General features: G+C 66.9%; 99 protein-coding genes, 4 tRNA genes and 1 pseudogene (1 of these 104 running past the window's edge). 64 read left to right on the top strand and 40 right to left on the bottom strand.

Annotated elements, in window-relative coordinates:
- Positions 1–2841, top strand: partial view of an HAD-IC family P-type ATPase gene (locus B2869_RS12505; protein WP_292767062.1) — the 3' portion only. The gene continues 30 nt to the left of window position 1, outside the view; the window shows 2841 of its 2871 coding nt (coding positions 31–2871); the start codon falls outside the window, past its left edge; its stop codon occupies positions 2839–2841.
- Between the two features lie 34 nt (positions 2842–2875).
- Here B2869_RS12505 and B2869_RS12500 read toward each other — a convergent pair whose 3' ends face one another.
- Both B2869_RS12500 and B2869_RS12495 read right to left on the bottom strand, forming a co-directional pair.
- The gene (locus B2869_RS12500; protein ID WP_292767059.1) at positions 2876–3442 is read right to left on the bottom strand and encodes a hypothetical protein; all 567 of its coding nucleotides are present in this window, start codon (positions 3440–3442) and stop codon (positions 2876–2878) included.
- Positions 3443–3462: 20 nt separating this feature from the next.
- The gene (locus B2869_RS12495) at positions 3463–4254 is read right to left on the bottom strand and encodes an inositol monophosphatase family protein (protein ID WP_292767056.1); all 792 of its coding nucleotides are present in this window, start codon (positions 4252–4254) and stop codon (positions 3463–3465) included.
- Between the two features lie 156 nt (positions 4255–4410).
- On the opposite strand from B2869_RS12495, the gene B2869_RS12490 reads away from it, so the two are divergent.
- Both B2869_RS12490 and B2869_RS12485 read left to right on the top strand, forming a co-directional pair.
- Positions 4411–4483: transfer RNA gene (locus B2869_RS12490), tRNA-Lys, on the top strand.
- Positions 4484–4808: 325 nt separating this feature from the next.
- Positions 4809–6320: an Ig-like domain-containing protein gene (locus tag B2869_RS12485; RefSeq protein WP_292767053.1), complete on the top strand. Its 1512-nt coding sequence runs from the start codon at positions 4809–4811 to the stop codon at positions 6318–6320.
- A 138-nt stretch (positions 6321–6458) separates the two neighbouring features.
- On the opposite strand, the gene B2869_RS12480 is transcribed toward B2869_RS12485, so the two are convergent.
- The 4 genes from B2869_RS12480 to B2869_RS12465 form a co-directional block, all read right to left on the bottom strand.
- Positions 6459–6941, bottom strand: a complete 483-nt coding sequence (locus B2869_RS12480; protein ID WP_029259033.1) for a YbaK/EbsC family protein — start codon at positions 6939–6941, stop codon at positions 6459–6461.
- A gap of 99 nt (positions 6942–7040) precedes the next feature.
- The gene (locus B2869_RS12475; protein WP_036271558.1) at positions 7041–8270 is read right to left on the bottom strand and encodes an MFS transporter; all 1230 of its coding nucleotides are present in this window, start codon (positions 8268–8270) and stop codon (positions 7041–7043) included.
- Positions 8267–8704 (bottom strand): MarR family winged helix-turn-helix transcriptional regulator, encoded by a 438-nt coding sequence (locus B2869_RS12470; protein ID WP_292767045.1) that lies wholly within the window; start codon positions 8702–8704, stop codon positions 8267–8269. The genes B2869_RS12475 and B2869_RS12470 overlap by 4 nt, the downstream gene beginning before the upstream one ends.
- 35 nt (positions 8705–8739) lie before the next feature.
- Positions 8740–9525, bottom strand: coding sequence for an IclR family transcriptional regulator (locus B2869_RS12465; RefSeq protein ID WP_292767042.1), 786 nt, complete (start codon positions 9523–9525; stop codon positions 8740–8742).
- A gap of 104 nt (positions 9526–9629) precedes the next feature.
- Between B2869_RS12465 and B2869_RS12460 the strand changes: the two genes are divergently transcribed.
- Genes B2869_RS12460 through B2869_RS12450 form a run of 3 tightly spaced genes read left to right on the top strand, consistent with a single transcriptional unit; the run spans position 9630 to position 12250 of the window.
- Complete coding sequence (locus B2869_RS12460; protein ID WP_292767039.1) at positions 9630–10403, top strand: CoA transferase subunit A; 774 nt, start codon at positions 9630–9632, stop codon at positions 10401–10403.
- 1 nt (position 10404) lies between these two features.
- Positions 10405–11073, top strand: coding sequence for a CoA transferase subunit B (locus B2869_RS12455; protein WP_292767036.1), 669 nt, complete (start codon positions 10405–10407; stop codon positions 11071–11073).
- Positions 11066–12250, top strand: a complete 1185-nt coding sequence (locus B2869_RS12450) for an acetyl-CoA C-acetyltransferase (RefSeq protein ID WP_292767033.1) — start codon at positions 11066–11068, stop codon at positions 12248–12250. Before B2869_RS12455 ends, B2869_RS12450 begins: the two co-directional genes overlap by 8 nt.
- Before the next feature lie 24 nt (positions 12251–12274).
- Here B2869_RS12450 and B2869_RS12445 read toward each other — a convergent pair whose 3' ends face one another.
- Complete coding sequence (locus tag B2869_RS12445) at positions 12275–12574, bottom strand: hypothetical protein (protein ID WP_021200371.1); 300 nt, start codon at positions 12572–12574, stop codon at positions 12275–12277.
- A gap of 9 nt (positions 12575–12583) precedes the next feature.
- Complete coding sequence (locus B2869_RS12440) at positions 12584–13789, bottom strand: PLP-dependent aminotransferase family protein (RefSeq protein WP_292767030.1); 1206 nt, start codon at positions 13787–13789, stop codon at positions 12584–12586.
- Between the two features lie 210 nt (positions 13790–13999).
- On the opposite strand from B2869_RS12440, the gene B2869_RS12435 reads away from it, so the two are divergent.
- The 8 genes from B2869_RS12435 to B2869_RS12400 all read left to right on the top strand — a co-directional run bounded on the left by B2869_RS12435 (position 14000) and on the right by B2869_RS12400 (position 24173).
- The gene (locus B2869_RS12435) at positions 14000–15256 is read left to right on the top strand and encodes an MFS transporter (protein WP_292767028.1); all 1257 of its coding nucleotides are present in this window, start codon (positions 14000–14002) and stop codon (positions 15254–15256) included.
- A 63-nt stretch (positions 15257–15319) separates the two neighbouring features.
- A complete protein-coding gene (locus B2869_RS12430) occupies positions 15320–16726 on the top strand; it encodes an alpha,alpha-trehalose-phosphate synthase (UDP-forming) (RefSeq protein ID WP_292767025.1) in 1407 nt (468 codons plus the stop codon).
- A 78-nt stretch (positions 16727–16804) separates the two neighbouring features.
- Positions 16805–17602 carry a trehalose-phosphatase gene (gene otsB, locus B2869_RS12425; protein ID WP_292767022.1) on the top strand — a complete coding sequence of 266 codons (798 nt, stop codon included), beginning with the start codon at positions 16805–16807 and terminating at the stop codon, positions 17600–17602.
- A gap of 9 nt (positions 17603–17611) precedes the next feature.
- A complete protein-coding gene (gene ilvD, locus B2869_RS12420; protein ID WP_021200376.1) occupies positions 17612–19330 on the top strand; it encodes a dihydroxy-acid dehydratase in 1719 nt (572 codons plus the stop codon).
- Positions 19331–19381: 51 nt separating this feature from the next.
- A complete protein-coding gene (locus B2869_RS12415; RefSeq protein ID WP_292767019.1) occupies positions 19382–21184 on the top strand; it encodes an acetolactate synthase large subunit in 1803 nt (600 codons plus the stop codon).
- 3 nt (positions 21185–21187) lie between these two features.
- Positions 21188–21697: an acetolactate synthase small subunit gene (ilvN, locus tag B2869_RS12410; RefSeq protein ID WP_017830816.1), complete on the top strand. Its 510-nt coding sequence runs from the start codon at positions 21188–21190 to the stop codon at positions 21695–21697.
- Complete coding sequence (ilvC, locus tag B2869_RS12405; protein ID WP_292767013.1) at positions 21585–22805, top strand: ketol-acid reductoisomerase; 1221 nt, start codon at positions 21585–21587, stop codon at positions 22803–22805. Before ilvN ends, ilvC begins: the two co-directional genes overlap by 113 nt.
- A gap of 93 nt (positions 22806–22898) precedes the next feature.
- On the top strand, positions 22899–24173 hold the full coding sequence (locus tag B2869_RS12400; protein WP_373695364.1) for an alpha-L-fucosidase: 1275 nt from the start codon (positions 22899–22901) through the stop codon (positions 24171–24173).
- Positions 24174–24191: 18 nt separating this feature from the next.
- Here the strand turns inward: B2869_RS12400 and B2869_RS12395 are convergent, their stop codons facing one another.
- On the bottom strand, positions 24192–25343 hold the full coding sequence (locus B2869_RS12395; RefSeq protein WP_021200380.1) for an ROK family transcriptional regulator: 1152 nt from the start codon (positions 25341–25343) through the stop codon (positions 24192–24194).
- A gap of 200 nt (positions 25344–25543) precedes the next feature.
- Between B2869_RS12395 and B2869_RS12390 the strand changes: the two genes are divergently transcribed.
- The 6 genes from B2869_RS12390 to B2869_RS12365 all read left to right on the top strand — a co-directional run bounded on the left by B2869_RS12390 (position 25544) and on the right by B2869_RS12365 (position 32629).
- On the top strand, positions 25544–26803 hold the full coding sequence (locus tag B2869_RS12390; RefSeq protein ID WP_029265506.1) for an ABC transporter substrate-binding protein: 1260 nt from the start codon (positions 25544–25546) through the stop codon (positions 26801–26803).
- A gap of 47 nt (positions 26804–26850) precedes the next feature.
- On the top strand, positions 26851–27756 hold the full coding sequence (locus tag B2869_RS12385; protein WP_017830811.1) for a carbohydrate ABC transporter permease: 906 nt from the start codon (positions 26851–26853) through the stop codon (positions 27754–27756).
- Positions 27746–28654, top strand: a complete 909-nt coding sequence (locus tag B2869_RS12380; RefSeq protein ID WP_029259044.1) for a carbohydrate ABC transporter permease — start codon at positions 27746–27748, stop codon at positions 28652–28654. Before B2869_RS12385 ends, B2869_RS12380 begins: the two co-directional genes overlap by 11 nt.
- Positions 28655–28656: 2 nt before the next feature.
- Entirely contained in the window at positions 28657–29634 is a 978-nt protein-coding gene (locus B2869_RS12375) for an ROK family protein (RefSeq protein ID WP_292767003.1), read from the top strand.
- A 113-nt stretch (positions 29635–29747) separates the two neighbouring features.
- Positions 29748–31292: a M81 family metallopeptidase gene (locus B2869_RS12370; RefSeq protein ID WP_292767163.1), complete on the top strand. Its 1545-nt coding sequence runs from the start codon at positions 29748–29750 to the stop codon at positions 31290–31292.
- Entirely contained in the window at positions 31289–32629 is a 1341-nt protein-coding gene (locus B2869_RS12365; protein WP_292767000.1) for an alpha-L-fucosidase, read from the top strand. The genes B2869_RS12370 and B2869_RS12365 overlap by 4 nt, the downstream gene beginning before the upstream one ends.
- A 75-nt stretch (positions 32630–32704) precedes the next feature.
- On the opposite strand, the gene B2869_RS12360 is transcribed toward B2869_RS12365, so the two are convergent.
- Complete coding sequence (locus tag B2869_RS12360) at positions 32705–35539, bottom strand: FAD-binding and (Fe-S)-binding domain-containing protein (RefSeq protein ID WP_292766997.1); 2835 nt, start codon at positions 35537–35539, stop codon at positions 32705–32707.
- 86 nt (positions 35540–35625) lie between these two features.
- Here B2869_RS12360 and B2869_RS12355 point away from each other — a divergent pair, with 86 nt between their 5' ends.
- Positions 35626–36288: a GntR family transcriptional regulator gene (locus B2869_RS12355; protein WP_292766994.1), complete on the top strand. Its 663-nt coding sequence runs from the start codon at positions 35626–35628 to the stop codon at positions 36286–36288.
- 14 nt (positions 36289–36302) lie between these two features.
- On the opposite strand, the gene B2869_RS12350 is transcribed toward B2869_RS12355, so the two are convergent.
- Entirely contained in the window at positions 36303–37256 is a 954-nt protein-coding gene (locus tag B2869_RS12350) for a hypothetical protein (RefSeq protein WP_292766991.1), read from the bottom strand.
- A gap of 83 nt (positions 37257–37339) precedes the next feature.
- On the opposite strand from B2869_RS12350, the gene B2869_RS12345 reads away from it, so the two are divergent.
- From B2869_RS12345 to serA, 3 genes are all read left to right on the top strand, one after another.
- Entirely contained in the window at positions 37340–37804 is a 465-nt protein-coding gene (locus B2869_RS12345) for a hypothetical protein (protein ID WP_021200389.1), read from the top strand.
- Positions 37801–38136, top strand: a complete 336-nt coding sequence (locus tag B2869_RS12340; protein WP_021200390.1) for a hypothetical protein — start codon at positions 37801–37803, stop codon at positions 38134–38136. The genes B2869_RS12345 and B2869_RS12340 overlap by 4 nt, the downstream gene beginning before the upstream one ends.
- 123 nt (positions 38137–38259) lie before the next feature.
- Positions 38260–39864 carry a phosphoglycerate dehydrogenase gene (gene serA / locus B2869_RS12335; protein ID WP_029259053.1) on the top strand — a complete coding sequence of 535 codons (1605 nt, stop codon included), beginning with the start codon at positions 38260–38262 and terminating at the stop codon, positions 39862–39864.
- Positions 39865–39955: 91 nt separating this feature from the next.
- Here the strand turns inward: serA and B2869_RS12330 are convergent, their stop codons facing one another.
- A complete protein-coding gene (locus B2869_RS12330; protein WP_292766986.1) occupies positions 39956–40498 on the bottom strand; it encodes a TetR/AcrR family transcriptional regulator in 543 nt (180 codons plus the stop codon).
- Between the two features lie 95 nt (positions 40499–40593).
- On the opposite strand from B2869_RS12330, the gene B2869_RS12325 reads away from it, so the two are divergent.
- The 9 genes from B2869_RS12325 to B2869_RS12285 all read left to right on the top strand — a co-directional run bounded on the left by B2869_RS12325 (position 40594) and on the right by B2869_RS12285 (position 49796).
- The gene (locus tag B2869_RS12325; RefSeq protein ID WP_021200393.1) at positions 40594–42129 is read left to right on the top strand and encodes an MFS transporter; all 1536 of its coding nucleotides are present in this window, start codon (positions 40594–40596) and stop codon (positions 42127–42129) included.
- Between the two features lie 81 nt (positions 42130–42210).
- Positions 42211–43254, top strand: a complete 1044-nt coding sequence (locus B2869_RS12320) for a 3-isopropylmalate dehydrogenase (protein ID WP_292766981.1) — start codon at positions 42211–42213, stop codon at positions 43252–43254.
- A 60-nt stretch (positions 43255–43314) separates the two neighbouring features.
- Positions 43315–44415, top strand: a complete 1101-nt coding sequence (locus B2869_RS12315; RefSeq protein WP_029265497.1) for a branched-chain amino acid aminotransferase — start codon at positions 43315–43317, stop codon at positions 44413–44415.
- 119 nt (positions 44416–44534) lie between these two features.
- Entirely contained in the window at positions 44535–45311 is a 777-nt protein-coding gene (locus tag B2869_RS12310; RefSeq protein ID WP_029259056.1) for a fumarylacetoacetate hydrolase family protein, read from the top strand.
- Positions 45308–46567, top strand: a complete 1260-nt coding sequence (locus B2869_RS12305) for an MFS transporter (RefSeq protein WP_021200397.1) — start codon at positions 45308–45310, stop codon at positions 46565–46567. The genes B2869_RS12310 and B2869_RS12305 overlap by 4 nt, the downstream gene beginning before the upstream one ends.
- Positions 46564–47328 (top strand): class I SAM-dependent methyltransferase, encoded by a 765-nt coding sequence (locus B2869_RS12300; protein WP_292766974.1) that lies wholly within the window; start codon positions 46564–46566, stop codon positions 47326–47328. The genes B2869_RS12305 and B2869_RS12300 overlap by 4 nt, the downstream gene beginning before the upstream one ends.
- A 53-nt stretch (positions 47329–47381) precedes the next feature.
- Complete coding sequence (gene gltX / locus B2869_RS12295) at positions 47382–48887, top strand: glutamate--tRNA ligase (RefSeq protein WP_292766971.1); 1506 nt, start codon at positions 47382–47384, stop codon at positions 48885–48887.
- A gap of 99 nt (positions 48888–48986) precedes the next feature.
- A tRNA-Gln gene (locus B2869_RS12290) sits at positions 48987–49058 on the top strand.
- Positions 49059–49211: 153 nt separating this feature from the next.
- A complete protein-coding gene (locus B2869_RS12285; protein WP_292766969.1) occupies positions 49212–49796 on the top strand; it encodes a hypothetical protein in 585 nt (194 codons plus the stop codon).
- Between the two features lie 153 nt (positions 49797–49949).
- Here B2869_RS12285 and B2869_RS12280 read toward each other — a convergent pair whose 3' ends face one another.
- Entirely contained in the window at positions 49950–52994 is a 3045-nt protein-coding gene (locus B2869_RS12280) for a LamG-like jellyroll fold domain-containing protein (protein WP_292766966.1), read from the bottom strand.
- 56 nt (positions 52995–53050) lie between these two features.
- The gene (locus tag B2869_RS12275) at positions 53051–53698 is read right to left on the bottom strand and encodes an HAD family hydrolase (protein WP_292766963.1); all 648 of its coding nucleotides are present in this window, start codon (positions 53696–53698) and stop codon (positions 53051–53053) included.
- A 304-nt stretch (positions 53699–54002) separates the two neighbouring features.
- Between B2869_RS12275 and B2869_RS12270 the strand changes: the two genes are divergently transcribed.
- From B2869_RS12270 to B2869_RS12255, 4 genes are all read left to right on the top strand, one after another.
- Entirely contained in the window at positions 54003–54722 is a 720-nt protein-coding gene (locus B2869_RS12270) for a GntR family transcriptional regulator (protein ID WP_292767160.1), read from the top strand.
- Positions 54723–54790: 68 nt separating this feature from the next.
- Complete coding sequence (locus B2869_RS12265; RefSeq protein WP_029259063.1) at positions 54791–56254, top strand: DUF3375 domain-containing protein; 1464 nt, start codon at positions 54791–54793, stop codon at positions 56252–56254.
- Positions 56247–56909, top strand: coding sequence for a DUF4194 domain-containing protein (locus B2869_RS12260; RefSeq protein WP_021200404.1), 663 nt, complete (start codon positions 56247–56249; stop codon positions 56907–56909). The genes B2869_RS12265 and B2869_RS12260 overlap by 8 nt, the downstream gene beginning before the upstream one ends.
- On the top strand, positions 56906–60265 hold the full coding sequence (locus tag B2869_RS12255; RefSeq protein WP_292766958.1) for an ATP-binding protein: 3360 nt from the start codon (positions 56906–56908) through the stop codon (positions 60263–60265). Before B2869_RS12260 ends, B2869_RS12255 begins: the two co-directional genes overlap by 4 nt.
- 33 nt (positions 60266–60298) lie before the next feature.
- Here B2869_RS12255 and B2869_RS12250 read toward each other — a convergent pair whose 3' ends face one another.
- On the bottom strand, positions 60299–61135 hold the full coding sequence (locus tag B2869_RS12250) for a hypothetical protein (protein ID WP_292766955.1): 837 nt from the start codon (positions 61133–61135) through the stop codon (positions 60299–60301).
- 10 nt (positions 61136–61145) lie between these two features.
- Here B2869_RS12250 and B2869_RS12245 point away from each other — a divergent pair, with 10 nt between their 5' ends.
- From B2869_RS12245 to B2869_RS12235, 3 genes are all read left to right on the top strand, one after another.
- Positions 61146–62501 (top strand): MFS transporter, encoded by a 1356-nt coding sequence (locus B2869_RS12245; protein ID WP_292766952.1) that lies wholly within the window; start codon positions 61146–61148, stop codon positions 62499–62501.
- A gap of 9 nt (positions 62502–62510) precedes the next feature.
- Complete coding sequence (locus tag B2869_RS12240) at positions 62511–63011, top strand: hypothetical protein (protein ID WP_292766949.1); 501 nt, start codon at positions 62511–62513, stop codon at positions 63009–63011.
- 86 nt (positions 63012–63097) lie between these two features.
- Positions 63098–64111: a DNA topoisomerase IB gene (locus tag B2869_RS12235; protein WP_292766946.1), complete on the top strand. Its 1014-nt coding sequence runs from the start codon at positions 63098–63100 to the stop codon at positions 64109–64111.
- Here the strand turns inward: B2869_RS12235 and B2869_RS12230 are convergent.
- On the bottom strand, positions 64077–65084 hold the full coding sequence (locus tag B2869_RS12230) for a hypothetical protein (RefSeq protein WP_292766944.1): 1008 nt from the start codon (positions 65082–65084) through the stop codon (positions 64077–64079). The genes B2869_RS12235 and B2869_RS12230 overlap by 35 nt on opposite strands.
- 2 nt (positions 65085–65086) lie before the next feature.
- On the bottom strand, positions 65087–65584 hold the full coding sequence (locus tag B2869_RS12225) for a hypothetical protein (RefSeq protein WP_292766941.1): 498 nt from the start codon (positions 65582–65584) through the stop codon (positions 65087–65089).
- A 143-nt stretch (positions 65585–65727) separates the two neighbouring features.
- Between B2869_RS12225 and B2869_RS12220 the strand changes: the two genes are divergently transcribed.
- Together B2869_RS12220 and pepN are read left to right on the top strand one after the other, a co-directional pair.
- On the top strand, positions 65728–68190 hold the full coding sequence (locus tag B2869_RS12220; protein ID WP_292766939.1) for a tetratricopeptide repeat protein: 2463 nt from the start codon (positions 65728–65730) through the stop codon (positions 68188–68190).
- Between the two features lie 51 nt (positions 68191–68241).
- Entirely contained in the window at positions 68242–70725 is a 2484-nt protein-coding gene (pepN, locus tag B2869_RS12215) for an aminopeptidase N (protein ID WP_292766936.1), read from the top strand.
- A gap of 20 nt (positions 70726–70745) precedes the next feature.
- On the opposite strand, the gene B2869_RS12210 is transcribed toward pepN, so the two are convergent.
- From B2869_RS12210 to B2869_RS12200, 3 genes are all read right to left on the bottom strand, one after another.
- On the bottom strand, positions 70746–71672 hold the full coding sequence (locus B2869_RS12210; protein WP_292766933.1) for a S1 family peptidase: 927 nt from the start codon (positions 71670–71672) through the stop codon (positions 70746–70748).
- A gap of 119 nt (positions 71673–71791) precedes the next feature.
- Complete coding sequence (locus tag B2869_RS12205; protein WP_292766931.1) at positions 71792–72688, bottom strand: phosphotransferase; 897 nt, start codon at positions 72686–72688, stop codon at positions 71792–71794.
- Positions 72689–72690: 2 nt separating this feature from the next.
- On the bottom strand, positions 72691–73329 hold the full coding sequence (locus B2869_RS12200; RefSeq protein ID WP_292766928.1) for an MBL fold metallo-hydrolase: 639 nt from the start codon (positions 73327–73329) through the stop codon (positions 72691–72693).
- 150 nt (positions 73330–73479) lie between these two features.
- Between B2869_RS12200 and B2869_RS12195 the strand changes: the two genes are divergently transcribed.
- A tRNA-Glu gene (locus tag B2869_RS12195) sits at positions 73480–73555 on the top strand.
- 113 nt (positions 73556–73668) lie between these two features.
- Here B2869_RS12195 and B2869_RS18770 read toward each other — a convergent pair.
- Positions 73669–75564 (bottom strand): tyrosine-type recombinase/integrase, encoded by a 1896-nt coding sequence (locus B2869_RS18770; protein WP_414683273.1) that lies wholly within the window; start codon positions 75562–75564, stop codon positions 73669–73671.
- 310 nt (positions 75565–75874) lie between these two features.
- On the opposite strand from B2869_RS18770, the gene B2869_RS12180 reads away from it, so the two are divergent.
- Positions 75875–76288, top strand: coding sequence for a hypothetical protein (locus B2869_RS12180; RefSeq protein WP_292766925.1), 414 nt, complete (start codon positions 75875–75877; stop codon positions 76286–76288).
- 5 nt (positions 76289–76293) lie between these two features.
- Here B2869_RS12180 and B2869_RS12175 read toward each other — a convergent pair whose 3' ends face one another.
- On the bottom strand, positions 76294–76788 hold the full coding sequence (locus B2869_RS12175) for a hypothetical protein (RefSeq protein ID WP_292766922.1): 495 nt from the start codon (positions 76786–76788) through the stop codon (positions 76294–76296).
- Between the two features lie 133 nt (positions 76789–76921).
- Here B2869_RS12175 and B2869_RS12170 point away from each other — a divergent pair, with 133 nt between their 5' ends.
- The 3 genes from B2869_RS12170 to B2869_RS12160 are packed head-to-tail and all read left to right on the top strand — an operon-like array spanning position 76922 to position 84956.
- Positions 76922–81745, top strand: coding sequence for a DEAD/DEAH box helicase (locus B2869_RS12170; protein ID WP_292766919.1), 4824 nt, complete (start codon positions 76922–76924; stop codon positions 81743–81745).
- Positions 81738–84014, top strand: a complete 2277-nt coding sequence (locus B2869_RS12165) for an AAA family ATPase (protein ID WP_292766916.1) — start codon at positions 81738–81740, stop codon at positions 84012–84014. The genes B2869_RS12170 and B2869_RS12165 overlap by 8 nt, the downstream gene beginning before the upstream one ends.
- A 42-nt stretch (positions 84015–84056) precedes the next feature.
- Entirely contained in the window at positions 84057–84956 is a 900-nt protein-coding gene (locus tag B2869_RS12160; protein WP_292766912.1) for a hypothetical protein, read from the top strand.
- Between the two features lie 29 nt (positions 84957–84985).
- Here the strand turns inward: B2869_RS12160 and B2869_RS18765 are convergent, their stop codons facing one another.
- On the bottom strand, positions 84986–85087 hold the full coding sequence (locus B2869_RS18765; protein WP_373695371.1) for a hypothetical protein: 102 nt from the start codon (positions 85085–85087) through the stop codon (positions 84986–84988).
- On the opposite strand from B2869_RS18765, the gene B2869_RS12155 reads away from it, so the two are divergent.
- Complete coding sequence (locus B2869_RS12155) at positions 85079–85201, top strand: hypothetical protein (protein ID WP_292766910.1); 123 nt, start codon at positions 85079–85081, stop codon at positions 85199–85201. The two genes, B2869_RS18765 and B2869_RS12155, sit on opposite strands and share 9 nt — an antisense overlap.
- 3 nt (positions 85202–85204) lie before the next feature.
- Here the strand turns inward: B2869_RS12155 and B2869_RS18760 are convergent.
- Positions 85205–85570: pseudogene (locus B2869_RS18760) on the bottom strand (recombinase family protein); the annotation flags it as partial.
- A gap of 165 nt (positions 85571–85735) precedes the next feature.
- On the opposite strand from B2869_RS18760, the gene B2869_RS12150 reads away from it, so the two are divergent.
- The gene (locus tag B2869_RS12150) at positions 85736–86701 is read left to right on the top strand and encodes a hypothetical protein (protein WP_292766907.1); all 966 of its coding nucleotides are present in this window, start codon (positions 85736–85738) and stop codon (positions 86699–86701) included.
- Between the two features lie 93 nt (positions 86702–86794).
- Here the strand turns inward: B2869_RS12150 and B2869_RS12145 are convergent, their stop codons facing one another.
- Positions 86795–87028: a recombinase family protein gene (locus tag B2869_RS12145; protein ID WP_292766904.1), complete on the bottom strand. Its 234-nt coding sequence runs from the start codon at positions 87026–87028 to the stop codon at positions 86795–86797.
- A 175-nt stretch (positions 87029–87203) separates the two neighbouring features.
- On the opposite strand from B2869_RS12145, the gene B2869_RS12140 reads away from it, so the two are divergent.
- Entirely contained in the window at positions 87204–87890 is a 687-nt protein-coding gene (locus B2869_RS12140; protein WP_292766901.1) for a hypothetical protein, read from the top strand.
- A gap of 77 nt (positions 87891–87967) precedes the next feature.
- Here B2869_RS12140 and B2869_RS12135 read toward each other — a convergent pair whose 3' ends face one another.
- The 6 genes from B2869_RS12135 to B2869_RS12110 all read right to left on the bottom strand — a co-directional run bounded on the left by B2869_RS12135 (position 87968) and on the right by B2869_RS12110 (position 94842).
- The gene (locus B2869_RS12135) at positions 87968–88141 is read right to left on the bottom strand and encodes a helix-turn-helix domain-containing protein (RefSeq protein WP_292766898.1); all 174 of its coding nucleotides are present in this window, start codon (positions 88139–88141) and stop codon (positions 87968–87970) included.
- Positions 88142–88189: 48 nt separating this feature from the next.
- The gene (locus B2869_RS12130) at positions 88190–90784 is read right to left on the bottom strand and encodes a hypothetical protein (protein WP_292766895.1); all 2595 of its coding nucleotides are present in this window, start codon (positions 90782–90784) and stop codon (positions 88190–88192) included.
- Positions 90785–90786: 2 nt separating this feature from the next.
- On the bottom strand, positions 90787–91554 hold the full coding sequence (locus tag B2869_RS12125) for a hypothetical protein (protein ID WP_292766892.1): 768 nt from the start codon (positions 91552–91554) through the stop codon (positions 90787–90789).
- 93 nt (positions 91555–91647) lie between these two features.
- On the bottom strand, positions 91648–92376 hold the full coding sequence (locus B2869_RS12120) for a hypothetical protein (RefSeq protein WP_292766889.1): 729 nt from the start codon (positions 92374–92376) through the stop codon (positions 91648–91650).
- 493 nt (positions 92377–92869) lie between these two features.
- On the bottom strand, positions 92870–93943 hold the full coding sequence (locus B2869_RS12115) for a hypothetical protein (RefSeq protein ID WP_292766886.1): 1074 nt from the start codon (positions 93941–93943) through the stop codon (positions 92870–92872).
- Positions 93944–94095: 152 nt separating this feature from the next.
- Positions 94096–94842: a hypothetical protein gene (locus B2869_RS12110; protein WP_292766881.1), complete on the bottom strand. Its 747-nt coding sequence runs from the start codon at positions 94840–94842 to the stop codon at positions 94096–94098.
- 118 nt (positions 94843–94960) lie between these two features.
- Here B2869_RS12110 and B2869_RS12105 point away from each other — a divergent pair, with 118 nt between their 5' ends.
- The 4 genes from B2869_RS12105 to B2869_RS12090 all read left to right on the top strand — a co-directional run bounded on the left by B2869_RS12105 (position 94961) and on the right by B2869_RS12090 (position 98285).
- A complete protein-coding gene (locus tag B2869_RS12105) occupies positions 94961–95197 on the top strand; it encodes a helix-turn-helix transcriptional regulator (protein ID WP_292766878.1) in 237 nt (78 codons plus the stop codon).
- A gap of 458 nt (positions 95198–95655) precedes the next feature.
- Entirely contained in the window at positions 95656–96225 is a 570-nt protein-coding gene (locus B2869_RS12100) for a hypothetical protein (protein ID WP_292766875.1), read from the top strand.
- A gap of 532 nt (positions 96226–96757) precedes the next feature.
- Entirely contained in the window at positions 96758–97444 is a 687-nt protein-coding gene (locus B2869_RS12095) for a hypothetical protein (RefSeq protein WP_292766872.1), read from the top strand.
- A gap of 262 nt (positions 97445–97706) precedes the next feature.
- Positions 97707–98285: a hypothetical protein gene (locus B2869_RS12090; RefSeq protein WP_292766869.1), complete on the top strand. Its 579-nt coding sequence runs from the start codon at positions 97707–97709 to the stop codon at positions 98283–98285.
- A 90-nt stretch (positions 98286–98375) separates the two neighbouring features.
- On the opposite strand, the gene B2869_RS12085 is transcribed toward B2869_RS12090, so the two are convergent.
- Positions 98376–98609: a helix-turn-helix transcriptional regulator gene (locus tag B2869_RS12085; RefSeq protein WP_292766866.1), complete on the bottom strand. Its 234-nt coding sequence runs from the start codon at positions 98607–98609 to the stop codon at positions 98376–98378.
- A gap of 147 nt (positions 98610–98756) precedes the next feature.
- Here B2869_RS12085 and B2869_RS12080 point away from each other — a divergent pair.
- Positions 98757–98824, top strand: a tRNA-Glu gene (locus B2869_RS12080).
- Between the two features lie 66 nt (positions 98825–98890).
- Here B2869_RS12080 and B2869_RS12075 read toward each other — a convergent pair.
- From B2869_RS12075 to B2869_RS12060, 4 genes are all read right to left on the bottom strand, one after another.
- Positions 98891–100132 carry an MFS transporter gene (locus B2869_RS12075; protein ID WP_292766863.1) on the bottom strand — a complete coding sequence of 414 codons (1242 nt, stop codon included), beginning with the start codon at positions 100130–100132 and terminating at the stop codon, positions 98891–98893.
- On the bottom strand, positions 100132–100680 hold the full coding sequence (locus B2869_RS12070) for a helix-turn-helix domain-containing protein (RefSeq protein WP_021200418.1): 549 nt from the start codon (positions 100678–100680) through the stop codon (positions 100132–100134). Before B2869_RS12070 ends, B2869_RS12075 begins: the two co-directional genes overlap by 1 nt.
- A 117-nt stretch (positions 100681–100797) precedes the next feature.
- Positions 100798–101946, bottom strand: a complete 1149-nt coding sequence (locus B2869_RS12065; protein WP_292766858.1) for a DUF4349 domain-containing protein — start codon at positions 101944–101946, stop codon at positions 100798–100800.
- A complete protein-coding gene (locus tag B2869_RS12060; protein ID WP_292766855.1) occupies positions 101943–102503 on the bottom strand; it encodes an RNA polymerase sigma factor in 561 nt (186 codons plus the stop codon). Before B2869_RS12060 ends, B2869_RS12065 begins: the two co-directional genes overlap by 4 nt.
- Positions 102504–102792: 289 nt before the next feature.
- Here B2869_RS12060 and B2869_RS12055 point away from each other — a divergent pair, with 289 nt between their 5' ends.
- Positions 102793–103797, top strand: coding sequence for a TerC/Alx family metal homeostasis membrane protein (locus tag B2869_RS12055; RefSeq protein WP_021200421.1), 1005 nt, complete (start codon positions 102793–102795; stop codon positions 103795–103797).
- Positions 103798–103836: 39 nt separating this feature from the next.
- Here B2869_RS12055 and B2869_RS12050 read toward each other — a convergent pair whose 3' ends face one another.
- Positions 103837–104433: an LON peptidase substrate-binding domain-containing protein gene (locus tag B2869_RS12050; RefSeq protein WP_292766850.1), complete on the bottom strand. Its 597-nt coding sequence runs from the start codon at positions 104431–104433 to the stop codon at positions 103837–103839.
- A 36-nt stretch (positions 104434–104469) separates the two neighbouring features.
- Between B2869_RS12050 and B2869_RS12045 the strand changes: the two genes are divergently transcribed.
- Positions 104470–104967 carry a DUF427 domain-containing protein gene (locus tag B2869_RS12045; protein WP_292766847.1) on the top strand — a complete coding sequence of 166 codons (498 nt, stop codon included), beginning with the start codon at positions 104470–104472 and terminating at the stop codon, positions 104965–104967.
- 19 nt (positions 104968–104986) lie between these two features.
- Here B2869_RS12045 and B2869_RS12040 read toward each other — a convergent pair whose 3' ends face one another.
- Entirely contained in the window at positions 104987–106300 is a 1314-nt protein-coding gene (locus tag B2869_RS12040; RefSeq protein WP_292766844.1) for an LLM class flavin-dependent oxidoreductase, read from the bottom strand.
- Positions 106297–107592 carry an O-acetylhomoserine aminocarboxypropyltransferase/cysteine synthase family protein gene (locus tag B2869_RS12035; RefSeq protein WP_292766841.1) on the bottom strand — a complete coding sequence of 432 codons (1296 nt, stop codon included), beginning with the start codon at positions 107590–107592 and terminating at the stop codon, positions 106297–106299. The genes B2869_RS12040 and B2869_RS12035 overlap by 4 nt, the downstream gene beginning before the upstream one ends.
- A 191-nt stretch (positions 107593–107783) precedes the next feature.
- Between B2869_RS12035 and leuC the strand changes: the two genes are divergently transcribed.
- The 6 genes from leuC (at position 107784) to B2869_RS12005 (ending at position 114135) form a co-directional block, all read left to right on the top strand.
- Positions 107784–109229, top strand: a complete 1446-nt coding sequence (leuC, locus tag B2869_RS12030; protein WP_021200426.1) for a 3-isopropylmalate dehydratase large subunit — start codon at positions 107784–107786, stop codon at positions 109227–109229.
- Positions 109230–109232: 3 nt separating this feature from the next.
- Positions 109233–109829: a 3-isopropylmalate dehydratase small subunit gene (gene leuD, locus B2869_RS12025; protein ID WP_021200427.1), complete on the top strand. Its 597-nt coding sequence runs from the start codon at positions 109233–109235 to the stop codon at positions 109827–109829.
- A 66-nt stretch (positions 109830–109895) separates the two neighbouring features.
- Positions 109896–111263 carry a UDP-N-acetylglucosamine 1-carboxyvinyltransferase gene (gene murA / locus B2869_RS12020; RefSeq protein WP_021200428.1) on the top strand — a complete coding sequence of 456 codons (1368 nt, stop codon included), beginning with the start codon at positions 109896–109898 and terminating at the stop codon, positions 111261–111263.
- Positions 111260–112024 carry a lysophospholipid acyltransferase family protein gene (locus B2869_RS12015; protein ID WP_029259084.1) on the top strand — a complete coding sequence of 255 codons (765 nt, stop codon included), beginning with the start codon at positions 111260–111262 and terminating at the stop codon, positions 112022–112024. The genes murA and B2869_RS12015 overlap by 4 nt, the downstream gene beginning before the upstream one ends.
- Positions 111990–113147 (top strand): NAD(P)H-dependent glycerol-3-phosphate dehydrogenase, encoded by a 1158-nt coding sequence (locus B2869_RS12010; RefSeq protein ID WP_373695366.1) that lies wholly within the window; start codon positions 111990–111992, stop codon positions 113145–113147. The genes B2869_RS12015 and B2869_RS12010 overlap by 35 nt, the downstream gene beginning before the upstream one ends.
- Positions 113053–114135: a D-alanine--D-alanine ligase family protein gene (locus B2869_RS12005; protein ID WP_292766833.1), complete on the top strand. Its 1083-nt coding sequence runs from the start codon at positions 113053–113055 to the stop codon at positions 114133–114135. The genes B2869_RS12010 and B2869_RS12005 overlap by 95 nt, the downstream gene beginning before the upstream one ends.
- 22 nt (positions 114136–114157) lie before the next feature.
- Here B2869_RS12005 and B2869_RS12000 read toward each other — a convergent pair whose 3' ends face one another.
- Positions 114158–114640, bottom strand: coding sequence for a DUF3515 domain-containing protein (locus tag B2869_RS12000; protein WP_021200432.1), 483 nt, complete (start codon positions 114638–114640; stop codon positions 114158–114160).
- Positions 114641–114663: 23 nt separating this feature from the next.
- Between B2869_RS12000 and B2869_RS11995 the strand changes: the two genes are divergently transcribed.
- Positions 114664–115343: thiamine-phosphate kinase (locus B2869_RS11995; RefSeq protein ID WP_292766829.1), on the top strand; the 680-nt coding region annotated here is incomplete at its 3' end.

The following is a 115343-nucleotide window of genomic DNA, read 5'->3' as shown; positions in this document are numbered from 1 at the left end:
GGTCTCACGCAAGCTCAGGTCTCCGAACGCGTCGCCGCCGGAAAGACGAACGCCTTCGTTGCCGACACGAGTCGCAGCGCCTGGAGCATCGTGCGCGCGAACGTGTTCACGCTCTTCAACGGCATCGTCTTCGCCTGCTTCTTCGTGCTGTTCCTGGTCGGACGCTGGCAGGACGCACTCTTCGGACTCGCCGCGTTCGCGAACGCGATCATCGGATGTGTGCAGGAGTTCCGGGCGAAGTCGGCGCTCGATCGTCTGGCGCTGATGAACGCGCCGCGTGCGCTGGTGCTGAGAGACGGCGAGGAGGCGGAGATCGCCCCCGGCGACGTGGTCCTCGACGATGTCCTCGTCCTCCGCGCGGGTGAGCAGGTCCCTGCCGATGCCCGCGTGGTCACGGCCAGAGGCCTGCAGATCGATGAGTCGATGCTGACCGGGGAATCCGATCCGGTCGAGAAGCAGCCCGGCGACGACGCGCTGTCCGGGGCCGTGGTGGTCGCGGGGGAGGGAACCGCGACGGCGACGCGTGTGGGCGCCGATTCCTACGCGAACCACTTCGCCGGGGAGGCGAAGCGCTTCTCCCTCGTCTCCAGTGAACTGCGCACCTCGGTCAACCGGGTGCTGAAATGGGTGAGCTGGATCATCGGCCCCGTCGGCCTGCTCGTCCTGAACGCGCAGATCATCGTGCTCGGCGGCTACACCACCGTGTTCTCGAACGGCGCGTGGGTACAGGCGGTGGTGAACACGATCGCGTCTTTGACAGCGATGATCCCGCTGGGCCTGGTACTCATGACGAGCATCGCGTTCGCCGTCGGAGCCTCGAGGCTCGCACGCAGACAGGTGCTGGTGAACGAGCTGCCCGCGGTGGAGGGGCTCGCGCGAGTCGACATGGTCTGCCTCGACAAGACCGGCACGCTCACCGTCGGGGAGATCGGCTTCGACGAGACACATCCCCTGGACGGTCTCACCTCGGAGCAGGCCGAGAACGCGGCGACGGCACTGGCCTGGTACGCCGCATCACCGGACGCGAACGCGACGGCGCGTTCGCTGCGGGCGGCCTACCCGGTGGTCACGCCGGTCGTCGTCGAGGGATACATCCCGTTCTCATCGGCGCGCAAGTGGAGCGCGGTGTCATTCATCGGGGGATCAGGGACCTGGGTCATGGGCGCACCGGAGATGGTGTTCGGTGACGCGGCGACGTCATCGGACACGGAACTCGGGCGCACCGTCACCGCACTCGCCGAGACCGGTCGCCGCACCCTGGTCCTCGGGTACACGGAATCGTCCCTCTCCGACGCCGATGTCGATTCCGAACGGCTGCCGAACGCGCTCCAAGCGATCATCGTGCTCACCTTCCGCGAGCAGGTGCGCCCCGATGCAGCGCAGACCCTCGCCTATTTCGGTCGCCAGCAGGTCGGCATCCGCATCATCTCCGGCGACAACCCCCGCACGGTGGCGGCCATCGCCCGTGAAGTCGGTCTCGATGTCACAGAGGGTTTCGACGCCAGGGAGCTTCCCGATGACGACGCCCAGCTCGCCGACGTGCTCGACCGGCACACCGTCTTCGGGCGCGTGACCCCCGAGCAGAAGAAGCGCATGGTGACGGCGCTGCAGAGTCATGGACACACCGTCGCCATGACCGGGGACGGCGTCAACGACGCCCTCGCGATCAAGGCTGCGGACATCGGCATCGCGATGAACTCGGGGTCGCCGGCCACGAAGGCCGTCGCCAGACTCGTACTTCTCGACGGGCAGTTCTCGCATCTGCCGGACGTCGTCGCCGAGGGGCGTCAGGTCATCGCGAACATCGAGCGGGTCTCGATGCTGTTCTTGAACAAGACGGTGTACGCCACCTTGCTCGCGATCATCTTCGGCGCGTTCCTCCTCGAGTTCCCGTTCCTGCCGCGACAGCTCTCCATCACGGACGGCCTCACGATCGGCATCCCCGCCTTCTTCCTCGCGCTCATGCCGAACGCGGCGCGCTACGTGCCGGGTTTCCTCCGACGGTCGTTGAGTTTCGCGATCCCGTCGGGCATCGTCGTCGCGCTCGGGCTGACCTGGTACACGTTCATCGCGCGTGGACTCGGTGTGCACGAGGAGCAGCTGCGCACGGGCGCCACCGTGATCCTGGCCGTCGTCGGCATCTGGATTCTGGCGGTCCTCGCCCGCCCGCTCAACCGGTTCAAGGTGGCGGTCGTCGGGGCGATGTTCATCTTCCTCATCGCGGTGTTCACGATCCCGCTCGCTCGCGAGTTCTTCGTGCTCGTCGACCCGGGGGAGGACCTCGCCGTCGCGCTCACCGGGATCACGATCGTGATGGTCGCGGCCATCGAGATCGTGCGCTTCGCGCATCGCCGTCTGGTGCTGACGGTGCCGACGAGGGACGCTCCACGCGCGACGACGTCCTCCTCCACGGTGCCCGTCTCCTCGTCGGGCCCCGTCGCCACGGTGATCACCACGGTGGTCGCTGTGCTCGCATACGTCTTCGGCGCGCTGGCGACGGGCTTCGGGATACTGGTGTTCCTGGGACGCTACGACCCGGACGTGAGCGCCTCGGCCTTCTCGCTCACCGGCGCCGCCATCGCCCTGTTCGGTCTTCTGGTCTTCGCCGTCGCCGCCGGAGTCCGCCGCGGAAGCGGGCTCTCACGCCTCATGCTCACGATCTTCCTCGGCATCGCGATCGCGTTGAGCGCGGTCGTCCTCGTGTTCGGAGACCGCTGGGACTGGGGAGCGGCCTTGACGGTCGCGTTCGCGGCCGCGATCATCGTGCTGCTGTGGATACCACCGGCCTCCCGCACCTTCGGGCGGATACTCGAGAGTTCGATGGGGTCGGGTCGCCCCTGACGGGCATCGACCCCGACGGGTGTCGACGACGGCTCTAACGCGGCCACTCGATGAGGATGAGCCCCTGGCGCGTGTCCGCGAGGCGCACCCATCCGTCGCCGAAGAGATACGTCATGCCGTAGCCGTCTTCGTCCGTGCCCATGGCGTATCGGGCGTCTTCGGTGAAGTAGACGCCGTCAGGGCCGTCTTCCCGCTTCCAGCCCTCGGCGAGAAGTGCGGCCTGTGCCGATGCGGCATCGGAGTCGTCGATCGGAGACCAGCCGTACAGCTGCCCGTGGTCGGATCCGACGGTGTAGTCGGCCCAGAAGCACAGCAGCCCCTCGGTCAATTCGACACCCCCGACGACGAACTCCTTCGTCTCGGCGGTCCAGCCGGCATCGGCGAGAGCGGTGACCGTGCCGGCCGAGATCATCGACTCGCAGGTGAGTTCCGTTTCGGCCGGCTCCGGCGTAGGCGAGGTCACCGGCGCGGAGGATGGCGTCGGCTGCGGACTGTCGGCATCGGGCGTGGGCGACGTGCGCGGCTCCGGAGCGGTGCACGCGGTGAGGGCTCCGACGAGCAGCAGGACGCCCGCGGCTGCGGACATGATGCGGGAGTTCATCGCGGGGCCTCGTGGTTCGATCAGTTCTGCATCAGGGTGAGGAAGTCGTCGTGAAGGGTGCCGTTGGTTGCGAGTGTCGAGCGGGCGGAGATCGTCTCGACACCGTCGACGTCGGTCATGCGCCCGCCGGCCTCGCGGACGATCGGGACGGCCGCTGCGATGTCGTACTCCTTGACGTCGAACTCGGCGACCATGTCGATGCGTCCTTCGGCGAGGAGCATGTACGAGTAAACGTCTCCATAGGCACGGTCTCGCCAGACACGCCCGGCCACGGCCAGCAGCGTGTCGAGGCGCCCCGCCTCCGACCACTGCCCGATGCTCTGGAAGCTCACGCTCGCGTCGTCGAGAGAGGAGACCGACGACGTCCGGAGCCGACGCGGTTCGCCCTCGAGCGTGGTCCAGGCGCCTCCTCCGGCCGATGCCCACCAGCGCCGTCCGAGCGCCGGCATGCTCACCACTCCCACCTGGGGGACGCCGTCGATCGCCAGCGCGATCATCGTGCCCCACAGCGGGACGCCACGAAGGAAATTGGCCGTTCCATCGATCGGGTCGATGATCCACTGACGCTGGGTGCTGCCCTGCGCGCCGAACTCCTCGCCGAAGATGCCGTCTTCCGGCCGCTCGGTTTCGAGCATGCTGCGGATCGCGCGTTCCGTCGCGAGATCGGCGTCCGTCACGTGGGAGTTGTCGGCCTTCGTCGAGATCTCGAGGTCGGACGCGTCGAACCGGGGGAGCGACTGGGCATCGGCGGCATCTGCCAGGCGGAGTGCGAGTTCGAGGTCTTGCCGCAGGCTGTCGGGGGAGGTGGTCACGGTCTAAGAATACTGGCCGAATCGGCGGGGCCGGAGGGCCGAAAGACCATGTTTCGCTGCCCGCCCGGCGGCGGCGCGCCCGGGTGCCGGTCTCGATTTCACATGGGACCGGTCGGCTGGTAATGTAATTCCTCGGTCGGGGTTATCCCGGGCCACGCACCTCTAGCTCAATCGGCAGAGCAACTGACTCTTAATCAGTGGGTTCTGGGTTCAAGTCCCAGGGGGTGCACGGAACAGCCTCAGTAGATCTCGCCATCTACCGGGGCTTTTCTGCTTTCCCGGTCGCTTCCCGACGGGGCGAGCTTTTCCGCTCGCTTCTCCTCGACGTGTCGGCCGTTCTCTCCCGCGCGACGACAGCGATGTCATCGTGTGTCCGAGCGACGAGCGCGACGGATTCTGCGGTATCGCGTAATGGATCGAGCCCACCGCCGTCTCTCATATGGGGACACATGCCTCGCGCCCTCGGACGCCTCACTGCTTCGCAGCAGCGCCGACGGGATGGGCTACATCAAGAACTGGGGAAGATCTTGTACGAGAGAAACGGTGGCGCCGTCGTGCGCCGGAAGACAACCGCGATCATCGCCGCTGCGGCCGCAGCGCTGGGCGCCGTGATCACACTGGCGGGTGCGGGAGCCGCCTCAGCTGCGGAGTACGACTATCCCGCGGCCATCGATCCTTCGTCGATCACCGTGACCACGGTCGGCGGCGGCGGAGCGGTCTCGCAGTGGGACCAGGTGCGGGTCGATGCCGAGTGGTCGGTGCCGGACGGCGCGGTCGGTGGACAGACCTTCGGGTTCGCCCTGCCGAAGGAGTTCGCCCGGGCGGGGACATCCTTCTCGGTACCCTCTGCGGAGGATCCGAGCAAGACGATCGCCGAGTGCACCGTGAACACCGACGCCGCACCGGTCGTCACCTGCACGCTCACCGACTACGTGAACGGGCGCACCGGGGTCAGCGGCTCCCTGTGGTTCGTCGCCTCCGCCGATGAGCAGACGACCGAGAGCACGGTGGAGTTCACCGTCGATGGCACCATCACGCCCGTCGAGATTCCCGGCGGCGGCATCGGACCGTCGTCGCCGCTGCCCACAGAGCCGCAGAAGTGGTCGTGGCAGACGGATGACGGCAGGATCGCGTGGCAGCTGGCGCTGCCGGGTGCGAGCTTCGCGGGCGCGGAGTCGATCGTCGTCGACGACACCCTGACCGGGGCGGGCGACGGGTTCGCCGAACATCACAACGAGGATGAGCGGCTCGAGGTGTGGAGCACGACGATGCAGGATCAGGATCCGCAGTCGATCACGAACTGGACCGGATCATGGAACGACGGCGGCACGGCCTTCCACCTCGTGATCCCCGGTCCGATCGACCCGACGCGGATGTACTTCGTCAAGTACTTCACGGTGCCGAGCTCGCAGGTCGACGGCGCCACCTACGCCAACACCGCCGACGTCAACGGGATCAAGCTCGAGGACAGGGAGGTGTGGTCTGTCACCGGTGGGGGAAGCGGAGACGGCGACGCCACCGGCGCGTTCACCCTCACTAAGGTCGTCGGCGGCTCCGGTTCGTCTGAGGTACCGGCCGATGCCGTCTACACCGTGCGCTACAGCTATGGCGACCCGGTCGTCGAGCGCACCGTCACGATCACGGCGGGGGCGACCGCGCCGCTCATCCAGCTGCCCACGGGGACCGTGGTCACACTCGTGGAGCTCACGCCACCGGCGATCGAGGGGGTCGACTGGGGGGTTCCCGTGTTCTCGGGACCCGATGTGAACTCCATGGCCGACGGCGGAGCGCAGTTCACCGTCGGCTCCGGTACGACACTCGCGGTCACGCTCACCAACACCGCGACGACGACGCCGCCCGTGATTCCCCCGACGACACCGCCGACACCGCCCACCGCGGTCACTCCGCCCACCGAGCTGCCGCTCACGAGCGGGTCCTCGCTGGCCACCACCGGTGGCGATGTCCCCGCCTCGATGCTCTGGGGCGGCGGCGCCGCTCTGCTGCTCGGCATCGCGCTGACCGTTCTCGGAGCGGTCCGGGCGCGCTCGCGCGTGGCCCAGGACTGATCCACCGGACGAGGCCGGTGCCGAGGAGTCTCCTGCTCCGCGGTGCCGGTTTCGTCGTACCGGCTTCGTCGCGCGCGGGAGAGCAGAGGCTCTCCGGTCTGCCGCGAGATCCTTCTCCGTGAGGTCGTTTCCCGGGGGTCAGGCGACGGCGATCACCGTCGCGTCCGTGATACGGCGGAGCTCGTCGAACGTCAGTGGCATGACGGTGTGCGGATGGCCCGCGGCCGCCCACAGCTCTCGATGGTCCCGCAGTGCTTCGTCGATGAACGTGCGGAGCGGCGCGGGGTGCCCGACAGGCGCGACGCCGCCGATCGCCTGGCCGGTCGCCGAGCGGACCACGGATGCGGGCGCCATGGACACGTCGTCCGCGCCGATGCTCGCCCGCAGGGTGGAGAGCTCCACGCGGTGACCGCCGCTGGTCAGAACCAGGACGGGGACGCCATCGGCGAGGAACACCAGACTGTTGGCGATCGCCGCGACGTCGCACCCGATCGCCGCAGCGGCCTCCACGGCTGTGCGTGCGGAGTCCGGAAGCACACGGATCGCTGTCTCGACGCCGGCGTCCACGAGATGCTCATGCACGAGGCGGCTGCGTTCGGGGAGGGAAGGCGTTTCGCTCATCGCCCCACGATATCCAAGGCGCAGGCTGCGAGATCCAGAGGGTGCAGGCTGCGACGTCGGAGCGGGCTCCGCTGGCCGTTCCGACGTCGCAGGTCCGGTTCAGGCGGCGTCGCCTACGAGGATGGCCGCGGCGTCCTCCGTCGTCGCATCCGCGGGCTCGTCGTCGATGTGCGCGAGCACTCGGCGTCCCAGGAACACCGTGAGTGCGGCCAGCAGCACCGAGGCAGCGGCGAACAGGTAGGGAACCGTCGCGTTGAACGCGTGCCACAGCAGCGCCGCGATCGGGGGAGCCATCGCACCGCCGAGGAATCGCACGGCGGAGTACGCCGAGGAGGCGACGGAGCGCGGAAGATCCGTGGCCTCCATCACGGCCTCCGTGAGCACGGTGTTCATGACGCCGAGCAGGAGCCCGCCGATGACGATGCAGGCGACGAGAGCAGCGGCGTTCGCGACCAGGAGGCCGGCGGCGACGAGGTCGATCGCCAGGAGGGGGAGCACGACGAGGATGATGCGCGTGCGGGGCATCCGGCGCATCAGGATCGGCGCGACCCACACGCTGGTGACGGCGAGTGCGACGCCCCATCCGAAGAACGTGAAGCCGATTCCCATCGCGCCGAAGCCGAGGGGGAACGGCGAGAACGCCAGCAGCACGAAGAAACCGATGTTGTAGAACAGCGCTGTGATCGCGAGGACCGCCAGTGCGGGACGCCGCAGCGCGGCGAACGGCGCGGAGAACTTCACGGGAACCCGCTTCTCCCCGGGCCCCCGCAGCAGCACGAGCACGGCGACGAATGCGACGGCCATCAGCACGACGACGCCGAAGAACGGGCCGCGCCAGCTCTGCTCCCCGAGGAGTCCGCCGAGGAGAGGGCCCACGGCGATGCCGAGGCCGAGCGCGGCTTCGTAGAGCACGATGGCGGCGCTGCTGCCACCTGACGCGGCGCCGACGATCGTAGCGAGCGCGGTCGAGATGAACAGGGCGTTGCCGAGGCCCCAGCCTGCCCGGAAACCGATGACGGCATCGACACTGCCGCTCAGGGCGCACAGCAGGGCGAAGACGACGATCAGCGCCAATCCGATGAGCAGGGTGGCCTTCGCGCCGATGCGGCTCGAGATCCAGCTGGTAACGAGCATCGCGAGCCCGGTCACGAGGAGGTAGCTGGTGAACAGCAACTCGGTCTCGACCGGCGAGGCCTGGAGCGATTCCGCGATCGCGGGCAGGATCGGGTCCACGAGGCCGATGCCCATGAAGGCGACGACGCACGCGAATGCGACGGCCCACACCTGGGCCGGTTGCTTCCACACCGAGGGGGTGGCGGGGGTGTTCACCGAGATTCTCCTGTTCGATCAGTGGCGGTGTGCGCGGCGAGGATCTCCGCCGCACGGGTGAGGGCAGCCCATTCCTCGTCGCTCAGCGCGGCGAAGCGCGGGGCGAGCGTGTCACGGAACTCGGCGCGCCAGGCGGCGAGGGCGGCGGTTCCCCGTGGTGTGATGTCGACGACCGTCGCTCGAGAATCGTCGGGATCGGGGGAGCGGAGCACGAGTCCTTCCCGTTCCAAGCCGCCGAGGAGGCGGGTCATGCCGGGTTGGGTGGTGCGGGCGGCCTGGGCGAGCTCGCCCACTCGCCTGCCTCCCGCCTGTTCCAGGAGGCTCAGCACTCTCCACTGCGCCGCAGGCGCGTCGTTTCCGGCGTCCTGCGCGGCGATGCGTCCGAGCGCGTACCCCGACAGCACCAGAGAGGGGATGACGTCCACGCGATTCATACCAGAAAGTATATACCCGTTGGTATGAATGTCGATCACCGTCGGGTGCTGGCGATCCGCGCGGAGAGCTGGTGGGCGTGCGCGAGGAGGGTGCGCCCGAGTTCCGCCATCCGCTCCGGGCCGAAGCGGAACTCGACGCCGGTCAGGCTCAGCGCCCATTCCGGGCGCCCTGCACGATCGAAGACCGCAGCACCCAGCCCCCAGCTGCCCTCGACGATGAGTCCGGGGTTGACGGCATACCCGCGTTCCTTGGTCTCGGCGAGGCGCGCTCGGAGCGGGCTCTGTCCGTGTGCGCGCCCCCACGCTCCCTCCAGTTCCGGATGGCGGTCGAGATAGGCATCCACATCGTGGTCGGGAAGGAACGCCAAGATGGCGAGCCCTGCGCTGGCGACGCCGAGCGGGAAGCGGACGCCTTCGCTCAGCACGAAGGAACGGATCGGGAACGACCCTTCTTCGCGGAGGAGGCACACCGTCTCGTCCGCGCGCCGCACGGAGAGGAACGCGCTCTCCTCGGTCTTCACGGCGAGAGACCGGACGATATCGCGGGCGAGCGTGGTGACGTCGTAGCGGGCCGCTGCCACCGATCCCATGAGGAAGAGCTCCGGCCCGGGCATCCATCGCGTGCTCGCGCCGTCGCGGTCGACGAGTCCTTCCGATTTGAGGGCGCTCAGAAGGCGGTGGGCGGTCGAGCGCGAGAGCGCGGCGGCGACCGCGAGCTCCTGCAACGAGGCTCCGTCGGAGCCCGCGGCGGTCACCAGACGGAGCAGACGCGCGGCCCTCGCGATCGCCTGCGTGCCGGGAACTGAAGAGGCGGGTTCCATAATGTGGACGCTACCTCGGTGTTCGGCCACATCGCAAGATCCGGCTTCCCCGCAGACGGCTCGTCGGCGGATGCTGGGGTGAGCACGGAATCGAAGGAGCCGACGTGATCGACAAGCAATGGGAGTCTGCGGAGGCTGCCGTCTCCGACATCGAGGACGGAGCGTCGCTGGCCGTCGGCGGTTTCGGCCTGTCCGGGAACCCGATCGCTCTGATCGAGGCTCTCCTCGCGCAGGGCACCAAGGGCCTCAGCGTGGTGAGCAACAACTGCGGAGTGGATGACTGGGGACTCGGAGTGCTGCTCGCCGCGCAGCGTATCCACAAGATGACCTCGTCGTACGTGGGGGAGAACAAGGAGTTCGAGCGTCAGTTCCTGAGTGGCGAACTCGAACTCGAACTCACCCCGCAGGGCACCCTGGCAGAGAAGCTCAGGGCCGGCGGCTCGGGGATCGCCGCGTTCTACACCCAGACGGGTGTCGGGACGCAGGTCGCCGAGGGCGGGCTGCCGCGCCGGTACAACCCTGACGGAACCATCGCCGCCGCTTCGCCGGTGAAGGACGTGCGAGTCTTCGCGGTGAACGGGCAGCCGAAGGAGTTCGTCCTGGAAGAGGCGATCACCACCGACTTCTCGCTCGTGCACGCGGCACGCGGCGACCGACACGGCAACCTCGTGTTCAACAAGGCCGCGCGCAACTTCAATCCGCTCGCCGCGATGGCCGGTCGCATCTGCATCGCGCAGGTCGAGCAGCTGGTGGAGCCGGGCGAGCTCGACCCCGACGACATCCACCTCCCCGGCGTGTTCGTGCACCGGATCGTCGAGGTGGGCCTCGACATCCCCAAGCGCATCGAGCGGCGGACCGTCGCCGTGGAAGGAGCCTGAGATGGCACTCACCCGTGAGCAGATGGCGGCCCGCGCGGCGATCGAGTTGGAGGACGGCGCCTACGTCAACCTCGGCATCGGCCTGCCCACCCTCGTACCCAACCATGTCCCGCCCGGGGTCACGGTCGTCCTGCAGTCGGAGAACGGCATCCTGGGCGTCGGCCCCTACCCGCGCGAGGACGCGGTCGATCCAGACCTCATCAACGCCGGCAAGGAGACGGTCACCACCCTCCCCGGAGCGGCGTTCTTCGACTCCGCGACCAGCTTCGGGATGATCCGCGGCGGCAAGATCGACGCGGCGATCCTGGGTGCGATGCAGGTCTCCGTGAGAGGCGACCTCGCGAACTGGATGATCCCGGGCAAGATGGTCAAGGGGCCCGGCGGTGCCATGGATCTGGTTCACGGAGCCGGCCGCGTCATCGTGCTCATGGAGCACGTGGCCAAGGACGGCTCCGCGAAGATCGTCGACGAGTGCTCGCTGCCGTTGACCGGTCGCGGTGTCGTCGATCGGATCATCACCGACCTCGCCGTGGTCGATGTGACGGCCGAAGGCCTGGTGCTCGTCGAGACGGCGCCGGGCGTCACGGTCGACGAGGTCATCGCCGCCACGGAACCACCGCTCACCATCTCCCGCGCTCTCCTCACCGGAAGGACCACAGACCATGACTGAGAACGATGTCGTCATCGTCGCCGCCGCCCGCACGCCTCAGGGTCGCCTCAAGGGGCAGCTCGCCGCGTTCACCGCACCTCAGCTCGGCTCTTTCGCCATCCGAGGTGCGCTGGAGCAGAGCTCGATCGATCCGGCCGACGTCGACGCGGTGATCGTCGGCCAGGTGCTCGCCGCCGGGTCGGGGCAGAACGCGGCGCGTCAGGCGGCCATCGGCGCAGGGATCGGGTGGGACGTTCCCGCGCACTCCGTGAACAAGGTGTGCCTGTCCGGTTTGACCGCCATCATCGACGCGGCGCGGATGATCCGCACCGGCGACGCCGATGTGGTCGTCGCCGCAGGGATGGAATCGATGACGCGCGCGCCCCATCTGCTCATGGGGTCGCGCGACGGCTGGGCCTACGGCAGCGTCGAGGTTCTCGACCACATGGCATACGACGGCCTCACGGATGCGTATGACCGGGAGAGCATGGGGGCGTCCACCGAGCGGCACAACGCGCGCTTCGGGCTGACCCGTGAAGCGCAGGACCGGGTGGCCGCGCTGTCGCACCAGCGGGCGACGGCCGCGCAGGAGGCGGGCCTCTTCGACGAGGAGATCGTCGCCGTAGACGTGCCGCAGCGTCGGGGAGAGCCCGTGCGCGTGACGAGGGACGAGGGCGTGCGTCCGGACACCACCGTCGAGACCCTCGCGGGGCTGCGAGCCGCGTTCGCAGAGGGAGGTTCGATCACGGCGGGGAACTCATCACCGATCTCCGACGGTGCCTCGGCTGTGGTGGTGACGACACGACGGACTGCGGACGCCAAGGGATGGCCCGTGCTCGTGACCGTGGGGGCGAGCGGTCAGACCGCCGGTCCCGACAACTCGCTGCAGGCGCAGCCGGCGCGTGCCATCGAACGTGCGTGCGAGAAGCAGGGCATCGCGCCTGCCGACCTCGACCTGGTGGAGATCAACGAGGCCTTCGGCGCTGTCGTCGCCCGTTCGCAGGAGGAGCTCGGCCTGGACGAGGGCATCGTGAACATCCATGGCGGCGGCATCGCCATCGGCCACCCGATCGGCGCATCCGGGAACCGGCTCGTGGTGCATGTCGCACATGAGCTCGCTCGTCGAGGTGGCGGTACGGCCGCCGTCGGCCTCTGTGGCGGTGGCGGTCAGGGAGAAGCTCTCATCCTCACCCGGTGACACGAGTCTCGGGCGGGGAGGACGTCAGGGGCGAGCGTCCTTGGCGTGGTCCTGCGTGTCGGCGAGAGCCTTCTGCGACCGGAACTGCAGTCGCTGGGCCTTCTTCGCCTTCTTGACCGACTGGGGTGAGTCGGCGTCGACCAGGACGCCGCGGCGTTCACGGTTCATGTCGACGACCGCGCCGACCGCGAGTGCCATCGTGATTCCCCAGCTCACCCACGACAGGACGGCGCGCCAGGTGATCGGCTGCTCGCGCGTGCCACGCAGCAGGGAGACCCCGGCAGAGATCGCAGCGACAAGTCCGGTGCTGAAGAGGTAGCGCATGCCCCCACGCTACCTTCCCGTACCCCAGGTCGCACCGAGCCTTGACAAGCCCTCCCTGATCCTGGCAGGAGAGTAGGTGGTGAAGGACAGGCGGAGGGTGCGTTCGTCGGGGATGCCGGAGAAGAACGACGTGCCCGGCACGAAAGCGACGTCGCGGGCGAGCGCTGCGGGAAGCGCCGCTGCGGCGTCCCGTCCCTCGGGGAGTCGAACCCAGACGAACATGCCACCGTCGGGTCGGTTCCAGCTGCTTCCGTCCGGGAGCGCGGAGGGAAGCATCTCCAGCATCGCGTCGCGACGAGCGGCATACGCTTCGCGGATGCGCGAGAGCGCGATTTCGCCGCGGCCCGAAGCGAGGTAGTGGGCGGCCGCGGCCTGGTCGATCGTGGAGGTGTGCAGGTCGGCCGCCTGTTTGGCGATCGTGATCGACGGGCGGATGTCGGCCGTGGTGCGGATCCAGCCGATGCGCAGGCCGGGTGCGATCACCTTGGAGAAGCTGCCGAGGCTGATGACATGTTCGGGGGCGAACGCGGCGAGCGAGGGGAGGGCATCCCCCGAGTACCGCAGCTGGCGGTACGGCTCGTCCTCGACGATCCGGAAGCCTCGGCGCTGCGCGATCGCGGCGATCGTGCGGCGTGCTTCGACATCGTGCGTGCGTCCGGTCGGATTCTGAAACGTGGGCACGGTGTAGAAGAACTTCGGTCCATGGTGCGCAGCGGAGCGGTCCAGTGCGTCGAGGTCGAGGTCGTCGCCGACGTAGGGGACACCGATGACGCGGGCACCGGCAAGCGCGAACGTCTGGAGCGCCGCGAGGTAGCAGGGCTCTTCCACCAGGATCGTGTCGCCCGGATCGACGAGCGTCGTCGAGATGAGCCCCAACCCCTGCTGCGACCCCGTCGTGACGATGAGGTCGGATGCCGCAGTGGGCAGGCCGTCGGACGAATATCGTTCAGCGACCGCGTCCCGCAGTCCCGGGTCTCCCTCGGACGTGGAGTACTGGAGCACCCCCGGGGAGTCGAGCACGGCATCGAACGCGGCGCGGATGCCCTCGACGTCGAAGAGTTCGGGCGCGGGGAGGCCGCCGGCGAACGAGATGACCTCGGGGCGCGCGGTGAGGGCCAGCAGGTCGCGGACCGGCGACGTCTTGGCACTGCCGGCACGCTGTGAACGCGACGGGAGGGAGAGGATCGGCGCGGCGGCCTGCGGGGCTGTGGGCAACGGGGACTCCTCGGGCGCGTGTCGTTCGACGGGGTGTCGCCCAGACTAGACCCGTCGCGAGGCGCCGGCTTCCCTGCTGTTCCCCGGGTCGACCCGCTATCATGGCCTGGTCGCGGCTCGCCCGCGGCCGCACACCGTGTATCTACCGGCCGTCGGCATTCCGACGGACAGCGGCGGCACCCGACACCGCGTCCTCGACGCGCGAGAGCCATGACACGCGCCACAGCAATCCCACCACTCACCGAGCCGAGCCTTCTGCGTCTCGCCGGTCTGCCCTACTTCCTGATCGCCTTCATCGCCCGGCTGCCGTTCGCCATGATGGTGGTCGGCGTCTTGACCGTGGTCGTGTCCGCCCGCGGTTCCCTGTCCCTGGGTGGGCTCACGTCCGCAGCCGTCGGCCTCGGCACGGCCTGCTTCGGGCCTCTTCTCGGCGCGGCTGCAGACCGCTTCGGTCAGCGCGTCGTCCTGATGATGCTCGCCCTCGCCAACGGCGCCATGCTCCTGCTCTTCACGTTCGTGGTCTACGGCACCGCGGCAGACGGCTTCGTGCTGCTCGCCGCAGTGGGCATCGGTGCCACGGCCCCGCAGGTCGCACCGCTCTCGCGCTCGCGGCTGGTGACGATCATCAACGAGCGGATGGCCGTGGGGCGCCGCGCCAAGACGGTGTCGGGCACGATGGCCTACGAGTCCGCCGCCGACGAGACCGTGTTCGTCTTCGGTCCCTTCCTGGTCGGTATCCTCGCATCGGCCATCGCGCCGTGGGCACCGCTGGTCGGCGCCGCCGTGCTCACGGTGGTCTTCGTCGGTGCCTTCGCTTTGCACCCCAGCGGCCGACACGTGTCGCAAGATCGCGACGCCGACGGCAGGGCGCCGTCCGCCGTCTCCGAGCTGTTCCGCCCGCAGCTGCTGATCGTCGTCCTCGGCATCCTCGGAGTCGGGATCTTCTTCGGCACGATGCTCACCTCGCTGACGTCGTTCATGGCCGATCGCGGCGCTCCAGAGCAGGCCGGGCTCCTCTACGGGGTCATGGGCGTCGGTTCCGCGATCCTCGCGCTCGGCGTCGCCTGGCTTCCTGTCGCCTTCTCGATGCGAGCGCGATGGCTCGTCTTCTCCGGCATCCTGCTGGCGGGCACCCTTCTGCTCGGATTCGTGGACACACCGGGCACGATGATGCTGGCGCTCGCGATCATGGGAATCGGCATCGGACCCACCCTCGTCACGCAGTACAGCTTCGGCGCCGCTCGCAGTCCGCGCGGACGCTCGGCCACCGTCATGACCATGTTGGGATCCGGTGTGGTCGTCGGACAGTCGATCGGAGCCGCGTTCGCCGGCGAGATCGCAGAGAACGTCGGCACTCCTGCGGCGCTGCTCTTGCCGATGATCGCGGCGTTCATCGCCTTCGCGGCGGGCGTGGCCAACTGGTTCCTGAGTGGCGTGGGCCGCCGGGAGGCTCTCGTCAAGGCCTGATCGACGATCCGCGGAAATCCGCGTTCCTCGATAGCCTGGAGGAAACCCCCGGGAGGAGCCCTCGTGGCCGCAGCAGATTTCGTCGTCGTCGCCAACCGCCTGCCCGTGGATCGTGTGGTGGGGCCCGATGGTGAGGAGACCTGGCGCACGTCTCCCGGCGGACTCGTCGCCGCCCTCGAACCGATGATGCGCAGTGTCCACGGAGCCTGGGTGGGCTGGCCCGGTCAGGCCGACGTCGAGCTGGAGCCTTTCGAGGCCGACGGCATCGATCTGATTCCGGTCGCGTTGAGCGCTCAGGAGGTGGCGGAGTACTACGAGGGCTTCGCGAACGACACGATCTGGCCGCTCTATCACGACGTGATCGCTCCTCCGCAGTACCACCGCGAGTGGTGGGATGCCTATGTCACCGTGAATCGACGGTTCGCCGAGGCGGCCGCCGATGCCGCGGCGCCGGAGGGCACGGTCTGGGTTCACGACTACCAGCTGCAGCTCGTGCCGCAGATGGTGCGCGAACTGCGCCCGGATGTCACGATCGGGTATTTCCATCACATTCCGTTCCCCGCACACGGGCTCTACGCGCAGCTGCCGTGGCGCGACCAGGTACTGCGCGGGCTGCTCGGCGCCGACGTCATCGGCTTCCAGCGCGCGCAGGACGCCACCTACTTCCTGACCGCCGTACGCCGACGGCTGCGCTACGAGGTCAAGGGGCCGCACGTCTCCGTCCCAGAGGGGGAGGGCACCCGAACCGCGATGGCCCGGGCTTTCCCCATCTCGATCGACACCACCCCGTATCTCGAGCTCGCTGCCAGGGAGGATGTGCGAGCGAGGGCGGCGGAGATCCGAGAGAGCCTCGGAAACCCGAAGCGCATCCTGCTCGGGGTCGACAGGCTCGACTACACCAAGGGCATCCGTCACCGCATCAAGGCGTACGGCGAGCTGCTGGCCGAGGGACGCCTCAAAGTCGAAGACGTGACGCTCGTGCAGGTCGCCAGTCCCAGCCGGGAGCGTGTGGATGCGTACGTGCACCTGCGCGACGAGATCGAGCTCGCGGTCAGCCGCATCAACGGCGATACCGACACGATGGGTCATTCCGCGATCCGATATCTTCACCAGGGCTATCCGCGCGAAGAGATGGTCGCGCTGTACCTCGCCGCAGATGTGATGCTGGTGACGGCCCTGCGGGACGGCATGAACCTCGTCGCCAAGGAGTATGTCGCGACCCGGGTCGACGACCGCGGAGTGCTGGTGCTCAGCGAGTTCACCGGCGCCGCGGATGAGCTGCGGCAGGCGGTCCGGGTGAACCCGCACGACATCGAGGGTCTCAAGGATGCGATCATGACGGCCGTGGAGATGCCGCCGGCGGAGCAGGGGCGGCGTATGCGGTCGCTTCGACGTCGGGTGCTGGACAACGACGTCGACGCGTGGTCGTCGTCGTTCCTTGCCGCCCTCTCCGAGGTCCGTGGTCGCTGACGTTCCTCCACGACCGAGATACTGAGCGTGCGGCTCACGCCGGAGCCGCCGAGAACCACCCCTGTGATTGGAGAATCCGTGACGCGTCCCTGGACCCCCGGAACCGCTGACGACGACCTGCAGGCTCTGGCTGCCACACCGCGGTTGGTGGTCGCCCTCGACTTCGACGGCACGGCTTCTCCTCTGGTCGCAGACCCGATGGCGGCACGGGCGCTTCCCGAGGTGGCGGTTCAGGTCGAACGTCTCGCTGCTCTGCCGGACACGGTCGTCGCCTACGTCTCCGGTCGCAGCATGCACGACCTTCGCGTGATCACCGAGCACACGGACGACTCCGCGATCGCGTTGGCCGGCTCACACGGCGCCCAGTACTGGTTCCCCGGCGAGGGCGACGTGGACGCACCAGGCGAGGAGACGGAAGAAGGGGCTCGGGAAGAGCTCTGGGCTGCGGCGAAGCCGATCATCGAGCGGTACGAGGGTGCGGAGTTCGAGCCCAAGACCTTCGGCATGGGCGTGCACACCCGCCGTGCGGACCGGGAGACCGAGCAACGCGTCTTCGCCGAGATCGACGCGCTCGTCGCCGAGCGATTCCCGCACTGGCGGCGGCGCTCCGGGCACCGGGTTCTCGAATTCTCCTCGCGCACCGAGGGCAAGGACGCCGCGATGGCCGCGCTCCGCGATCGTTTCGATGCCACGGGGATCCTGTTCGCCGGCGACGATGTGACCGACGAGGACGCGATGCGTGTGCTCGGAGAGGGCGACCTCGGCGTGCGCGTGGGCCCGGGGGAGAGCGTCGCGACCTTGCGTGTGGACACTCCACAACAGATCGCCGAGCTTCTGGAGGCGTTGGCGGACGAACGCGCCTCTCGTCGGCAATAGACTTCCGTCATGTCCTCGCATGATCCCTCTCACAGCGCGCCCATCGACATCAAGCCCCGCAGCCGCGTCGTCACCGACGGCATCGAGGCCACGACCTCCCGAGGCATGCTCCGTGCCGTCGGCATGGGAGACGCCGACTGGGACAAGCCGCAGATCGGTATCGCGTCGAGCTGGAATGAGATCACTCCCTGCAACCTGAGTCTCGACCGTCTCGCTCAGGGGGCCAAGGAAGGCGTGCACTCCGGCGGCGGCTACCCGCTGCAGTTCGGCACGATCTCCGTCTCGGACGGCATCTCGATGGGCCACGAGGGGATGCACTTCTCGCTCGTGTCGCGCGAGGTCATCGCCGACTCCGTCGAGACCGTCATGATGGCCGAGCGCCTCGACGGTTCCGTGCTCCTCGCCGGCTGCGACAAGTCGATCCCCGGAATGCTCATGGCCAGCGCGCGCCTCGACCTGTCGAGCGTGTTCCTGTACGCCGGGTCGATCGCTCCCGGCTGGGTCAAGCTCTCGGACGGCACCGAGAAGGACGTCACGATCATCGACTCGTTCGAGGCGGTCGGTGCCTGCCGTGCCGGTCTCATGAGCGAGGAGGACCTCAAGCGCATCGAGTGCGCCATCGCTCCCGGCGAGGGCGCCTGCGGCGGCATGTACACCGCCAACACCATGGCGTCGGTCGCGGAGGCCCTCGGCCTCAGCCTTCCGGGTTCGGCGGCTCCACCCGCAGCGGATCGTCGTCGCGACTACTACGCGCACCGCTCGGGTGAGGCCGTGGTGAACCTGCTCCGTCAGGGCATCACGACGCGCGACATCCTCACCAAGGAGGCGTTCGAGAACGCGATCGCCCTCGCGATGGCCCTCGGCGGTTCCACGAACGTCGTCCTGCACCTGCTCGCGATCGCCCGTGAGGCCGACGTCGAGCTGAGCCTGCACGACTTCAACCGCATCGGCGACAAGGTCCCGCACGTCGCCGACATGAAGCCCTTCGGCAAGTACGTGATGAACGACGTCGATCGTCACGGCGGCATCCCCGTGATCATGAAGGCGATGCTCGACGAGGGCCTGCTGCACGGCGACGCGCTCACCGTCACGGGCAAGACGCTCGCCGAGAACCTCGCCGACCTCGACCCGCAGCCGATCGACGGCGAGGTCATCCACACCTTCGACAACCCGATCCACGCGACCGGCGGCCTCACGATCCTGCACGGCTCCCTCGCCCCCGAGGGCGCTGTCGTCAAGACCGCCGGCTTCGACGCCGCCGTGTTCGAGGGCCCCGCACGCGTGTTCGAGCGCGAGCGCGCCGCCATGGACGCGGTCGCCGAGGGCGAGATCGAGCCCGGCACCGTCATCGTGATCCGCTACGAGGGACCCAAGGGCGGACCGGGCATGCGCGAGATGCTCGCCATCACTGCGGCCATCAAGGGCGCGGGGCTCGGAAAAGATGTACTACTCTTGACTGACGGACGATTCTCAGGCGGCACAACCGGCCTGTGCATCGGCCACATAGCACCCGAAGCGGTGGACGCAGGTCCTATCGCCTTCGTGCGCGATGGTGATCTGATACGGGTCGATATCGCAGCTCGCTCTCTCGATCTACTCGTCGACGAGGCAGAGCTCGCCTCCCGCCGTTCTGGCTGGGAGCCGCTTCCCCCGCGCTACACCCGAGGCGTTCTTGCCAAGTACTCGCGCCTCGTGCGGTCCGCCGCCGAGGGAGCGACCACCGGCTGACCCGGACGCTCCGACGTCCGGCGTCCTCCACAGATCATCAGAAGGAAACTCATGACTGCTGATACCGCCCCGGCCGTGCCGAGGCCGCCCGCCCGTCAATCCTCTGCGCCGGAGATCACCGGCGCGGAGGCCGTGGTCCGCTCGCTCGAGCTGCTCGGTGTCACCGACGTGTTCGGCCTTCCCGGAGGTGCGATCCTCCCGGTCTACGACCCCCTCATGGATGCCTCCGAGCTGCGCCACATCCTGGTGCGGCACGAGCAGGGCGCCGGTCACGCGGCCGAGGGCTACGCATCGGCCTCCGGCAAGGTCGGCGTGTGCATCGCGACCTCCGGGCCCGGTGCGACCAACCTCGTGACCGCGATCGCCGATGCCTACATGGACTCGGTTCCGATGCTCGCCATCACCGGCCAGGTGTTCTCGACGCTGATGGGAACCGACGCGTTCCAGGAAGCCGACATCGTGGGCATCACGATGCCGATCACCAAGCACTCGTTCCTGGTGAAGGATGCCGCGGACATCCCCGGCGCGATCGCCGCGGCCTACGAGATCGCGGGCACCGGACGCCCCGGCCCCGTGCTGGTCGACATCACGAAGGATGCGCAGCAGGCGACCGCCCCGTTCGTGTGGCCGCCCAAGATCGACCTCCCCGGCTATCGTCCCGTCACGAAGGCGCACGGCAAGCAGATCCAGGCCGCGGCGACGCTGCTCGCCGAGGCCAAGAAGCCGGTGCTGTACGTCGGCGGTGGTGTGATCCGCGGCAAGGCGTCGGCGGAGCTCCTCGAGCTCGCGGAGTCCACCGGCGCGCCGGTCGTCACCACGCTGATGGCGCGCGGCGCGTTCCCCGACTCGCACTCCCAGCACCTCGGAATGCCCGGCATGCACGGCACGGTTCCCGCCGTGCTGGCGCTCCAGGAGGCCGACCTCCTGGTGTCGCTCGGCGCCCGGTTCGACGACCGCGTCACGGGTAAGGCGGCTCTGTTCGCGCCGAACGCGAAGGTCGTCCATGTCGACATCGACCCGGCCGAGATCTCCAAGATCCGCACGGCCGATGTGCCGATCGTCGGCGACGTGCGCGATGTGCTCACCGATCTCGATGCGGCCTTCCGCGGGGCGACCTCCGGCGCGAAGCCCGACATCGAGGAATGGTGGTCGTACCTCGACGGACTGCGCACCGAGTTCCCCCTCGGATACGCGCCGACGACGGACGGCCTCCTGGCTCCGCAGTATGTGATCCAGCGGATCGGCGAGCTCACCGGCCCGGAGGGCATCTTCGCCTCCGGCGTCGGTCAGCACCAGATGTGGGCGGCACAGTTCATCAAGTACGAGCGTCCGAACGCCTGGTTGAACTCCGGCGGGGCCGGGACGATGGGTTACTCGGTTCCCGCCGCGATGGGGGCCAAGGTGGCACAGCCCGAGCGTCCGGTCTGGGCGATCGACGGCGACGGCTGCTTCCAGATGACGAATCAGGAGCTCGCGACCTGCACGATCAACAACATCCCGATCAAGGTCGCGATCATCAACAACTCGTCGCTCGGCATGGTCCGACAGTGGCAGACGCTGTTCTATGACGGCCGGCACTCCAACACCGACCTGAACACGGGTCACGGCACGATCCGCATCCCCGACTTCGTGAAGCTCGCCGAGGCCTACGGCTGCCTCGCGATCCGCGTGGAGAAGGAGGAGGAGGTGGACGCCGCCATCCAGCTCGCGCTCGAGACGAACGACCGCCCCGTGGTGATCGATTTCGTCGTGAGTGCCGACTCCATGGTGTGGCCGATGGTCCCGCAGGGAGTCAGCAACAGCTATGTCCAGTACGCCCGCGAGCACGCGCCCGCATTCGACGAGGAGGACTGAGCCATGTCGACCCACGTGCTGAGCCTGCTGGTGGAGAACACCCCCGGCCTGCTGACCCGTGTCGCGGGGCTCTTCGCCCGCCGCGGCTTCAACATCGACTCCCTCGCCGTCGGCGTGACGGAGGTGCCGGGCATCTCCCGCATCACCGTCGTCGTCGACGTCGACGAGCTTCCGCTCGAGCAGGTCACCAAGCAGCTCAACAAGCTGATCAATGTGATCAAGATCGTCGAGCTCGACTTCGCCACCTCCGTGCAGCGCGAGCACATGCTCGTGAAGGTGCGCACCGACAACGCCACGCGCTCGAACGTGATCGAGGTGGTGAACCTCTTCCGCGCCTCCGTGGTCGACTACGCCTCCGACGCACTCGTGATCGAGGTGACCGGCGACAAGGGCAAGGTCGATGCGATGCTGCGCGCGCTCGAGCCCTTCGGCATCAAGGAGATCGCGCAGTCCGGCCTTCTCGCGATCGGCCGCGGCGGCAAGAGCATCACCGAACGTGTCCTGCGCGGCTGACCAACCCGAGTACCGAGTTTTCGCCGCTCATCGAGTGCGCGAAGCAAGACGAAACGCAAAGAACAAGGAGAAACACATAGTGAGCACCGAGATCTTCTACGACGCCGATGCAGACCTGTCCCTGATCCAGGGCAAGAAGGTCGCGATCGTCGGCTACGGATCGCAGGGTCACGCCCATGCGCAGAACCTGCGCGACTCGGGTGTCGAGGTCGCGATCGCCCTCAAGGAGGGCTCCAAGTCGGCAGCCAAGGCCGAAGAGGCCGGCTTCCCGGTGAAGACCGTCGCCGAGGCCACCGAGTGGGCCGACGTCATCATGATCCTCGCGCCGGACCAGCACCAGCGCACGATCTACAGCGAGTCGATCGCGCCGAACCTGACGGCCGGCAAGACGCTCGCCTTCGCGCACGGCTTCAACATCCGCTTCGGTTACATCGATGCTCCCGAGGGCGTCGACGTGATCCTGGTCGCCCCGAAGGCTCCCGGCCACACGGTCCGTCGCGAGTTCGTCGCCGGCCGCGGCATCCCCGACATCATCGCCGTCGAGCGCGACGCATCGGGCAAGGCATGGGACCTGGCGCTCTCGTACGCGAAGGCCATCGGCGGCACCCGTGCCGGCGTGATCAAGACGACCTTCACCGAGGAGACCGAGACCGACCTGTTCGGTGAGCAGGCCGTGCTCTGCGGTGGCGTGAGCCACCTGGTGCAGGCCGGCTTCGAGACGCTGACCGAGGCGGGCTACCAGCCGCAGATCGCGTACTTCGAGGTTCTGCACGAGCTCAAGCTGATCGTCGACCTGATGTGGGAGGGCGGCATCGCCAAGCAGCGCTGGTCGATCTCCGACACCGCCGAGTTCGGCGACTACGTCTCGGGTCCGCGCGTCATCGACGAGCGCGTCAAGGAGAGCATGAAGGGCGTGCTGGCCGACATCCAGTCCGGCGCCTTCGCGAAGCGCTTCATCGACGACCAGGACAACGGGGCCGAGGAGTTCCTGGCACTGCGTGCGAAGGAGGAGCAGCACCCGATCGAGGTCACCGGCAAGGAACTGCGTTCGCTCTTCGCATGGAAGCAGCAGGATGAGGACTACGTCGACGGCAGCGCCGCGCGCTGATTCGATTCTCGAAAGAACGGGCGTCCCTTCGGGGGCGCCCGTTCTTCGTGACCGAGGTCATTCTGCCTGTAAACATCCGATGTCTATGCCAGGATGGAGGACATGCGACAGGAATGGTTTGACCGGGCCCGGTTCGGCATGTTCGTCCACTTCGGCCTCTACAGCGGGGCCGCCCGGCACGAGTGGGTCCAGAATTACGAACGCCTCACCGACGAGGACTACCGGCAGTATTTCGAGCACTTCGACCCCGATCTCTTCGATGCGAACGCCCTGGCGCGCACGGCGAAGGAGACCGGCATGGGATACGTGGTGCTCACCACGAAGCACCACGACGGATTCTGCCTCTGGGACTCGAAGCTGACGGACTTCACGTCGGTGACGAACACCGGGCGCGACCTCGTTCGCGAGTATGTGGAGGCGCTGCGGGCCGAGGGCCTCAAGGTCGGCCTCTACCACTCGGTGATCGACTGGCATCATCCCGACTTCACGGTGGACTGGAATCACCCGCGCCGTGACGACGAGGGCGCGCACGCGCTGAATGTCGGGCGCGACATGGCCGCGTACCGCGACTACCTCCACGGGCAGGTGCGCGAGCTCCTCAGGGAGTACGGCGACATCGACTACCTCTTCTTCGACTTCACCTACCCCGAGGAGAAGGACGGATGGGTGGGCAAGGGGCCGGGCGACTGGGACGCGACAGCCCTGCTCGACCTGTGCCGGGAGCTGCAGCCGAACATGCTCGTGAATGATCGTCTGGGCATTCCGGCCGACTTCGTCACCCCCGAGCAGTACCAGCCGACCTCGCCGATCGTGCGTGACGGCGTGCCGCTGACCTGGGAGGCGTGCCAGACGCTGAACGGCTCCTGGGGCTACCACCGTGACAACACCGATCAGAAGTCGCCCACCATGCTCGTGCAGATGCTGGTGGACTCGGTGTCGATGGGCGGCAACATGCTGTTGAACATCGGCCCGGACGGACGTGGGGCGATCGTGCCCCGCGATGCGCAGACGCTGGGGGAGATCGGCGAGTGGATGCGCCTGCATCGGGCCGCCGTGATCGGCGCCGGGCACGCGTCGTTCACCCCGCCGCGCGAGGGGGTGTACACGCGTAGGGGGAACCGCCTGTACCTGAACCTGTTCAGTTGGCCGATGGGCTTCGTGCACCTGCCGGAGCTCGCCGGGAAGGTGTCGTACGCGCGGCTGCTGAACGACGGATCGTGGCTCCGGACCAGCGTGTCTGATCCGGATCGCGAGGCGGATCTGATGACGCCTGCGGGGGAGGCCGAGGGGACGCTGACGGTGCACCTCCCGGTGCGACGCCCCGACGTGCTCGTGCCCGTGATCGAACTGACGATGATCGACGACTGAGTCCCTCGTGGCGGCGGCTCAGGCCGTCGCCACGGGGATGTCCATGCCCTCGAGTGCGAGGCGTGCGGCTCCATGCAGGATGGCATCCGCACCCGTGGTCGCGGACTCGATGCGCAGGCGCTGCGTGGCGAGCGGGTGGCACGCCTCGTAGACCCGGCTGCGGACGGCGGCGATGAACGGTTCGGATGCGCTCATGCTGCCAGTGAGGAACACGGCGTGCGGGTTGAAGAAGTTCACGACTCCGGAGAGTGCCTGTCCGAGGTGCGTGCCCGCCGTGCGCACCAGTGTCGTGGCGAGCGGATCCGCATCACGCGCCAGGCTGAGCACGTCCGTCGTCGTGTGCACGGAGTCGTTGCCTCGGTCGCGCATCTGGCGCACGAGGCTCGCCCCGCTGGCCACGGTCTCGAGGCAGCCGGTGTTGCCGCAGGAGCACGGGATGTCACCGCTGCCGTCGATGCGGGTGTGCGTGATGTCCCCGGCGGCGGAGGTCGCGCCGCGGTGTACGCGTCCGTCGACGATGATGCCGCTGCCGATCGCGGTTCCCGCCTTCACCGTGATGCTGTGGCCCGTGTGGCCGAAGCGCTCTCGGTGCTCGCCGAGGGCGGCGAGATTGGCGTCGTTGTCGACCGCCACCGGAACGTCGTAGCGCGTGGAGAGGTGCTCGCCGACTCGGAACCCCGGCCATCCGGGCATCCGCGATGGCTGATCGACCGAGCCTGTCGCGATGTCGACGGGGCCCGGAAGGCTGATGCCGATCGCGTGGACGCGGCCGGCGGACGCCAGGCGGTCGAACACGACACCGAGGCGGTCGAGCGTCGCCTCGGGGCCCTCGGTCACATCGACGGCGATCGACTCGCTGTCCAAGAGGGCGCCACTGAGGGAGTGCCTGCCGATGCGCGCGTGGCCGCCGCCGAGGTCTGCCGAGAGCACGAATCCGTCGGCGGCGATCTGGAGGACCCGGGGACGTCGTCCGCCGCGCGAGGTGCCATCGCCCGCTTCGCGGAGGACTCCGGCGTCGAGCAGGGACTGCACGCGGAGTCCGACCGTCGATGCGGCGACGCCGAGCGATGTGGCGAGCTCCGATCGCGAGCGGGCCTCGCCGCGCGCGACGAGGTCGAGGATACGCCGCGTGTGCGGGTCGTCGACGGTGGTGTCAGCGGTGTTCGTCATGGGAGCACTTTCCTGTCGGAGCATCGTCAGCGTAGCGGGGGATGGTCGTGTTTCCCGGGAGTTACGAATTATCAAGGTCCGATAAACATCGGATGTTCAGCTTGCGGCCCCTTGCGAAGTGTGAAACGGTAACTTCATACGAAATCCTACTAGGTTAATTCGAGCCTCGAAATAACCAGTTCCCTTCCAGGAGGCATTCAATGAAGAAGTTGCGTGTAGGGGCTGTTGTCGCCGTCGCCGGCGTCGCAGTCGCGATGACCGGCTGCGCGAGCGGCAACGGCACCGGCGGTTCCGCCGACGGCGACACGATCGTCGTCGACATGTGGGCGGGGAGCGAGTCCGACGTCGATGCCCTCGAGGCCCAGGTCGCATTCGCGCAGGAGCAGAACCCCGACATCAAGATCAAGCTGCAGACGTCGCCGTGGAGCGACTTCTTCACGAAGCTCACCACCAACATGGCCAGCGGCAACATGGCGTGCGTGACCGGTATGAGCGGAGCGCAGCTGGGCGGCTACACCGGCGGATTCCGTGAGCTGAGCGATGCCGACCTCAAGACGGCCGGCATCGACTGGTCCGAGTTCAACCCGAGCGCCGACGGCATCCTCAGCTTCGAGGGCAAGACCTATGGCGTGCCCTTCGACGTCGCCACCATGCTCGTGTACTACAACCAGGACATGCTGACCGCAGCGGGCGCCCCCACCCCGGAGATCGGGTGGACGTTCGACGACTTCGACACCATCGCCGCCGCTGCCACCAAGGACGGCAAGTACGGCTTCGGCATGGGCATGGGTGGATACCAGTGGATGTCGATGCCGATCGCGTACTCCGCGACGCAGCCGGCCTCCGAGGACGGCACCCTGCACATCGACGAGAAGGCGTTCGTCGACGCCTCGACCTGGTACGCCGAGCTCGTGACCGAGAAGAAGGTCGCGGCCCCCGTGGCGTCCGCCTCCGACACCGGATGGGGCGAGAACCAGTACACCGGCGCCAATGCCGCGATGGCCGTCGACGGCACGTGGAACGCCGTGAGCTACCTCGACAACGAGTCCGGCTTCGCCGCCGGCATGGTGCCGCTGCCCGCAGGCGCGGACGGCAACCCCGGCCCGATCCTCGGCTCCGGTTACGGCATCTCGGCCAACTGCAAGAACCCGGAGGCCGCCCTCAAGGTTATGGGCTCGCTTCTGGGCGAGGACGCGCAGGACTACATCGCATCCTCGGGACGCTCGTATCCCGCGCGCACGTCGTCGCAGCCGCTGTACTTCGAGTCCATCGACGAGAAGTACCGCGACCAGGTGCAGTCGGTGTTCGAGGCCGCGTTCGGCGACACCGTTCCGCTGTACATGACGAAGAACTGGCAGAAGCTCGACAGCTACATCCAGCCCAACCTGGTCAGCGTCTACAACGGTCAGATGACGATGGAAGAGCTGCTCTCCAACGCGCAGGCGCAGTTCGGCGAGTGACCCGGCTCCGGCCACCGCAGTAACGCAGCAACAGAGAAAGAACTGAGATGACGATCACGACGAGACGTCGACGATCGCTCGCCAAGGTGGAGGCCGGTCAGGCGCTGGGGTTCGCAAGCCCCGCCCTGATCGGGCTCGCCCTGTTCACGATCGTGCCCGTCGGGCTCTCGATCGTGATGAGCGTCTTCGACTGGCCGACCTTCGGCGAGCGGACCTTCAACGGCGTGGACAACTACGTCAAGCTGTTCACCAGCAGCCCCGACTTCTGGCCGGCGCTGCGCAACTCGGCGGTATACACCCTGCTCTACGTGCCGCTGAGCGTCGCTCTCTCGCTCGTGCTCGCTCTCGGCCTCGGATCGCGAATCCGCGGACGAGGAGCCCTGCGCGTGCTCTTCTTCATCCCCGTGGTGACTCCGATGGTCGCCAACGTGCTGGTGTGGAAGATGATGCTGCAGCCGCAGGGGCTGTTCAACGGTCTCTCGCAGACCTGGTTCGGCATCGAGCTGCCGAACTTCCTCGCCGATCCGTCATGGGCCATGATCATGGTCGTCGTGATGAGCGTCTGGCAGGGGCTCGGCTACAACATGCTGATCTTCTCGGCCGCTCTCGAGCAGCTCCCCGAGAGCGTGCTGGAGGCGGCGAGCATCGACGGCGCCCGAGGGTTCCGCCGGGTATGGAGCATCATCATCCCGATGATCTCGCCGTCGATCTTCTTCGCGACGATCATGACGATGATCACCTCCCTGCAGGTGTTCGTCCAGCCGCAGATGCTCACCGGCGGCGGTCCCGGCAACGCCACCAAGCCGCTCGTCATGTACATCTGGGAGCAGGGGTTCACCTTCGGCGACCTCGGCCTCGCCGCCGCGGCCGCGTGGATCCTCTTCGCGATCATCATCGCGATCACCGGGCTCCAGTTCGCCGCGCAGAAGAAGTGGGTGCACTATGAGCACTGAGACCCTCGTCCGCCCCACGGGCCGTGCCGGCCGCTCCGATCGGGAGCGTGCGCGCGGCGCGGCGACCACACCGGGTGCCCGCGCGCGACTGATCCTCGCCCATGTCGCGATCTACATCGCGGCGCTGATCTTCATCTCCCCGCTGATCTACGCGTTCTTCTCGGCGCTCAAGCCGAACGCCGAGATGTTCTCGATGCCGCCGACTCTGGTGGGTTCCGAGCTGCGGTGGAGCAACTTCGTCGACGTGTTCGCCTACGGGCCGTTCCTGACCTACATCATGAACTCCTTCATCGTCGCGATCGGCGGCACCCTCGTCGTTCTGGTCGTCTCGACCACGGCAGGGTACGCCTTCGGGCGTCTGCGCTGGAAGGGCCGCGACGCGGTGTTCGTGCTGTTCCTCGCGACGCTCATGGTGCCGGCCGAAGTCCTCGTCATCCCGATGTTCCAGGTGATGCAGTGGTTCAACTGGGTCGACACCTACCAGGCGCTGATCCTGCCCTTCGCCTTCGGGGCCTTCGGCACGTTCCTGATGCGGCAGTTCTTCCGCGGCATCCCGTACGAGCTGGAGGAGGCGGCACGCGTCGACGGCGCCGGCCCCGTGCGCTCGTTCCTGCAGATCATCCTTCCCCTGTCGAAGTCGGCCGTGGCGGTGCTCGCGGTGTTCACGTTCCTCTCGTTCTGGAACAGCTACCTGTGGCCGCTGATCGTGACGGTCGACTACAACGCGCACGGAACGCTCCCCGTCGGACTCGCGAGCTTCGCAGGACTCACCGGCACGCGGTGGGACCTGCAGATGGCCGCGGCCATCATCTCGATGGTGCCGACGACGATTCTCGTGATCGTGTTGCAGAAGCACCTCGTCAAGGGCATCGCGATGGCAGGACTGGGCGGGCGCTGAGCATGATCGGTCAGGAACAGCGCACCACCATGCCCGTCGACGGCGTCGTCCTCCCCAACGGCACCGGTCTGGTCGGGATCGACATCGGCGGCACCAAGATCGCGGCCCTCCTCGTCAGTGCCGAAGGAACAGTCCTCGCCAGGGGAAGCGTCCCGGCACCCGCTGCCCTCGGCGGAGGCGCGATGGCCGATGCGGCGGCAGAACTCACCCGCGCGCTGGTCGCCGAGGCCGACGTGACACTCGTCGCGGCAGGGGTCGGCGCAGCGGGGGTCATCGACCACGAGACCGGGACGATCCGCGCGGCATCGGCCACCTTCGTCGGGTGGGCGGGGTTCCCCCTGGCGGACGAACTCGAAGCACGTCTCGGCGTCCCCGTACGTGTCGAGAACGACGTCAACGCCTTCCTGCTCGGCGAGGCAGCCGCCGACGGGCGCACGGACCGCGATGTGCTCGGCGTGATGCTCGGCACGGGCGTCGGCGGTGCGCTCATGATCGACGGTGAGCTCCATCACGGTCCGCACGGTGCGGCGGGGGAGATCGGACACACCCCCGGCTACAGCGAGCTCGTGTGCACCTGTGGTCAGACCGGCCATCTGGAGACATTGGCGTCGGGCACCTCGATCGCACTGCGCTTTCAGGAGCGCACGGCGGGACCTATCCTCGACGCCAGAGACGTCGCCGACCGTGCCCGACAGGGCGACGTGGACGCGATCGCGGTGTTCGACGCCGCCGGGCACGCGCTCGCGCTCGCGTGTGCCAGTGCGGCGACGATCATGGATCTGCCCTGTGCGATCGTGGGCGGCGGCGTCGCCACCGCCTGGGACCTCCTCGAGCCGGCGATCGCGCGCACGCTGCGCACGGACTCCCCGGTATCGGGCATCCCGCTGCGCATCATCCCCGCCGTCCTCGGTTCCGATGCCGTCGCCCTCGGCGCCATCGAGACCGCCCGCCGCGCCCTCGTGGCGGCACGAGCAGACTGATCCCGGTTCGCACCGACCACTCGATGAGCCCCCACCACCCGATGAGTCCACCCGACGAGCCCCGACAAGGAGCACACCACGTGACTGCACGTCCCGAAGCCCACGAGATCTGGATGGGTTCCCTTCCTTCCGTCGCAGACGGCGGGCTCCCGAGACCCCGCATCGGCATCGCCGGGATCTCGATCGAGTCGAGCACGTTCTCCCCTCATATCTCCGGTGACGAGGCCTTCACGGTCCGCACCGGAGAGGCCCTGCGCTCGTACTATCCCTTCCTCGAGGACGGGCGCGAGCTCGAAGCCGCCGCGGAGTGGGTACCGCTCACACACGGACGCTCCTTGCCGGGCGGAGCCGTGGCTCCGGAGACCTACCACCGGATGAAGGATGCGATCGTGGAGGGCATCCGCACGCAGGGGCCCTTCGACGGCTTCTTCTTCGACATCCACGGCGCCATGAGCGTCGTCGGCATGGAGGACGCCGAGGGGGATCTCGCTCTCGCGGTGCGCGCGGCCCTCGGCCCCGACACGCTGGTGTCGACCTCGATGGATCTGCACGGCAACGTCTCGGAGGTGCTGCGCGACGCGGTCGATCTGCTGACCTGCTACCGGATGGCGCCGCACGAGGACTGGATGAACACCAAGGAGCGGGCGGTGTGGAACCTGCTCTCGCGACTGCGGGGGCCGCACGGCACCGACCCGCTGCGTCGGCGCCCGTTCACGGCGTGGGTGCCGGTCCCGGTGCTGCTGCCCGGGGAGAAGACCAGCACCCGCCTGGAGCCGGCGCGCAGCATCTACGCGCAGCTGCCCGAGATCGAAGCGCTTCCCGGCGTCGTCGACGCCTCGGTGTGGATCGGCTATGCCTGGGCGGACGAGCCGCGGTGCCAGGCGTACGTCGTGGTCACCGGCGACGACGAGGAGCTGATCGCGCGCGAGGCCGAGCGCGTGGCACGGATGTTCTGGGACGCCCGCGAGGACTTCGTCTTCGTGGCCGAGACCGGATCCCTCGATGAGGCGCTCGAGAAGGCGCTCGCCCCGGGAGCGCCGCATCCGTACCTGATCTCGGACTCGGGCGACAACCCGACCGCCGGTGGTGCGGGCGACGTGACCTGGACGCTCGCGCACCTGCTGCAGCGTGCGGAGCTGACCGACGGCAGCCGCACCACTCTGGTCGCCTCGATCTTCGATCCCGTGGCCGTCGCCCAGGCAGCGGCCGCCGGTGTCGGCGCCACCGTCACCCTCGACGCCGGCGCAGGGGTCGACGCAGGCCCGCACGGCCCCGTGCCGATCACCGGGACCGTGTTCTCCCTCACCGACGGGGATCCCGATGCGGGCACGCAGGTCGTGATCGCAGTGGGCGGGCTGCACGCCATCATCACCGAGCGCCGCAAGCCGTTCCACCACCTCTCGGATTTCCGGATGCTGGGGCTCGAGCCCACGAGCGCCGACATCGTCGTAGTGAAGATCGGCTACCTCGAACCGGAGCTGTACGAGCTCGCCGTGGGCTGGACCCTCGCGTTGACGCCCGGAGGTGTCGATCAGGACCTGCTGCGTCTGGGCCACCACCGCCTGCGGCCCGGCGTCTACCCCTTCGACCCGAACGGGAATCCCGATCTCACCGCGGTCGTCGTCCGTCGCGGAACCCCTGAGGAGCAGAGCGCATGATGAACTTCGAGAAGCGCACCGGACCGGACCTCGGCGCGGACGCTCCGACGTACCCGACGCAGGGTGTGCCCGACTGGTACCGCGACGCGAAGCTCGGCTTCTTCGTGCACTGGGGCCTCTACTCGGTGCCGGCGTGGGCCGTGCAGCACGGCGAGGGCGTGAACATCCCGACCGAGGACGCGTACGCCTGGCACCAGTACGCAGAGTGGTACGGCAACACCGTGCGCATCGCCGGCAGCCCCACGTGGGAGCGGCATCAGCAGCTGTTCGGGCCGGGCACCTCGTACGAGGACCTCGCCGATCGATGGGATGCCTCGGCGTTCGACGCGGATGCCTTCGTGGGCGAGCTCGTCGGCGCGGGAGCCCGGTACATCATCCCCACGACGAAGCACCACGAGGGGTTCTGCCTGTGGGGCACCGCGACGACCGGCTTCAACGCGGTGGCTCGTGGTCCGCGCCGTGACCTTATCTCCGAGTTCCACGATGCCACCCGCCGGGCGGGTGCGAAGTTCGGCGTCTACTACTCGGGCGCGCTCGACTGGCATGTGAGCGACTTCCCGGCGATCGAATCGGACACCGATCTGTTCCGGTTCCGTCGCAACGACGCGCACTTCGCCCGCTACTCCGCCGCACAGCTCGACGAGCTCGTGGCGCGCTTCTCGCCCGACGTGCTCTGGAACGACATCGAGTGGCCGGACGGCGGCAAGGGGCGTGACGAGTACGCGGTCGCCGCGCTCCTGGAGCGGTACTTCGATGCCGTACCGGATGGTGTCGTCAACGACCGCTGGGGTGTGCCTTACCACGGGTTCCTCACGCGCGAATACACGGACATCCCCGAGATCATCCCGGAGCCATGGGAGTCGACCCGCGGCCTCGGCTACTCGTTCGGTTTCAACCAGGCGGAGGACGAGCGGCACTCGCTGTCCGGTGCGGCGCTCATCCGCCTGCTCGTCGACGTCGTGGCCAAGAACGGCAATCTGCTGATCAACGTGGGCCCTGCGGCCGACGGCTCGATCCCGGAACTGCAGCGGAGCGCGATGCGCGAGTTGGGTGCGTGGCTGCAGGCGAACGGACACGCGATCTACGGCACACGACCGTGGATCCGGATGGGGGAGCGGAGCGGCGCTCCGCGTCGCTACACGACCACAGGGCCGACGGTGCACGTGCACGCCCTTGACCCGAGCGTCGGCGCGATCGGGTTGCCCGATGAACTGCGCACGCGCGATCTGCGCTGGTCGGACGGGTCCGTCGCCGAGCGGTCGGCTCAGGACAGCGCGGTCGTCGTGATCCCGGCCGGTCTGCGCGAAGAGGCTGTCGCGGTCCTGTCCGCAGGCTGAGACGGATCGGATCGCGACGAGGCGAGGGCCCTCCCGACCACGAGTCGGGAGGGCCCTCGCTGTGTGCGTCCGCGCTCAGGGGCGTGTGAGCTCCTCGAGCACCTCGATCACATGCCGATACGGTCGCCCTGTGGCGCGTGTCATCCCGATCTCGCAGGTGCGGTTGGCCGACACGAACGCATCGAAGTCGCCGCGCGTGCTCTCGGCCTCCGCGATCTCCGCCGACTCCTGAGCGGTCGCGCTGGCCGTGAGCTCGGGGTGCAGCATGCCGCGGTCCCCGGCGAAGGCGCAGCAGCCCCACCCCTCGGGGACGAACACGTCGTCGGCGACGGCTCCGGCGATCGCGGTCAGTGCCCCGGTCGCCCCGAGCGCCGTCGTGGAACAGGTCGGATGCACCGCGATGGTGGGCAGCTTCGCGGTGACGGTCAGCTTCGGCAGCACCTCGCGGGCCACGAAGGTCGTGGCGTCCTCGATACGCAGCCCGGCGTACCGGGGGTTCTTCGCGACCGACTGTGCGAGCATCACGTCCAGGCCTTCGGTGCAGGACGCCGCATCGCACACCACGGGAAGCTCGCCGTGCCGGCTCGCGACCCACAACGACTCCAGGACCCGGTCCGACATGCGTGCGTATCCGTCGAGATGGCCCTTCGACTTCCACGGTGTGCCGCAGCAGAGTCCGCCGTTCTCCTCGGGGATCACGACGGGGATCCCCGCCCGGTCGAGCAGTGCATGCAGGGCATCCCGAGATCCCTCGCCCTCACCCTCCGCACCGAACATCGTCCCGATGCAGGCGCCGAAGAAGACGGCCTGCGCATCGGTCGGCGACTCCGGGCGCGGCGGCTTCGAGCCGCCGTGGGGGAGGCCGCCGTCGTAGAGGGGCACGGTGTCGGTGCCGAGGACCGCGCGGCCGAGATGGGTGACGCCGCGCACGAGCGGAGCGGGGAGGGCATCGGCGACGGTGAGCGCGACCCCTCCGGCCCGGGTGACCGTGCCCCAGTGCTTCGCGGCCACGCCCCACACCGCGCCTTCGATCGCGTTCGACTGCTCCGCACGAAGCCGACGCACGAGGTCGCCGGTGTTGATGTCGACCGGACAGGCCACACCGCACATGCCGTCGACCGCACACGTCTGGACGCCGTCGTAGTCGTAGTCCTTCTGCAGGTCGCGCAGCAGGTCGGTGTCGCCCTGCTCCTCGGCCCACGCCATGTCGCGGCGGAGCACGATGCGCTGTCGAGGTGTGAGGGTGATGCTCTTGCTCGGGCAGGTCGGTTCGCAGTAGCCGCATTCGACGCAGCGGTCGACCTCGCCCTCGACCGTCGGCACCCGCTTGAGGTCGTGCAGGTAGGAGTCCGGGTCGTCGGAGAGGACCACCCCCGGATTCAGGATGCCGTCGGGGTCAAGGAGGCCCTTGATCTCCCACATCATGTCGGTGAGCTCGTCACCGTACTGGCGGCGTACGAACGGCGCCATGATGCGCCCGGTCCCGTGCTCGGCCTTCAGCGATCCCTGCTGGGACAGCACGAGGTCCACCAGATCATCGGTGAAGCGCCGATAGCGCGCGATGCTGTCGGCATCGTCGAAACGCTCGTTGAGGAGGAAGTGGACGTTGCCGTCCTTGGCGTGCCCGAAGATCACCGAGCCCTCGTACCCGTGCGCGGCGAACAGGTCGATGAGTCGCTCGCACGTGTGGAGAAGACGCGGCACCGGCACCACGATGTCCTCGAGGAGAGCCGTCGTTCCCGAGGGGCGGGCGCCGGCGACCGCGGTGTAGAGACCTTTGCGCACGTGCCACAGTGCGGCGCGTTCTCCGGAGTCGGTGGTGAGGCGCGGTGTCACGGCGAGCGGCAGTGCCTCGAAATGCGCCTGTGCCGTCGCACTCGCCTCCCTGAGCGCATCGTCGTCGGAGGCGTGCACCTCCACCAGGAGAGCGGCGTGCCCCTGCACCTCGATCTCCGCGATCGATGCCGGGACGTCGCTCAACCCCTGCGCGACCCGGAGGGAGGCGGCATCCATGAGCTCGATGGTGGCGAGTCCGAGTCGGGTGAGGTCGGGAAGTGCCGTCATCGCGGCGGACAGCGTCTCGAACACGAGCAGCCCCGTCGCGATCGACGGGCGTACCTCGATCGTGCGGAAGCGGGCCTCGGCAACGAAGGCGAGTGTGCCCTCGGAGCCGATGATGAGGTGCTCCAGGATGCGCACGGGGTCATCGAAGTCGAGGAGCGCGTTCAGCCCGTAACCCATCGTGTTCTTCATGGAGAACTGCTGGCGCAGGAAGGCGACGCGCTCGGGCGAGGCGAGCAGACGTGCCCGCAGATCGAGCAGGCCCTCGGCGATCGCGGGTTCCGCGGCATGCAGCAGCTCGTTCGCATCCGGACGGCCGGTGTCGAGGATCGTTCCGCTCGGGAGCACGATGGTCATCGACTCGATCGTCCGGTATGAGTTCTCGGTGATGCCGCAGGCCATTCCGCTGGAGTTGTTCGCGACGACTCCGCCGATCGTGCATGCGATCTCGCTGGCGGGGTCGGGGCCGAGCTTGCGGCGATAGCGCGTGAGTCTGGTGTTGACCTGGCGCACGGTGGCGCCGGGGCCGACGCGCACGGTCGCGCCGTCGTCTTCCACGCGGATCTCGCGGAAGCTGCTGCGGGTGTCGACGAGGATGTCCCCGCTCACGCTCTGCCCGGAGAGGCTGGTGCCCCCGGAGCGGAACGTCATCGTGCGGCCGGCGGCGCGAACGGCTCCGAAGGCGCGTGCCACCCCTTCGGCATCCGCGGGGGAGAGCACCGCATCCGGGATCAGCAGGTAGTGGGAGGCGTCGTGGGCGCGGGCGAAGCGGTCGATGGAGCGCGAATGGACCTGAGTCGCGGAGCCCAGCAGGTCGGGGTCCAGCGGTTCGGCGAGGGTGGTCGGCACGGTGCTCCTCTGCTCCGTCGGAAGGTGATCAACACGATTGTCAGACAAGTGTACCGAGCATGCGGCTCTTCGATAGGCTGACCCGCATGACCACCACTTCGGACGCACCGCTGGGGATCGTCGGCGTCGTGGATGCCGTCACCGCACAGCTGCGCGGTCGTATCCTCGGGGGCGAGATCCGCTCGGGGGATCCGATCACGGAAGCGGCCGTGTCGCAGACCTTCGGAGTTGCGCGTCCCAGCGCGAAAGCGGCGATCGAACAGCTCGTCGCCAGTGGCCTGCTCGTGCGCACCGCGCATCGAAGCGCGCGTGTGGTCGGGATCGACCCCGCGACAGTGCGTGACGTCTACCGCACCAGGGCCCGACTCGAGAGCGCGGCGCTTCGCGAGCTCGCGAAGACCAGCACCGTGCCGAGCGCGGCGCGCGATGCGAATTCGGAGATCCTCGCGATGCCCCCGGGTCCCGACCCGGCGACCGTGAACCCCGATCTGCGGTTCCACACCGCCATCATCGATGCACTCGACAGCGAACGCACCGGGCGCATGTACCGCAGCGTGCTCGACGAAGTGCGGCTGTGCATGGCGCAGGTGCAGGGGCGCCGGCTCGTCGACGCCTCGGTGATCGCGTCGCAGCATGCCGAGATCCTCGACGCGGTCGCTTCAGGCGACGGAGAACGGGCAGCGGCTCTTCTCGACGCGCACCTGTCGTCGGCCGAGCAGCGGCTGGTGGAGGCGCTCGACGCGGAGTAGCGCCGAGCGGGCCGTCACTCCGCCGGAGCTTCCTCGACCACGATCGGGGCTTCGGCCGGATCAGCCCACACCGGTGCCGGGAGCACGGTGTCGGTCTGGCCTGCCTGGATCGATCGCAGCGCCTCGGTGATCTGCTCGTCGTTCTCGGGGACGGGAAGGTCGCAGGCGCGCAGTTCCGAAGCGAACTGCAGGGTCAGCCGGATCTTGCCCGCCTCGACGGCCTGTGCGGTCGTACCGGTGCGGATCTCGCTCCCGGTCTGGATCGCCGGGACGTCATCGCAGACGTGGTAGACCTTGCCGCCGTCGACCCAGACCACCTCGTCCTTGCCCAGAAGCTGGATCACGGCCGACTGGTCGGCCGTGTACTGCTCGACGGACGCCGGAGCGAAGTCGACGCCGATGAAGACGGCCAGGGCCGCGAGGACGACGCCGACGATTCCAGCCGTGGTCTTCTGGCCCTTGTCCATGTCCTTGTTGAGGAAGATCAGGATGACCAGCGGGAGGAACGCCACGACTGCGACGATCGCACCGAGCTGGTTCTGCACGAAGAACCGCGTCTTGTCCGCCCTGCGCGCGGGGTCGAGGCGGTTGGCCTTCTTCCACAGCACCGAGCCGGTGATGGACAGGGCCGCGATCACGACGAGCAGCACGAGGAGCGTGATGAACGCCCACTGCGGGAACGTCGCGGTGACACCCTGCTCCTCGAGCAGGCCGGTGTCGGGGTTGCGGACGAGGGTGCCGTCTTCGCCGACGAACACACGCTGGCGCAGGAGCCAGAAGATGCCGACGCCTTCGCCGATGATCGCGACAGCCCAGAGGATGGCGGCGATCCAGCGGAAGCGCGTCGCCTTGGCCTTGGCTTCGGGGGTGGGGACCCAACCGGCAGGTGGTTCGGTCGCCGTGCTCTTCGCGGACTGGGCGACGCGGGCGTCGCTGTTCCCGGTCTCGGCGTTCTCGCTCCCAGCCACGGTGTTCCCTTCCCCTCCGGTGCCCGCCGTTCCGGCTCAAGGCAACCCCGATCCTAGTGGACCGGGTGTCCTACGCTGGGGACATGACTTCCGATTCCGACGACGCGCTCAGCTGGGACGGCGACGAGGCCTCGACACCGAAGGATCGCGCGCTTCCGCACGGCTGGAACGCCGTCGGCAAGGGCAGCGACGACGTCGGGACGATCGAGGACGACGGCACCGTCACACCGGCGACCGACGACGAGCCCTCGGGTCTGAGCACCCCGATGCTGCTGCTCGTCGGTGTCGTCGGCGGCGTCTACCTTCTCTACACGATCGGCTGGATCGTCGGAGGGCTCCGGTTGCAGCCGCTGGCATCCTTCCTCGTCTCCGACGTGATGTTCCTGCCGTGGTTCTTCCTCGCGATCGCTGCGCCCGCCCTGTGGTTCCTGGCGACCTGGGTGCTCACACGGGGGAGTGCGGCCTGGATCCGCGTCGCGGTGCTGTTCGCGGGGGTCGTGCTCCTCGTCCCCTGGCCCTTCGTCACCGTGGGGGTGATCGGATCATGACCACGTCGTCGAACGAAGCGCAGGTATCCGCGGATTCTCCGCGTTGGCTCGTCGGGCTCGTCATCGGCCTGGCAGGACTCTTCTACGCCTACGCGGTCTGGAATGCCGTCGCGCACCTCATCACGATGGCCCAGACCGGACTGAGTGGCGGCGGGTGGGCGACGCTGCTGTTCGGTGTCGCCTTCCCCGCGATCGTGTTCGTCTTCGCCTATGTGATCGGCCGGCGGCGCCGTGTCGGCGAACTGGCGCTCGTGTTCCTCGCCGGACTCGGCGTCGTCGCGGTGTTCTGGATGAGTCTGATCGCGCTGAGCCTCACGATGCCCAGCGCGTGAGCGGCCTGCCGTGCCGCGTCACACGGCACGGAGGGCTGCGTCTGCTCCGGTAGAGTTGACGCGATCGCGCCCCCATGGTGTGCGGCGCATCGGCCCCTGCCGCGCTGCCCCGAAGGATCCACTGTGCCGAAGCCTGTCGTGCTTATCGCCGAAGTACTCTCTCCCGCCACGATCGACGCTCTCGGTCCCGACTTCGACGTCCGTGACGTCGACGGCACCGACCGCGAGGCGCTGTTCGCGGCGCTCGCGGATGCTGATGCCGTTCTGGTCCGCTCGGCGACGCGCATCGACGAGGAAGCGCTGGGGCACGCCCCGAAGCTGAAGGTGGTCGCCCGCGCCGGAGTGGGCCTCGACAACGTCGACATCAAGGCGGCCACGGCTGCCGGCGTCATGGTCGTCAACGCGCCGACCTCGAACATCGTCTCCGCCGCCGAGCTCACGGTGGGCCACATCCTGAGCCTCGCCCGCCGCATCCCGGCGGCGCATGCCTCACTGTCTGCCGGTGCCTGGAAGCGCAGCTCCTTCACCGGCGCCGAGCTGTTCGAGAAGACGGTCGGCATCGTCGGTCTCGGCCGCATCGGCGCGCTCGTCGCCGCGCGCCTCGCGGCTTTCGACATGCGGGTCGTCGCCTACGACCCCTATGTCACGTCTGCCCGCGCACAGCAGCTCGGCGTGCAGCTGCTCTCGCTCGACGAGCTCGTAGCGGAGTCGGACTTCCTGACGATCCACATGCCGAAGACGCCGGAGACGACCGGCATGATCGGTGCCGAGCAGTTCGCGGCCATGAAGCCGACCGCCTTCGTGGTCAACGTCGCACGCGGTGGGTTGATCGACGAGGAGGCGCTGCACGCGGCCCTCGTCGCGGGCGAGATCGCGGGTGCCGGGCTCGACGTGTTCACCTCCGAGCCTCCGGCAGAGGGGGGCACCGCGCGGCCGCTCCTCGACCTGCCCAACGTCGTGGTCACCCCTCACCTCGGTGCCAGCACCGAAGAGGCACAGGAGAAGGCCGGCGTCTCGGTCGCCCGCTCCGTGCGCCTCGCGCTCGGCGGCGACCTCGTCCCCGACGCGGTGAACGTCGCGGGTGGCGTCATCGATCCCTACGTGCGTCCCGGCATCTCGCTCGTCGAGAAGCTCGGCCAGATCTTCGCGGCACTCGCGACGTCGCCGCTCACCAGCCTCGATGTCGAGGTGCACGGAGAGCTGAACGACTACGACGTCAGCGTGCTCAAGCTCGCTGCGCTCAAGGGCGTGTTCACGAACATCGTCAGCGAGACGGTCTCTTACGTCAACGCGCCGCTCCTCGCCGAACAGCGGGGAATCGCGGTGCGTCTGCTCAAGGATGACGTCAGCGACGAGTACCGCAACGTCATCACCCTCGCGGGCGCGTTGTCCGACGGCTCGCAGCTCTCGGTGTCCGGCACGCTCACCGGTCCGAAGCAGACCGAGAAGCTCGTCGGCATCAACGACCACCGGCTCGAGCTGCCGATCGAGAAGCACCATGTCGTGATGCTCTACACCGACCGCCCCGGCATCGTCGCCGTGTACGGCCAGAAGTTCGGGGAGGCCGGCATCAACATCGCCGGCATGCAGATCGCCCGTCAGGCCGCCGGGGCCCAGGCCCTCAGCGTGCTGACCCTGGACTCGCCGGTCTCGGACGAACTGCTCGACGACGTGCGCGACGCGATCGACGCCGACCTCTTCCGTCAGATCGAGATCACCGAGGTCTGATCGCACAGGTCTGGCTGCACCGGTCTCAGTGCGCAGATGCAGAAGAGGGCGGGAGCGTGATGCTCCCGCCCTCTTCTCATGTCTCGGTGGGTCAGGCCGTGGCGCTGAGGACCAGGGCGATCAGCTCGGCGAGTTCGTCGCTGCGGGGGACGAGCCGCTCGGGGCCGTGCACGTCTAGCGAGTTGTTGAAGTAGAGCCCGTCGCTCACGAGCATCACGAGGTCGAGGCTCGCATTGTCGCGCACATGCGGGCGGATCGTCTCCGCCCAGCGTCGTCGCGTGTCGCGGAGCATGTCGGCGGCAGGGATCGATCCGCCCTGGGCCAGCCGCGTCGTGGCGATCAGCACGCGATCGAGGGCGTCGTCCTCCATGACCGAGGTGCGCACGTAGTAGGCGACCGGCCCCTCGTCGGCTGCGGTCATGCGTTCGAGGTCGAGCGTCGTGAGTCGGTCGAGCCGCTCGACGAGCCCTGCCTCCAGTTCATCCTTCGACCCGAAGTGGTAGAGGAGGCCACCCTTGGAGACGCCGGCCGCCTTCGCGGTCGCATCGAGCGTCGCTGCACGTTCGCCGTCTTCGATGAGGATCGCTTCGAAGGCGTCGAGCACCTTCTCGCGGGCGAGGGGAGGTCGGGGCATCGTGGATCCTCTGCACAGGGGAGGGGCGGGAATTCTGTTACTATACCATCTGGACGGTTCACTAACCGTGCCGTCATGATTGTGAGAGGTGTTCCATGAACCGTACTGCGTCGATCCCGACGACAGAGACGGACGCTCCCCGCGTCGGAGCCCGCGGCTGGGCGGCACTCGTCGTCCTCATGCTGCCGGTGCTGCTGGTGTCGGTGGACAACACGGTGCTGAGCTTCGCGCTCCCCGAGATCTCGATCGCGCTCGCTCCCACGGGGGCGGAGCAGCTGTGGATCATCGACGTGTACCCCCTGGTGCTCGCCGGCCTCCTGGTCACGATGGGGACGCTGGGCGACCGCTTCGGGCGCCGGAAGATGCTGCTGATCGGTGCGACCGGCTTCGCCGCCGTCTCCGCACTGGCCGCCTTCGCGCCCACTGCCGGGCTGCTGATCGCCGCCCGGGCGCTCCTCGGCTTCTTCGGCGCCATGCTGATGCCGTCGACCCTTTCCCTCCTGCGCTCGATCTTCCAGAACCGCGACCAGCGCCGCATGGCGATCGCCGTGTGGGCGTCGGCGTTCTCCGCGGGCTCCGCGCTCGGACCGATCGTCGGCGGCTTTCTCCTCGAGCACTTCGCATGGGGTTCCGTCTTCCTCATCGCCGTGCCCGTGTTGATCCCGCTGCTCGTCGCCGCGCCGCTGCTGGTGCCCGAGAGCCGCGACCCGAACCCCGGACGCATCGATCTGATCAGCATCGCGCTGTCGATGGCGACGATGATCCCGGTCGTCTACGCGATCAAGTCGCTGGCCGTCGACGGGCCGAGTCTCAAGGCCGGAGCCTGGGCGCTGCTCGGCTTCGTGATGGGCTACCTGTTCGTCCGTCGCCAGCTGCGTGCCAAGACGCCGATGCTCGACATGGCGCTCTTCCGTCGGGGCTCCTTCTCCGGTGCGATCCTGGTCAACCTGCTCAGCGTCGTGGCTCTGGTCGGTTTCCTCTACTTCGTCTCGCAGCACCTGCAGCTCGTCCTCGGGCTGTCGCCGATGATGGCCGGGCTCGCGCTCGTGCCCGGAATGCTCGCGATGATCGTGGCCGGACTCTCTGTCGTCCCGATCTCTCGTCGCATCCCGCCGCACATCGTGATCCCCGTCGGGCTCGCGTTCTCCGTGGCCGGCTACCTGATCGTGGCGTTCACGACGCACGAGCACGGCGTCCTGCCGCTGGTCGTCGCATTCGTGGTGCTCGGCATCGGCATCGGTGCCGCCGAGACGATCTCCAACGAGCTGATCCTCTCCAGCGCCCCCGCCGCGAAGGCGGGAGCGGCGAGCGCGGTCTCCGAGACCGCCTATGAACTCGGTGCGGTGCTCGGCACCGCGGTGCTCGGTGGCATCATCACGGCCTTCTACCGCGGGGCTCTCGTGCTTCCGGAGGGCCTGCCGGCAGACGTGGCGCACGCGGCGGGGGAGACTCTCGCCGGGGCCTACACGGCGGCGCAGGCGCTGCCGGGCCAGCTCGGCACCGCGCTGTGGGAGGCGGCGGCGGCCGCATTCGGCTCCGGGGTGATGGTGACCTCGCTGATCGGCGCTGGTCTCGTCGTCGTCGCGGGCGTGATCGCCGCCGTCACACTGCGCAAAGCCCCCACGCACTGACCAGTACGCTGGGAGGACCGGCTCGCTCTCCCTGCGGTGAGCCCGAGCCGGTCCATCCCCGTGCAGTGCGCAAGGAGTCTCATGTCGCGTGTCGTGAAGCTGGCCGTCATCCCCGGTGATGGCATCGGTCCCGAGGTCATCGCCGAAGCGGAGAAGGTGCTCGACGCCGTCACCGCCGACAGTGGTGTGGTCTTCGACAAGACCCGTTTCTCGCTCGGCGCCGGACGCTTCCTCGAGACCGGCGACACCCTCACGGACGATGACCTCGCCGCGATCTCCGCGAACGATGCGATCCTGCTCGGCGCGGTCGGCGGCACCCCGGGCGACCCGCGCCTCAAGGACGCCAACATCGAGCGGGGCCTGCTGCTGAAGCTGCGTTTCACCCTCGACCACTACGTGAACCTGCGGCCGTCGAAGCTGTTCGTCGGTGCCTCGGGCCCGTTGGCCGAGCCCGGCGACATCGACTTCGTCGTTGTGCGTGAAGGCACCGAGGGGCCGTACGTCGGCAACGGCGGGGCCATCCGCAAGGGCACCCCGCAGGAGGTCGCGAACGAGACCTCGGTGAACACCGCCTTCGGCGTCGAGCGCGTCGTGCGCTACGCGTTCGACCTCGCCGAGCGTCGTCATAAGAAGGTCACGCTGGTGCACAAGACCAACGTGCTCGTGCACGCCGGTGCCATCTGGCAGCGCGTCGTGAACGAGGTGGCGGCCGAGCACCCCGACGTCGTGGTCGACTACCTGCACGTCGACGCCGCCACGATCTTCCTGGTCACCGACCCCTCGCGCTTCGACGTGATCGTCACCGACAACCTGTTCGGCGACATCCTCACCGACCTCGCGGGCGCGGTCACGGGTGGCATCGGCCTCGCCGCCTCGGGGAACATCAACCCCGACGGCGCGTTCCCGTCGATGTTCGAGCCGGTCCACGGCTCAGCGCCCGACATCGCCGGACAGCAGAAAGCCGACCCGACGGCGGCGATCCTCTCGATCGCGCTGCTGCTCGACCACCTCGGACTCGCCGAGGAATCCGCACGGGTCGGTGCCGCGGTCGAGGCGGACATCGCGGCACGGACGGTGGCTCGCACCACGGCGGAGATCGGCTCCGCGATCACTGCACGCCTCTGACTGCAGGCGTAGGCTGAACGGGCGCGAGGATGCGCCCACCCACGAGGAATGGATGATGAGATGACGACCATCGATGCCGAGGCGACCGTGGCTCCCCTGGAGTTCGCCGTCACGAAGAACCTGACCGCTGCGTCTCCCGCACGGCTCGCCGAGGTGCTGGAGAATCCGGGCTTCGGCGTGGTCTTCACCGATCACATGGTCGACATCTGCTGGTCCGCCAAGGGCGGCTGGCACCGTCCTCGCGTGCAGCCGTACGGTCCGATCCCGCTCGACCCCGCGGCATCGGTGCTGCACTACGCGCAGGAGATTTTCGAGGGTATCAAGGCCTACCGTCACGCGGACGGTTCGATCCACACGTTCCGACCCGACCGCAATGCTGCGCGTCTGCAGGCCAGCGCTCGTCGTCTCGCTCTGCCGGAGCTGCCGACCGAGTACTTCATCCAGTCGCTGCGCGAGCTCATCGCCGTGGATGGCCGCTGGGTTCCGGACGGCGCTGACCAGAGCCTGTACCTGCGCCCGTTCATGTTCGCGAAGGAGGCGTTCCTCGGCGTGCGCGCCGCACAGAAGGTCGCCTATTACGTGATCGCGAGCCCCGCAGGCGCCTACTTCTCCGGCGGGGTGAAGCCGGTGCGCATCTGGCTCTCCGAGGAGTACGCCCGCGCCGGCAAGGGCGGAACCGGCAAGGCCAAGACCGGAGGCAACTATGCCTCGAGCCTGCTCGCACAGAGCGAAGCGAGCGCGAAGGGGTGCGACCAGGTCGTGTTCCTCAACGAGAAGCGCGATGTCGAGGAGCTCGGCGGCATGAACGTCGTCTTCGTCTTCAAGGACGGACGTGTGGTCACCCCCGAGTCGGACAGCATCCTCGAGGGCATCACGCGTGACTCGCTCCTGCAGCTGGCGGAAGACCGCGGCTACACGGTCGAGAAGCGCCCGATCTCGATCGATGAGTGGCGCGAAGGCGTGGCCTCCGGCGACATCGTCGAGGTGTTCGCGTGCGGCACCGCCGCGGTCGTCACCCCGATCGGCGCACTCGTCGGAGACGGGTTCGACGAACCGCAGCCGCTGGGCGAGCTCGCACTCTCGCTGCGTGAGGAGCTCACGGACATCCAGTACGGCCGCCGCGAGGACAAGCACGGCTGGCTCCTGCGCCTCGACGCCTGACCGCTCGGACGACACCCGCGCCCACCACCGAGACCCACGCCTGCCGCCTGCGCACGTGTGGGTCTCGGTGTCTGCGGTGCGTCTCGGCAGGGTGGGACGCCCTCGCTAGGCTGGATCCCATGAAGATCGCCCGGTTCAGCCACGACGAAGCCATCATGTACGGGATCATCGACGAGCGTGAGCTCGTCGTGCTCGCCGGAGACCCGATGTTCACCGGGTACGAGACCACCGGCGCCCGTGTGCCGCTCGCGGATGCCGCGCTGCTCGCTCCGGTGATCCCGCGGTCGAAGGTGGTCTGTGTGGGTAAGAACTATCACGACCACGCGGCCGAGATGGGGGGAGAGGCTCCCGAGGAACCGCTGCTGTTCCTCAAACCGAACACCGCGGTGATCGGACCTGGTGACGCGATCGTGCGCCCGCCCCTCTCCGATCGCACCGAGTACGAGGGTGAGCTCGTCGTGGTCATCGGCAAGATCGCCAAGAACGTGAAGGCCGAGAACGCGCTCGACTACGTGCTGGGCTACACGATCGGCAACGACGTGACCGCGCGCGATCTGCAGCGCAAGGACGGACAGTGGGCGCGCGCGAAGGGCTTCGACACGTTCTGCCCGCTCGGACCCGTGATCGAGACCGACTTCGATCCCGCGACCGCCACGATCGAGACGCGGGTGAACGGCGAGGTGCGCCAGCACGCTCCGCTCACCGACATGATCCACTCGGTGCCGGCGATCATCGAGTACGCCTCGGCCGTGTTCACGCTGCTCCCGGGAGATGTCATCATGACGGGCACGCCGGCGGGCGTCGGAACCTTCGGCGCAGGAGACGTCGTCGAGGTCGAGATCACGGGGCTGGGCATCCTGCGCAATACCGCGCGGGACGCCGCACCCGCGTCATGACCGATGTGGCCCTGACGGCGGCGCAGCAGACGGCGGTCCAGCGACGCACCGTGCTGGTGCTGTCGCTCGGGCAGGTGCTCGGCGGCATCGCCTTCGGTGCCACGGTGTCGCTCGGAGCGCTCCTGGCCGCGGACATCTCGGGGAACGACGCGCTCTCCGGTCTGGCGACCGCCTCGGTCACGCTCGGAGCGGCGGCGTGCGCGATCCCGCTGGCCCGCCTCGCCGCTCGTGTCGGCCGGCGTCGTGCGCTCACGCTCGGCAACCTGTTCGCACTGGTCGGCATCGCGGTCGTCATCCTCGCCGCCTCCCTGCGCATCTTCCCGCTGCTGCTCGCCGGCATCCTCATGATCGGCGCGGGCAACGCGGGAAACCTGCAGTCTCGCTTTGCCGCGACGGATCTCGCCGCCCCGCAGCACCGTGGCCGGGATCTGTCGATCGTCGTCTGGTCGACGACGATCGGAGGGGTTGCCGGGCCCCTCCTGCTGGGACCGGGAGAGATCGTCGGGCAGGCGGTCGGGATGCCTCCGCAGACGGGTTCCTATCTGTTCTCGTTCGTTGCGCAGTGCGCGGCACTCCTGCTCTACATCGTCGCGCTGCGCCCTGATCCGCTTCTCGCGGCGCAGCGGCTCGCCACGGCGTCGGCGGCTGCCGCCGGAGCGGTGGCAGTGGACCGGCCACGGGTGGCGCGCTATGCGATCTTCGCGATCGCGGGTTCTCACGTGGTGATGGCGTCGGTCATGGCCATGACCCCGGTGCACCTGTCGCACATGGCGCACGGCGCCGGAGGCATGGCGGCGACCCCGGCGGATGTCTCGGCTCTGGTGGGGATCACGATCGCCCTGCACGTGGGCGGGATGTACGCCCTGTCGCCGGTCTTCGGTGTGCTCGCCGACAGGTGGGGCCGACTCAAGGTCGTGCTGCTCGGCCAGGTGCTGCTCGCCGGTGCTCTGGCGTTCGCCGTGTTCACGGGTACCGAGGCCTGGGGTGTCATGGTCGCGCTCATCCTGCTGGGGCTGGGGTGGAGCGCGGCGACGGTCGCCGGGGCGGCGCTGCTCACCGAGGCCTCCGCACCCGAGCTCCGCACGCGCAGACAGGGTCGCAGCGATTCGCTCATGAGCCTCTCGGCTGCGGCCGGCTCGGTGTTGGCCGGAGTAGTGCTGTCGAACTTCCAGTACTCGGGACTCGGGATCGCAGCCTTCATCCTGGTCGTCGCGATCGTGGCGCTGTCTCCGCTGGCTCGCGCGGGAGCACGGTGAAGGACTGGTCCGGTGTCGGCGAAGCGTACTCCGCCTCCTACTCGGCGCTGTGCGCCGGGACCTTCGTCACGATGCGGGAGGCCCTGGGCGAGCCGCATGGCCGCAGCCTGGTCGACGTGGGCGCCGGAGACGGCACCCTCGCCGCGATGTGGACCGCCGAGGGATGGACGGTGACCGCGTGCGAACCGGAGTCGACCATGCGCGCGGTCTCGCGTCGCCGGCATCCTCTGATCGACACCATCGACGGCACCTTGCCGGCGCTTCCGTTCGCAGACGGCGCGTTCGACGTCGCCATCGCGAACTTCGTGTTGAATCACGTCCCGTCTCCGCGTTCGGCCGCCGCAGAGCTGCGACGGGTCAGCCGGGGTGCGGTCGTGGCGACGACCTGGACGCTCTCTCCCTCGTGGCTCTGGGCCGAGATCACCGAGCGTGCCGGTATCGCGCCCTTCGCGGGGCCGAGGCTCCCGGATGACGAGGACTTCGAGCGCACGGCCGACGGGTTCGGGCGGATGCTGCAGGAAGCCGGGCTGCAGCGCGTAGAGGTCACCGAGCTCGACTGGACCTGGAGCGCGGATCCGCGAGCCCTCTGGCGGTCTGTCGAAGGGGGAGTGGCCGGTGCCGGTGCGCTCTACGCCCGTCTCGACCAGGTCGACCGGCAGCAGTTTCGGACCGCTTTCGACCAGGTGGTCGATGAGCGGAGTGCGAACGGTTTCCTACCGCTGGCGCATCGTGCCGCGGTCGCCGTGAGCGCCGCTCGCTGAGCGCTTCGATCCTCCAGCGGTGCGGTCACCCGTCCCCGTAGAATCGAAGGGCTATGGCTACCCCTCACCCCCTCACCACGACTGTCAGTGGTGCCGACGTCCGCGTCCGCTTCTGCCCCTCACCGACCGGTCTGCCGCACGTCGGCATGGTCCGCACGGCTCTTTACAACTGGGCCTACGCCCGACACAACGGCGGGAAGATGGTGTTCCGCATCGAGGACACCGACGCCGCCCGCGACAGCGAGGAGAGTTTCCGCCAACTGGTCGACGCGCTCACCTGGCTCAAGATCGACTGGGACGAGGGCGTCGAGGTCGGCGGACCGCATGCGCCCTACCGGCAGTCGGAGCGTCACGACATCTATCGCGAGGTGATCGACAAGCTCATCGCGACGGGCGCCCTCTACGAGAGCTACTCGACGGCCGAGGAGATCGACGCGCGCAACGAGGCCGCAGGCCGCGCCAAGCAGCTCGGCTATGACAACTTCGACCGCGACCTCACCGACGAGCAGAAGGCGGCCTTCCGGGCCGAGGGTCGACAGCCCGCTCTGCGCCTGCGCGTGCCGGACGAGGACGTCACGTACGTCGACCTGATCCGTGGCGAGGTCACCTTCCCCGCCGGTTCATTCCCCGACTTCGTGGTCGTGCGTCCGAACGGCGTGCCCCTCTACACGTTCGTGAACCCGGTCGACGACGCGCTGATGGGCATCACGCACGTCCTGCGCGGTGAGGATCTGATGCCGTCGACCGCGCGCCAGCTCTCGCTGTACGCGGCTCTCATCGATGCGGGCGTCACGACGTTCGTGCCGCGATTCGCCCACATGCCGCTGGTGCTGGGGGAGACCGGCAACAAGAAGCTCTCCAAGCGCGACCCGCAGGCCGATCTGTTCCTGCACCGCGACCGCGGCTTCATCCCCGAGGGACTGCTGAACTATCTCGCGCTCCTCGGCTGGTCGATCGGTCCCGACCGCGACGTGTTCTCGCTCGACGAGTTCACCGCGGCATTCGACATCGTCAACGTCAACCCGAACCCGGCCCGCTTCGACCAGAAGAAGGCCGAATCGATCAATGGCGACCACATCCGGATGCTGGGGGAGAGGGACTTCGCCGAGCGGACGATCCCGTACCTCGCGGCGGCCGGGCTCTTCGATGAGCCCACACACGAGCAGTTGGTGACGGCGTTCCGCGTGGCGCCCCTCGTGCAGGAGCGCGTGCAGCTGTTGGGCGAGGTCCCCGGGATGGTGGGCTTCCTCTTCACCGACGAGGTCTCATACGCCGAGGACGCGCTCAAGGGACTGCCGGCGAATGCTGCCGAGGTGCTCGATGCCTGCGTCGTCGCTCTCGAGCCGCTGGAGGAGTTCACGCCCGAGAAGATCCAGGAGGCTCTGGCCGCGGAGCTGGTGGAGAAGCTCGAGCTCAAGCCGCGCATCGCCTACGGGCCTCCGCGTGTGGCGATCACCGGCCGCCGGATCTCGCCGCCGCTGTTCGAGTCGATGGAGCTGCTGGGCAAGGACGAGTCGCTGCGTCGTCTGCGTTCCCTGTCGGCGTTCCTCGCGAGCTGAGTCGCGACGCGCCCGGGCGGCGGCGCACGGCACCGGTTTTGGTGTTCCGCCGCCGCTCGGGTAGGCTTGATTCTCGGTGCGAGGCTCCGGTTTCGCCCTTGGGGTATGGTGTAATTGGCAACACGACGGTTTCTGGTTCCGTTATTCTTGGTTCGAGTCCAGGTACCCCAGCAAGATGAAAACCCCCGCTCAGGCGGGGGTTTCTTCGTTTTAGAGGTAGGGCTTCACCGCACCGGGTGGTGTCCGAGCTCCGGGGCGGTATCGGGTCGGGTCGGGATGACAGCGCAGGCACCCTCGCGACATACGGAGTCGGGTTCTGCCACGATGGTCATCGTGGATCCACTCAGTTTCGCGACGACCTACGCAGTGCCACTGTTCGCCCTGGGCTCAGCGCTTTGCGGTGCATTCGTCGGTGGAGCCATCGGTCGGAGCAATGACAAGCAGAAACGACTTGCGGAGATGCGCCGCGAGGTGCTCCTTGAATCGCTCGATCGTGCATACGAGTTCGAGGACGCGATGCGCGAGTTCACGGTTCACGCGCCAGACGGTGGATCGAACCCCGAAGCAGATGCTGCTGCAGGTGCAGCGCTCGGCCGAGCCCTCGAGCTGGATCGCGACATGAGAAGACTGCGGGGTCGCGTCGCCGTCGTCGGCTCGCAGGACGTCGTCGATGCGTTCGCGAGCTTCCAACAGGCAACAGACAGCTTCATGGACGAGTGCGCTCGTCAGATCAACACGGACGGCATCTTTCGTGGCGCCGAGGCGCAGAAGTTCCATGTGAACTACGCCGAGGCGCTCGACAGGTATGTGAACAGCACTAGACGAGAACTGGGTATCCGTCGCACCGTGGACGCGAGGAACGCTCGCAGAACGGATGCGGTACAAGTGGAGCTTCTACCGGAGCGCTAACTCCACGCCCTTGGGCTGGTCGTACGCCAGCATCTCGCACCTGCGCGCGTCGAGCTCACAATGCTCTTTCGATCCGGTGCGCATATGGCAGAAGTTCCTGCATCCGACCCCGCGAAGGCGAGATCGGATGCAGGAGGCTGTCGTGGACCGGCCTCAGGCGTCCCGACGACGTAGCCGCAGTAGCCAGAGGCCGGCCGCCAGGAGCGTCGCGGCGAGACCCGTCCAGACCCAGCCGATGGTGCTGTCCGCGCCGGTGGTCGCCAGCGGGTCGGTAGCGCCGCCGGCTCCGGGCTTCGTGCCGGTTCCGCCGTTCCCGATTCCGCTTTCGCCGGGTCCGCCTTCACCGGGGCCACCTTCGCCAGGACCTCCGTCATCGACAGTTGCAAACTCCACTGTGGCCAACACTCTGCTCGCCACGCCGGTGAGGACCAGCTCCGCACCATCGATGGCGAAGCTCTCGACCCCGCTGACCGTGACCGTGGATCCCTTGGTCTGGAAGCCTTCTGCTGGGGTGAGCGACAGGCGCACCTCGCCGCCGAGAGCGGCGACGCCCTCTGCAGGTGACACGGTGCCGTTTCGGACCTCGGCGACGTAGCGGAAGCGGACTGGCTGTGCCTCCACCGCGTCGACAGCGGCCTTCAGCGCGTCGAAACTCGCGCGCAACTGCTCCTTCGTGGGTGCGGCTCCGGCGGCCCTGGCGGTGCCCGGCGCAGCGCCAGGGCCGGCGAGCAGGGCCGCACTGTGGGCTGTCGCCGCGGCGAGAGCATCGCCGAGCGTCTCATCGAAGACACGTCCGTTGGTGGTCTCGACCTCGTTCGCGTTCATCAGCGCCGTCGCGTATTCGACGGCCTGGGCGAGTGCGGCGGTCTCTGTGGTCGAATCATCGGCGGCGAAGAGGGCGGCGACCTCGGTCGTGGACAGAGCCGTGTCCCACATCCGCAGGTCGTCCATGTCGAGACCGATGCCGTAGCTCTTGCTCCCGTCGACGCCCACGAGCATGTTCAGGCCACTGGTCATGCTCCCGATCCCCGCGATGCTCGTCTCCCTCGCCAGCACGCCGTCCATGTAGGTGCTCGCGATGTTGCGCGTGCGGTCGACGGTCACGGTCATGTGGTGCCAGGAGCCGCGGTACTCGCCGACGTCGCCGGTCGCGTAGACGCCGTCGGTGCCGTCGCCGAGCGTGAACTCGAGCTTGCCGGTGTTCGTGCCCTCCGGGGCGAGGTTGATGCCGGAGCGGTACCAGTTCGCCCAGTTCTTGTTGCTGATGATCGCACCGTACCCGTCGACGCCGGTGACCTTGGTCCAGAAGCTGATCGTGAGGTCTTTATCCGTGCCGAGGTCGAATTCGGGGCGGGAGCCGAGATCGACGTAGCTGCCCGCGTCTCCGCCGATCCGTACCGCTGTTCCGGAGGCCCCAGGGCGATCGGTCGCGATGTAGGAGACCGAGCCGACCGGCTTCGCCGTCGGCCCGGATGCCGCATGCGTTCCGGTGTCACCGAGGTCGCCCTCGAAGGCGAGATGCAGGAACTCGCCGTCCGGTGCGGGTGCCGGGGTCTCAGGGAAATCGGGGAAGACGAGCTCGCCGGCCGTGCGCACGAGGCCGGTGAGCGGCTCCGACGCGTTCTGGAAGTCGTCGTACGCGGTGACCGTGACGGTGTAGTTCTTCGCCGGTTTCAGACCGCGGACGTCGAAGCCCATCGTGTTCGGGGTCATGTAGAACCGCGAGTACGCCTTGAACGATCCGGTGACGGACTTCGCCGCGTTCTTGCCGAAGTCCGGCACCTGGTTCGCCGTGTACGCGACCGGGTTGCCGGCCTGGTCACGGATCTCAACCTCGTAGTAGTTCACGAGTTCGTCGTCCTTCGCCTGGTCGAAGTGCAGCGTGAGCGTCTCCTCGGTGACATCGGTCGCGGTGACGGCGGCGGCACCCCACCACGGCGCGGTCGTGCTGCGCTGTGCGGCGGTGTACGTGAAGCCGCTCTTGCCCTTGGCCGTGTCGACCACCCAGGGCATGCCGACCCAGCGCTGATGGGTGACGTCGAATCGACGGATGACGGTGGAGCCGTCGGCGAGCACGGAGATGAAGTTCGCGTACTTCTGCGACACCCCGGCAGCAGGGTCTCCCTGGTTGCCCCCGAAGTAGCCGCCGCCGAGGAAGTCGCTCGGCACGTCCTGGTAGATGTAGTTCATCGAGGCGTTCTCGTAGACCGTGAAGTCCTTCTGGAAGATGCTCGTCTCCGGATTCGAGGAGAAGTGGGTGTGCGCCGAGCCCAGCATCACCTGCGGATAGGACGCGAGGATCCGCTGCAGGTCGGGACCTGCCATGTCGTAGTCGGCGTGGAAGGGCCCCCCGAGCGACGTGCCCGCGTAGCCGCTGTGGATCGAGACGAAGATCGGCTTCGCGGGGTCGTAGTCGGGCTTCGCGGCGATGTCCTGCAGCGTGGAGGTGAGGAAGGCCTGGTAGCCGGTCCGCTGGCCGCCGTACCCGAACGTGCTGGTGCCGTTGTAGTCGAGACCGATGAAGTCGATCCCCTCGATCGTCGTGTGGAAGTTGCTCACGTAACCGGTGGCGGCGTTCGGATAGTGCCACGCGGGCGCGTCGGCCGGTGCATTCTTCCGCGCGGAGTCGAGGGTCGTGCCCATCAGATCGGCGATGTCGTGGTTGCCCTGGGTGAGCAGGACCTGCGACTCGGGGAAACTCTCGCGCATGACCCGTTCGACCGCGCGATACCAGCCGGCGACCTTCTCGCTGTCGCCGGCGAGGTGGGCGGAGTACTCCGCGTCGTTCGCGCCGACGACATCGCCGTTGTCGACCACGACGCGCGGGTCGAAGCCCTTGGCGTCCGCCCAGGAGCGGAGGGCCTGGAAGTGCGGCTTCGCGCCCTCGTAGGCCACCTGCTCGGATGTCTTGTCCGCCGTGGCGGCGCCCCCGAGCTCGGTATCGGACATCGTGATGAACTCGAGTGTGGCGTCGGCGCCGTTGTAGGCGTCGTTCGCGGCGTCGATGCGCTGTTGCGTCATCGGTTCCACGGCGGACGACGAGGTCGGGACGGCCGTCGGCGCGACCGCCGCCGCCGGGAGAACGGGGACCAGGAGCGTGAGCGCCGTCGTGGCCGCGATCATCCCTCCACCGAGTGCGCGGCGTAGGGCCGCCTGCGGACGGGGGCGTGTCGTCTTCGGGCGATCAGGGGTCAGCATGGGGTTCCTCGCAGGTGTCGTCGGGGTTCGGAAGGCGGTCGAGAAGTGTGGGGACGTCAGGGAAGCGCGGGCAGGGAGGGCATCAGTGAAGCGACCCAGGGTGCCGTCACGGCGCGGAGGTCGGGGATGCAGGCCGTCGTGCCGCTCGCGTCCCTGTGGTCGGCCCGGACCTGCACGACGCGGCATCCGGCAGCGACGGCAGCACGCACGCCGACCTCGGAGTCCTCGAACACCAGGCACGCGGCCGGATCGACGTCGAGCAGGCCGGTCGCCCGCAGATAGGGTTCTGGGCTCGGCTTCGTGCGTCGCACATCGTCCGCGGTCACGACGACGTCGAATACACCGAGGCTCACGTTCTCGGCGACCGCATCGACCCATGCCCTGGTCGAGCTGGTCACGAGACCGATCCGAGTTCCCTCGCGCCGCAGGTGTGCGAGTGCTTCCTCGGCACCGGCGACCCATTCCAGACGCCCCGCGAAGGAATCGATCGTGACGAGCTCCAGCTCCGCCGCGAGCGCGCTCGCACTCGCACGCGTACTCCCGAGCCCGATCAGAGCGTGGGCGGCATCGATGCCGGACAGCCCTTCGAACCCGGCGAGCTGCGCCGACGACACCGTTGTGCCGAGGTGGGTGAGGTGGGCGCTGATCACGTCGAGCCACGCCCGTTCACTGTCGACGAGTGTGCCGTCGAGGTCGAAGAGCACGGCGGCGGGTCGAGCCGCGGCGGGCCGCGCGGGGGTGGAACGAGGGGAGGCGGAGCGATCAGAGGCGGAGCGATCAGAAGCGGAGCGATCGGAAGCGGGCGTCGACGAGGTCACGGGACGATTACCCCGCTCCGTGGTGTGCACGGGGCGGCGTGCAGATGAACGACGTCTGAACGATAGCCGCCGGCGGGCGTGCAGCGGGGGACAACTGTGAACTGCTGTCCTGATCGCGCGATCGACGGTATCGCGGCTCACCTAGTCTGAGACGGTGTTACCGGCGACCCCGCGCTCCCATCGCGAGATCATGAGCGATCTGATGACCAGGATCATCGATGGGGAGTTCTCTCCGGGCTCCCGCCTTCCGTCGGAGACGAAATTGAGTCTGCATTACGGCTCGACCCGTGGCACGATCCGACGGGCTCTCGCGGGTCTCGAGGACCGAGGCCTGGTATCCCCGGTTCAAGGCGCGGGCTGGACCGTTCGTTCGGGCCGACAGAATCAGTCGTTCGAAGAACTGCGTTCGTTCGCGCAGTGGGCGCGGTCCAAGGGCCTGGCGCCGGGCGGGCAGGTGCGTCGCAAGGAGTTCGGGGAGGCGACCGCGGCGGAGGCGCGTCGCCTGTGGGTGAGCCCGCGGACGCGTGTGCTGCGCGTGACCAGGACGCGTAGCATCGACGGCCGCGACGTGATGCTGGAGCGCACCAGCTACCCGGACTGGATCGCCGATCGGCTGGCCTCGATCGCCGATGACGAGGCCTCCGTCGTCGAGGCGCTCTCGCGTGACTTCGGGATCGTGACCGCGTTCGCCGAGCACGCCATCGATGCCGTCCCCGTGTCCAGCGCCGACGCCGAGCTGCTCGGCGTGCGTCGGGCGAGCGCGCTGCTGCGGGTGCGCCGCGTGAGCTACACCGCGGCAGGCGAGCCGATCGAGTACGGCGAGGACCGCTACCTGCCCGACACCGTCACGTTCCTCGTCACGGCATCGCGGGAGAGCACACCCCTCACGCGCACCGAGTTCTCGCGGTAGCGGATCAGCTCGCGTCGTCACCCCGCGTCGCGTCCGGCGATGTCGAGGGCGCCGAGTAATGTGAATACGTGACAGGAACACGAGCAGAAGCGGCATTCTCGCGCGCTGTCACCGCATTCAGCACGCCGACTCTCGACCTCCTCCACGGACGTTTCGCGCCCTTCGTCGTCGCGTCCCTCTCGCTGCTGTTCACGGCGGACCGGGCGTCCATCCCGATCGCCGATGCCCAGGCCGAGCTCGCCGAGATCCTCGATGAGCTGAGGGGAGCGGGCTACGACGACGACGACCGCCGGGTTCCCGCAGGGACCGGCCGCGACGTCGCGCGGAACTGGGTGCGACTGGGCTGGCTGGTGCAGCAGATCGACGAGGACATCGAGGTGTACCGACTCTCCGCGCACGCCGTCGAGGCGCTGGAGATCGCCGGACGCACGGGAGGGGGGCGCACACGTGTATCCAACTCCCGTGTGCGAACGCTCCTCGACGCCGTGGAGCACCTCTCCGACAGCGCCGAGGCCGATCCCGAGCGTCGCCTGGCTCGTCTTCGGAAGGAGCGGGCGGCACTCGACGCCGAGATCGATCGGATCGAGGAATCGGGCAGGGCGGATCCGCTCGACGATGAAGAGCTGTTCGAAGAAGCGGAGAACGTGCTGCACCTGGCACGGGAGCTCCCCGCCGACTTCACCCGCGTCGCCGAGTCGCTCAAGCTCATGCAGCGCGACGTCGTCGCCCATCTGCGGCGTGACGAGCGCCCGACCGGCGAGGTGCTCCGCGAGTATCTGCGACGCGCGCAGGACGTGATGAACTCGACCCCGGAGGGGCGCGCGTTCTCCGGCGCCCTGCGGCTGATCGGCGATCCGGATCGCATCGACGCGCTCACCGAACAGCTGCACGGCCTGCTCCGGCAGCCGTTCGCCCGCATGCTCGACAGCACGCAGCGTGCCGAACTCGACGCCATCGGGCGTCGGGTCGAGCTCGGCGTCGAAGAGGTCCTCGCCGCACAGCGTCGAGCGTCGCACGTCATCACCGGCCAGGTGAAGACCCACGATCCGCTGCGGGACCGTCAGATCGACGATCTGCTGCGCGATGTCATCGCCGCTCTCCACATCTGGGACGGTGCGGGGGCGAGCGACTCGCCGGTGCGCAGTCTCCCGCTCGCGGATCTGGGGCACCTCAGGCAGACGGTGAGCAGCATCCGCCCGCCGGCCGTCCCCGCACCTCTCGCGGACGCCGACGACGTCGAGTTCGCCGACGTCGACTCCCGCGCGTGGGGTGGTCCGCGGTATGCGGAGCTCGAGGAGTACGTGTCGGGTCTCGGCCCGGAGTTCGACCTCGCCGCGGCGTTCACCCAGGGAGCCGACGATACCCGTCGTCCTGTCGACCTCGTCGGACTGCTCGAGATCGCGCACCGCAACGGCATGACCGAGGGCGAGGAGGTCTCGGTGGTCGAAGCGCGGCGTCCGGACGGATCGACGCGACGTTTCGCTTTCGGCGCCGTCACGGCGCGCAACCCGAAGGAAGAATCACATGCCTGAAGAGAGCCTCGTGACGGAGACGCCGGTCGAGGATCCGTTCATCGCCCCGGTCCCGATGGAAGACGACATCGAGGAGCACTTCGCGGGTGACCGCGGCACGCTGGACCCCGAGATCCGGCGCCTGCTCGCGCACATCCTCCAGCGCCGTTTCATCGCCGCGGAGCGCAACCGCCGGGAATGGGCCCTGCTGCTCGACCATCAGCACGTGATCGAGTCGCGCCTGAACGACCTCTACCTCCGCCTGGTCGTCGACCACGGCCGCGGGTTCGCATACAAGCAGCAGCTGCGCTCCGACGAGATCGACATGCCGGTGTTGCTGAAGGACGCGCCGTACACACGCGCCGAGACCCTGGTTCTCGTGCATCTGCGCACGGTCTATCAGCGCGAGTCCGCCGCCGGCGAGGCATCCGTGCGCATCGACATCGAGGATCTCGAGCAGACCGTGCTGAGCTACTTCAGTGACGTCGACGGCGGCACAGCCCGGCAGCAGAAGGCGATCCGGAACGCGATGGATCGCCTGGATCGAGAGGGCATCGTGCAGGAGGAGACCAGCGGGCGCTATCGCATCAGCGCGCTCGTCGAGGTCGTCCTGAGCGCCGAGACCCTGAAAGAACTCCGCGACTGGCTGCGGTCGCAGGAAGCGGTGGAACGATGACCATGGTCGACACGCTCTTCGGCCTCATCCCGGCGGGTTCGCGCGGGCAGCAGTGGGTGGCGGAGGAGCTGCAGCTGATCAACTGGGGCGGGTACGACGGCGGACCCCATCGTGTGCGCTTCTCGCCGCACGCGACCCTGCTCTGCGGAGGCTCGGGCTCCGGCAAGTCGACGTTGATGGATGCGTACATCGCCTTGATGATGCCGCACACGACGCCGTTCAACGGAGCGTCGAACGGTGGCGTGACGGGTCGCCCGCGCGGCGAGGAGCAGCGGAACATCCTCTCCTACGGGCGAGGGAAGATCGACGAATCCCGCACCGAGGAGGGCACGAAGCTGCGTGTGCTCCGCGGAGACGGGGAGGACACGTGGAGTGCGATCGCGACGACGTGGATCGACCACGACGGGTCGCGGTTCACGGCCGTGCGTGCGTGGTACATCCCCGCGGATGCGCGCGTCCTCGAGGACACGACGCGGGTCAGGGCCACCGTGAACGGGGCGTTCGATCTGGGATTGCTGGAGCGCGCGGCGACGCAGCGGCTCTCGGATGCGTCGGTGCGGGCGACGGGGCTGGAGACCCTCGCGACGGACCGTGAGTTCGCGGCGCGCCTGCAGGCGGTGCTCGGGATCGGTGCGGCCGGCTCCGGCGCCAAGGCCATCAGTCTTCTGGCGAGGATCCAGGCCGGGCAGCAGATCACGACGGTCGACGATCTGTACAAGAAGCTCGTCCTCGAAGAGCCCGAGACCATGGCCACCGCAGATGCCGTCGTGGCGCATTTCGACGAGCTCGAGAGCACGCGGATGAGGATGCTCACGGCGAAGCAGCAGGTGAACGCGCTCGAGCCGATCCGGAGCATCAAAGACCGCATCGTCTCGGCGTCCGAGCGTGTGCGCGTGATCGACGAGGTCGGCGTGTTCACGGATCCGACCTCTCTGGCCGCCCTCTGGAATGCGCAGCGACGCCTCGATCTCCTGCGCGACGTGGAGGTCGAGCTGGGGGATCGTTCCCGCGCGCTGAGTCTTGCCGTGCGCGAGAAACGTGCTCTCGTCGATGCCGCGGATGTCGAGCGCGAGGGGCTTCTCGACGTGCTGCGCCAGTCCGGCGGCGACCGTCTCGAGACAGCTCAGCGCGAACTCCGCGTCGCCGAGCGCAGAGTGGACGACGTCCGGCGGGAGCGGGCGAAGTTCGACGTCATCGTCCGGGAGCTGGGAGCGGAGGTGGAGACCGCCGCGCAGTTCGACGCCTTCGCCGCCGACGTTCGGGGGTCGGCTCCGAAGTCCGAGATCCGTGCTGCCCGTGCCGCTTTCGCCGATGCCGAGAGCACACGCCGGACGATGGAGGCCGAGATCCGCCGCCTACGCGAGGAGCGTGAGAAGACGAGTCGCGTACGCGGGAGCATCCCCGCGCATCTCGACGAGTCGCGCAGCCTGCTCGCAGAGGCGGTCGGGCTCGACCCGGCCGATCTTCCGTTCGTCGGCGAGCTCATCGAGCTGCGGACCGAGTTCGAGCCGTGGCGGGAGGCATTCAACCTCGCGCTCGGAGGCTTCGCCAGGACGCTTCTGATCGACGTCGAGCACCTCGCTTCGTTCCGCACGGCCATCAACTCCGTGCGCACCCCGGAACGTCTGAACTACGAAGGCGTCCATACCGGCATCCCCGAGGTGCGGAACGCCGACCCGAAGACGCTTCCCGGGCGGCTCGAGTACCTCCCGACGCCCTTCACCGGTTGGCTTCAGCAGCGACTTCAGGATCGCTTCGGATACGTCTGTGTCGACTCGTCGTCGCAGTTGGGCGCACACCAGAAGGCCCTCACGATCAGCGGCCAGGTGTCCCAGGGGAGTCGCGGTGCCCACGGAGGGCAGGGGCGCAGCAACGTCCTGGGCTTCACCAACGACCGTCGCCTGCGCGAGATCGACGAACAGCTGAGGCGGCTGACGGCGCAGCACGAGGAGTGCGCGTCCGCTGCGCACGAGGCCGAGGCCGCCCTCGACCGCATCGAGGCGCGGTCGACATCCTTCGCGAAGATCGAGGACCTCACGTGGGAGCAGATCGATGTGGTCACGGTGGAGGCCGAGCGGGAGCGCTGGCTCGCGGTCGAGGCGGAGGTCACCACGGCCAGCCCCGAGATCGCGCAACTCAAGCGCCAGGCCGAAGAACTGCGGGCGCGGGCGGCGCGGCTCCGCGATGAAGAGGCGCGTCTCGGCAACGAGCTCGCTCAGACCCAGGAGCAGTGGGGTCGGGTCACCGACGACGTCGACAGCTGTCAGTCGGTCATCGACTCTGCCGCGGCATCCGGACTCGTGCTCGGGGACGGGCACGCCTCGTTCCTCGACAGCCGATTCCTGCACGCCGAGACCGGAGGATCCGCGACGGCGGCGCAGCGCCTGACCCATCTGGACACCGCCCTCAGGACGGCAGCTCAGCGCCTTCTCGATGACCGCCGCGAGGCGGCCGAGGCGCACGAGCAGCAGCACGAGAGCATGCGCCGCCTCATGACGGGGTTCCTCGAGCGCTGGGACACCCTCACGATCCTTCCGGATCCCGACGCTTCGGTCGGGGAGTTCGAGAGCATCCTGGAGGCTCTCCAGACCAACGGGCTCCACGAGCTGGAGACCGAGTGGCGCGACAGCCTGCTCAAACTGTCGGGAAACGACCTGACGAGTCTTGACTCGACGCTCAGCCGGTCGCTCCGTGAGATCAAGGACCGGATCGATCCGATCAACCGGATCATGGAGGAGCTGCCGTTCTACGACGACGATCATCGTCTGCAGATCACCCCCCGGGAGAACCAGACGGAGGCTCGCAAGCGCTTCCGCCGTGAGCTCCGTGAGGTGCGGGGACTCATCGATGCGGCGGCGACGGATGCGGAGCGGGAGACCGTGTACCGCAAGATGAGTCGCCTCATCGCGCGCATGCGCCGCACCGCCCCCGACTTCGCGGAGCTCATCGATGTGCGAAACCATGTGCGGGTGAGCGCGGAGCGCGTCACAGCCGCCACGCGAGAGCACGTCGCGCTCTACGATCACATCGGTGAGAAGTCCGGAGGCGAGTCGCAGGAACTCGTCGCGTTCATCGTCGGGGCTGCCCTCCGGTACCAGCTCGGAGACGCGGGCGCCGCTCGACCTCGCTATGCGCCGGTGTTCATGGACGAGGCGCTGATCAAGGCCGACGCCCACTTCACCAAGCGCGCGATCGGTGCGTGGCGCGGGCTCGGCTTCCAGCTCGTCATCGGTGCGCCGAACGACAAGTACAGCGCGATCGAGCCGCATGTGGACGTCGAGTACGACATCCTCAAGGACACGCGCGGTCGGTCTTGGGCCAAGGCGAAGGTGGGTCTGCCGGAAGCGGGGGTCTGACCGTCGGTCGTCGACGCGCGAGCACCCGTATCGTCAGTCGCACTCCCCGAGGAACCCGAGGTAGCAGACGGCCTCGTGAGTGACTGCTGCTTCGTAGTCGTTGTTCGAGACCTGTCGCGTCGCGACCTCCGGCGTGCGGGTGAGGTGGCCGAAGTCACCGAGCGAGGCGACGACCGATCCTTCGGAGTCCTCCGCGCGCATGCGATCGATCTCGGCGCGATGCTGTTCGCAGAGCATCGCCGCGGCGGGAACGAGCTCGACGCCGGCGCAGGCTCCCGCATACTGGGCCTCCATCGCGTCGATGCAGTCGGTCCAGTCCTGATCGACGGCGCACGGGCTCACGCCGTCGTCCGCCACCAGGTACAGACCGGTCTCGTACTCCTCGCTGTGGAAGGTCTCGGGCTTCTCGGGCGCATCGACCTTCGTCCAGTGCCGGGCGGTGGTGAACGCCACCACCACGACGATGATCGCGAGCAGCAGCAGGGCACCGACGATGGACAGCGCGACCCAGAGACCGACCCGGCTCTTCTTCTCAGGTCCGCTGGGGACCGGGGCACCGGGAGAAGGGATCGCTGCGATCGGCGTACCGGCGTACGCCGGCGGAGCGGATGCGAACGCCGCTGTCTGGGCGAAGTCGTGTCCGCCGAGCGGCACCGTCTCGGCGGCCGGGGGCGTCTCGGGTGCAGGGAACGCGGGAGCGGCAGGCTCCGTCTGCGGGTTCATGGACTGCCAGTAGGCGTACCAGCTCTGGGCGGCGTGCGGGTCGGCCGCGACCTGCTGGGCTTCGGTGTCCGAGAGCCGGATGCCCAGCCCCTGCCGGGAACCGGCGTCCACCAGTGCGGAACGGAACTCCTCGAGTGACAGCGCCATGTTCGTGATGATGGCAGAAAGCCGCCTCGTCCGACAATCCGCTCGCGAACGCGATGTCTCCGGCATCCGCAAGAATATCGAGGTGATCGGTATGAGGAGCTTCTGGAACGCCCTACCCACGGAGGGGCGGTGGTTGCTGTCGACGGTCGCGATCCAGACGCTCGGTCGCGGTATGACCCTGCCGTTCACGATCATCTATTTCCATGAGGTGCGCGGCTTCGACCTCGGCATCTCCGGAGCGCTGATGAGTCTCATCGCGATCACCGGGCTGATCGTCACAGGCCCCGGAGGGACTCTCATCGATCGCTTCGGCGCACGGCGGGTGCTGATCGTCGGGCTGCTGTCGATGATCGCGGGATGCGCGCTGCTGGCCTACGCCACCCATCCGGTTGTCGCCGCCGTCGCGGTCATGCTGATCGGGGTGAACTTCGGCGTCTCCTGGCCCGGCTTCAACGCCCTCATCGCCGCGGTGGTCGAGGGAGAGGTACGTCAGCAGTACTTCGGTGTGAACTTCGCGCTCGTCAACCTGGGGATCGGCGTCGGAGGCGTGATCGGCGGCTTCTTCGTGGACGTGACCGATCCCGCCACCTTCACGACGATCTTCCTCGTCGACGCCGCGAGCAGCCTCATCCCGCTCGCGCTCCTCCTCGGACCGCTCCGCCGTGTGCGCACGCAGCACGACGCCGAGGCCGACGCCCCTCCGGTGGGCGGGTATCGAGAGATCCTGCGGCGGCCAGCCGTGCTCTGGCTGACTCTTCTGACCTTCCTTTCGGTCTTCATCGGATACGGCCAGATGGAGGCGGGCTTCCCGGCGTTCGCCCGCCAGGTGTCACAGGTGTCGACGCAGGTCGTCGGCATCTCGTTCGCCGTCAACACCGGGGTGATCGTGCTTCTGCAGTTCGCCGTGCTCCGGCTCATCTCCGGCAAGAGGCGCACGCGGGTGATGCAGGTGATGGCCCTCATCTGGGCCCTGTCGTGGGTGGTGCTCGGGGCGACGGGCTTCCTGCCGGATACACTCGCCGCCGCCATCGGCGTCATCGCCTACATGGGAGTCTTCGCGTTCGGAGAGACGATGCTGCAGCCCACCGTTCCCGCGATCTACAACGATCTCGCGTCCGACCGCACGCGGGGCCGGTACAACGCGATCAATTCCGCGGCGTTCCAGGGCGGTGCGATCACGGGCCCGCTCGTGGCGGGTGTGATGCTCGGTGCGGGATTGGACATGGGGTTCATCGGCGTCATGATCGCGGGAAGCCTGGCGGTCGGTGTGCTGGCGCTCGTGCTGGAGCGGGCGGTACCACCGGCTGCGAACGGCGCACCCGACATCCATCGAACGGTCGACGTCGACGACGCGCGGACGCAATAGGCTCCCCTCATGGCTCTGGAGTCTCTCTTCCTCCGTTTGGACCGGATCGCCGGTGGACGAAAGGCCGGCGTCGCGATCAGCGAGGCGGACCGCACGCATCCCAAGACCGTCCAGGCATTCACCTGGATTCTCTGGCTCCTGGTGGTCGAACTCGTCATCGGCGTCGGTGCGGTCATCGTCGCATTGGTGCTGGCGGTCGATGGCGAGTCCGTGTCGTTCGCGGTCTGGATGCGCACCCTCGTCGTGCTCGCGATGACCGCGACGTTGTTCTACTTCGCGTGGCGAGCGCAGCGCGGGTGGCGGTGGGCGTACCAGCGCCTGCGTCTGTTCGCCCAGATCTTCCCCGTGATCACGCTGGTCATGGCGGCGATCCCCGGCCTTTATCCGCTCTGGATGGTGTCGGAGCAGATCGTCTTCAGCCTGATCATGATCGGTATCGCCGACTTCCTGACGAGCGATCACATGCGCAGCACGTTCGCGGCACCGGACATCGAGCCGACCGCGGAATAGCACGGTCGTCGCCGCGACGCCACTCCCTTCCGCGTATCCCACGGCGCCGCCATCCTCGATCGAAGGCATTCGAGGGAGGCAGCAGCATGGCGAGACTGATCCGTGTGGTTCCGGGGGAGGACCCGGGCTTCCGACGTGTGCGATCCGGATCCGGATTCCGCTACGTCGACCCGGCCGGTGAGACGGCGCCCGAGGCCGATCGGGAGCGGATCCACGACCTCGTGATCCCACCCGCGTGGCATGACGTGTGGATCGCGGCCGACCCGCTCGCGCACATCCAGGCGGTCGGCGTCGATGGCGCGGGACGCAAGCAGTACCTCTATCACCCGCTGTGGCGAGTCACCCGGGATCGCCGGAAGTTCGTGCGGGCGCTGGATCTCGCGGCCGCGCTTCCTCGAGCGAGGGCCCATGTCACCCGTGCGCTCGCGCAGGAGGGGCAGACGAAGGAGCGCGCCCTCGCCGTCGCCTTCCGGCTTCTCGACGATGCGGCCCTCCGCATCGGGTCGGAACGGTATCTCGTCCGCCACGGGAGCCGCGGTCTCACCACACTGCGGAGGCGGGATGTGCGGGTGGAGGGGAGCGAACTGGCGCTCTCCTTCCCTGCCAAGAGCGGCCGTACGGCGTCGATCGAGATCACCGACGAGACGCTCGCCGAGGCGTTGACCGACTTCGCCGCGGGGAAGTCTGCGGCCTTCCTGCTTGCGTACCGCCGAGGGCGTCGGCGGGTACGCATCACACCCGCCGAGGTCAATGCGTACCTCCGAGATGTCACGGGTGCCGCTTTCACGGCGAAGGACTTCCGCACTCTTCACGGCACGATCATCGCGGCCGACGCCCTCGCTCGGATCGGTGAGCTCGACAGCCGCAACCACCGGAGCCAGGCGGAGCGCCTCGCCGTGCAGGCGGCGGCGACGGCGCTGGGCAACACGACCGCCGTCGCACGCGGAAGCTACATCGATCCACGGGTGTTCAGTCAGTACGCGCGCGGACGGACACTCGATCTCTCGGTGACCCCTGAGACGGCCATCCGGCGTCTTCTCGGCGGACCGCAGATCTCACGTAAGGTCACCCGACGAAGTGCAGCCAGACGACGGCGATGAGCATCGGCACCAGGGGCGTGGCCACTGCCAGGAGAACGGGCCACCATCGCACGCGCGTGTCGACCCCGCGTGCCCGATCGGCGAGAGTGTCGCCGTCGCGGCGGTAGGACGCCGGGTCCAGCGGTTCGGCGGCCTCGTCGCGATAGAGCATGGTGCGGCGTCCGAAGCGGTCGTACAAGGCAGCGATCACGGCGAGGAAGGCGCGCAGCTCTTCATCGTCGGTCAGGTCGACGGCGGGGAAGTACACGTGGAGCGTGCTGTCAATGATCTCCAGATCGAGGTCGGCGCTCTGGTCGAGGAGCACGACCATCAGGTCGGGTGTGAGCACGTAGAGCGCATCCGTCTCGTAGCCCGCCGGCACCGAAACCTCGAAGACGTCGCTGAAGTCGCCCTCGAGTCGAATCCGGGACGCGCCCGTCGGACGTCGGGGGAGCACGCTGAGTGCGCCGCCGCCGCGCCGTGATCGGAGCGTGATACGCGGCGCTTCGGAAGGAAGGGGGATCCGCACCGCCCGCACCGTGTGCATCGTCGCCCCCTCGCGGTCGCCGACGACGAACGTGCGCTCGATGCTGTCGAAGGGGAGGGCCGCGTGTCGCGCGTCCAGATGATCCCGTGCGGTTCGGGCGCCGCGATCGATCTGTTCATCGATGGAGCCACCCCACACGCGGTCGCCGATATCCGTGCGGAACTCCCAGCCGAGTGTCTCTGCGACGGCGGCGAGAGCGGCCCGATGTCGATGATGCCGGCGAACGGCGATCGTCGACGAGGCGACGATCGCCGCGCAGAGAAGCATCGCGGCGACCTGCGCGAGCACGAGCGTCGCGCCGGTCAGGCCGAAGCCCACGGGCAGCAGGTAGAACGCGATCACGGCGGCGATGCCGACCGTTGCCAGCGACGACCCGATGAGGGCGAGGCCGCCCGGCACGCGCTCGTCGGCGTGCGGGGCGGACTCGCCTTCCAGGAGCGTCGGCACCGTCAGGGCTTGTACACGATGGCGACGTTCAGCTGATCGCCCTCACGTGCCCACGCGAGCCAACGCGGCTCGACCGTGCCGGTGAGTCGCTGGATCGGGATCACGTAGATCCCCTGGTCCAGCCGGCTCAGAGCGCGGAACTCGGGCTTCTTCGAGATCCAGATGGTGCCGCCCCCGTCCCAGGGCTCGAGGCAGGTGTACACATAGCCGTGTGCGCGCAGGTTGACCTGGTCGGCGAGGGCATCCGCTCGTTGCCGGAGTTCGGAGACGACCTCCGCGGGCACGGTTCCGTCGAGGGTGAAGGCCGCGACGTCGTACACGTTCCCCTCGCCGTAGTCCCGTGTGGTGAGCAGCGTCAGCTCCGTGACGCCCTTGTCGGCGGTGCGGGTCCACAGTGCGTGCGAGCTCTTGGCCCGCTTGTTCATCAGGAACCCGCCGAAGTTCATCTTCTGAAAGGAGAAGTCGTCGAGTTTCGCTGCGATCGCTGCACGTGTCGTCATGGGGTTTGTCTCCTCGTCCGGGAGGTCGCGGTCGGCCTCTCCGTCGAGCGAGCATAGGGGTGATGAGCACAGGGCCGTCCGACTCCGAACGAGCCCGAACGGCCGCCGTCCGTCGCCGCGACGGCGTGCCATAGGCTCGACCCATGCCCGCGCCGCGCACCCTCGACGAGCTCTGTCTGGGGCTCGGACGGATGCGCGCGAACGCGGGATCACCGTCGTATGCCGAGATCGCCCGTCGCATCGGCGGCCTGCGCGACGGCGCAGAGCCGCCCAAGGTGACCGTGTACGACTGCTTCCGCCCGGGGCGGAGGCGACTCGATGAACGCCTGGTCGGCGACATCGTGCTCGCCCTCGGCGGTGACGATGCCGAAGCCGGCATCTGGCGGGAGAACGCGCGTCTCCTCAACGGTGAGAGAGCGGGTGTGCACGTCGAGGTGACGCTCGATGTTCGGGACGCGGCGGGAGCGAACGTCGGACGGGAAGAGCTGCTGGCCTCGGTCCCCGAGGCCGAAATCCTCCTCCTCACCGGTCTGCCGGGAGCGGGGAAGACCACTCTCGCGACGGCGCTGGCCGGTCCGTCACCCGTGCTCACCGTGCATCTGCGCGAATCGGACGTGGATCGTCCCCGAGCCGACCCGATCGACGTCCTCCGGCGGATGCTGGGAGCCCTCGGCGTCCGCTCTCTTCCTTACGAGCTGTCGCGGCTGCGCGAAGGGCTGCAGTCCGCGGCGCGAGGCATGACCGTGATCATCGAGGACGCGGGCGATGCCAGGCGTCTCGCCGCGCTGCTCGTCCCCGGTGTGCGATTCATCGTGACGACGCGCGTCGACCTCGCCGACCTGGAGGAGCGGATCTCGGCGATGGGTGCACGCGTGGCGCGGATCGTCGTCCCACCGATGACGAGCGCCGAAGCCCTCCGACTCCTCACCCATCTCCTCCGGGGGGATGACGCGTCGTCAGGGGCCGATGCCGACGCCGACGTGAACGTGCACGCGGATGCGCTGCGCCGCATCGTCGCCGTCGGCGGGGGTCTCCCTCTCGATCTCGCGATGCTGGCGGGGATCGTGCGGGAGCACGAGGGCTGGTCGTTCCAGGATCTCGCATCGCGGTTCGAGCACGAGCCTCGTGATCTGCGCATCCGCTCCGTCCTGGAGGCGGCGACCCGGTCGCTGTCCCCCTCCGAGGAAGCCCTGCTCGCGGACGTCGCCCTGTTGGACAGGGACATCGACGAAGGAGTGCTCCTGGCCGCGGGCGGGGCGTCGTCCGCCCGCGATCTGCACCGGCTGCACGCCCGCCATCTGGTCGAACTGCGCGACGGCCGGGTGCGCATGCACGACACGGTCTTCGCCTTCGCTGCGTCTCGGTCACGATCACTGCGCCCGTCGTCCACCCGCAGAGGGTTCGTGGAGAGGTCCGCGTCTGCGGTGCTCGCGCGGATCCGCGAAGATCCCGACTTCGCCGCACGTGCGGTCACGACGGTGCTCGCGGTCGCGGCGGCGGCCCGCGAGCACGGCCTCGACTCCTCGGTGGAGCGGCTGGCGATCGAGGCGCATCCCGCGCTCTCACGCTGGTCGTTCTGGAACGAGTCGCTGCGGCTGCACGATCTCGCGTCGCGAGGAGAGGGGCTCGACCTGGTCCCGGACATCGCCCTCGGCATCGCGCACTGCGCCGAAAAGCTCGGGCGCCTCGACGAAGCGTTGGTGACCCTCAATCGCGTGCGCCGCATCGCCTCGGGTGCGGCGCTGGCGCGCACGTGGAATCAGATCGGCAACGTGCAGCGCTGGATGAGTCACCTCGATGAGGCTGTGGAATCGTACGAACGAGCGATCGCGCACGCACGGGACGCGGGGGACCGGATCGTCGAGGGCCGTGCCACCGGGAATCACGCCGACACCCTTCGTATCCTCGCCCGCTATCCGGAGGCGCTGGAGCGCTACGCGAGTGCCCTGTCCATGGCGCAGGCCGAAGGCGATGAGCTCAACATCGCCGTCGTCCGTGGCAACCGCCCGCTGCTGCTCCTCGCCATCGGTCGACTCGATGACGCGGAGGTGGAGCTGCACGGGCTGTTGGACGAGTCGAATGGCGAGCCGCTGCCCTTCGTCCGGCGCACTCTGGCCCTCGTCGCGGAGGCACGAGGCGATGATGTTCGCGCCCGCGAGCTCTGTGCGACTGCGATGCAGACGCTGGCGACCGCGGGCGAGTATGCGACCTCTGCCGACCTCGTGCTCCTGCACGCGCGTATCGACGGACGAGCGGGAGATGTCCGGAAGGCGAAGGCTGCCGCGGAACAGATCCTCCGTGAGGCGGAGCGCGCGGGCTCGCCGTTGATCGCGACAGAGGCTGCGAACTCCCTCGCCGAGATCCTGCTGTCTGCGAACACGGAAGACGCGGCGGATGCGGGCGCGGTCCTGCACGAGGCTGAACGACACGCACAGGAGGCCCGGAGCATCGCAGAGGCGACCGGTGATCGTGCCGAAGTGGCACGAAGCGATGCGATTCTCTCGTCCATCGCGCGGGTGCGAGAAGACGAGGAGTCCGCCGAGGCACGCGCTCACGCTTCGGCACAGGTCTACGCCGAGATCGGGCATCGTCTCCAGAACGCCTGATCCGTCGCACGAGGGTCTGCCCGCCTCGCCTCCGGATGCCAGGATGGAAGCATGGACACAGCCAACCTCACCCGCGAGGAGACCGCAGCGCGATCCGCTGCCGTCACCGTGCACCGCATCCGCGTCGAGCTCGATCTGACCGGAGCGCCGGAGCGTGCTCGGACCGGGTTCCCCAGCGTGACGACGCTCGAGTTCGACGCGACCACCGACACGACGTGGCTCGACTTCATCGGCGAGGGCGTTCAGCGGGTCTCCGTGAACGGGGTCGACCAGGAGATCGTCTACGACGGGGCACGCATCTCGCTCTCCGGGCTCGCCGCGTCCAACCTCGTGCGGGTCGAGGCGGTCGGAACGTACAGCCGTTCCGGTGAGGGACTGCATCGCTTCCACGACCCCGTCGACGATGAGACCTATCTGTACACGCAGTACGAGCCGGCGGATTCGCGACGCGTCATGGCATGCTTCGAGCAGCCCGACATGAAGGCCGAGTACACATTCGTGGTGGACGCGCCGACCGGATGGGAGGTGCTCTCCAACCAGTCTCCGACGCATACCGACCTCGGCGTCGGTGTGCAACGTGTGGAGTTCGCCCCCACGCTGCCGATCTCGAGCTACATCACCGCCGTCGCTGCGGGACCGTACTCCCGCGTGGATGGGGAGTGGCAGCGCGGCGAGCAGAGCGTCACGCTCGGGGTGTTCGTCCGGAGGTCGCTCGCTCCGCACCTCGAGGCCGAGGAGATCCTCGAGGTCACACGCCAGGGTCTCGACTTCTTCACCGACGCCTTCGCCTCCCCGTATCCGTGGGGCAAGTACGACCAGATCTTCGTTCCGGAGTACAACCTCGGTGCCATGGAGAACCCCGGTCTGGTCACGTTCACGGAGTCGTACCTCTCCCGCGGCGCGGCGACCGATGCGCAGCGCGCGGCTCGCGCCAACACGATCCTGCACGAGATGGCCCACATGTGGTTCGGCGATCTCGTCACGATGACGTGGTGGGACGATCTGTGGCTCAAGGAGTCTTTCGCCGACTACATGGGAGCGCACGCCTCAGCGGTCGCGACGCGCTATCACGATGCGTGGGTCAAGTTCGCCGCGAGTCGCAAGGCATGGGCGTACCAGCAGGACCAGCTGCCGACGACGCACCCCATCGTGGCGGACATCACCGATCTCGAGGCCGCCAAGCTGAACTTCGACGGGATCACCTACGCCAAGGGCGCCGCCGTGCTCAAGCAGCTCGTCGCCTTCGTCGGGGACGAGGCGTTCTTCGAGGGGGCGCGGCGCTACTTCGCCGTCAACGCGTTCGGCAACACCACCCTCGACGACTTCCTGGTGCAGCTGAGCGCCGTGTCGGGGCGCGATATGAGCGACTGGTCCACGGCATGGCTGCAGACGTCCGGCGTGTCGACGCTCTGGACGGAGACCGACCCAGAGGGACGACAGATCCTCGTGCAGACCGACCCACGGCCGCATCGACTCCGGATCGGGCTGTACGAGCGCGCGGACGGTCGTATCGTCCGCCGTGAGCAGCGCGAGCTCGACGTGGTCGGAGAACGCACGGAGCTCGACCTGCCCGAGGCCGATCTCGTCCTGCTCAATGACGATGACCTCACATACGTCAAGGCGCGTCTCGACGAGGGCTCTCTCGTCACCGTCGAGGAATCCCTCTCGGCGATCGACGATCCGCTGGCCCGTGCACTCGTCTGGTCGTCGTTGTGGAATGCGACGCGCGACGGCGAACTCGCCGCGCAGCGCTATCTCGCGATCGTCCGCTCCCATGCGCCTCACGAGTCCAATATCGGGCTGCTGACGGGAGTCCTCGCCAACGCGATCTACACGATCCGCCATTATGTCTCCGCGACCAGCCGCGAAGAGGAGCAGCGGACGTGGACCGACGGCGTGTGGAGCGCGCTGGTATCCGCCGAGGCCGGCAGTGACGCGCAGCTCTCCTGGGCACGGGCGTTCGCGACCGCATCCGCTTTCGACGACGAGCATCATGCACAGGTGCGAGCACTGCTCGAGGGTGATGCGCCGGAGGGACTCGTCATCGATCCCGACCTGCGCTGGCAGCTGCTCGGTGCGCTCGTCACCACCGGACATGCCGACCTGGCCGATGTGGCGGTCGAAGAGCAGCGGGATGACACGGGCGACGGTCGAACAGCCGCACGCCGGGCTCGGGCATCGCGCCCGGATGCGGCGGTACGTCGCGACGCGTGGCAGTCCGCCTGGGAGGATCTCGCGCTCAGCAACGATCACCTCGATGCCGAGATCAGCGGCTTCCGGGCCGGCGGGCGGCGCGACCTGATCGCCGGGTTCGACGCGGAGTACTTCGCCAGGATCGTCCAAGCCTGGGACGAGCGCAGCATCGAGATCGCACGACGGCTGGTCATCGGTCTGTTCCCTGCCGGGGACTCCCTGGATGCCGTCGACGCGTGGTTGGCCGCCAACACAGCGGCGCCTGCGGCATTGCGGCGTCTCGTGGTCGAGCAGCGCGACCACCTCGCGCGGGACCTCCGGGTCAGGGCCGCACAGGACTGAGCCTGCGCGGCCCCGACTGCTCAGCGTCCGAGGGCCTCCTTGAGGGCCTTGCCTTCGCTGCTCTCCGCCATCGTGTCCCACAGGTCGGCAGAGCTCAACGAGACGTACACCCCAGGCGCTCCTTGTCCGCCGCATCCGTCCCCGTAGGAGACGACACCGATCTGATAGGCGGTCTCGCGAGCGGGCGGCTGGCGGAAGAGGGGGCCGCCGCTGTCGCCCTGACAGGAGTCCTTGCCGACGACCCCGGCGCACAGGTTGACGCCGGGCCGGAAAGCACCGTAGCTGAGCTCGCACTCGGCAGTCGCGAGCATCGGCACCTGTACCTGACGAAGACGGTCGGGGAAGTCGGCGAGAGCGGTGTCCGTGTTCCCCCAGCCGATGACGGTCGCACTCTGGCCGGGGCGCAGCAGGGCGTCCGTCCCCTTGGTCGGCAGCTTCACCGGGACGATGCCCTGGACAGGCGCGTCCAGCACGAGGAAGGCGACGTCATAGGCACTGTCGCCGGCGAGGTAGCGTGGATGGACGATGGGCTCGCCGCCGGGGGACTCGGACAGCCCGCGTTCCTGTCCCTGCGTACCGTCGGACAGCACCGTACGACCCACGACCACCGAGACGCCGTCGACGTCGATCGTCGGCAGACCGGTGAGGGAGTCCGTGCCGGTGACGCAGTGCGCTGCGGTCATCACCAGCGTCGGGCCCAGGAGCGAGCCCCCGCAGAAGGATTCGCCGCCGGCCTGGAGCGAAGCCATGAACGGGTAGGCGTCGTTCGGGACCGCCTGGCCCCCGATGATGCGCGACAGTGCGCGTTCGTCCTGGTCCGGCGGCGTCGTGCCGTCATTCGTCGTGGCGCCTGCTGCGGGCCCGATCAGCAGGCTGGCGCAGATGACGGCGGCGCCGGTAATCCCGGCGCCGAGAATCATCTTCGTTCTGGATCGTACGGTCGTCATGGTGATCTCCGTTCAGATGAGTGATGGGTAACACGCTACTGCGCAGTCAGTACACCACGTCCGAAAACCTGTGGCAAGGATGAGCCCCGCACGTCGGTCGCCCGCCCCCGCGCGCGGCCTCAGCAGGAGGAGGAACCGCCGGACAGCTCCAGAGCGGTGTCGTGGCCGAGCGCGCGCAGGTCCTCGCGATCGTCGCTCGAATGGCAGAGGATGGCCGCGACGGCTGCTGCCCAGGCGCGAGCGCGCATCCAGGTGGCGTCGTCGTATCTCGATGCCGTCGCGCGCCGGAACACGTGTCGGCCTTCGGCGTCGAAGGCGAGCCACCCCGCGGCGAGATCGTAGGCGGGATCGCCGGAGGTCACATCACCGAAATCGATCAGTGCGGAGAGGCGGTCGCCGTCGACGAGGATGTTGCCGGGGTGCAGATCACCGTGGATCCAGGTGCTCTCGGCCGCGGGTGCGGCGTCCAGGCCCGTCTGCCAGAGGGCATCGAGAGGCTCCGCGAGCGCTGGGGCGAGGTCGTCGAGGCGCGAGCGGATGCTCTCATTACGAGCACTCAACGGGACGCCGCGCACGGGATTCCGGGGCGCATCGACGGGCGCGTCATGGTGCAGGGCGACCAGCACCGCGGCGAGCTCTGCCGCCCAGGAGGTGTTGTCGCGACGGGCGCGACCGAGCGCCTGGCTTCCCGGAAGCCACGGCACGATCGACCACGGCCAGGGGAACATCGGCGTGGGTGCGCCGGCGAACACCGGAAGAGGGGTGCGGACGTTCGTGGGGGCGAGGCGGAGGGCGATCGCAGGGAGGGCGCGCTGTTCGTGCCTGATCAGAGGCGCCGCGCGTTCGCGGCGGGGGATGCGCACCGCGAGGTCGGGCCCGAGGCGCCACGTGACGTTGTCCCATCCCTCAGCGACGCGCGTCAGGGGAAGCGCTGCCCATTGTGGCGCGACACCGTGGAGGAGCTCTCGCACATCACGCTCGGCGAGGGTGAGCTCGGCGGCGGGGGAGTCCGCCATGCTCAGAGATCGAGGGATTCGCCGGGCTCGAGGACGAAGAACTCGCCGCCGCCCTGCTCCGTGGCCCACTGCAGTCGCTGTCGGTGCATGTTCCTGCCGATCACGGACAGCGTCATGTCGTGGGTGCCGAACGCGCGGCGCGGGGCGACAGCGAGCACGTAGTCCATCGCCTCACCGATCTTCAGCCAGGGGGCGCCGAGCGGCGCGGCCAAAGTGCCGACGGCGACGCCCTCGGGAACCGCGTAGGAGTCGCCGGGGTAGTAGAGCTCGTCGTTCACGAGGACCCCGACGTTCTCGACCGTCGGGAGAGAGGCGTGGATGACCTCGTGCGTTCCGCCGAAGAATCGCAGAGTGAATCCGCCGATCTCCACGGTGTCTCCGGGGGAGACCACCGTGATGTCGTATCCCTCGGCCGCGCGGGCGACACCCGCGGGCGCGAAGATCGGCGTTCCGGGCGCTGCGCGGAGGAGGCGGTCGAAGTGATCGGTCGTCCAGTGGTCCGGATGCTCATGGGTGATCACGATTCCCACCAGATCGGTGAGGTCGTTCAGGGGTGCCGTGAACGATCCGGGATCGATCAGAAGGGTCTTCTCGTTCGCATCGAGACGGAGGGCGGCATGTTCGAACTTGGTGACGCGCATGGCATGAGTCAACTCCTTCAGGTCGCCCACGGCAAACGGAATCGGTGCGCCACGCCCGGGATTCGTCTCAGGGCGGCGCCGATTTGGCGCAGTGAGAATCGCCGTGGCATACTTGAACGGTTGTCGCGCGACGGAAACGTTTCGCCAGACGGCCCCATCGTATAGCGGCCTAGTACGCTGCCCTCTCACGGCGGTAACGCGGGTTCGAATCCCGCTGGGGTCACCAACATGAAAAGCCCCCGATTCCCTTGAAAACACAGGGATCGGGGGCTTTTTCGTTGTCAGGACACGGAACCGTTGGGGAAGGCTCAGAGCCCAATCAGACGCATTTCGGACGCATCACTTCTGCCAGACCGGGTCGTCCTCTGGAATCGGACGCGTTTCGGACGCACCGCGAGAGAAGTCGGTGTCGGCTGACATCGCCCAGACGATCTCGTCCATCCGCCGCGCTACGTCGTCGAGGTCGGTCTCGAAGAGGTCGGAGTACACATCGAGCGTGACCGACGCCTTCTCGTGCCCTAGGAGGCGCTGCACGACCTTCACGTTCGCGCCCGCGCTCACCGCGAGGCTGGCGCATGTGTGACGCAATTCGTGCGGCTCCAGGTCACCCAGTGGACGCGGGATGGGGAGGTCTGCTTTCAGCGCCGCCGCCCGAGCCTCAGCATCCATGAGCGCGACCGCAGGAGTCAGCCACCCGGAGCGGAACGTTGCATTCCGCAGCCAGGTGCGCGTTCGGGCACCAACGAACAGCGGCTTCTGCGCGAGCGCCGCGAGCCCCTGCTCGATGATCTCCTTCTGGCGCGGGTCTTTCGCGGCACGCTTCTCTAGCCGCTCGATCTTCGCTGGAATGCCGTCGCGACGCTTCGTGAGCACCTCAGGACGGGGGAGACGTGCGAGCTTGCGCTCCGCGCGCGCTATCGACTCATCAAGAGCCTCGTAGGGCAGTTCGGTGGCGATGCGCTGCACACGGTCTGCATTGATGCCCGCAATGCGCTCGTTGAGCACCCGGCGCGCTTCGGTGACCTCGGCGATGTAGGCGGTCATCGTGTTGTATTTCGTGCGAAGGTCGGCAATCTGCTGCTCGCGGGTCGTGATCCGCTCAAGGTGTGCGGTCAGCCGCGCGATATCCTCGACGATCTCAATCTCCCGACGCTCGACGTGCTCGGTGAGCATCGTCGCGAGGAATCCGGGGATAGGCACCTCGCGTGCCTCATAGTTCTTCGGAACGTCCTCGACTTGCCGTCCGCCAACGAGCACGATGGTGTGTCCGATGTGGATACGTCGCTTCTCGAAATCGACATCGTCGATGCGGAGCCCCGAGACCTCCGACCAGCGGAGCCCGCAGTACGCGAGAAGTGTCGTTATCACCCCGTAGCCGTGAGATTCACCGTCGTTGGTGCGATTCACCGCGTCATGCAACGCAGTGACCTGCTCGTGGCTCAGGTAACGCTTCTTCTGCCGCACGACCTTGGGGAGGGTCAGGTCGTGGACGGGGTTCACGGCGATCCGCTTCGAGCGCATCGCGTGCTTCATGATGCCGCGCAGAACGGAGACGTACTTACGGATGCTCTCCGCTTCGCCTGAGAGGGTGTTCACCCAAGCGTCCACGTCGGCTTGCGTCAGAGCCCCGACGCGGTGATCGCCGAGCACGGGGATGATGTGCTTCTCGACGATGCCTTCGACGCGAGCGAGCGTGGACAGTTTCCCGTTGCGCTGCGCGGTCGCGGCTCGGCGGCGGGTTAACCACTCCTCAGCGACGACCGCGATGGTCTCCCGACCCCGCGCGGGGTCAACGAACGTTCCATGCGCGCGGGACTGCTCCAGATCGCGCAGGAACGCCTTCGCGGAGGCTTCCGTGCGGAAGCCCGCCTTTGAGCCCTCACGTCCGTCTGGCTTGCGGTAGCGCGCCTTGTAGCGCACGCCCTTGGCTGATTCGTACTTCCTGATTCCTGTAACCACGAGTGCATCATGGTCGGGACCGACGCAAACGGAATCGAGCGGCATCTCGGCAGCTTCCGACCATGATGCAAAGCGTCCGATTCCGACCTCCTTTGGAGCCTCATGCGTGCGACCCTCTACATAGAGCACTTGGTGCTGGCGTTCCCTGGAACTGCGTCGGTCGAATGGCGCTCGGAGATAGCCTCGGCGCTTGACCGAGCACGATCGTGGTTCGACCTCGATGTCGTCCTCGTCGGTCGCGATCGTCTCGACCCTGCACTGCACGATGCTGTCCACGAGCTTGATGCTGACCGTGTGATCTTCGGGGAGCACGATCACAGCACACGTCCTTCGTTGGTGCTGTAGCCCTCGATCTGCGACCGCACCGCGTGCGTCACGCGTGGCTTCTCACCACATCGCTCGCGGGACGCCTTCCGACCGCAACGAGCGATTCGATCGAGAAAATGCGCTTGTGGGCTCGCGTTCGCGTCCTGCCCGTGCGCAGTGATGTCGTGACCCCGGTAGTGGCGGAGGACCTCGAATCTGTCTTCGCGGACTTCGCCCGATCGAAGGGCGAACTGTGAAGCGGCGGACGGTCGCAGAGCGCGTGATCCTGGAGTGCTCGACTTTCCTGAGTCCGCTCGTCGAGCCCGAGGACGTGATGGGCGCTGCTGTCGCGTTGCATCAGGATGTTGCCGCCTGGCTCCCCGAGGCGGAGGTGATCTGGCTCTACGCAAGGGAGCGCACCCTCTCGACCTACGGCAAGTGGCTGCGGGCGAGGATGGACGCCGAGGGGCTGCGGGTCTCGACGCGCGGGTCGGTCATCGTTGGACAGCAACGCTCCCGGATGCTGTGGCATGTGCGTCCGGGAGAGATCAGCCGACCCGAGGGCAACTTCGAATACGACTTGCAAGCTGACCGAGTGCGCGAGTTCATCGTGGAAACCGGTGCGATGTTCGACGGGCAATTCATCGCCGACGAGGTCGCTGCCTACAAAGCGTTGATGTCGTTCCCCTCGTAGCGCGGTCAGTTCGAGTGAACACCCTCGTCAAGATGTTCGTACGCTGCGCGCATTTCGTCGGTCACGTCTGTTCCGAGACCCTTCGCTCGACCGCCCGTCAGGGTCGTGGCGTTCGTCCACCCGCTCTTCGAGCCGTGTCCTGACACCTCGTCACTCGTGAGTTCGCGAGCGTAGGCGATGTCGAGAGTTGCAGGGTCGAAGCTGATGAAGATCGCGCTGGTGAATTCGAACGACCGGAACTGACTGAACTTGCCGCCGTTGCCCGCCATTATCCGGGCTTTGACCTGGATGCGATCACCTGCGACCGTCGTCACGTCGTGGGACTTCGTTGAGTTTGGCTCCAGGGTGCCGCCCCGAGCGATCCACACGATGCGCTCCGCAACGTCGCCGAGCGGGGCGTTCCGGCTGCGGACGATGCCGCGTCGGAGAAGCTCGCGGAGCGCGCCTTCGATGCGCTCCAGTAGTTGCCGCGCGCTGAGGGCGGTGAGATCGTCGGACACGTTCGCAGGCTAGCGGACCCGTCTCCCTGGAGTCGTCGGACCCACTCGATAGATTGAGCTTGAGGTTTCCCCGGACGAATTGAGCGCGCCTGTGTCGAACGACGACGTACACGTAAGTAGCATCCACGACGTATTGGAGCAGTACCGAAAGGTCTCGTTCGACGAGTACGCGAAGGGTGCGCACTTCGAGCGGCTGATGCAGGCGTTCCTCCGCACCGAGCCGCAGTACGCCGAGCTGTACGACGAGGTCTGGCTCTGGTCGGAGTACCCGGAGCGTGGTGTTCGTACCGACACCGGTGTTGATCTCGTCGCGCGCAACCGCGACACGGGTGAACTCACCGCAATCCAGTGCAAGTTCTTCGCACCGACCACCACGGTCACCAAGGCGATGCTCGACTCGTTCCTCTCAGCGTCCGGAAAGACCACCGAGGACGGGCTGCCGGAGTTCACCTCGCGCTTGGTGATCTCGACCTCGGACAAGTGGGGGAAGAACGCGGAGGACGCGATCTCGGGTCAGTCGATCCCCGTCGAGCGTCTACGCGTGCAAGACCTCGATGACTCGTCGATTGACTGGTCGCAGTTCGTGTGGAATGAGCCCGCGCGACTGGAGAAGAAGCGCCTCAAGACCCCATTCGACTACCAGCGCACCGCCATCGACGATGTCGTCACGGGCTTCGCTGAGCGTGATCGAGGGAAGCTCATCATGGCGTGCGGCACGGGGAAGACGTTCACCTCGCTGCGTCTCGCGGAGAAGGTCGTCCCGCTTGGCGGCACCGTGCTGTTCCTGATGCCGTCGATTGCTCTGCTGTCGCAGACGCTCAAGGAGTGGACGATCCAAGCGGAGGTGCCGATCCGCTCGTTCGCGGTGTGCTCGGACGTGTCGGTTGGCAAGCGCCGCACCGAGGAAGACATCCCGATCACCGACCTTGCATTCCCCGCGACGACGAACGCTTCGGCGCTCGTCAAGCAGTTCTCACAGGGTGACGGCTCCGACAAACTCACCGTGATCTTCTCGACCTACCAGTCGCTTCCGGTCATCTCGAAGGCGCAGGGGATGGGTCTGCCGGAGTTCGACCTCATCGTCAGCGATGAGGCGCACCGAACGACCGGCGCTGCGATGTCGGACGACGATGAGTCCGCGTTCATGAAGGTGCACGACCAGTCTTTCGTGCAGGGCAAGAAGCGCCTCTACATGACCGCTACGCCTCGCATCTTCTCGGATGGCACCCGTAAGAAGGCGGGGGAGATCGGCGCGAAGCTCGCCGATATGGATGATGAGGCGGTCTACGGACCGGAGTTCCACCGTCTCGGCTTCGGTCAGGCAGTCAGCATGGGTCGCCTCACCGACTACAAGGTGCTCGTACTCGCCGTCGATGAGGGCTTCGTCGCTCGCGAGTTCCAGGGCTTGATGTCGCAGGACGGCTACGAACTCGCGATGGAAGACACCGCGAAGATCGTCGGCACCTGGAATGGTCTCTCGAAGCGCTCGGTGATCCCCGGAGAGTATGAGGATGACCCGTCGCCGATGCAGCGAGCGGTGATGTTCGCGAAGGACATCGCGACCTCGCGCAAGCTCGCGGATGCGTTCCAGCAGGTCGTCGAAGGTGAGATCGAGCGGATCGAGGCATCGGGTGAGGACTCTGCTCGTCTGCTTCACGCGGAGGCTCGTCACGTTGACGGTACGCAGTCGATGCTCGTGCGCAACGAGAAGCTCGACTGGCTCAAGGAACCGTCCCCCGAGAGCACCGTTCGCATCCTTTCGAACGCGAAGTGCTTGTCCGAGGGTGTCGATGTCCCCGCGCTCGACGCGGTGATGTTCATGAACCCGCGCAAGTCGGTCGTTGATGTCGTGCAGTCGGTCGGTCGCGTCATGCGCAAGATGGCGGGCAAGAAGTTCGGATATGTCATCCTGCCGATCGGTATCCCGAGCGGTGTCGAGCCCGACGAGGCGTTGAACAACAACGACAAGTACCGCGTCGTCTGGCAGGTGCTCCAGGCTCTCCGCGCCCACGACGAGCGGTTCGACGCCGAGGTCAACAAGATCGACCTCACCAAGAAGACCAACCGACTCATGGTCGACGTGATCGGCGCAGGCGGTGGCAAGAGCGACGACGAGGAGGACTCGGCGACCAAGGGCGCCGACAAGGTGCAGTCGGCTCTGCAGCTTGACTTCTCGAAGATCGAAGCGTGGCGTGATGCGATCCTTTCCAAGGTCGTCCAGAAGGTCGGTCAGCGGCGCTACTGGGAGAACTGGGCGACCGATGTTGCGGCGATCGCGGAAGCCCACTCGACCCGGATCAACGCGCTGGTCAATGGTGACAACAAGCTCATCCGCGAGGAGTTCGAGGCGTTCACCGAGGGGCTGCGGCTCAACCTGAACCCGGACATCTCGCACGACGATGCGGTGCAGATGCTCTCGCAGCACCTCATCACACAGCCGGTCTTCGACGCGCTGTTCGAGGGGTACGCGTTCTCCGAGAACAACCCGGTCTCGCAGGTCATGAACTCGATGGTCAAGGTGCTCGACGGTGAGAACCTGGAGAACGAGACCGTCAAGCTCGAAGCGTTCTACGAGTCCGTCCGCACCCGAGCATCAGGCATCGACGACGCGGCAGCGAAGCAGACGATCGTCAAAGACCTCTACGAGAAGTTCTTCTCGACCGCGTTCTCGAAGACGAGCGAGAAGCTCGGCATCGTCTACACGCCCAACGAGATCGTGGATTTCATCATCCACAGCGTCAACGACATCCTCAAGGACGAGTTCGAAGCGACGCTCTCTGACGAAGGCATTCACATCCTTGACCCGTTCACTGGGACGGGCACGTTCATCGTGCGGCTCCTGCAATCAGGTCTCATCAAGCCTCACGACCTCGCACGGAAGTACCGGTACGAGCTTCACGCGAACGAGATCGTTCTGCTCGCATACTACGTCGCGGCGATCAACATCGAGGAGACGTACCACGCGCTGCGCGGGGGTGAGTACGTGCCGTTTGACGGCATCGTCTTGACGGACACCTTCCAGATGTTTGAGGACGACGACGAACTCGACGACATGGGCATCTTCCAAGCGAACAACGACCGTGTGGTCGCTCAGAAGGAACGCGACATTCGCGTCATCATCGGCAACCCGCCGTACTCGGCTGGGCAGAAGACCAGCAACGATGCCAACGCAAACAACGAGTACAAGACGCTCGACTCCCGTATCCGAGACACGTACGGTGCACGATCAAGCGCAACGAACAAGAACCGGCTGTTCGACAGTTACCTTCGGGCGCTCAGGTGGGCATCCGACAGGATCGGCTCAGAGGGCATTGTTGCGTTCGTCTCGAACGGTGGGTACATCGATTCAAACTCGGCTGACGGAGTGCGGCTCAGCATCGCTGACGAGTTCACGAGCGTCTACATCATCAATCTCCGGGGCAACCAGCGCACTTCTGGCGAGCAGTCGAGACGTGAAGGCGGGAAGGTCTTCGGCTCGGGATCGCGCGCAACCATCGCCATTGCGCTATTCGTCAAAAATCCTCAGCACAAGACGCCAGCAGTTCTTCACTACTTTGATATCGGTGACTACCTCAGCACCGAGCAAAAGCTCGCGAAACTCAAAGCTCTCGGTGCGCTGAGCGGCATTCCCTGGAAGCAGTTGGAGCCGTCACCCGAGGGGGACTGGCTCGCCCAGCGGAGCGACAAGTTCACCACCTTCACGCCCGTTGCAGCGAAGGATACGAAGTCCCGAGAACTGCGAGTTCTACGCCTGCGGTCTACTGGATTAGGTTCCGGACGAGATGCGTGGGTCTACAACTTCTCACACGATGAAATGGTCAGCAACGTCGGGCGGATGATCTCGAACTTCAACTTCGAGCTTGATCGATGGGTTTCCGCTGGACGCCCAACCAGCATCGCGACCTTCTTGAACCGAGACGCGACGTTCGTCAGTTGGACAAGTTCGCTTGAGCCCGACATCAAGAGAGAGCGGCGGGCAACTCTCAATGACACCGCAACGAAGTATGTCGCGATGTACCGCCCCTTCTCCCTCCAGCACGTCTATTTCGATTCGCAGATGATCCACCGCCGTGCACAGCTCGCCGACGCGTTCCCTACCCCTGCCGCTCAGAACTTGGGCTTCTACACGTCCGGACTCGGAGCGCTCAAGCCCTTCTCTACATTGATGGTCAGCGTCGTTCCCGACCTCAACCTGTGGGGTTCCGAAGGCGGTCAGTTCTTCCCCCGGTACACATACCGTGCGACCGAGAGTGACCCTTCGACGCTCTTCCCGGAGGACGGCACGCTCGGCGTCTTCGATGAGATGGATGGCAAGCTCACCGCTCCGGCGACGCCTGGGTTCGAACGTATCGACAACATCACCGACGAGATTCTGACCGACTACCGGCAGTCGTTTGGGAAGGGCGTCTCGAAGGACGACATCTTCTTCTACGTCTACGGGATGCTCCACTCGCGCGAGTACCGGGCAGAGTTCGAGGCTGATCTCAAGAAGATGCTCCCGCGCATCCCGAAGGTGAAAGCGTTCAACCAGTTCGTCGAAGCCGGTCGTGCGCTCTCCGAGCTTCACCTGAAGTACGAGACCGTCGAGCCGTACCCACTCATCGAGAACGTCACGCCCAACGCCTCTATGCGTGTCACGAAGATGCGGTACGCGAAGGAGGGTCGCCGGGACAACAAGACGACGATCGTGTACAACGAGGGCATCACCCTAACCGGCATCCCCGAAGAGGCTCAGGAGTACATGCTGGGCTCGCGGTCGGCGCTTGACTGGATTATCGAGCGGTATCAGGTGAAGACCGACAAGGCATCCGGCATCGTCAACGATCCGAACGCGTGGGGTGACGAGCACGGTGACCCGCGCTACATCCTCGACCTCATCAAGCGGATCACCACGGTGAGCGTAGAGACGGTCAAGATCGTGAACGGACTGCCGTCGCTGGAGGTCGTCGGTGCTTGAGCAACTGACAATCACGGGTGGTGCGTGTTTCGGATCGACGCCGCTTGTCCTCAAGCCGCTCCAGCGAGTCAACTTCTTCTTCGGTCCTAACGGCTCCGGGAAGACCACGATCAGTCGTGCGCTCGACGGCTCGCACGAAGCGACCGCGAGTTTCGTTTGGCACGACTCTGCACCTCTGGCGATCAAGGTCTACAACCGTGACTTTGTGAGCAGGGTGCTCCGCGAGTCAAGCCGCATTCCGGGTGTCTTCGTGATCGGCGGCAAGAGCGCCGAAGCCGAGACCCGTCTCGGACAGATCGAGGGGGACACGGGCGAGCGGGCTCAAGCGGTCGATTCGCTCGGGCGGGCAAAGAGCAGCCTGGGGCAAGCTCAGACGGCGGACTCAGACGCCAAGGCTGCGTTTCTGCAAACGGCATGGGACGCGTACAAGGCGTTCACCGACGCGAACCCTTCGCTCAAACCCGCCTTCACGGGGCGCGGAGGGGTCGGCAACTCTAAGCAGACGCTTGTCGACCGGCTCTTGGCGCTCCCCGACGAAGATGAGCCGGTTCCGGTGCTCGCTGACCTCACCTCAAACGCCGACGCGGTGTTTTCAGGTGACAGCACTGTCGTGGGGAAGCTCAGCGCGCTTCCGGTGTTTGCGTTGCAAAATCATGAGGGCTACAAACTGCTGGGCACCCGCGTGGTTGGGAGCGGAACAGTCACCCTCAGCGAACTCGTCGAGCAGTTGGGGAGTAGCGACTGGGTCGCCACGGGGCGTTCGTTCCTTCACGAGAGTAACGGGGTATGCCCCTTCTGCCAGCAGATTGCTCCAGCCAACTTGGTTGCTGATCTCGCGACTATGTTCGACGACCACTACACGGCGCAACGAGCCGAGATCGATGCGTTCAAGGTGGACTTCGACGCATGGCAGGCGCTACTTACCGCAGCCGCCGACGCGCCCTCAGTCGCTGCCTCTGGGTTCATCGACAAGGCGGCGTTCCAGACGGCTCGACGCAAGCTCGACAAGGTGATTGCGTCGAATGCCGCGCTACTTGCGAAGAAGATCACGACTCCGTCCGAGGCGGTCGAGTTTGAGTCTGTCGAGTCGGCGCTGAAGGCTGTCAACGACGTGATCGTGGCGGCAAACGACGGCATTGACGCTCACAACAAGCTTGTGGGGAGTCGCCGGACGGAGCGCCCGCTTCTTGTTGGCAGATGCTGGCGCTATCTCGCCGAGGTCTCGCTCGCGGGCACGATCGCGACCTACGAGCAGAAGCAAGAGTCTCGCGACACCGGGATCAAGTCTCTCCAAGGCAAAGTCAAGGAGGCGACCGGCAAGATCGCGGCTCTTGACGATGAGGTTCGATTGCTCCAGCGGTCGGTGGAGTCAACCCGCCCAGTAATCGATCAGATCAACGGCATCTTGGAGCGGAGCGGATTCACGTCGTTCAAGATTGTGGAGTCCACTTCGCTCCCCAACGGCTACATGCTGTCGCGTGGAGACGGAGAGGTAAAAGAACAGTCGTTGAGTGAGGGTGAGCGAACGTTCATCGCATTCCTCTACTACTTCCACTTGCTCGACGGACGAACCGAAGGCGCGGACGACGCACCTCGGGTTCTCGCGGTCATCGATGATCCAATCTCCAGCCTCGACAGCGATGTGCTCTTTGTTGTGGGCACGCTCGTTAGGCAACTCATTGGTCGCGCGGCGTCCGGTTCGGATCGGATCGAGCAAGTGCTCGTCCTGACCCACAATGTGTACTTCCACAAGGAGATCGCTCACCTGAGACAAGGCGAGAGCAGTGGCGGACGCACGTTCTTCCTAATCCGGAAGCGTCCGTCGACCCCGAGCACTGTTGAGTCGAGCAGGAAGAACCCCGTGGAGACGGAGTACGGGCGACTCTGGGCAGAGGTGCGGCGAGCTATTGATGGTGAACAGATGAACATCATCGGGCTGGAGAACATCCTCCGTCGAATCCTGGAGAGCTACTTCCGTGTCATGGGCGGCGGCATCTGGGACGAAGAGATCACCCCGTTGCTCAACGCGGATGAGCGACACATCTTCCAGGCGCTCTTCCGCTGGGTGAACGACGGATCGCACTCGGTAATTGAGGACGCTTACTACTCGCCGTCGCCCATCAGCCAAGACCTGTACTTGCAGGTGTTTGCGCGAGTCTTCGCCGTCACGAAGCACGAGGCGCACTACCAGATGATGCTCTACGGGAAGCGAAGCCTCGACGAGCAGGCAGAGTCAACCTCGGCTCAAGTAGGAACGGCGATGCAGTGAAGTGACAGTCGCTATCAACGTTGATTGAACAGATTGGTCTCCGTGTCCCCACTCTTCAAACGCAGACGAGAGCTTGCTGTACTCGCAGAGCGCGAACGTCAGGGCGAGTCGTTCTGGTCTGAGACTTTCTCTCGCGAGACGCGTGTGCGTCTCCAGTTCGTCATGAACAGCGCACTTGGCGGAGATTATCGCAGCGCGGAGAGTGCCGTCCGCCTCCTCCTCAAGGACCTAGGTCAGCTTTCGCTCTATAGCGGCAGGGATACCCCAGCCCAGCAGTTCTATAAGTACCTTTTCGACTGTGAGAACGACATGGTTCCCTCAGTTGTCGAAGCGTTTGTGGCAGGGCACAAGCAGGTTTTCGAGCAAGAAGTTCTCAGGCAGTCCTTTGCGAGCGGGATGTTGCACCAAGGCGGTGCGCGCCTTCCCTTCAATGCAGAGCTTGTCCGTGAAATCAATCGCGTGCTCGCAGAGGATCGGATCGCGTTCGAGCTGATCGACGGTGAGATGATTCCATTCGCCTCCCGCGAGCTTCATGTAGAGGTCGTCGAGCCCGTGCTCCGCCTTCTCGCGACACCAGGGTGGGAGCGCGTCGAGAAGAGCTATCAGAGCGCTCTCTCTGAGATCGCGCGCGGCGATGGAGCAGACGCGAATACGGACGCAGGCACCGCGCTCCAGGAAGCTCTCATTCACCTTGGAGCCGAGGGCAACCAACTCGGAGACCTCACTACCTCCGCGAAGAACAAGGGGATCATCGCCTCGCATGACGCCCCGCTACTCCAGACCATCGATAAGGCATGTCGGTGGGCATCCGCAGACAGGAGCAACACCGGAGACGCGCACAACGCCGACGAGGCGAGCCGCGAGGATGCGTGGTTCACCGTTCACATCGTCGGCGCGATCCTGCTGCGGCTCTCGCATGGCGGATCACGAAGGTCGGACTAACTCGCACGTCAGGCGATGCTCGTCGGAACTCATGCAGAGCCGAACTGACCAACCGCTCTGTACGCCGTCGCCCGTGAGACCCCGAACCGTGACGCCACGTCTGCCGCGCTCTGGTTGCCACGATGAGTCATCGCGAGGGCGAGGTCACGCAGCCGATCGTCGGTGAGCGCCGGGCGACGACCCAGCCTGGTTCCTTTGCCGCGCGCCGCGTCAAGACCTTCTCGCACGCGAGCGCGGATCAGTGAGCGCTCGAACTCTGCCACTGCCCCGAGGAGGGTGAGTAGGAGCTTCGAGGTGGGAGACGAAGGGTCGATGTCGAACGACTCGGCAGCGCTTCGGATTGCGATCCCATCATCCGCCAATCCCTCGACAGTGCCGACGAGCCCAGAGACCGACCTCGCGATGCGATCCAATCGGGCGACGTACACGGTGTCGCCCTGACGCGCGTATGACCTCAACTCAGTCCAACCCGATCTCTGGTCGACCGGAGTCGATCCCGACACACCGATGTCCTCGAACCACCGCTCGATGCCGAGAGCGCTCAACGCGGCACGCTGGCTTTCCGTCGTCTGTTTGTCGCTCGTGCTCACTCGCAGGTAGCCGAGGTGCGCCATCTCAGAATCCCTCCTGCGCGCATTCCGAGACGCGCATAGATGTGAGACGACTTCTGAGACGGAAATGCGATCGTGTCAGGTTCGACCAGCGACTGCATTCCGCCTGTCGCACATACAAATGATTTCGGACACATCATGGTCGGAGGTCACCGATAGCGTTTACCCATGACCACGCCCTCCGACGCCTCCTGGCGCAACCGCCTCGTCTATTTGATGCGCGAGATAGATCTGTTCTTCGATGCAACTCGTGAGTATAAGGAGAGCCACGAGGTCACCGCGACGGCGACGTTGCGGGAGCGTAACAGGCTTGCGGTGTGGCGGCTTCGGGTCAAAGGCGAACCGTTCCCCGCGGACTGGATCGAGGAGGTCCGAGACATCGTCGGGCGGGCACGAGCGATCCTGGACAACGCCATGTTCACGGCTGTCGAAGCGACGGGTGTGACGCTGAACTCGAAGCAACGCTCGGCGGTCTATTTTCCGATCGCCAAGAACGCAGGCGACTGGACCGTCTTTACCAATTCCGCGCACGCTGCGGCATTGTCGCAAGACACGGTGGACGCACTACGCGCACTGCAACCGTTCGTCTCCGGGAGCGAGACAGCGAGCATGCTCACCAAGGCGAACAATGATGACAAGCACAAGAAGCCGCTGACGCTCGCCATGATGCCTGACCCTTTGTTCGTGATGGACTTTGACGTCGACCACGGCGGAAGAGACCCCGGAAAGGTGACAGTCGATTGGTTCACTCCAGCTCGACCGGTCGCCAACGGCGATGAGCTTGCTCGGTTCCGCTCAGAGACCGCGATGATCGCCACGCGTGAGTCGAAAGTCCCTGTCGCACTGTGTATTGACGTCGCTGGCGACTGGATCGACATACAAGACTTCCTCTGGGACATCCAGATTCTGTTGCTCGACGCTTCAACGGTCCTGGGCGCGGTGGATCCCATTCTTGCTGAGGGCTATCGAGCCCTCGTTGTGTTGAAGCGGCAGCAACTGGATGCCTTCCGTCGCATGATCCTCAACAATGATCGTGCAGCGGAATCTGAATGGCTGGAGATTTCAGGATTCCTCAACGAGCGAGAACAGACCGGCAACGGGGCTTCTCTCGCGGAGTTGCTTGCGCGTGACTAATTGTCGGTGCGTCGTCCGGTTTCGGCTTCTCGCACGATTGTGCAGCGCAGTGGCGACCCGTTGCCGCGAAGGTGGTCGCGTCTGACCGTATGGCTAACGTTGCGCGACCTTGCGCTGAGTGACCAGGTCGAGCCTCCACGCGACGATCTCGTTGCCCGACCGCGCATGTTCCAGGAGCTGTCGAAACGCAAGGCGCTCCGTGAGCGGAACCGAACCGGAGACCCCTTCGTAGAGGAAGACTCTGCTGCACCCGACCGCGTAGAGGGCATCCTGCTGAAGCGCGACGCTCTGGTCTGCGGTCGATACCTGTGCGTAGCCGAGCTGCATGCTGTCTCCGTCCCTGAATCGTCCCGAAACTCGTTGCTTTCCGGGACGGACTTCCGCGACAGATCGCCCGCGGAATCCCGCGGGTCAATCCGTCACCGATCTCCGCGTCCCAGAAACGGTCGTTATCGGGACATCATGGTCGGGGGATGTCGGAGCGCCGCGTTAGCTTGAGTCCATGTGGATGAGCGTTCAAGAACTGCCCGCCGATCTCGTGCCTTCGTGGATCGAGGCAATCGCTACCCTCGTCGGGGTCATCGTCGCGCTGGTCGCGATTGTCTTCACGGCGGTGCAGATTCGACTGACCGCTCGGCAGATGCGCGAGACCTCGGCGCAGGAAGCGCAGAACAGCGAGGATCAGACGCGACCTTACGTCGGTATCGACATTGTGCCTGGCGTGGGCGGGATGGGGTCGATGGACATCATCTTCGAGAACCACGGGCGCACAAGCGCGCGGAACATCACTGTGCGCCTCTCCGAGGACGAGTTCCGCGAGCAGTCTGAGGGAGACATCATCGGACCTGCGCTTGCGCGTCTGTTCGCGGTGCCGTTCGATCTCGCACCTGGCGCGCGTAGGAGGGTGATGTGGCAGATTCCTGCCGACGAGAACGCCTCACCTCGGGGTCACATGGGGACGCCGGTTGCGGGCGGGGTCAAGTTTTCATATGACTGGGTTCCGGGAGGCGATCGTCCGGTGCGTCACTACGACGATGCGATCGACTACGACTTGACCGAGTACCCCAAGTTAATCCCCATGCCGACCACGGGGGCGACCGCTCACGGATCGTCTCCCGAGGCGCAACAGACGAATCTGCTGCATGTCCTTCGCGCGATCGCCGTTCACATCGGCGGGCTTCGTCTATAGGGCACCTTTTCGGCGCGGCGGCGAACAACTCCGTCGCGCGGTGTCAACGGCTTCTTCCTCGCCTGAAGGCAACTCTCTCATTCGGGTGCCTTGCCGAACGACTGAACCCACTGGCATGGCACCAGGATGCGGTCGCCGAGCTGCATCGACGGGATGCGACCCTCACGCAGCTCGCGGTACACGAAACCTCTGGATACCCCCATAAGGGACGCCACTTCCGCAGGCGAGTACGCGACTCGTTCCTCCGTCATCATCTTCACTATGCCTTCATTCCTTTCTGCTGCAAAATGCCACACCTGCTAGAAGCTGTCATCGTTCTTCCTGGGCGCGGGGACGGGGGTTTCGGCTGGGAACTCACGCCCGAACTCTGTTGCCGAGAGTGTGATGCCTTTGGGGCGGAGCGGTGATCGCGTGTCGGCGTTGATGAGTCCGAGCTTCTGTGATTGCTGCTTGCCCGGAATGCCAGCGGTCGCGACCGCGTGCTTGCGGAGCAGTCGGTAGACCTGCTCAGCGGGCATATCGCCGACGCCAGCAGCCGAGCGGATAGACAGGATCGTGTTCGCCGCGATGACGACGTTCTTGCCGTCCTTGGAGACGTAGCCGAGAACCTTCGCGTTCGACGGCGGGTAGTAGCCTGCGCGCCCGGAATCAGACTGCCCCTGCTGATAGCCGTAGAGCGCCGCGTGCTCTGACACGGGCGGCTTGTCGTGCCACGGTTTGAGGTAGCCCGTGGAGTTCTCCAGCATCCCGCGCAGGAACTCGATGATCGTCTTCCCAGCATCTACGCCGTCCACGGCGCTCGCGTTGTCCTCGGCGATGTCGTGCAGGATGTCTGCGATCTCCTCGCGGCTGTAGGCGGGGGTGAGGTCGTGCTCGTCGATGTAGTCGAACAGGTACTCCCACGTCGCAGCGACGACGCCCACGACATCGACGCCCGAGCGTGCGCCGCCGTGAGCGGTCGTCCAGTCCTCGGCACGTGTGGTTGCTTCTTCTGCCAGTTCGGCGAGTCCACCGAGTTCGACCATCCGCTGCGCCAATGATGCGATGTAGTCCGCAGTGAACCGGCGGTTGGTGCCGTCGCGGAAGTGAGTGCGCTTGAACACGCGCATCGCTTCCATGTTGTAGTCGGTCACCTCGACACCGATGATGCGGCGCATGACCGCTGTCTCCTGGATCAGGTACTCAGACGTGAGCACGAGACCGGAGGTGACCGAGCGCACATCGGCGAGACTCGACGACGATGCCCCCTTTGCCACGCCCTCTGCGCCGTAGGCAAGCTGGATGAGGCTCGTCGCCAGCGAGCGGGCATTGTTCGACTCGATCGGGTTGCTGTTGATGCGCATGTCGTCGGCGTAGACGCAGAGGTTTCGGAAGAACGATGCCTTGATCTCCGAGCCCACCTTCTTCGAGTGAGGGATCGAGATCATGAACGCCTTGCCCGTGAGCGGGTATGACGTGAAGAACGACTGACCCGCCGCCGCGACCCATGACTTGCCCGAGCCCGCGATTCCGTAGAGATCGAGGGAGGCGTTCATCGCCTGACCTGTGAGCGGCGCGAACTGCGTGCCGATGAGCGCGACGCCAGCTTCCTCTCCAGCGATGCCGATGAGGGAGAACAGAGCATCAAGGGCTGTCTGACGCTCCTTCCTCGACGTGCTGAGGCGCGACAACCCCACCTTGCGGTCGAGGTTCCCGAGTCCGGCACCGGGCTGCGAGGGAGCAAGGTCGACACGGTACTCGTTCGTGATCGCTCCGGTCGAGTGGTCGTACGAGCCGTTCGGCATCAAGAAGACCGGAGGCTTACCGTCCCGCACGAGCCAGCCCATCGAGGTATAGACATCGAACCGCTGCTGGCTGCCGTCGTGGCGACCGAGGGCGCGCTGTGCGTCCCAGAGCGCTCGCTCGTGGTCGCGGTACTCCGGCATGGTGACGCCAGCGTCCAACTCGTCCACGGTGGACACATTGTGGGCGTCCTTCGCCGAGTAGAGCTTGCGGCTCAAGTGGCGGTTGCCGAAGCGGTCGACCAGCATGAGTCGGTACAGCATGGAGGCGGTCGAGAAGTTGGTGGCTCCGTCCTGGTCGATGGACACGAAGTCATGAGCCTCGCAGCGCCACACGACCCAGTCGGTGATCTGCGCGCCGTCCTTCCAGACACCGATCTTGGCGCCGGCGACGACGGCGTGAACGTCCTTGCGGACGGTGAACTCGCGCTCGATGCGGTGCTCGATTGCTTCTGAGAGCGTCGCGTTCAGTGCGGTGATCTCCGTGCCGTCCGCGCGATGCTTGGGCTTGAGCATGTGAGTATCGACCTCCGAGACCGGTGCGACGATCTCACGGGTTGTGATGACGGCATCGACATCGCGTTCGTGATCGACGAGATCACCGATCAGGGTTTCCCAGCCGAGCCCGTTGTGCGTGGGGGAGTAGAACTTCGCGAACGTCAGCGCCTTCCTGAAGTCGCCGTCGCAGAGCACATCGGCAAGGAAGTAGAACGAGGACTTGGGCTCGTTGGTGTCCACGCCCAGCTCAGCCATCCGGTTCGAGCCGGTGACCATGACGCGGTCGATGCCGTCGGCATCACGGAACACGCGTGCGTTCGTGCCGCCGTTGTACGTGCCGGTCGCGGGGTCGGGGAGTTGGAGCGAGTAGTCGCCGACCGCGTGCCTGCCGACTTCTTCGGCGTCGTAGAGCGCCACGAGGAGGTCTCCCGCAGGAAGCTCGCGCTCCATGCGTCGCCCTGGAGCATCCTCGCTGACCGTCGAGCCATCGCTCGGCACTGATCGAGGCGAGACGGTCGTCACCCTGGTCGGCGCAGGCTTCTGCGCGGTCTTGCGTGCGGGCGCGACGCGCTGCGGGAGTGCCGGGAGCGCCTTGTCGATCTCAGACACCAGCACGCTCAAACCCCCTGGCTCAGGTGGTCGATGATCGTGGTCTTCATCGGGGTGGAATTGACCCGAGCACCGTTCCACGTCGGCTCGCCTTCTTCGTCTCGTCCCTCGCATGGTCGTGTGCCGTCGCCCCACGAGTTGCCGATGCGCTGGAGCGCGGTGCGGAACTTGTGGTTCAGAACCCCTACGGGGCGCATGATTCGGGAGATGTCGCCAGACACGGACTCGTCCACGCCGAGCGTCGAGGTGTGATGTTTCCAGCGTTCAACGAGTGGGCTGTTCGGAGCGAGGTCGTCGTCGATGGTGACCCAGCCGTGGTAGCCGCCGCCCGAGTTGTTGACCATCGTGAACTCGACCGCTTGCGAGAGCGTGTCGATGTGCTCGCGTGCCTCCGCGCGCGTGATGAGCCTCTCCGGCTCGGTCTCGCCCTTCTTCTTCCGGGGCTTGTGGTAGCCGTCCTCGGTGTCCCACTCACAGACCAGGCTTGAGATCAAGAGCACGTCATCCTTCGTTCCACGCTTCTGCACCGTGTCCGGGTTGAGCGGGTTGACGCCCATCCAGGTGCAGTAGCTGCCTGCGTGTTTCGCGATCTCATCCCAGATGCGGTGCGGCTTGAAGACCGGAACCGTCGTGTAGTTCAGGAAGTCTCCGACGAGCCAGCAGACCGAGACCACGGCGTCGTCGCGGATGCGTCCCTCAAGGTGCCCGTAGGCGGCATCGTAGAAACGAAGGAACTCTTCCTCGTCGAGGAGGTCGTCGAAGCTCCGGGAACGCATGCGGTGTCCAATCTTGATCTGCCCGACTCCAGAGTAAAGCATTTGGTATCAAAAACCAACACCACGCACGCAATGGACACCTGGGTGACGAGATCAGTCCTCGATCAGGATGCGGAGGCGCCCTGAGTCGGTGAAGGTGTGGGGGAGCGACCCGGCGGCAACGCGCTTGCGGACTCCGGACTCGCTGATCCCCAGGATGCGAGATGCCTCGGCGACACCGACACCGACTCCCGAAGTGACGTAGGTGCTCGGGTTCTTTCTCGACCCGGCTCGCGCTCGCTGCGACGCCTCGTCCTGCGGGGCGTCAAGGCGCGCGTACACCTGGTTGTGCGTGTAGCCGGTGCGGTCGGTGATGTCCTTGAGTGGGATCGACAACTCGTGACGAGCACGCGCGATCAGGGGAGAGATGCGCAACTCGATCGCGTCGATCTCCGCTTGTAGCTCGCGGGCGCGTGCAGCCAGCTCGCCGAGTTCACCGAGCACCTTCGCCCGCTCTGTGGCTTGGTGCGCATCGAACCGGTCGATCGAATCGGCAGTGTGCTCTGGAAGCACTGAGACCACTTCGTTGCCATCGTCGTCGAGAGTGGTGATCGTGCCAGCCGCGCGGTCGATGATGCCGTGCTCACCAGGGCGCGTGCGTGCGCGTGTCTTCTCGGCGCGCGCACGATCCCACTCATCGAACGCGGGGATGCCCTCTAGGTCTGCGTACAGAACGCCCTCGGCGAAGTGGGCGACGACCGAGTCGATCACCTCACGTTGCGCCGCGGTCGTTCGAGCGTCCTTCTTGAAGGCTCGCAACTCCTTGAGTGTCAGTCCGTCCACACTCCCATCATGGTCGTCTCGGCTACCTCCACGAGAATGCACCGCCGCCCTGCCGCCCTGGTGGTGCAGATTCCGGGGTGAAGCGGCACAGTTTGACGTGCTCGCCGGTGCCGTTTCGGGCTCCGGCGGTGCAGTTCGAGTCCTCGGCGATGCAGCTTCTGAGCCAACGTCCGCATGATTCCGGGGTTCTTCTCGAAACCTGCACCGCTCACGAACATGTGTGTCTCCTCGTGGACAGGTGCCGAAGACTGATCGTGCCCCCTCTGCGACCTCACACGCTTTTGTGAACGGTGCAGTTCCACCTCTTCACTTCTCTCATTTCCATGACAACAAAGGGAAGTAGAGGTATCGAGACCCGAGAAACTGCATCGCCAGAGTGCTGAACTGCACCGCTGAGGGCTCCCGCTGCACCGCTGGAGCCCGAGAGCGCATCGCTGGACACTCCGACTGCGCCCAGAAGCTGCTCTTGGCTACGCCAGAGGCGATGGGCTTCTTACAGGCAGGAGTACCAGACGATGTTCCAGCGGGAGCCGTCCCACGACTTCGTGTAGTTGGTCACTCCTGAGGGGGCTCCGATGTAGCCGCCGGTGGTGCTGGCGGTTCCAACCGCGAAGCAGTTGCCTGAAGCGCCCTCAGCCGCGTTGGTGCTCATCGAAGGAGGGTCGATCGGAGCCGGAGGAGTGACCGGCGACTCGGGAACAGGCGGAGCTGGAGGATTCACCGGAGGCTTCGGGTTGCTCGGGGTCGAAGGGGTCGATGGGTTGCTCGGGTGCGATGGACTTCCCGGAGTCTCAGGGGTGACGACCAGCATGCTGCTCTGGAGTGCGGTGACCGCGTTGAAGGTATCCACGAGGTTCTGAGCCGAGACCATTTTTGCGTCGATGGCAGCCTGGAGCGCGGCGTCGGCGTCCGCAGCGCCAGCGTCCGTCGCGTACGTGACGACCGCAGGAGCCACCGCGAGGTACGACTCGGCGATGGACTCGCCGGTCACTGTCTCGATGAACGTCTCGATGTTCTTCGTCTGCCCCTCGACCGCCTCGGTCGCCTCGGCGAACGTGACGATGTCGGCGGCGAGCGCGTCGGTGTAGGTCTTCTTCTCGTCGGTGTCCGGGTTCTTCGGAAGTGTCGGTTTGGTCGAGGGCACCTCGGGCGTCAGAACGACGTGAGCATCATCGCCTCCAGTGATGCCGAAGGTGTCGTTCGTGAGCAGGTCGTCGATGTTGCCGACGACGGTACGCAGTTCCTTGACATCCACATTGGCGGCAGCGGCGGCGTCGAACGCCGTCTTCGCCTGTGCAAGGTTGGTGACGCCAGCGGTACGAGCCGCAGCCGTCTTCTCGATCGCTGCATCGCGCTCGGCGACGGCGGCGTCGAAGTCTGTCTTCGCTGCGTCCCACCCATCTGCTTGCTGTGCGAATGCAGCATCCTCCGCCGCGCGCGCATCGGCGGTTGCGATCGCGGACGAGACGGTGATACCTCCAGCGACCACGAGAGCGATGGTGACCGTTCCCGCGATGACGGCGATCTTGTGCGCCTTGACCCACCCGACGATAGTGCCGACTGCCATTTCCTTGTTGCTCACGATGTTGCCCTTCTGGCTGAGCGCGACGACATCCGCATCATGGTCGGTCGGACAACGACATTGCCCGCACGACCCTGCTGCTGACTTCGCCATCACCGCAAGCGACCACGCTCGGTCGGAGGTTCTTCATCGGTCGGCTACTCGCTCACGACGCGAATCTCGAACTCGTAGCTGGAGGACGCGCCACCCTCGATCGCGCCGTTCAGCGTGACCGCCCCGTCTTCCCCTGTGCCGGTCAGTGTGACGCCAGATTCCGAGGTCGTGACCTCCACCCCGGACTGCGAGTCCACATCCAGGAGCTCCGAGCCTTCAACCGTGAACGACTCCCCGGCACCAAGCGCGATGTAGAGCGGCGACCCGAAGTCGGCGACCAGTTCCTCGAACCGCATCGAGAAGCCGTCCTCAACGGGGAGAGGGTTCCCTTCTTCGCCAGGGGTGGCTGCCGGAGGCGCTGATTCGCTGTCGGTTGACTCGCCTGACGAGCCGTTGCTGTTGCTGTTGCTGTTGCTGTTGCTGAGATGTCCACCCTCAGCCCACGTCACACAGAGGTTTCGCGTGTCCACGGTGACGATCATCGCGCTGGTGGAGTCCGACCCTCGCGTGTACGCGACCTCGATCTTCTGATACCCGTCGCCATCTACCTGGCTTTTGTCGCCGATCTTGAGATCGGACGCGAGGTCAGTCGTCCACCGTCCGCCGTCCGCTTCGTCCGCCGGAGAGCCCGCGCACATGAACTCACTCGGCAGCTTCCCGTCGTTCGACATGAACGCCTGCGAGAAGCTCATCGCGACGGACTCCGGGGAGGCTTGCGGAGCGCACCCGGAGAGTGCGGTGACGGCGACTGCGGTAGCGGCGGCGAGGGCGAGGTGTCGGGATCGGGTCATTTGGTACTCCTGTGGTCAATGGCTGCGACAGCACGCTCGCTCTCGCGGTACAGCACCTTGTGCTTAAAGTACAGGATGCTGTGCTGCGCGTCGAAGCGGCGCGCACTCGACTGGATAGGTGCCCAACCAAGAACCCGATCTGTCGCAACTGCGGTTGATCTTCAACGACCGCCGTGACGCCGCAGGGTTCACCTATGACGAACTCGCAGAGCGCAGCGGTCTCGCGCGCCAGACGCTCCTCAACCTCGCCTCAGGCAAGTACCACGGTGATCTCCGTACCTGGATGCTTCTTGCAAGAGCCTTCGAGGTCGATCTCGACACGCTGCTCGCTCCGACGTGGGAGAGCGGGTCGTAGCTCCACATCCATGCGCGTCATCATGGTCGGCATACGGTGGTGGCATGCCGATTGAAGCCAGGAGTGAGGAACAGGCAATGATGATGTCGCGCTCCAGGTGCTCGCGGAAAACGAGTCGCGGCTCATCTCGGAGGTGCGCGGCGCTCGACTGCGACGCGATGGTCTCGAAGGATCAGCAGCGGAGCCGGACTACCAAGCCGCCGCAGATGCCATCCGGCGGTTCCACGAACAACGTGCGCGTGTGCGCCTCTGTGCGCGCGAAGTCGGATTGACTCATCGCGAGATCGACGCCATCGAGAGTAAGGATCGCTGACGCGTCCAGCCCCTCAGAGATGGACGGCGTCGAGCCTCATCGGTCGAGGTTGTGGTCGCCCCTGTCGTGCAGTCTTCAAGAGGGCGTTCAACGTCCTGCGCGTGTTCGATTTCATGGTGCGAGACGAGGGTGGAACGATGAGGGAGTGGGAATCAGGACCGACATCATCGGAGCGTTGCGCGAGCACGGCATCACGCCCGCTGCCCCGCTGGTCAATCTTCACGAGACGAGTGATATCTGGAGTGACAAGCGCACGCTCGTCGTCAAGGTGGGGTACGAACCGACGCGCTACAACTACCTCGATGATCTCAGCGTGTTCGCGAAGGCGGGCGTGCGGTGCGAGCAGCCGCTCATCGACGACGTCATCGAGGTCGGCGAGACGCACGCAGTCGTCGTCGGCTACCTCAAGCCCGACCGTTCGATTCGTGCGAGTGACGCTGAGGCGGTAGGAGCGTTGCTCCGTGAGATACACGAAGCAACGCTCGCGTCGGACATGTACGAACCGCCGCGCAAGGGTCATGTCTTCTTCCCTGACGATTGGCTCGCGCAGAACATCATCATCCATGGCGGGCTGCCCTACCTCGTCGACCTCGACCTGTGGCAGACGTGGGAGCGCGACGCCGCCGTCAGGATCGCGTGCGGCGAGTTCTTGAAGCAACTTCCTCACGCAGACGACGACGAAGCAGCGTTCTATCGCGGCTACGGAGCGTACTGACGCTCCAGACCGCACCGCTGCGACAGCAGGTCCGATGGGTGTGAACCTCACCACATCATTCGCCCGGGCGGTTTTGGTGTCGCTCCCGTGGATGAAAATCGCCCGAAAAACGCCCGTCTCCGGTCGTTTGAAAAGCGGTACGTCCCTAACCCGGAAACACGACATCTGAACTTGCAAAACAACTGGACTGAATCATCGACGAGACGGCGCGGGAGAAGTGCAAGGTTGGGAGCGAGGGGACGAAGTTGCTCAATGGTGAGACGACGACAACTCCCAGCCTCAGAAGTGCGCTCCACGACGTTCCGCGCACAGCGCTCCCGCTGGTCGCGCGCTCGCCTTGCTCGCACTCCAAGATGACGACATTGCAGCTAGACCCACGAGCCGACGCACGCGACGACAACACCACGAGACACCGCGAGCCCGTAGGGCGAGCATCTTCTATGCGCCGCGCTGCCGCGTCGGCGCTGACGCGCACTCGCGATGTCGCACGCGGGCGTCGCTGGCGCGCTCAAGCCCCGACCATGATGCAGCGATGACAGCTCCCGCTTCCGTCGCGCGCCGAGTGTCGGATGCCCTCCATCGAGCGTTCAACGCACATCTCGAATCCGACCCGGAGAGCACACGGCGGTACGCACTCGAATCGCTCGACCGTGCGTTCCTGACCGCTTCCGCAACCGTTGCCGCTGATCTCCGCGCCTGGCACGCCGCGTTGACGGCGGACGACCACATTGCGCTCCGCGTGTGGTGCGAGGGTGCCGATGATGCGGCTGTGCGGATGCGCTCCCACGGAGTCGTCCTTGACGCGCTGCCGCGCTCTGTATTCCGCAGAACCTCACTACAAAACGGTGCCGATGCCGACGTCCGAGACCGCTGGATCGGAATGGACTACTGCTTCATTGCCGACCAGGTCGAGGGTGAATCACCGCGCCGGTGGTACACGTTGTTCCGCTACAGCAACAGGATGTTCGAGCCGAAGCGCCGACCGGATCGCGACTCTGAGATTAGAGCGATCGACGTGGAGCAGTTGTCGTTCCGTGCGCGCTACCTTCTGCGCCATACGTTGATCCTCATGGGGGTCTACGAAGACGCGCTCAACTTCTACCCGAACCTGCGGGGGCTGCACACCCGCGCTCTCGACACGCTCGACGAGCCGGTCGTCCTGTGCGATCCTCCGCGCCACTCGTGGGCGTACTTCAGCGCCAAGAACATATGGCTGTAGTCCCGACCATGATGTGCGGGTGACATCCACTGACGAGAAAAGACCGCTGGACCGAGGGTGACCTTGCGCGCACACTCGGCGACGGGGTAGAGACCGACATCAGCCGCTTGCTTGCTCCGTTGTCCATCGTTGTGTTGAGCGCCCGTGCCGAAGCCCACCACGAAGATTGGGACGGCTCCTGGAACGACGCGCTTGCGCTCGGCGTGTGCCTGCGCGCGGTGATCGATCAAGTCCTCCGGTCGAGCTGAGCCGAGCGTCAGCGGTGACGACTCTTGATGACCTCATCGAGCTGCGTGTTCCTGGCGTCCGTCGTCGCACTTTGCTCGCGGCTTTCGACCGGGTTCGACCCGAGTGCTTCAGGCACACGGTAACCGGAGTTACACGGCTCGACGACGAAAGTATCCGTCATCTGCAAGCTCGATTCGAAAGCCTGCCCAACGTTCTGCACTGGCGTGCGATCCTTCGCGAGCTTGGCAAGCCAAACACGGGTGCTGACTTTGAGCGTGCGCTTCACGATCGCCTGCTGCGCATTGCCGATGATGTTGCCGAGATCATCCCGAGCATTCAGCGCGAACGTCGCGAGCACCCCGTGCTCGACCTCTCCGACCTCTCCACGACGCCGAGCTACGACGATCATCGCCCAGTCGTCGCAGCGGGCTATGTCGCGTCACACGGTGAGGCGTACGGCATCCTGCACCTCGCGAGCTTCGACCCAGAGACCGGCATCGCGATGGCGTGGGAGGTCTGGAAGTATCCAGGTGGTGGACGCGGCGGAACCTGGAGAGAGCGTCACCTCGAAGACTTCGACGAGGGATGGGTTCGCGACCCGCAGCAGCGGTGACTCCCGCGTTGCTTCCCCGCGTAGCGTTGATCGCGAACAACGGTGTCGCAGGGCTGTGGAACCTCGACCTCTACAGGCGTCCAGATGTAGCTACGCAGCAGCGACTGTTGAGGTCATCCGTCGGCTATCCAGCCATGCGAGTACGTCGGCACGCGCGTAGCGAATGTCGGTGCGCGAGAGCTTGAGGAATGGGGGAGTAGCGTCCCCGCCGAGCCAACGCATCTTCGCGAGGCGCTGCCGGTTGAAGCCGAACGTCGCACACACCTCGTCGATCGTGAGCAGGTCGTCCATCATGTGTCCCTTCGTCGATGTCTGGTTCATCATGGTCGGGACGCAAGCGGATCGGATTGACACTGTTGGAAGCCATCGAAATCGGACGCATTTCGGACGCATCAGATCGGAACCGCGGGGAATCGAGGAGCGTCAAGAAGAACCAAGAACCCCGGAATCACGGGGAATCGAGCGCGCATCGCTCTGTGGAATCGGACTACCTTCGCCCTCTCACGGCGGTAACGCGGGTTCGAATCCCGCTGGGGTCACACAACAGAGAAAGCCTCCGGTTCGCCGGGGGCTTTCTTGTTTCCACCGCCCACGTGCCCTTGCTCTCAGACCGCGGGCTTCAATGACATCGCCCGGAAGGTCCGATTGCTCAAGGGCAGGATCATCAGCGCCATCATCGCGCCGCCGAAAATGGTGAACGGCACCCAGAGTGCGGTCGCGGAGGCGAGTGCTCCGAATCCGGCCATCGCGAGCGGCATGAGGCAATCGTCGCCGAGACGGGTGAGGGATCCCATGCGACCGAGATATGCGGTGTCGACGGTCGCCGAGAACGTCGCACTCAGCAGCACCGATGCGTACCCCGCGGTGGCGCCGATGACGAAGGCAGCGGTACCGACGGTCCATGCCGGCCCGAAGCCGAGCGCCACGATTCCGGCGCCCTGCACGACCAGCGCCCAGAAACCTGCCCGTGCCTCGTGCCGCGGGCGCCACTTCGCCACCGACACAGCCCCGAGTGCGGCGCCGAGGCCGAGCAGCGCCTCGAACAGGCCGACAGCCTGGGCGCCCCACCCCTCGTCATGCGCCCTCAGGGCGAGCCCGATTCCGACGGCGGGTCCGACGGCCAGGTTCAGCCCCGAGAGGGCGATCACGAGCGTGCGGGTCGTGGGGTTCGCGGAGAGATGGGCGAACCCGCGCGCGATGCCGCGCAGAGCGGTCTCCTTCTCCGCACGGGCGAGACGGAAGCGGGGGCGCAGCCAGATCGCGATGAAAGCGACCACCAGTGTGAAGGTCAGGGCGTTCACGGATGCGCTTCCGGCGAGACCGGCGTGCGCGACGACGAATCCACCGATCGCCGCGCCGCCCATGGTGCCGAGCCGAGACGCCGTCTGCGCTGCAGCGCCGTAGCTGGGGAGGTCGACGGCTCTGACCAGCTGGCGGGCGATCGTGCCCGCCGACGGCTCGTAGAACGCATCGCAGACGCCGAACGCGATCGCGGCGAAGAGCAGCACGGCGACAGAGGGAGGAGTCGTGAGCACCCAGACCGCGACGGCGACCAGCACGCCGACCCGGAGCACGTTGAACACGAGCATGATGCGACGGGCGTCTGCGCGGTCGGCGATCACGCCTCCGAACAGCAGGATCACCGCCCGGGGCACGGTTCCCGCGGCGACGATCAGTCCTGCGACGGCGGGAGAGGCGACCTGCACGGCCGTCCAGGCGAGGGCGATGGTCCAGAGAGCGTCGCCGGCATCCGAGAGCGCTTTCACGCCGATCCACGCGTGCACCAGGCGATCGCGACGGAAGGCGGGGGGTGCGATGATCTCGACAGGGTCGCTGACGCTCGACATCACGGCGCCGTCGGAAAGGCGTGCGCGAACACGAAGACGGGAGCGCGGTCCTGGCCATCGTCGAGGTCGATGTCGTCCTGCCACGCGCGGATCGTCGTGAGGATCCGCGCGGAGAGGTCCCGCAGTTCCTCGGGTGACGCCCAGGCTGTGGTCTCGGTGTTCGAGCCGTCGTACCCGGCGAAGGCCGGATCGTGGCGACTGCGATGCCAGCGCTGGAGCCGATCGATCTGCATCCGGATGCCCTGTCGCTGGGCCTCTCTGGCGAGCAGGGCATCGGCGGGCGAATCGGCGTAGTCGTCGGTCGACCAGGTGAGGCCCCGACGCGCGACCTTCCACCAGCTGGTGCGTCTGTCGCCCGCAGGATCCGGGGCGCGTTCCACGACACCGGCGCGCTCGAGCATGCGCAGGTGATGGCTGATGCTGCCGACCTGGCTGTCGAGTGCGCGGGCGATAGCTGTGACCTGCGCCGTGCCGTACAGGAGCAGGTAGTCGTAGATGCGGCGGCGCAGCGGGTGATGCACGGCGGTGATCACGGAGATGTCTTCCACGGCAGACGACGCTAATCGCGGTTCACAAGATGCACAAGTGTTCTTGTATAAGCCGAAAAATCAAGAAGGGGCCGGCTCCCGTCACAGGGAGACGGCCTCTTCCTGACACCGCCCGCGTCAGGCTTCGACGATCGTCTCGTCTGATGTCGTCGCGCCGGCGAGGCGTCGGTTCCGTCGTGCGCGGCGGAGGAACCAGACGACGAGCACGACGGCGCCCGCGATCACGAGCCAGGGGAGGAGGAAGCCCAGGGCGATGACCAGCGCGTTCAGCGACACGACGAGCCCGTTCCATCCCGCCGTCAGCCCGTCAACGAAGCCGGCAGGGTCGGCGGTGGTCGGCGTGCTCGCCTTGGTCAGCTGCACCTGCAGCGATGACATGGCGACCTGATCGTCGAGAGCGGCGAGCTGCTGCTCATACGATTCGAGCTGTGCCTGGCGGTCTGTCAGCGCCACCTCGGCTTCGATCAGCTCGGCGACGGTTCCCGACTGCGCCATCAGCTGCGTGAGCCGCTCGACCGACGCTCGGGTGGAGTCGACGCGCGCCTGGAGGTCGATCGCGACCGATGTCACGTCCTGCTTCGACGTCGACGACGAGAGCACTTCGCCGGTGTCATCGAGAGCGGCGATCACGTCGGGCAGATCAGCCGACGGCACCCGGATGCTGATCCAGCCGTACGCCGAATCGTCGGGAACGGGGGCCGGCTCGGAGGAGTCGTCGGCGGCGATCGACTTCCCGATCTCCGTGCTCTCGACGTAGCCGCCGTGCTCCTCCGCCTGGGCGGCGATCGCCGTCGCGGCATCGGGAATGCTCTTCACCTGGACCGTCGCCTGCGCCGTGGCGATGATCTCGCGTCCCGTGCCGGACTCCACCGTGCCGGACTCCACCGTGCCGGGGAGAGTTCCGTCCGTGCCGGAGCTCAGTGCGCCGTCGGGCAGCGATTCGGGTGTGATCCCGGTGATCCGCTCGGGGGAGGAGGGAGCGGAATCGGCGACGGAGCCGCCGGACGTGCTCACGCCGTCGGCCGTGACGGAGGTGCCCCCGCCGACGGCATCGAGGATCGGCGGAGTCACGAGCACACCCACGACGAAAGCCGCAGCGATGCCTGCGCCGGTGAGCCAACGCCGATGGCGCGTCCGCGATCGCGCTTCCCCGACGTGCGCAGGGGCCCGCTCTGTGGCGATCTCGGCGAAGACCGCGTCTTCGATGCGGGAGATCGTCTCGTCCGAGAGCTCGGGCAGGTCGCCGCTGGTGGTCTGTTCGTTCATGCGTCTCTCGCTTCCGTGACGGCGCCCCGCAACTGCGTGCGCACTCGGGAGAGACGATTCCGAACGACCGCGTGGGTCACCCCGAGCTCCTCGGCAGCCGTCTGATAGGCGTAGCCCTCCGACGCGCACAGGCGGAAGACCTCGCGGTCCAGCTCGCTCAACGTGCCCACCTCCTGCGCGATCCGCGCTGCCAGCTCCGCCGTGATGACCTGTTCCTCGACGCTCACCGTGTCCGGCAGCAGGGTCTCATCGACCGCCTCCGCGGTGTGCGCCTGATCCCTCCGACGTTGGCGAACTCGATTCGCTGCCTGGAAGCGACAGATCGTGGCCAACCAGGGCAGGATCGACTCGCCCTGGAGCTCCAGACGGGGGAGTTTGCGCCAGGCGACGACGAACGTCTCCTGCGTCACATCCTCCGCGTCGGCCGGCGAGGCGAGGATGCCGTGCGCGATCCAGTACACAGGTCGCACGTGTGTGCGGTACAGCTCGCGGAAGGCGCTCTCGTCGCCCGCCGCGGCCTGCGCCGCCCATCTCTGGTCATCTGTCTGCAGGGGCATCCCGGTTCCGTTCGGTGTCTCTCACAGGGAGAGTGTCGATCGACGCCCCATCGTCTCAGATTCGATGCGGGAGCCGGGGGTCGGGTGGGGCGCGAAGATTCGGGCGTCATCCGCTCCCGCTGATGCCGAGGCTCCGGTAGCATTGCCCGGGCGAGAGGGAGTATCCCGAATCCGCGCGTAACGTCATCACGAGCACCGTCATCGCTGCTCCGGGCGCGCGCCGCACGTCAGTGCGGGGGAGAGACTTTCGACTCATTCCCGACCCCTCCGCGAAAGGTGCAGTGCGCCCTTGGACATTCCCGTCTGGTTCGAGATCACCTCGATGATCGTCCTCACGATCATCCTGATCGGCGACCTGCTCCTCATCCGGCTCCGGCCGCACATCCCGTCGACGAAGGAATCCACACTCTGGGTGGTCTTCTACGTGGGCCTCGCGCTGTTGTTCGCTGTGCTCCTCGGAAACGTCGGGGGCTGGCAGAACGCCGGCGACTTCATCACCGGATGGGCGTTGGAGTACAGCCTCTCCATCGACAATCTGTTCGTCTTCGTGCTGATCATGGCCCAGTTCGCCGTTCCGCGACGGCTGCAGCAGCAGGTCTTGATGATCGGCATCATCATCGCGCTCGTCCTGCGAGGGCTCTTCATCCTCGCCGGCGTCGCGATCGTCGAGAACTTCTCGCCGATCTTCTACATCTTCGGCGCCTTCCTCATCTGGACCGCGATCCGCCAGGCCATGCCGGACGGCGACCACGAGGGCGAGGTGCAGCGTGAGAACTTCATCGTGCGGCTGCTGCGTCGCCGGGTGGACATCAGCGAGACCTACGACGGCTCGAAGATCCGCACCACGGTGGACGGCAAGCGCATGTGGACGCCGATGGTCATCGTCTTCATCACCATCGGCGTGACCGATCTGATCTTCGCGATCGACTCCATCCCCGCGATCTTCGAGATCACCACGAACGGCTTCCTCGTCTTCGCCGCCAACATCTTCGCGCTGATGGGGCTCCGCCAGCTCTACTTCCTGCTCGGCGACCTGCTCGACCGGTTGCGCTACCTGCACTACGGCATCGCCGTCATCCTCGGTTTCATCGGCATCAAGCTGATCCTGCACGCCCTGCACGTCAACGAACTGCCGTTCATCAACGGCGGCGAGCACGTCGAGTGGGTGCCCGACATCAGCAACATGGTCTCGCTCGGCGTGATCCTGGCCTCGATGACCATCGCGACGGTCGCAAGCCTGATCGCGTCGTCCCGTGAGAAGCGCGTGGCGAGGCGATCCACCACCGTGGAGTGACGCCGGCGGCGGCACGCTCGCCAGCGGACGCCTCTCCTCTCATCCGCGTGACCACAGAAGCTCGGCGTCCAGGGTGAGGTCGATGATCTGACGAAGCAGCCCACCCATCGTGGTGGAGTTCAGTAGTGCATATCTGTCGTACTCGCCCAGGGGAGCGATCGCCGCGAGCTGCCAGGCCGCGGCGACCGGCTCGTCCGAGATCTCGGTGTCGGCGTCCCACGGCGCTCCGGGGGCGCGTGCGAGAGTGCGGCGCACGATCGCCTCGGCTTCGGTGCGGAGCGGAGTGAGCTCGTCGTTCCAGTCGAGCGCGGACAGCGACGTCACCTCGGCGCGGGGGAAGGGGTCGTCATCGAGCCACTCCTCGACCGTGAAGCGGTCGGTGCCGACGGCTACGGCGAGCAGCGCATCCGCACCGGCGGATACGTTCACCAGCCGGGCCATCGTCCCGATACGACTGCGCCCATCACCCCCGCCGACCTCGTGACCGCGTTCGATGAGAACGACCCCGAATCGAGGGTCCTCCTCATCCAGGAGCCGGCCGATCATCGTGAGGTAGCGCGGCTCGAACACGCGGAGGGGAAGCGGCGTATGCGGGAAATGCACGGAGCCGAGGGGGAACATCGGGATGACGGTCACGGCACCAGTCAACACCGAGAGACGTAAAGTGAACAGATGCGTCGACCTCGTCCCATCGCCCCGGCCGCCGGACAGGAATCCGTCTGGGACTACCCGAGGCCCCCGCGCGTCGAGCCGGTCACGGAGCGCGTCACGATCCGCCTCGGCGGAGACCTGATCGCCGATACCCGTCGTGCGGTGCGCGTGCTGGAGACGAGCCACCCTCCCGTGTATTACCTTCCGATCGCCGACTTCGTCCCCGGTGCACTGGTCGAGGCCGATGGCGCATCGTTCTGCGAGTTCAAGGGCGCGGCCCGCTACTTCGACGTGCGCAACGGCGGCACCGTGCGCCGGGGCGCCGCCTGGAACTATCCGAATCCGACACCGGGATTCGAGGCGCTGACCGATCGGATCGCCGTGTACGCGGCCTCGATGGACGAGTGCACGGTGGGCGACGAGATCGCGACGCCACAGCCGGGTGGGTTCTACGGCGGCTGGGTCACCTCGTCCGTCGTCGGCCCTTTCAAGGGCGATCCCGGTTCCCTGGGCTGGTGACCGTCGGTCCGACCGCCGATCAGAACGCGCGCAGGTTCGCCTGCAGGCCACCCTCTGCGTATTCGCGTCGGAGGATCCCGCGGCGGCGCAGAACGGGTACGAGCTCATCGAGCGTCCGGTGCAGCGTCACGGGGTGGAAGTCGCCCCACAGCAGCACGCCGTCGTTGCCCCAGTCGCCGAGCTCCTCGATCAGGTCTGCGAACTCCTCGGCGGTGCCGACGAATCCGGTGCGATCCTTGAGGCGTCCGGCGCGGGCGAGCGCGCTCAGATGCGCACGCAGCGGGGCGTCCTCCCCGCGGTCGCCGATCAGGCGCTGGATGCTGCCCCGCGAGACATGGGCGCCGAAGATCGAGAGGTCGAGCGGCCGGTCGAGGTCGAGTGACGTCAGGTCGGTCTCGAGATCACTCGACTGCTTGCGGGCGATCTGCACGAGCGCGGCGTCGTCGGGGTGCGTAGAGGCCGCGACGATGCGATCGGCTTCGTCGCTCGACGACGTGATCACGGGCTGGATGGCGAAGAGGATCTTGATGTCGTCCGGACGTCGGCCTTTCGCGACCGCCGCCTCGTGCACCTTGGCGCGGTAGTCGCGCACGGACTTCTCGTGCAGCGGGGCGAGCGCCAGCTGTACGTCGGAGTTCGCGCCGGCGAAGCCGAGTCCTCGACCTGAGCCCCCGGGTGAGACGATCGCGGGTTCCCCCTCGGTGAACGGCACGGCGTTCAGCGGTCCGTCGAACGCGAAGTATTCGCCCCGGTGCGTGACGGCCCGCAACCGCGTGCCATCGGCGAAGACATCGGTCTCGCGGTCGGCGACGAGGGCCCCGTCATCCCAGCTGCGCCAGAGTGAGCGGATGCCGGTGAGCCATTCCTCGGCGCGGTCGTACGCTTCGTCGTGTCCCAGCTGCGTCGCGTCGGAGAAGTGGCGGGCGCTGCCGGTGTCGGTGACGACGTTGAGTCCGAGCCGGTGACCGCTGAGGTGCTGCAAGGTCGCGAACTGCCGCGCCGCCGTGTAGGGGAGGCAGGCGGCGGGATTCACCGTCGGGACCACGCCGAGATGCCTGGTCGCCTGGAAGAGGTACGGCGCGAGGAGGAGCGGATCATGCTTCGGCCCGCCGAAAGCGTGCCGCACCCGCAGGTCGATCGTCGAAGGCGATCCCAGAGATGGTGCGTCCTCGATGATGACCAGATCGAACCCGGCCTGTTCGAGCGTCCGCGCGGCTTCCTGATAGATCTCGGGACGCGTCCAGTCGTAGTCCCAGTCGAGCGACGGATACCCCCAACCCTGCGGGCCGAAGCCACGGGCGAGGAACCAGCCGAAGTGCTGAGGGCGGGTCATGCCACCGTCTCCCGCACACCCTGGAGCACGCGAGACAGGTCGGAGAGAAGATCGTCGACGTCCTCGATGCCGATCGACAGGCGGAGGGTGCCCGGTCCGACGCCGAGGATCTCGCGTTCTTCGTCGGTGCGCTGCGCATGACTTGTCGTCCCCGGATGCAGCACCAGGGAACGGACGTCTCCGATGTGGGTCATGTGGGTGAAGACCTGGACATCCTCGACGAAGCGGCGCGCTGCGGGGAGTCCGCCCCGAAGGGTGAAGGTGAAGATCGAGCCGGAACCGCCGTCGAGGTAGCGCTTCCCGAGCGCGTGGTCGGGGTGGGAGGGGAGTCCGACGTAGTCCACGCTCTCGACGGCCTCGTGCTGCTCCAGCCACCGGGCGATCTGCAGAGCATTGCGGGACTGACGCTCGACCCGGAGCCCGAGCGTCTCCACGCCCTGTCCGATCAGGAAGGCGTTGAGCGGCGAGGGAGAGGCGCCGAAGCGCGGAGCCACCGACTCCCTGGCGTACGCGATGCGGGCACGACCGCCGTGTCGCGCGAAGACACTGGGCGTCTCGCCTCGACCGGGAAGTACGAGGTGGGGGGCGTTGTGGCCCGCCAGCTCGGCGTCGAAGCGTCCGTCGTCGACGAGCACGCCACCGAGCACGGAACCGTGACCGGCGAGGAACTTCGACGCGGAGTGGACCACGATCGCCGCTCCGTGCTCGAGAGGCCGCAGCAACGCAGGCGTGGCCAGCGTGTTGTCCACGATGAGCGGGATGGCGTGCTCGTCGCCGATGCCGCTGACGGTGCGGATGTCGAGCATGTCGTTGCGCGCGTTGGCGAGCGATTCGGCGAACAGCGCACGGGTGTTCGGGCGTATCGCCGAGCGCCAGGCCTGCGGATCGGCGATGTCGTCGACGAACGTCGTCTCGATGTCGAGCCGCGCAAGGTTGTCGAGGAACAGGCCTCTGGTGCCTTCGTAGATGTGCGTGGACGACACGATGTGATCGCCGGCACCCGCGACGGTCAGCAGGGCTGTGGCGACCGCCGCCTGGCCGCTGGCGACGAGCACGGCGTCCGCTCCCGATTCGAGGGCGGCCAGTTGCCGTTCCACCGCGCGCACCGTGGGGTTCCCGGTGCGCGTGTATCCGAAGCCTGTCCCTGTGCGGAAATGATCGGCTGCGTGATCGAAGTCCTCGAACTCGAAGCCCGCCGTCAGGTAGATCGGCGTCGCGCGCGACGCCGCAGTCTCACGGGTTCTCGCCGCATGGACCGCACGTGTGGCGAAGCGGGCGGAGTCGACGGTCATGCGGTGCCTCTCAGTCGGTCGGGGTGCTCAACAGAGTGTCATGACGGGGAGGAGCATGTCCGAGCGGTGGTAATCTGACGTCATGCGGGCCGTCCTCCTTCTTCTTAGGCGCCGCGACGAGACCTCGTTCTGAGCCCCTCCTCGTCGCGGAGTCCATCGTGGGCCGAACCGCCAGCCACAGGAGACACGCAATGACCACCCCCGCAAACGGTGCCGATTCCGCACGCCGCAGAACTCTCGCAGAGAAGGTCTGGGACGACCACCTCGTCGTGAAGGGTGAGAACGGCGAGCCGGATCTCATCTACATCGACCTGCATCTGGTGCACGAGGTCACCAGCCCGCAAGCCTTCGACGGACTGCGCAGCGAAGACCGCCCGCTGCGCCGTCTCGATCTCACGATCGCCACCGAGGATCACAACACCCCGACGTGGGAGATCGACAAGCCGATCGCCGATCTCACCAGCCGTACGCAGATCGAGACGCTGCGCCGCAACGCGGCCGAGTTCGGGGTGCGTCTGCACTCGCTGGGCGACGCCGAACAGGGCATCGTGCACGTGGTGGGTCCTCAGCTCGGGCTGACGATGCCCGGCATCACGGTGGTGTGCGGCGATTCGCACACGTCGACCCACGGCGCATTCGGCGCGATGGCGTTCGGCATCGGCACGAGCGAGGTCGAGCATGTCATGGCGACCCAGACGCTCCCGCTCAAGCCGTTCAAGACGATGGCGATCAACGTCGAGGGGACGCTCCGCCCCGGTGTCACGGCCAAGGACATCATCCTCGCGGTCATCGCGAAGATCGGCACCGGCGGCGGTCAGGGGTACGTGCTCGAGTACCGCGGCAGCGCCATCCGCGCCCTGTCGATGGAGGGCCGGATGACCATCTGCAACATGTCCATCGAGGCGGGGGCCCGCGCCGGCATGGTCGCTCCCGACGAGACGACGTTCGCATACCTCGAAGGCCGCCCGCATGCGCCGAAGGGACAGGACTGGGAAGAGGCCGTCGCGTACTGGCGCACGCTGCCGACCGACGACGGCGCGACGTTCGACGCCGAGGTGTTCATCGATGCCGACCAGCTCGAGCCCTTCGTGACGTGGGGCACGAACCCCGGTCAGGGCAGCTCGCTCTCGGCCTCGGTGCCCGACCCGGCCGAGATCGACGATCCGAACGAGCGCGCCGCCGCCGAGCGTGCGCTGGAGTACATGGATCTGACTCCGGGGACACCACTCAAGGAGGTGCCGGTCGACGCGGTCTTCATGGGGTCGTGCACCAACAGCCGTATCGAGGACCTGCGTGCGTTCGCCTCGATCATCGAGGGCAAGAAGAAGGCCGACGGGGTGCGGGTCATGGTCGTCCCCGGATCCGCCAGGGTGCGGCTGGAGGCCGAGGCGGAGGGCCTCGACAAGGTCATCAAGGACTTCGGGGCGGAGTGGCGCTTCGCCGGATGCTCGATGTGCCTCGGGATGAACCCCGATCAGCTGGCTCCGGGGGAGCGCTGTGCGTCCACCTCCAACCGGAACTTCGAGGGCCGGCAGGGCAAGGGAGGGCGCACGCACCTCGTCTCGCCGCTCGTCGCCGCAGCCACCGCGATCCGTGGCACCCTGTCCAGCCCGAGCGACCTCACGGAAGGGTTCTGAATCATGGAGAAGTTCACCACTCACACGGGTATCGCGGCGCCCCTGAAGCGCTCGAACGTCGACACCGACCAGATCATCCCCGCCGTCTTCCTCAAGCGGGTCACGAAGACCGGTTTCGAGGACGCTCTGTTCCACGGATGGCGTCAGGATCCCGATTTCGTTCTCAACCAGGCGCCTTTCCAGGGGGCATCGGTGCTTCTCGCCGGACCCGACTTCGGCACCGGATCCAGCCGCGAGCACGCGGTCTGGGCGCTCCGGGACTTCGGCTTCAAAGTCGTGCTCAGCCCGCGCTTCGCCGACATCTTCCGGGGCAATTCGGGCAAGCAGGGTCTCCTCGCCGCGACGATCTCGGAAGAGGATCTCGAGCGGTTCTGGGCTGAGATCGACCGGAATCCCGGGGTCCAGATGACCGTCGACCTCGAGGCGCGCACCGCGTCCATCGGCGACGTCCAGGCCGACATCGGTATCGACGATTACACTAGATGGCGGCTCCTCGAAGGGCTCGATGACATCGGGCTCACGCTGCGCAACGAAGACAAGATCGCGCAGTTCGAGGCCCGTCGCGAGTCGTGGCGGCCCCGAACCCTTCCCGTTCAGTAAGACGGTGGGGGCGGGGGAGCCAGGGGCAACCCGCCCCCGAAATCCGTGAATGAAGTGAGGCTCCGAATGACGACACCTGTGCGCGACGCTCTTCCGGACGGAGTCCCTGCCCTCACCGGAGACGTCCTCGCCATCCGAGGCGGACGTCCGCTTCGCGGCCGTGTCGATGTCAAGGGCGCGAAGAACCTGGCGACGAAGGCCATGGTCGCCTCGCTCCTGGGCGAGACCGTGAGCACTCTGCGCGACGTGCCGGCGATCAGTGACGTCGCCGTCGTGCGGTCGCTGCTCGAGGTGCACGGCGTTCGCGTATCCGAGGGCGATGAGCCCGGTTCGCTCGTGTTCGACCCGAGCGATGTGGAGTCGGCGCACTTCGAGGAGATCGACGCCCACGCGGGAGCCTCGCGTATCCCGATCCTGTTCTGCGGACCGCTGCTTCACCGTCTCGGTCAGGCGTTCATCCCCGACTTGGGTGGATGCCGCATCGGGGATCGTCCCATCGACTTCCATCTGGACGCTCTGCGCAAGTTCGGCGCGATCGTCGAGAAGCTGCCCAGCGGCATCCGCCTCTCGACGGGGGGAAGCCGTCTGCACGGCGCCAACATCCACCTTCCGTACCCGAGCGTCGGCGCCACAGAGCAGGTGCTGCTCACCGCCGTCCGCGCCGAAGGCGTGACGGAGCTGCGCAACGCGGCCATCGAGCCCGAGATCATGGACCTGATCGCCGTGCTGCAGAAGATGGGCGCCATCATCTCGTACGAGCCGAACCGCGTCATCGTGATCGAGGGCGTCGAGAAGCTCCGCGGATACGACCACAGGTCGATCTTCGACCGCAACGAGGCGGCATCGTGGGCATCCGCGGCGTTGGCCACCGACGGCGAGATCTTCGTCGGCGGCGCCAAGCAGCAGGAGATGCTCACGTTCCTCAACGTCTTCCGCAAGGCGGGGGGCTGGTTCGACATCCAGGAAGACGGCATCCTCTTCCGTCGCGACGGCGACATCAAGCCCGTCGTGATCGAGACCGACGTGCACCCCGGCTTCATGACCGACTGGCAGCAGCCGCTCGTCGTCGCTCTCACGCAGGCACATGGCCGCTCCGTCGTGCACGAGACCGTGTACGAGAATCGGATGGGGTTCACCGATGCGCTGGTCAAGATGGGGGCCGACATCGTCGTGCACCCCCGTGGTCTCCAGGACGGTCCGCGCCGCGTTCCGCGGCGGGACCTGGAGCAGGCGGCAGTCATCACCGGCCCGACGCCTCTGCATGGCGCGGACATCGTGGTTCCTGATCTCCGCGGCGGCTACAGCCATGTGATCGCGGCACTGACGGCCACCGGCGAATCGAAGGTGTCCGGTGTCGACATCCTCAGCCGCGGCTACGAGAAGTTCCTCGCCAAGCTCGACGCGCTCGGCGCCGACTTCGACGTCATCCGGTGACCGCGGTGACGTCCCGATCATCGGAGACGAAGCGTCCGAGCATCTTCTGGCCGCTCGCGGCGCTGATCATCCCGCCGGTCTCTCTGATCGCGAAGATCCGTGTCCGCGGGGCCGAGAAGCTGCCCCAGGAGGGGTCGTACGTCCTGGCGCCGAACCACTACTCCGAGTTCGATCCGCTCATCGTCGCCGTCGCCGTGTGGCGCTCCGGTCGCGCGCCGCGGTTCATGGCGAAGGAGAGCCTCTTCTCGGTCCCGGTGCTGGGCTGGTTCCTGCACCGCACCGGGATGATCCCGGTCGCGCGCACCTCGTCCGCTGCCTCCGCACGGCAGACGATGAAGCAGTCGGAGGAGCTCGTCGAGCACGGCCGCGGCGTGATCGTCTACCCGGAGGGCACGCTCACGCGTGATCCCGACCTGTGGCCGATGCGCGGCAAGTCGGGTGCGGTACGCCTGGCCCTCGCCGATGGCATCCCGCTGATCCCGATGGCCCAGTGGGGCACCCAGGCGATCATGGGGCGCTACCAGAAGGGTCTGAGCCTCTGGCCGCTGCGCAAGCCGGTCCAGGTGCTCATCGGCGATCCGGTCGACGTCTCCGATCTGCGCGAGCGTGCAGGAGAGCCGGCGGCCCTCACCGAGGCCACCAATCGACTCATGAACGCGATCACCGCGCTCCTCGAGGAGCTGCGGGACGAGAAGGCACCGGCGGAGCGGTGGAACCCCGCGAGCCATGGGCAGAAGGAGACCGGGCGCCTTGACTCCTAAGAGAACCGTTGCAGCAGGCCCACGGGCCACCGTCATCGGCTCGGGCAGCTGGGGGACCACCTTCGGCAAGATCCTCGCCGACGGGGGCGCCCAGGTGACGATGTGGGCGCGTCGTGCCGAACTCGCCCAGGAGATCAACGAGGCCAAGCGCAATTCGCGCTACCTGCCAGGGATCAACCTTCCCCGCACGATGGCGGCGACCCACGAACTCGCGACCGCGCTGGAGGGGGTGGACCAGGTCTATCTCTCCGTGCCGAGTCAGTCGCTGCGCGAGAACCTGAAAGCTCTGCGACCGCTGATCGCGGACAGCGACGCGAAGATCATCAGCCTCATGAAGGGTGTCGAACGCGGCACCGGATTGCGCATGAGCCAGGTGATCCAGCAGGAGCTGCGGTGTGACCCCGATCGCATCGCGGTGGCTTCGGGGCCGAACCTCGCCCTCGAGATCGCCCGGGAGCAGCCGACCGCCGCCGTCATCTCCTCACGCAGCCAGGAGACGGCGGAGATCGTCGCACGCGCGGCCCGCAACAGCTACTTCCGTACCTTCGTGAACACCGATGTGATCGGTACCGAGTTCGGTGGCGTCCTCAAGAACCTGATCGCCGTGGCCATCGGCATCGTGGACGGTGTCGGCTACGGCGAGAACACCAAGGCGTCGATCATCACCCGTGGACTGGTCGAGATGACCGACTTCGCGGTCGCGAACGGCGCGCACCCGGAGACGCTTCAGGGCCTCGCCGGTCTGGGCGACCTCATCGCCACGTGCCAGTCGCCACTGAGCCGCAACAACACCGCCGGGCGACTGCTCGGTCAGGGATACAGCTTCCAGGACGTCGTGAAGCAGATGCAGCAGACAGCCGAGGGACTCGCCTCCGTCGCGCCCATCCTGCAGCTCGCTCGCGAAGCCGAGGTCGACATGCCCATCGTCGAGCAGGTGAAGATGGTGCTCGACGGCAAGATGGATCCGCGAGACATCGCACCCCATCTGACGACGGACGACGACACCCCGCAGGGTGAGAGGACCAACCATGGACAAGCAGACGGTGGTGGTGCTCTTCGGCGGGCGCTCCAGCGAGCATTCGATCAGCTCCGCAACGGCGGGGGGCGTGCTGGGCGCGATTGACCGCGATCGCTACGCCGTGATCCCCGTCGGGATCACCCGTGAAGGAGCGTTCGTCCTCGAGGACGACGATCCGGCGAAGTTCCCGCTCGATGCCGCGCACCTCCCCGAAGTCGTCGACAACGGCACTCGGGTGCTGTGGCCGGAGCCCGGTGGCGACCGCACGTTGCGGGTCGTGCACGCCGATGGCACCGTCGAGGGGCTGGGGGAGATCGACGTCGTCCTGCCCATCCTGCACGGACCCCACGGGGAGGATGGCACGATCCAGGGCTACTTCGACACCCTCGAGGTCCCCTACGCCGGAGGCGGTGTCCTCGATTCCGCTCTGTGCATGGACAAGCACTTCATGAAGATCGCGCTCGAGGCATCCGGCATCGCGGTCGCGCCGTGGGTGACGGTGCGCCGAAAGGACTGGGACCGCAGTGCCGCAGACGTTCGTGCGCGTGCTGCGGAACTCGGCCTCCCGGTGTTCGTGAAGCCCGCCCGTGCGGGCTCGAGCGTCGGAGTGTCCAAGGTCGAGACCGCCGACGAGCTCGACGCAGCTCTGGCGGTGGCTTTCGCCGAAGACGACAAGGTCCTGATCGAAACCGGGGTGAGCGGGCGCGAGATCGAGGTGGCGGTGCTCGAGACCGCTGACGGAGTCAAGGCTTCGCTGCCCGGCGAGATCGTCTTGACGTCGCGGGGCTTCTACGATTTCGAGGGCAAGTACCTGGGCGGTGACGGCGTGGACGTCGTGTGTCCGGCCGAGGTGACGGATGCGGAGTGCGCAGCGATCCAGGAGATCGGCGTCCGCGCGTTCGAGGCTGTCGACGGACGAGGCCTCGCTCGTGTCGACGTGTTCCTGACGCCGTCGGGTGAACTCGTGGTCAACGAGCTCAACACGATGCCGGGATTCACCCCGATCTCGATGTTCCCCAAGTGCTGGGTCGCATCGGGCCTGAGCTACGGCGATCTCATCACCGAACTCATCGAAGCGGGCCTGCGCCGCTGAGATCGGAGTTCCCCGGGGGCGATCAGCCCGCGGGGAACTCGACGCGGTCCGTGCACTGTCCGGTCGCCGGCTGGAGCCCGGACTGGATGCTCGCCGAGATCTTGTCGACGATCGCCTGGAAGTCGATCTGTTCGCCACGGCGGATCGTCACTTCCACCGCGGGGTCGCGACCGAAGGTGACGAGGCGCTGACGGTCCTCTTCCTGGTCGAGCACGAGCCAGTCGACGCCGCCGAGCGTCGTGCACACCAGGGCCGACGGCGCAGGGGGTTCGACACCACAGCGCAGCACGACTGTGGGGTCGCCCCAGGCACCGGTCGCCTGCGCGTCGGTGAAGACACGATCGAGTCCGCCGACGGACTCCGGCAGCAGCACCGAGACGTTCGCACACGCCGGATTGTTCGCATCGGCTGCGGGCTCGAGGTGCACGGTGGTCGAGCAGCCGGCGAGCACCGCGGTGAGGGTCACTGCCCCGGCGAGGACAGCGAGGCGACGGGAACGGGGCATGCTTCCAGGCTACCTTTGACAGCATGCCCTCCCGACACGAAGCCGACGATCCGCGCCTGGGAGATCTCTCCGAAGGGCGCATCCTGCAGGCGATCCTGACACGGACGCCGACGGGGGCCCACACGCTCATCGGGCCGGGAGACGATGCGGCGGTGATCGCCACGCCGTCGGGTTCCGTGGTCGCGACGACGGACACGCTCGTGCACGGTCCGGACTTCCGGCTCGCATGGTCGAGCGGGTACGACCTCGGCTGGAAGGCCGCAGCGGTGAACCTCGCGGATGTCGCGGCGATGGGGGCGCGCCCGACCGCGCTGCTGGTCGCTCTCGCGGTGCCGCGCGACCTGCGGCTCTCTTTCGTGGAGAGGCTCGCCGACGGCTTCCGTGATGCGTGTGCCGCGCTCGCCCCCGGGTGTGCCGTGGTCGGCGGCGACCTGACGGTGTCGGATGTGCTGACCGTGGCGGTGACGGCGCTGGGCGACCTCGAGGGACGCACTGCCGTGACCAGGAGCGGCGCGCGCCCCGGAGATGTCGTCGCGGTCGCCGGTGAACTCGGTCATGCCGCACGTGGACTCGCGGTGCTGTTCGGTCGATTCCGAGACGGCGACGTGCCGGTGGCTGTCGATGCCGCGAAGCTCGCCGCCGGAGAGCGCGCGGCGGTGACGGCGCAGCTGCGGCCCGCGCCCCCGATCGGCCTCGGCGCAGT

Source organism: Microbacterium sp. UBA3486 (genome assembly GCF_002377845.1).
GTDB lineage: Bacteria > Actinomycetota > Actinomycetes > Actinomycetales > Microbacteriaceae > Microbacterium > Microbacterium maritypicum_A.
This window is presented reverse-complemented; position numbering and strand designations above follow the sequence as displayed.

Bases quoted from the DNA above. Each gene is read 5' to 3' on its own strand.
- B2869_RS12260 (WP_021200404.1), top strand. From the start codon at position 56,247: ATGCCTGAAGAGAGCCTCGTGACGGAGACGCCGGTCGAGGATCCGTTC.
- B2869_RS12415 (WP_292767019.1), top strand. From the start codon at position 19,382: ATGACTGCTGATACCGCCCCGGCCGTGCCGAGGCCGCCCGCCCGTCAA.
- B2869_RS12200 (WP_292766928.1), bottom strand. From the start codon at position 73,329: ATGCGCGTCACCAAGTTCGAACATGCCGCCCTCCGTCTCGATGCGAAC.
- B2869_RS12245 (WP_292766952.1), top strand. From the start codon at position 61,146: ATGGCAGAAAGCCGCCTCGTCCGACAATCCGCTCGCGAACGCGATGTC.
- B2869_RS12345 (WP_021200389.1), top strand. From the start codon at position 37,340: ATGACTTCCGATTCCGACGACGCGCTCAGCTGGGACGGCGACGAGGCC.
- B2869_RS12270 (WP_292767160.1), top strand. From the start codon at position 54,003: ATGAGCGATCTGATGACCAGGATCATCGATGGGGAGTTCTCTCCGGGC.
- B2869_RS12150 (WP_292766907.1), top strand. From the start codon at position 85,736: ATGACCACGCCCTCCGACGCCTCCTGGCGCAACCGCCTCGTCTATTTG.
- B2869_RS12250 (WP_292766955.1), bottom strand. From the start codon at position 61,135: ATGGCGCTGTCACTCGAGGAGTTCCGTTCCGCACTGGTGGACGCCGGT.
- B2869_RS12385 (WP_017830811.1), top strand. From the start codon at position 26,851: ATGACGATCACGACGAGACGTCGACGATCGCTCGCCAAGGTGGAGGCC.
- B2869_RS12450 (WP_292767033.1), top strand. From the start codon at position 11,066: ATGACTGAGAACGATGTCGTCATCGTCGCCGCCGCCCGCACGCCTCAG.
- B2869_RS12435 (WP_292767028.1), top strand. From the start codon at position 14,000: ATGACACGCGCCACAGCAATCCCACCACTCACCGAGCCGAGCCTTCTG.
- B2869_RS12065 (WP_292766858.1), bottom strand. From the start codon at position 101,946: ATGAACGAACAGACCACCAGCGGCGACCTGCCCGAGCTCTCGGACGAG.
- B2869_RS12400 (WP_373695364.1), top strand. From the start codon at position 22,899: ATGGAGGACATGCGACAGGAATGGTTTGACCGGGCCCGGTTCGGCATG.
- leuD (WP_021200427.1), top strand. From the start codon at position 109,233: ATGGAGAAGTTCACCACTCACACGGGTATCGCGGCGCCCCTGAAGCGC.
- B2869_RS12060 (WP_292766855.1), bottom strand. From the start codon at position 102,503: ATGCCCCTGCAGACAGATGACCAGAGATGGGCGGCGCAGGCCGCGGCG.
- B2869_RS12500 (WP_292767059.1), bottom strand. From the start codon at position 3,442: ATGAACTCCCGCATCATGTCCGCAGCCGCGGGCGTCCTGCTGCTCGTC.
- B2869_RS12285 (WP_292766969.1), top strand. From the start codon at position 49,212: ATGGTCATCGTGGATCCACTCAGTTTCGCGACGACCTACGCAGTGCCA.
- ilvC (WP_292767013.1), top strand. From the start codon at position 21,585: ATGCGATGCTGCGCGCGCTCGAGCCCTTCGGCATCAAGGAGATCGCGC.
- gltX (WP_292766971.1), top strand. From the start codon at position 47,382: ATGGCTACCCCTCACCCCCTCACCACGACTGTCAGTGGTGCCGACGTC.
- B2869_RS12310 (WP_029259056.1), top strand. From the start codon at position 44,535: ATGAAGATCGCCCGGTTCAGCCACGACGAAGCCATCATGTACGGGATC.
- B2869_RS12220 (WP_292766939.1), top strand. From the start codon at position 65,728: ATGCCCGCGCCGCGCACCCTCGACGAGCTCTGTCTGGGGCTCGGACGG.
- B2869_RS12040 (WP_292766844.1), bottom strand. From the start codon at position 106,300: ATGACCCGCCCTCAGCACTTCGGCTGGTTCCTCGCCCGTGGCTTCGGC.
- B2869_RS12255 (WP_292766958.1), top strand. From the start codon at position 56,906: ATGACCATGGTCGACACGCTCTTCGGCCTCATCCCGGCGGGTTCGCGC.
- B2869_RS12085 (WP_292766866.1), bottom strand. From the start codon at position 98,609: ATGATGAACCAGACATCGACGAAGGGACACATGATGGACGACCTGCTC.
- B2869_RS12140 (WP_292766901.1), top strand. From the start codon at position 87,204: ATGTGGATGAGCGTTCAAGAACTGCCCGCCGATCTCGTGCCTTCGTGG.
- B2869_RS12125 (WP_292766892.1), bottom strand. From the start codon at position 91,554: ATGCGTTCCCGGAGCTTCGACGACCTCCTCGACGAGGAAGAGTTCCTT.
- B2869_RS12000 (WP_021200432.1), bottom strand. From the start codon at position 114,640: ATGCCCCGTTCCCGTCGCCTCGCTGTCCTCGCCGGGGCAGTGACCCTC.
- B2869_RS12370 (WP_292767163.1), top strand. From the start codon at position 29,748: ATGGGTTCCCTTCCTTCCGTCGCAGACGGCGGGCTCCCGAGACCCCGC.
- B2869_RS12455 (WP_292767036.1), top strand. From the start codon at position 10,405: ATGGCACTCACCCGTGAGCAGATGGCGGCCCGCGCGGCGATCGAGTTG.
- B2869_RS12155 (WP_292766910.1), top strand. From the start codon at position 85,079: ATGAGTCATCGCGAGGGCGAGGTCACGCAGCCGATCGTCGGTGAGCGC.
- B2869_RS12380 (WP_029259044.1), top strand. From the start codon at position 27,746: ATGAGCACTGAGACCCTCGTCCGCCCCACGGGCCGTGCCGGCCGCTCC.
- B2869_RS12320 (WP_292766981.1), top strand. From the start codon at position 42,211: ATGTCGCGTGTCGTGAAGCTGGCCGTCATCCCCGGTGATGGCATCGGT.
- B2869_RS12210 (WP_292766933.1), bottom strand. From the start codon at position 71,672: ATGACGACCGTACGATCCAGAACGAAGATGATTCTCGGCGCCGGGATT.
- B2869_RS12225 (WP_292766941.1), bottom strand. From the start codon at position 65,584: ATGACGACACGTGCAGCGATCGCAGCGAAACTCGACGACTTCTCCTTT.
- B2869_RS12395 (WP_021200380.1), bottom strand. From the start codon at position 25,343: ATGACGAACACCGCTGACACCACCGTCGACGACCCGCACACGCGGCGT.
- ilvD (WP_021200376.1), top strand. From the start codon at position 17,612: ATGTCCTCGCATGATCCCTCTCACAGCGCGCCCATCGACATCAAGCCC.
- B2869_RS12465 (WP_292767042.1), bottom strand. From the start codon at position 9,525: ATGGAACCCGCCTCTTCAGTTCCCGGCACGCAGGCGATCGCGAGGGCC.
- B2869_RS12235 (WP_292766946.1), top strand. From the start codon at position 63,098: ATGGCGAGACTGATCCGTGTGGTTCCGGGGGAGGACCCGGGCTTCCGA.
- B2869_RS12110 (WP_292766881.1), bottom strand. From the start codon at position 94,842: ATGACCCGATCCCGACACCTCGCCCTCGCCGCCGCTACCGCAGTCGCC.
- B2869_RS12470 (WP_292767045.1), bottom strand. From the start codon at position 8,704: ATGAATCGCGTGGACGTCATCCCCTCTCTGGTGCTGTCGGGGTACGCG.
- B2869_RS12115 (WP_292766886.1), bottom strand. From the start codon at position 93,943: ATGGCAGTCGGCACTATCGTCGGGTGGGTCAAGGCGCACAAGATCGCC.
- B2869_RS12480 (WP_029259033.1), bottom strand. From the start codon at position 6,941: ATGAGCGAAACGCCTTCCCTCCCCGAACGCAGCCGCCTCGTGCATGAG.
- murA (WP_021200428.1), top strand. From the start codon at position 109,896: ATGACGACACCTGTGCGCGACGCTCTTCCGGACGGAGTCCCTGCCCTC.
- B2869_RS12005 (WP_292766833.1), top strand. From the start codon at position 113,053: ATGGACAAGCAGACGGTGGTGGTGCTCTTCGGCGGGCGCTCCAGCGAG.
- B2869_RS12135 (WP_292766898.1), bottom strand. From the start codon at position 88,141: ATGACGGAGGAACGAGTCGCGTACTCGCCTGCGGAAGTGGCGTCCCTT.
- pepN (WP_292766936.1), top strand. From the start codon at position 68,242: ATGGACACAGCCAACCTCACCCGCGAGGAGACCGCAGCGCGATCCGCT.
- B2869_RS12045 (WP_292766847.1), top strand. From the start codon at position 104,470: ATGCGTCGACCTCGTCCCATCGCCCCGGCCGCCGGACAGGAATCCGTC.
- B2869_RS12330 (WP_292766986.1), bottom strand. From the start codon at position 40,498: ATGCCCCGACCTCCCCTCGCCCGCGAGAAGGTGCTCGACGCCTTCGAA.
- leuC (WP_021200426.1), top strand. From the start codon at position 107,784: ATGACCACCCCCGCAAACGGTGCCGATTCCGCACGCCGCAGAACTCTC.
- B2869_RS12205 (WP_292766931.1), bottom strand. From the start codon at position 72,688: ATGGCGGACTCCCCCGCCGCCGAGCTCACCCTCGCCGAGCGTGATGTG.
- B2869_RS12010 (WP_373695366.1), top strand. From the start codon at position 111,990: ATGGGCAGAAGGAGACCGGGCGCCTTGACTCCTAAGAGAACCGTTGCA.
- B2869_RS12375 (WP_292767003.1), top strand. From the start codon at position 28,657: ATGATCGGTCAGGAACAGCGCACCACCATGCCCGTCGACGGCGTCGTC.
- B2869_RS12445 (WP_021200371.1), bottom strand. From the start codon at position 12,574: ATGCGCTACCTCTTCAGCACCGGACTTGTCGCTGCGATCTCTGCCGGG.
- B2869_RS12315 (WP_029265497.1), top strand. From the start codon at position 43,315: ATGACGACCATCGATGCCGAGGCGACCGTGGCTCCCCTGGAGTTCGCC.
- B2869_RS12325 (WP_021200393.1), top strand. From the start codon at position 40,594: ATGAACCGTACTGCGTCGATCCCGACGACAGAGACGGACGCTCCCCGC.
- B2869_RS12095 (WP_292766872.1), top strand. From the start codon at position 96,758: ATGACAGCTCCCGCTTCCGTCGCGCGCCGAGTGTCGGATGCCCTCCAT.
- B2869_RS12340 (WP_021200390.1), top strand. From the start codon at position 37,801: ATGACCACGTCGTCGAACGAAGCGCAGGTATCCGCGGATTCTCCGCGT.
- B2869_RS12035 (WP_292766841.1), bottom strand. From the start codon at position 107,592: ATGACCGTCGACTCCGCCCGCTTCGCCACACGTGCGGTCCATGCGGCG.
- B2869_RS18765 (WP_373695371.1), bottom strand. From the start codon at position 85,087: ATGACTCATCGTGGCAACCAGAGCGCGGCAGACGTGGCGTCACGGTTC.
- B2869_RS12145 (WP_292766904.1), bottom strand. From the start codon at position 87,028: ATGCAGCTCGGCTACGCACAGGTATCGACCGCAGACCAGAGCGTCGCG.
- B2869_RS12390 (WP_029265506.1), top strand. From the start codon at position 25,544: ATGAAGAAGTTGCGTGTAGGGGCTGTTGTCGCCGTCGCCGGCGTCGCA.
- B2869_RS12280 (WP_292766966.1), bottom strand. From the start codon at position 52,994: ATGCTGACCCCTGATCGCCCGAAGACGACACGCCCCCGTCCGCAGGCG.
- B2869_RS12365 (WP_292767000.1), top strand. From the start codon at position 31,289: ATGATGAACTTCGAGAAGCGCACCGGACCGGACCTCGGCGCGGACGCT.
- B2869_RS12355 (WP_292766994.1), top strand. From the start codon at position 35,626: ATGACCACCACTTCGGACGCACCGCTGGGGATCGTCGGCGTCGTGGAT.
- B2869_RS12240 (WP_292766949.1), top strand. From the start codon at position 62,511: ATGGCTCTGGAGTCTCTCTTCCTCCGTTTGGACCGGATCGCCGGTGGA.
- B2869_RS12305 (WP_021200397.1), top strand. From the start codon at position 45,308: ATGACCGATGTGGCCCTGACGGCGGCGCAGCAGACGGCGGTCCAGCGA.
- B2869_RS12075 (WP_292766863.1), bottom strand. From the start codon at position 100,132: ATGTCGAGCGTCAGCGACCCTGTCGAGATCATCGCACCCCCCGCCTTC.
- ilvN (WP_017830816.1), top strand. From the start codon at position 21,188: ATGTCGACCCACGTGCTGAGCCTGCTGGTGGAGAACACCCCCGGCCTG.